The sequence below is a fragment of the Halorubrum sp. T3 genome (assembly GCF_000296615.1).
GTDB lineage: Archaea > Halobacteriota > Halobacteria > Halobacteriales > Haloferacaceae > Halorubrum > Halorubrum ruber.
Genome location: NZ_JH815329.1, coordinates 1,189,572 through 1,300,628 on the forward strand (window position 1 = coordinate 1,189,572; position 111,057 = coordinate 1,300,628).

The 111,057-nt window shown below is 70.1% G+C and carries 108 protein-coding genes and 1 tRNA gene (2 of these 109 running past the window's edge); 41 read left to right on the top strand and 68 right to left on the bottom strand.

Features of this window, described 5'->3' with window-relative positions:
- Window positions 1-285: the beginning of a M20 family metallopeptidase gene (locus tag B378_RS0108065; RefSeq protein ID WP_017343297.1), read on the bottom strand. It extends 834 nt beyond the left edge of the window; only the first 285 of its 1,119 coding nucleotides appear in the window; it begins with the start codon at window positions 283-285; its stop codon lies off the left edge, out of view.
- A 77-nt stretch (window positions 286-362) separates the two neighbouring features.
- A complete protein-coding gene (locus tag B378_RS0108070) occupies window positions 363-647 on the bottom strand; it encodes a DUF357 domain-containing protein (RefSeq protein ID WP_017343298.1) in 285 nt (94 codons plus the stop codon).
- A 114-nt stretch (window positions 648-761) separates the two neighbouring features.
- On the opposite strand from B378_RS0108070, the gene B378_RS0108075 reads away from it, so the two are divergent.
- The 5 genes from B378_RS0108075 to B378_RS0108095 are packed head-to-tail and all read left to right on the top strand — an operon-like array spanning window position 762 to window position 4,325.
- The gene (locus B378_RS0108075; protein ID WP_017343299.1) at window positions 762-1,520 is read left to right on the top strand and encodes an RNase P subunit p30 family protein; all 759 of its coding nucleotides are present in this window, start codon (window positions 762-764) and stop codon (window positions 1,518-1,520) included.
- Window positions 1,504-2,127 carry a class I SAM-dependent methyltransferase gene (locus B378_RS0108080; protein WP_017343300.1) on the top strand — a complete coding sequence of 208 codons (624 nt, stop codon included), beginning with the start codon at window positions 1,504-1,506 and terminating at the stop codon, window positions 2,125-2,127. The genes B378_RS0108075 and B378_RS0108080 overlap by 17 nt, the downstream gene beginning before the upstream one ends.
- A gap of 10 nt (window positions 2,128-2,137) precedes the next feature.
- Window positions 2,138-2,617 carry an Rpp14/Pop5 family protein gene (locus B378_RS0108085; RefSeq protein ID WP_017343301.1) on the top strand — a complete coding sequence of 160 codons (480 nt, stop codon included), beginning with the start codon at window positions 2,138-2,140 and terminating at the stop codon, window positions 2,615-2,617.
- 4 nt (window positions 2,618-2,621) lie between these two features.
- Entirely contained in the window at window positions 2,622-3,404 is a 783-nt protein-coding gene (gene psmA, locus B378_RS0108090) for an archaeal proteasome endopeptidase complex subunit alpha (RefSeq protein WP_017343302.1), read from the top strand.
- 54 nt (window positions 3,405-3,458) lie between these two features.
- Entirely contained in the window at window positions 3,459-4,325 is an 867-nt protein-coding gene (locus B378_RS0108095; RefSeq protein WP_044965541.1) for an SDR family oxidoreductase, read from the top strand.
- Between the two features lie 18 nt (window positions 4,326-4,343).
- Here B378_RS0108095 and B378_RS0108100 read toward each other — a convergent pair whose 3' ends face one another.
- Window positions 4,344-4,868, bottom strand: a complete 525-nt coding sequence (locus B378_RS0108100; protein ID WP_017343304.1) for a hypothetical protein — start codon at window positions 4,866-4,868, stop codon at window positions 4,344-4,346.
- A gap of 228 nt (window positions 4,869-5,096) precedes the next feature.
- Here B378_RS0108100 and B378_RS0108110 point away from each other — a divergent pair, with 228 nt between their 5' ends.
- Both B378_RS0108110 and B378_RS0108115 read left to right on the top strand, forming a co-directional pair.
- Window positions 5,097-7,022: a beta-CASP ribonuclease aCPSF1 gene (locus B378_RS0108110; RefSeq protein WP_017343306.1), complete on the top strand. Its 1,926-nt coding sequence runs from the start codon at window positions 5,097-5,099 to the stop codon at window positions 7,020-7,022.
- A 117-nt stretch (window positions 7,023-7,139) separates the two neighbouring features.
- On the top strand, window positions 7,140-7,691 hold the full coding sequence (locus B378_RS0108115; RefSeq protein WP_017343307.1) for a hypothetical protein: 552 nt from the start codon (window positions 7,140-7,142) through the stop codon (window positions 7,689-7,691).
- Here the strand turns inward: B378_RS0108115 and B378_RS0108120 are convergent, their stop codons facing one another.
- Window positions 7,692-8,198: a GbsR/MarR family transcriptional regulator gene (locus B378_RS0108120; RefSeq protein WP_017343308.1), complete on the bottom strand. Its 507-nt coding sequence runs from the start codon at window positions 8,196-8,198 to the stop codon at window positions 7,692-7,694.
- A gap of 143 nt (window positions 8,199-8,341) precedes the next feature.
- On the opposite strand from B378_RS0108120, the gene B378_RS0108125 reads away from it, so the two are divergent.
- Window positions 8,342-8,686, top strand: coding sequence for a winged helix-turn-helix domain-containing protein (locus tag B378_RS0108125; protein ID WP_017343309.1), 345 nt, complete (start codon window positions 8,342-8,344; stop codon window positions 8,684-8,686).
- 25 nt (window positions 8,687-8,711) lie between these two features.
- Here B378_RS0108125 and B378_RS0108130 read toward each other — a convergent pair whose 3' ends face one another.
- The gene (locus tag B378_RS0108130) at window positions 8,712-10,394 is read right to left on the bottom strand and encodes a hydantoinase B/oxoprolinase family protein (RefSeq protein ID WP_017343310.1); all 1,683 of its coding nucleotides are present in this window, start codon (window positions 10,392-10,394) and stop codon (window positions 8,712-8,714) included.
- Entirely contained in the window at window positions 10,391-12,439 is a 2,049-nt protein-coding gene (locus tag B378_RS0108135; RefSeq protein ID WP_026046223.1) for a hydantoinase/oxoprolinase family protein, read from the bottom strand. The genes B378_RS0108130 and B378_RS0108135 overlap by 4 nt, the downstream gene beginning before the upstream one ends.
- A gap of 245 nt (window positions 12,440-12,684) precedes the next feature.
- Here B378_RS0108135 and B378_RS0108140 point away from each other — a divergent pair, with 245 nt between their 5' ends.
- Together B378_RS0108140 and B378_RS0108145 are read left to right on the top strand one after the other, a co-directional pair.
- Window positions 12,685-13,065 carry a methylglyoxal synthase gene (locus B378_RS0108140; protein WP_017343312.1) on the top strand — a complete coding sequence of 127 codons (381 nt, stop codon included), beginning with the start codon at window positions 12,685-12,687 and terminating at the stop codon, window positions 13,063-13,065.
- Window positions 13,066-13,112: 47 nt separating this feature from the next.
- Window positions 13,113-13,667, top strand: coding sequence for a hypothetical protein (locus B378_RS0108145; RefSeq protein WP_017343313.1), 555 nt, complete (start codon window positions 13,113-13,115; stop codon window positions 13,665-13,667).
- 4 nt (window positions 13,668-13,671) lie between these two features.
- On the opposite strand, the gene B378_RS0108150 is transcribed toward B378_RS0108145, so the two are convergent.
- The 3 genes from B378_RS0108150 to B378_RS0108160 all read right to left on the bottom strand — a co-directional run bounded on the left by B378_RS0108150 (window position 13,672) and on the right by B378_RS0108160 (window position 15,562).
- On the bottom strand, window positions 13,672-14,214 hold the full coding sequence (locus B378_RS0108150) for a hypothetical protein (RefSeq protein ID WP_017343314.1): 543 nt from the start codon (window positions 14,212-14,214) through the stop codon (window positions 13,672-13,674).
- Window positions 14,215-14,331: 117 nt separating this feature from the next.
- Window positions 14,332-14,652 (bottom strand): transcription factor S, encoded by a 321-nt coding sequence (locus tag B378_RS0108155; protein ID WP_017343315.1) that lies wholly within the window; start codon window positions 14,650-14,652, stop codon window positions 14,332-14,334.
- An 82-nt stretch (window positions 14,653-14,734) separates the two neighbouring features.
- Window positions 14,735-15,562: an alanyl-tRNA editing protein gene (locus B378_RS0108160; protein ID WP_017343316.1), complete on the bottom strand. Its 828-nt coding sequence runs from the start codon at window positions 15,560-15,562 to the stop codon at window positions 14,735-14,737.
- 172 nt (window positions 15,563-15,734) lie between these two features.
- Between B378_RS0108160 and B378_RS0108165 the strand changes: the two genes are divergently transcribed.
- Window positions 15,735-17,570: a hypothetical protein gene (locus B378_RS0108165; RefSeq protein ID WP_017343317.1), complete on the top strand. Its 1,836-nt coding sequence runs from the start codon at window positions 15,735-15,737 to the stop codon at window positions 17,568-17,570.
- 35 nt (window positions 17,571-17,605) lie between these two features.
- Here B378_RS0108165 and B378_RS0108170 read toward each other — a convergent pair whose 3' ends face one another.
- From B378_RS0108170 to B378_RS0108200, 7 genes are read right to left on the bottom strand one after another with little or no spacing between them, the layout of a single operon-like run.
- On the bottom strand, window positions 17,606-18,406 hold the full coding sequence (locus tag B378_RS0108170) for a hypothetical protein (RefSeq protein WP_017343318.1): 801 nt from the start codon (window positions 18,404-18,406) through the stop codon (window positions 17,606-17,608).
- Complete coding sequence (locus B378_RS0108175) at window positions 18,403-18,894, bottom strand: hypothetical protein (RefSeq protein WP_017343319.1); 492 nt, start codon at window positions 18,892-18,894, stop codon at window positions 18,403-18,405. The genes B378_RS0108170 and B378_RS0108175 overlap by 4 nt, the downstream gene beginning before the upstream one ends.
- Window positions 18,887-19,867, bottom strand: a complete 981-nt coding sequence (locus B378_RS0108180) for a hypothetical protein (protein ID WP_017343320.1) — start codon at window positions 19,865-19,867, stop codon at window positions 18,887-18,889. The genes B378_RS0108175 and B378_RS0108180 overlap by 8 nt, the downstream gene beginning before the upstream one ends.
- Window positions 19,864-20,475 carry a hypothetical protein gene (locus B378_RS0108185; protein ID WP_017343321.1) on the bottom strand — a complete coding sequence of 204 codons (612 nt, stop codon included), beginning with the start codon at window positions 20,473-20,475 and terminating at the stop codon, window positions 19,864-19,866. The genes B378_RS0108180 and B378_RS0108185 overlap by 4 nt, the downstream gene beginning before the upstream one ends.
- Before the next feature lies 1 nt (window position 20,476).
- On the bottom strand, window positions 20,477-21,022 hold the full coding sequence (locus tag B378_RS0108190) for a hypothetical protein (RefSeq protein WP_017343322.1): 546 nt from the start codon (window positions 21,020-21,022) through the stop codon (window positions 20,477-20,479).
- Window positions 21,012-23,042 (bottom strand): type II secretion system F family protein, encoded by a 2,031-nt coding sequence (locus tag B378_RS0108195; RefSeq protein WP_017343323.1) that lies wholly within the window; start codon window positions 23,040-23,042, stop codon window positions 21,012-21,014. Before B378_RS0108195 ends, B378_RS0108190 begins: the two co-directional genes overlap by 11 nt.
- A 27-nt stretch (window positions 23,043-23,069) precedes the next feature.
- Complete coding sequence (locus B378_RS0108200; protein WP_017343324.1) at window positions 23,070-26,909, bottom strand: ATPase, T2SS/T4P/T4SS family; 3,840 nt, start codon at window positions 26,907-26,909, stop codon at window positions 23,070-23,072.
- Window positions 26,910-27,016: 107 nt separating this feature from the next.
- On the opposite strand from B378_RS0108200, the gene B378_RS0108205 reads away from it, so the two are divergent.
- The gene (locus B378_RS0108205) at window positions 27,017-27,715 is read left to right on the top strand and encodes a DUF1405 domain-containing protein (RefSeq protein WP_017343325.1); all 699 of its coding nucleotides are present in this window, start codon (window positions 27,017-27,019) and stop codon (window positions 27,713-27,715) included.
- 164 nt (window positions 27,716-27,879) lie between these two features.
- On the opposite strand, the gene B378_RS0108210 is transcribed toward B378_RS0108205, so the two are convergent.
- From B378_RS0108210 to B378_RS0108220, 3 genes are all read right to left on the bottom strand, one after another.
- Window positions 27,880-27,952 (bottom strand) — tRNA-Arg (locus tag B378_RS0108210).
- A gap of 53 nt (window positions 27,953-28,005) precedes the next feature.
- Window positions 28,006-28,281: a twin-arginine translocase TatA/TatE family subunit gene (locus B378_RS0108215; protein ID WP_004595696.1), complete on the bottom strand. Its 276-nt coding sequence runs from the start codon at window positions 28,279-28,281 to the stop codon at window positions 28,006-28,008.
- Window positions 28,282-28,354: 73 nt separating this feature from the next.
- Window positions 28,355-29,272 (bottom strand): hypothetical protein, encoded by a 918-nt coding sequence (locus tag B378_RS0108220; RefSeq protein WP_026046225.1) that lies wholly within the window; start codon window positions 29,270-29,272, stop codon window positions 28,355-28,357.
- Between the two features lie 151 nt (window positions 29,273-29,423).
- Between B378_RS0108220 and B378_RS0108225 the strand changes: the two genes are divergently transcribed.
- On the top strand, window positions 29,424-29,894 hold the full coding sequence (locus tag B378_RS0108225; protein ID WP_026046226.1) for a redoxin domain-containing protein: 471 nt from the start codon (window positions 29,424-29,426) through the stop codon (window positions 29,892-29,894).
- 34 nt (window positions 29,895-29,928) lie between these two features.
- Here the strand turns inward: B378_RS0108225 and B378_RS0108230 are convergent, their stop codons facing one another.
- From B378_RS0108230 to gyrB, 4 genes are all read right to left on the bottom strand, one after another.
- Window positions 29,929-31,959 (bottom strand): AMP-binding protein, encoded by a 2,031-nt coding sequence (locus B378_RS0108230; RefSeq protein WP_017343328.1) that lies wholly within the window; start codon window positions 31,957-31,959, stop codon window positions 29,929-29,931.
- 48 nt (window positions 31,960-32,007) lie between these two features.
- Entirely contained in the window at window positions 32,008-32,388 is a 381-nt protein-coding gene (locus tag B378_RS0108235; protein ID WP_017343329.1) for a hypothetical protein, read from the bottom strand.
- Window positions 32,389-32,479: 91 nt separating this feature from the next.
- Window positions 32,480-34,969, bottom strand: coding sequence for a DNA gyrase subunit A (gene gyrA / locus B378_RS0108240; RefSeq protein ID WP_017343330.1), 2,490 nt, complete (start codon window positions 34,967-34,969; stop codon window positions 32,480-32,482).
- Window positions 34,966-36,882 (bottom strand): DNA topoisomerase (ATP-hydrolyzing) subunit B, encoded by a 1,917-nt coding sequence (gyrB, locus tag B378_RS0108245; protein ID WP_017343331.1) that lies wholly within the window; start codon window positions 36,880-36,882, stop codon window positions 34,966-34,968. The genes gyrA and gyrB overlap by 4 nt, the downstream gene beginning before the upstream one ends.
- Before the next feature lie 166 nt (window positions 36,883-37,048).
- On the opposite strand from gyrB, the gene B378_RS0108250 reads away from it, so the two are divergent.
- Window positions 37,049-38,260, top strand: coding sequence for an iron-containing alcohol dehydrogenase family protein (locus tag B378_RS0108250; RefSeq protein ID WP_017343332.1), 1,212 nt, complete (start codon window positions 37,049-37,051; stop codon window positions 38,258-38,260).
- Between the two features lie 13 nt (window positions 38,261-38,273).
- Here B378_RS0108250 and B378_RS0108255 read toward each other — a convergent pair whose 3' ends face one another.
- The 4 genes from B378_RS0108255 to mch all read right to left on the bottom strand — a co-directional run bounded on the left by B378_RS0108255 (window position 38,274) and on the right by mch (window position 41,414).
- Window positions 38,274-38,666 (bottom strand): nuclear transport factor 2 family protein, encoded by a 393-nt coding sequence (locus B378_RS0108255; protein WP_017343333.1) that lies wholly within the window; start codon window positions 38,664-38,666, stop codon window positions 38,274-38,276.
- Window positions 38,650-39,843, bottom strand: coding sequence for a potassium channel family protein (locus B378_RS0108260; protein WP_017343334.1), 1,194 nt, complete (start codon window positions 39,841-39,843; stop codon window positions 38,650-38,652). Before B378_RS0108260 ends, B378_RS0108255 begins: the two co-directional genes overlap by 17 nt.
- A 77-nt stretch (window positions 39,844-39,920) precedes the next feature.
- Window positions 39,921-40,448 (bottom strand): hypothetical protein, encoded by a 528-nt coding sequence (locus B378_RS0108265; protein WP_017343335.1) that lies wholly within the window; start codon window positions 40,446-40,448, stop codon window positions 39,921-39,923.
- Between the two features lie 27 nt (window positions 40,449-40,475).
- Window positions 40,476-41,414 carry a methenyltetrahydromethanopterin cyclohydrolase gene (gene mch, locus B378_RS0108270; protein ID WP_017343336.1) on the bottom strand — a complete coding sequence of 313 codons (939 nt, stop codon included), beginning with the start codon at window positions 41,412-41,414 and terminating at the stop codon, window positions 40,476-40,478.
- A 315-nt stretch (window positions 41,415-41,729) separates the two neighbouring features.
- Between mch and B378_RS16390 the strand changes: the two genes are divergently transcribed.
- The gene (locus B378_RS16390) at window positions 41,730-41,960 is read left to right on the top strand and encodes a hypothetical protein (protein ID WP_082224253.1); all 231 of its coding nucleotides are present in this window, start codon (window positions 41,730-41,732) and stop codon (window positions 41,958-41,960) included.
- 200 nt (window positions 41,961-42,160) lie between these two features.
- Here the strand turns inward: B378_RS16390 and B378_RS0108275 are convergent, their stop codons facing one another.
- Both B378_RS0108275 and B378_RS0108280 read right to left on the bottom strand, forming a co-directional pair.
- A complete protein-coding gene (locus B378_RS0108275; protein WP_017343337.1) occupies window positions 42,161-42,373 on the bottom strand; it encodes a hypothetical protein in 213 nt (70 codons plus the stop codon).
- Window positions 42,374-42,453: 80 nt separating this feature from the next.
- Window positions 42,454-42,951 carry a hypothetical protein gene (locus tag B378_RS0108280; RefSeq protein ID WP_017343338.1) on the bottom strand — a complete coding sequence of 166 codons (498 nt, stop codon included), beginning with the start codon at window positions 42,949-42,951 and terminating at the stop codon, window positions 42,454-42,456.
- A 261-nt stretch (window positions 42,952-43,212) separates the two neighbouring features.
- Between B378_RS0108280 and B378_RS0108285 the strand changes: the two genes are divergently transcribed.
- From B378_RS0108285 to B378_RS0108300, 4 genes are all read left to right on the top strand, one after another.
- Window positions 43,213-43,935 (top strand): DUF726 domain-containing protein, encoded by a 723-nt coding sequence (locus B378_RS0108285; protein WP_017343339.1) that lies wholly within the window; start codon window positions 43,213-43,215, stop codon window positions 43,933-43,935.
- A gap of 96 nt (window positions 43,936-44,031) precedes the next feature.
- The gene (locus tag B378_RS0108290) at window positions 44,032-44,874 is read left to right on the top strand and encodes a translation initiation factor eIF-2B (RefSeq protein WP_017343340.1); all 843 of its coding nucleotides are present in this window, start codon (window positions 44,032-44,034) and stop codon (window positions 44,872-44,874) included.
- Between the two features lie 145 nt (window positions 44,875-45,019).
- Complete coding sequence (locus B378_RS0108295) at window positions 45,020-46,006, top strand: hypothetical protein (RefSeq protein ID WP_026046227.1); 987 nt, start codon at window positions 45,020-45,022, stop codon at window positions 46,004-46,006.
- A gap of 141 nt (window positions 46,007-46,147) precedes the next feature.
- On the top strand, window positions 46,148-48,280 hold the full coding sequence (locus tag B378_RS0108300) for a long-chain fatty acid--CoA ligase (protein ID WP_017343342.1): 2,133 nt from the start codon (window positions 46,148-46,150) through the stop codon (window positions 48,278-48,280).
- Window positions 48,281-48,333: 53 nt separating this feature from the next.
- Here B378_RS0108300 and B378_RS0108305 read toward each other — a convergent pair whose 3' ends face one another.
- The 7 genes from B378_RS0108305 to B378_RS0108335 all read right to left on the bottom strand — a co-directional run bounded on the left by B378_RS0108305 (window position 48,334) and on the right by B378_RS0108335 (window position 57,048).
- Window positions 48,334-49,644: a tRNA (N(6)-L-threonylcarbamoyladenosine(37)-C(2))-methylthiotransferase gene (locus tag B378_RS0108305; RefSeq protein ID WP_017343343.1), complete on the bottom strand. Its 1,311-nt coding sequence runs from the start codon at window positions 49,642-49,644 to the stop codon at window positions 48,334-48,336.
- 93 nt (window positions 49,645-49,737) lie between these two features.
- Window positions 49,738-50,058, bottom strand: coding sequence for a hypothetical protein (locus B378_RS0108310; protein WP_017343344.1), 321 nt, complete (start codon window positions 50,056-50,058; stop codon window positions 49,738-49,740).
- A 73-nt stretch (window positions 50,059-50,131) separates the two neighbouring features.
- On the bottom strand, window positions 50,132-52,708 hold the full coding sequence (locus tag B378_RS0108315; RefSeq protein ID WP_017343345.1) for a GAF domain-containing protein: 2,577 nt from the start codon (window positions 52,706-52,708) through the stop codon (window positions 50,132-50,134).
- A 98-nt stretch (window positions 52,709-52,806) separates the two neighbouring features.
- Window positions 52,807-53,676, bottom strand: a complete 870-nt coding sequence (gene sucD, locus B378_RS0108320) for a succinate--CoA ligase subunit alpha (RefSeq protein ID WP_007344742.1) — start codon at window positions 53,674-53,676, stop codon at window positions 52,807-52,809.
- Entirely contained in the window at window positions 53,673-54,818 is a 1,146-nt protein-coding gene (sucC, locus tag B378_RS0108325) for an ADP-forming succinate--CoA ligase subunit beta (protein WP_017343346.1), read from the bottom strand. Before sucC ends, sucD begins: the two co-directional genes overlap by 4 nt.
- A 205-nt stretch (window positions 54,819-55,023) precedes the next feature.
- Window positions 55,024-55,530: an OsmC family protein gene (locus B378_RS0108330; protein WP_017343347.1), complete on the bottom strand. Its 507-nt coding sequence runs from the start codon at window positions 55,528-55,530 to the stop codon at window positions 55,024-55,026.
- Window positions 55,531-55,638: 108 nt separating this feature from the next.
- Complete coding sequence (locus B378_RS0108335; protein ID WP_017343348.1) at window positions 55,639-57,048, bottom strand: class II fumarate hydratase; 1,410 nt, start codon at window positions 57,046-57,048, stop codon at window positions 55,639-55,641.
- A 194-nt stretch (window positions 57,049-57,242) separates the two neighbouring features.
- On the opposite strand from B378_RS0108335, the gene B378_RS0108340 reads away from it, so the two are divergent.
- The gene (locus B378_RS0108340; protein ID WP_017343349.1) at window positions 57,243-57,956 is read left to right on the top strand and encodes a hypothetical protein; all 714 of its coding nucleotides are present in this window, start codon (window positions 57,243-57,245) and stop codon (window positions 57,954-57,956) included.
- 24 nt (window positions 57,957-57,980) lie between these two features.
- Here the strand turns inward: B378_RS0108340 and B378_RS0108345 are convergent, their stop codons facing one another.
- The 3 genes from B378_RS0108345 to B378_RS0108355 all read right to left on the bottom strand — a co-directional run bounded on the left by B378_RS0108345 (window position 57,981) and on the right by B378_RS0108355 (window position 59,957).
- Window positions 57,981-58,508, bottom strand: a complete 528-nt coding sequence (locus tag B378_RS0108345; RefSeq protein ID WP_017343350.1) for a hypothetical protein — start codon at window positions 58,506-58,508, stop codon at window positions 57,981-57,983.
- Between the two features lie 57 nt (window positions 58,509-58,565).
- Window positions 58,566-58,889, bottom strand: a complete 324-nt coding sequence (locus tag B378_RS0108350) for a BolA family protein (protein ID WP_017343351.1) — start codon at window positions 58,887-58,889, stop codon at window positions 58,566-58,568.
- 129 nt (window positions 58,890-59,018) lie between these two features.
- Window positions 59,019-59,957, bottom strand: coding sequence for a DUF1028 domain-containing protein (locus B378_RS0108355; protein WP_017343352.1), 939 nt, complete (start codon window positions 59,955-59,957; stop codon window positions 59,019-59,021).
- A 179-nt stretch (window positions 59,958-60,136) separates the two neighbouring features.
- On the opposite strand from B378_RS0108355, the gene B378_RS0108360 reads away from it, so the two are divergent.
- Window positions 60,137-60,844, top strand: a complete 708-nt coding sequence (locus B378_RS0108360; RefSeq protein ID WP_017343353.1) for a nucleotide exchange factor GrpE — start codon at window positions 60,137-60,139, stop codon at window positions 60,842-60,844.
- 39 nt (window positions 60,845-60,883) lie between these two features.
- On the opposite strand, the gene surE is transcribed toward B378_RS0108360, so the two are convergent.
- Window positions 60,884-61,678, bottom strand: a complete 795-nt coding sequence (gene surE / locus B378_RS0108365) for a 5'/3'-nucleotidase SurE (protein WP_017343354.1) — start codon at window positions 61,676-61,678, stop codon at window positions 60,884-60,886.
- 148 nt (window positions 61,679-61,826) lie between these two features.
- Here surE and B378_RS0108370 point away from each other — a divergent pair, with 148 nt between their 5' ends.
- A complete protein-coding gene (locus B378_RS0108370) occupies window positions 61,827-62,186 on the top strand; it encodes a DUF5798 family protein (protein ID WP_017343355.1) in 360 nt (119 codons plus the stop codon).
- Here the strand turns inward: B378_RS0108370 and B378_RS0108375 are convergent.
- Complete coding sequence (locus tag B378_RS0108375; protein WP_017343356.1) at window positions 62,183-62,764, bottom strand: DapH/DapD/GlmU-related protein; 582 nt, start codon at window positions 62,762-62,764, stop codon at window positions 62,183-62,185. The two genes, B378_RS0108370 and B378_RS0108375, sit on opposite strands and share 4 nt — an antisense overlap.
- Window positions 62,765-62,871: 107 nt before the next feature.
- A complete protein-coding gene (purD, locus tag B378_RS0108380) occupies window positions 62,872-64,155 on the bottom strand; it encodes a phosphoribosylamine--glycine ligase (protein WP_017343357.1) in 1,284 nt (427 codons plus the stop codon).
- 142 nt (window positions 64,156-64,297) lie between these two features.
- On the opposite strand from purD, the gene B378_RS0108385 reads away from it, so the two are divergent.
- Complete coding sequence (locus tag B378_RS0108385) at window positions 64,298-66,547, top strand: thioredoxin domain-containing protein (protein ID WP_017343358.1); 2,250 nt, start codon at window positions 64,298-64,300, stop codon at window positions 66,545-66,547.
- 96 nt (window positions 66,548-66,643) lie between these two features.
- Entirely contained in the window at window positions 66,644-67,762 is a 1,119-nt protein-coding gene (locus tag B378_RS0108390; RefSeq protein ID WP_017343359.1) for a geranylgeranyl reductase family protein, read from the top strand.
- 25 nt (window positions 67,763-67,787) lie between these two features.
- Here B378_RS0108390 and B378_RS0108395 read toward each other — a convergent pair whose 3' ends face one another.
- Entirely contained in the window at window positions 67,788-68,273 is a 486-nt protein-coding gene (locus tag B378_RS0108395) for a TRAM domain-containing protein (RefSeq protein ID WP_017343360.1), read from the bottom strand.
- 96 nt (window positions 68,274-68,369) lie between these two features.
- Here B378_RS0108395 and B378_RS0108400 point away from each other — a divergent pair, with 96 nt between their 5' ends.
- Entirely contained in the window at window positions 68,370-69,608 is a 1,239-nt protein-coding gene (locus B378_RS0108400; protein WP_017343361.1) for a mandelate racemase/muconate lactonizing enzyme family protein, read from the top strand.
- A gap of 662 nt (window positions 69,609-70,270) precedes the next feature.
- Here B378_RS0108400 and B378_RS0108405 read toward each other — a convergent pair.
- Complete coding sequence (locus tag B378_RS0108405) at window positions 70,271-71,056, bottom strand: PHP domain-containing protein (protein ID WP_017343362.1); 786 nt, start codon at window positions 71,054-71,056, stop codon at window positions 70,271-70,273.
- Between the two features lie 222 nt (window positions 71,057-71,278).
- Between B378_RS0108405 and B378_RS0108410 the strand changes: the two genes are divergently transcribed.
- A complete protein-coding gene (locus B378_RS0108410; RefSeq protein ID WP_017343363.1) occupies window positions 71,279-73,339 on the top strand; it encodes a peroxidase family protein in 2,061 nt (686 codons plus the stop codon).
- Window positions 73,340-73,349: 10 nt separating this feature from the next.
- Here the strand turns inward: B378_RS0108410 and B378_RS0108415 are convergent, their stop codons facing one another.
- From B378_RS0108415 to B378_RS0108425, 3 genes are all read right to left on the bottom strand, one after another.
- Entirely contained in the window at window positions 73,350-74,567 is a 1,218-nt protein-coding gene (locus B378_RS0108415; RefSeq protein WP_026046228.1) for an MFS transporter, read from the bottom strand.
- A 151-nt stretch (window positions 74,568-74,718) separates the two neighbouring features.
- Complete coding sequence (locus B378_RS15840; protein ID WP_017343365.1) at window positions 74,719-75,291, bottom strand: MOSC domain-containing protein; 573 nt, start codon at window positions 75,289-75,291, stop codon at window positions 74,719-74,721.
- The gene (locus B378_RS0108425; protein WP_017343366.1) at window positions 75,288-76,205 is read right to left on the bottom strand and encodes a PLP-dependent cysteine synthase family protein; all 918 of its coding nucleotides are present in this window, start codon (window positions 76,203-76,205) and stop codon (window positions 75,288-75,290) included. Before B378_RS0108425 ends, B378_RS15840 begins: the two co-directional genes overlap by 4 nt.
- Window positions 76,206-76,750: 545 nt before the next feature.
- On the opposite strand from B378_RS0108425, the gene B378_RS0108430 reads away from it, so the two are divergent.
- The gene (locus B378_RS0108430) at window positions 76,751-77,137 is read left to right on the top strand and encodes a thioredoxin (RefSeq protein WP_017343367.1); all 387 of its coding nucleotides are present in this window, start codon (window positions 76,751-76,753) and stop codon (window positions 77,135-77,137) included.
- A gap of 15 nt (window positions 77,138-77,152) precedes the next feature.
- On the opposite strand, the gene B378_RS0108435 is transcribed toward B378_RS0108430, so the two are convergent.
- Window positions 77,153-77,368 (bottom strand): hypothetical protein, encoded by a 216-nt coding sequence (locus B378_RS0108435; RefSeq protein WP_017343368.1) that lies wholly within the window; start codon window positions 77,366-77,368, stop codon window positions 77,153-77,155.
- Window positions 77,369-77,467: 99 nt separating this feature from the next.
- Here B378_RS0108435 and B378_RS0108440 point away from each other — a divergent pair, with 99 nt between their 5' ends.
- Window positions 77,468-78,211, top strand: coding sequence for a ThuA domain-containing protein (locus B378_RS0108440; RefSeq protein WP_017343369.1), 744 nt, complete (start codon window positions 77,468-77,470; stop codon window positions 78,209-78,211).
- Window positions 78,212-78,894: 683 nt separating this feature from the next.
- Here the strand turns inward: B378_RS0108440 and B378_RS0108445 are convergent.
- From B378_RS0108445 to pyrB, 3 genes are all read right to left on the bottom strand, one after another.
- Window positions 78,895-79,755: a hypothetical protein gene (locus B378_RS0108445; protein ID WP_017343370.1), complete on the bottom strand. Its 861-nt coding sequence runs from the start codon at window positions 79,753-79,755 to the stop codon at window positions 78,895-78,897.
- Between the two features lie 324 nt (window positions 79,756-80,079).
- Window positions 80,080-80,538, bottom strand: coding sequence for an aspartate carbamoyltransferase regulatory subunit (pyrI, locus tag B378_RS0108455; RefSeq protein ID WP_017343372.1), 459 nt, complete (start codon window positions 80,536-80,538; stop codon window positions 80,080-80,082).
- Window positions 80,535-81,482, bottom strand: a complete 948-nt coding sequence (pyrB, locus tag B378_RS0108460) for an aspartate carbamoyltransferase (RefSeq protein WP_004595635.1) — start codon at window positions 81,480-81,482, stop codon at window positions 80,535-80,537. Before pyrB ends, pyrI begins: the two co-directional genes overlap by 4 nt.
- Before the next feature lie 186 nt (window positions 81,483-81,668).
- Here pyrB and B378_RS0108465 point away from each other — a divergent pair, with 186 nt between their 5' ends.
- Window positions 81,669-81,989, top strand: a complete 321-nt coding sequence (locus tag B378_RS0108465; RefSeq protein WP_017343373.1) for an ASCH domain-containing protein — start codon at window positions 81,669-81,671, stop codon at window positions 81,987-81,989.
- Window positions 81,990-82,053: 64 nt separating this feature from the next.
- Here B378_RS0108465 and B378_RS0108470 read toward each other — a convergent pair whose 3' ends face one another.
- The gene (locus B378_RS0108470) at window positions 82,054-82,395 is read right to left on the bottom strand and encodes a 2Fe-2S iron-sulfur cluster-binding protein (RefSeq protein ID WP_017343374.1); all 342 of its coding nucleotides are present in this window, start codon (window positions 82,393-82,395) and stop codon (window positions 82,054-82,056) included.
- Window positions 82,396-82,528: 133 nt separating this feature from the next.
- Here B378_RS0108470 and B378_RS0108475 point away from each other — a divergent pair, with 133 nt between their 5' ends.
- The 3 genes from B378_RS0108475 to mvaD all read left to right on the top strand — a co-directional run bounded on the left by B378_RS0108475 (window position 82,529) and on the right by mvaD (window position 84,232).
- Entirely contained in the window at window positions 82,529-82,771 is a 243-nt protein-coding gene (locus B378_RS0108475; protein ID WP_017343375.1) for an antitoxin VapB family protein, read from the top strand.
- The gene (locus B378_RS0108480) at window positions 82,768-83,160 is read left to right on the top strand and encodes a PIN domain-containing protein (protein ID WP_017343376.1); all 393 of its coding nucleotides are present in this window, start codon (window positions 82,768-82,770) and stop codon (window positions 83,158-83,160) included. Before B378_RS0108475 ends, B378_RS0108480 begins: the two co-directional genes overlap by 4 nt.
- A gap of 73 nt (window positions 83,161-83,233) precedes the next feature.
- A complete protein-coding gene (gene mvaD / locus B378_RS0108485; protein WP_017343377.1) occupies window positions 83,234-84,232 on the top strand; it encodes a phosphomevalonate decarboxylase MvaD in 999 nt (332 codons plus the stop codon).
- Window positions 84,233-84,722: 490 nt separating this feature from the next.
- On the opposite strand, the gene B378_RS0108490 is transcribed toward mvaD, so the two are convergent.
- The 7 genes from B378_RS0108490 to B378_RS0108520 all read right to left on the bottom strand — a co-directional run bounded on the left by B378_RS0108490 (window position 84,723) and on the right by B378_RS0108520 (window position 93,554).
- A complete protein-coding gene (locus tag B378_RS0108490) occupies window positions 84,723-86,279 on the bottom strand; it encodes a deoxyribodipyrimidine photo-lyase (RefSeq protein ID WP_017343378.1) in 1,557 nt (518 codons plus the stop codon).
- Window positions 86,280-86,348: 69 nt separating this feature from the next.
- Window positions 86,349-86,795, bottom strand: coding sequence for a phosphate-starvation-inducible PsiE family protein (locus tag B378_RS0108495; RefSeq protein WP_007344711.1), 447 nt, complete (start codon window positions 86,793-86,795; stop codon window positions 86,349-86,351).
- A gap of 48 nt (window positions 86,796-86,843) precedes the next feature.
- Complete coding sequence (locus tag B378_RS0108500) at window positions 86,844-89,303, bottom strand: DEAD/DEAH box helicase (protein ID WP_017343379.1); 2,460 nt, start codon at window positions 89,301-89,303, stop codon at window positions 86,844-86,846.
- A gap of 79 nt (window positions 89,304-89,382) precedes the next feature.
- Window positions 89,383-90,048: a GNAT family N-acetyltransferase gene (locus tag B378_RS0108505; protein WP_017343380.1), complete on the bottom strand. Its 666-nt coding sequence runs from the start codon at window positions 90,046-90,048 to the stop codon at window positions 89,383-89,385.
- 104 nt (window positions 90,049-90,152) lie between these two features.
- Window positions 90,153-90,941, bottom strand: a complete 789-nt coding sequence (locus B378_RS0108510) for a mechanosensitive ion channel family protein (RefSeq protein WP_017343381.1) — start codon at window positions 90,939-90,941, stop codon at window positions 90,153-90,155.
- A 3-nt stretch (window positions 90,942-90,944) separates the two neighbouring features.
- Window positions 90,945-91,760, bottom strand: a complete 816-nt coding sequence (dacZ, locus tag B378_RS0108515) for a diadenylate cyclase DacZ (protein ID WP_017343382.1) — start codon at window positions 91,758-91,760, stop codon at window positions 90,945-90,947.
- A gap of 168 nt (window positions 91,761-91,928) precedes the next feature.
- A complete protein-coding gene (locus B378_RS0108520; RefSeq protein WP_017343383.1) occupies window positions 91,929-93,554 on the bottom strand; it encodes a GMC family oxidoreductase in 1,626 nt (541 codons plus the stop codon).
- 694 nt (window positions 93,555-94,248) lie between these two features.
- Here B378_RS0108520 and B378_RS0108525 point away from each other — a divergent pair.
- The 4 genes from B378_RS0108525 to B378_RS0108540 all read left to right on the top strand — a co-directional run bounded on the left by B378_RS0108525 (window position 94,249) and on the right by B378_RS0108540 (window position 98,196).
- Entirely contained in the window at window positions 94,249-94,869 is a 621-nt protein-coding gene (locus B378_RS0108525) for a class I SAM-dependent methyltransferase (RefSeq protein ID WP_017343384.1), read from the top strand.
- 84 nt (window positions 94,870-94,953) lie between these two features.
- Complete coding sequence (locus tag B378_RS0108530; protein WP_017343385.1) at window positions 94,954-96,066, top strand: aldo/keto reductase; 1,113 nt, start codon at window positions 94,954-94,956, stop codon at window positions 96,064-96,066.
- A gap of 115 nt (window positions 96,067-96,181) precedes the next feature.
- Window positions 96,182-96,841, top strand: coding sequence for a hypothetical protein (locus B378_RS0108535; protein ID WP_017343386.1), 660 nt, complete (start codon window positions 96,182-96,184; stop codon window positions 96,839-96,841).
- Window positions 96,838-98,196, top strand: a complete 1,359-nt coding sequence (locus B378_RS0108540; protein WP_017343387.1) for a hypothetical protein — start codon at window positions 96,838-96,840, stop codon at window positions 98,194-98,196. The genes B378_RS0108535 and B378_RS0108540 overlap by 4 nt, the downstream gene beginning before the upstream one ends.
- Window positions 98,197-98,265: 69 nt before the next feature.
- Here B378_RS0108540 and B378_RS17065 read toward each other — a convergent pair whose 3' ends face one another.
- Window positions 98,266-98,436, bottom strand: coding sequence for an HVO_0758 family zinc finger protein (locus tag B378_RS17065; RefSeq protein WP_004595617.1), 171 nt, complete (start codon window positions 98,434-98,436; stop codon window positions 98,266-98,268).
- Between the two features lie 172 nt (window positions 98,437-98,608).
- Between B378_RS17065 and B378_RS0108550 the strand changes: the two genes are divergently transcribed.
- From B378_RS0108550 to B378_RS0108560, 3 genes are all read left to right on the top strand, one after another.
- Window positions 98,609-99,793, top strand: a complete 1,185-nt coding sequence (locus B378_RS0108550; RefSeq protein ID WP_017343388.1) for a CynX/NimT family MFS transporter — start codon at window positions 98,609-98,611, stop codon at window positions 99,791-99,793.
- Between the two features lie 120 nt (window positions 99,794-99,913).
- Window positions 99,914-101,098: a glycosyl transferase family 2 gene (locus tag B378_RS0108555; RefSeq protein WP_017343389.1), complete on the top strand. Its 1,185-nt coding sequence runs from the start codon at window positions 99,914-99,916 to the stop codon at window positions 101,096-101,098.
- Between the two features lies 1 nt (window position 101,099).
- A complete protein-coding gene (locus B378_RS0108560) occupies window positions 101,100-101,645 on the top strand; it encodes a hypothetical protein (RefSeq protein ID WP_017343390.1) in 546 nt (181 codons plus the stop codon).
- Window positions 101,646-101,667: 22 nt separating this feature from the next.
- On the opposite strand, the gene B378_RS0108565 is transcribed toward B378_RS0108560, so the two are convergent.
- Together B378_RS0108565 and B378_RS0108570 are read right to left on the bottom strand one after the other, a co-directional pair.
- Window positions 101,668-102,120 carry a DUF5804 family protein gene (locus B378_RS0108565; protein ID WP_017343391.1) on the bottom strand — a complete coding sequence of 151 codons (453 nt, stop codon included), beginning with the start codon at window positions 102,118-102,120 and terminating at the stop codon, window positions 101,668-101,670.
- A 73-nt stretch (window positions 102,121-102,193) separates the two neighbouring features.
- A complete protein-coding gene (locus B378_RS0108570) occupies window positions 102,194-103,396 on the bottom strand; it encodes a methionine adenosyltransferase (RefSeq protein ID WP_017343392.1) in 1,203 nt (400 codons plus the stop codon).
- Window positions 103,397-103,575: 179 nt separating this feature from the next.
- On the opposite strand from B378_RS0108570, the gene B378_RS0108575 reads away from it, so the two are divergent.
- Window positions 103,576-104,589, top strand: a complete 1,014-nt coding sequence (locus B378_RS0108575; RefSeq protein ID WP_017343393.1) for a hypothetical protein — start codon at window positions 103,576-103,578, stop codon at window positions 104,587-104,589.
- A gap of 24 nt (window positions 104,590-104,613) precedes the next feature.
- On the opposite strand, the gene B378_RS0108580 is transcribed toward B378_RS0108575, so the two are convergent.
- The 4 genes from B378_RS0108580 to B378_RS0108595 form a co-directional block, all read right to left on the bottom strand.
- Window positions 104,614-105,735 (bottom strand): pyridoxal phosphate-dependent aminotransferase, encoded by a 1,122-nt coding sequence (locus B378_RS0108580; RefSeq protein WP_017343394.1) that lies wholly within the window; start codon window positions 105,733-105,735, stop codon window positions 104,614-104,616.
- A 35-nt stretch (window positions 105,736-105,770) separates the two neighbouring features.
- Window positions 105,771-106,829 (bottom strand): DUF5821 family protein, encoded by a 1,059-nt coding sequence (locus B378_RS0108585; RefSeq protein ID WP_017343395.1) that lies wholly within the window; start codon window positions 106,827-106,829, stop codon window positions 105,771-105,773.
- A gap of 129 nt (window positions 106,830-106,958) precedes the next feature.
- On the bottom strand, window positions 106,959-107,699 hold the full coding sequence (locus B378_RS0108590; RefSeq protein ID WP_017343396.1) for a methyltransferase domain-containing protein: 741 nt from the start codon (window positions 107,697-107,699) through the stop codon (window positions 106,959-106,961).
- Window positions 107,696-108,118, bottom strand: a complete 423-nt coding sequence (locus B378_RS0108595; RefSeq protein WP_017343397.1) for a nascent polypeptide-associated complex protein — start codon at window positions 108,116-108,118, stop codon at window positions 107,696-107,698. Before B378_RS0108595 ends, B378_RS0108590 begins: the two co-directional genes overlap by 4 nt.
- Window positions 108,119-108,285: 167 nt before the next feature.
- Between B378_RS0108595 and B378_RS0108600 the strand changes: the two genes are divergently transcribed.
- Complete coding sequence (locus B378_RS0108600; RefSeq protein ID WP_017343398.1) at window positions 108,286-109,071, top strand: creatininase family protein; 786 nt, start codon at window positions 108,286-108,288, stop codon at window positions 109,069-109,071.
- Here B378_RS0108600 and B378_RS0108605 read toward each other — a convergent pair.
- Window positions 109,068-109,778: a 6-hydroxymethylpterin diphosphokinase MptE-like protein gene (locus tag B378_RS0108605; protein WP_017343399.1), complete on the bottom strand. Its 711-nt coding sequence runs from the start codon at window positions 109,776-109,778 to the stop codon at window positions 109,068-109,070. The genes B378_RS0108600 and B378_RS0108605 overlap by 4 nt on opposite strands.
- 162 nt (window positions 109,779-109,940) lie before the next feature.
- Window positions 109,941-111,057, bottom strand: partial view of a dihydropteroate synthase gene (locus B378_RS0108610; protein WP_017343400.1) — the 3' portion only. The gene runs 167 nt beyond the window's last position; the window shows 1,117 of its 1,284 coding nt (coding positions 168-1,284); its start codon lies off the right edge, out of view; the stop codon is at window positions 109,941-109,943.

Below are 111,057 nucleotides of genomic sequence, written 5' to 3' on the forward strand. Positions count from 1 at the left end.
CCGGCCGTCGCGCCGCTCTACGACGTACTCTCCGTCCGTCCCCTCGCCCGTCGTCTGCTCGGGCGCGGGCGGTACCACGTCGTGGTGGCCGACGAGGGCGAGCGAGTCGGCGTCCGGGTCGTCGGTCGCGCCCGCGAACGCGAGGACGTTGCCGGCCTCGTCGCGCTCGACGGTCGCGTCCGTCTCCGCGCGCAGCCACTCCTCGATCGCGTCGCCCGCGGCCGTCTCGTCCTCGTGAGAGGGGATCGAGACGAGCCGCTCGGTCAGGTCCGCGAGTTCGTCCATGCCCACGCTGGGCGTCGTCGCCGCATAAGCGCGTCCCTCGGGCGCGGTCGGGGCGGCCGGCCGGCGGCGCCCCGGCCTCACGTCGTGAACAGTTCGGTGTCGTCGGGCACGGCGAACAGCCCGAGCCGGACACCCGCGTCGAGCCAGCCGTAACCGTACGAGTACGAGGCGAGGGCGTTCACCGGGTCGCCGTCCGCGCGGAAGTGGCGGCCGTCGTCGAGGTACGACTCGGCCATCTCGGCCACGTCGGCGGCGGCTTCCCCCAGCGGCGTGTCGGCCGGCGGGCGCGGCTCCGCGACGGAGAGCGCGTCCGCGAGCATCCGCTCGTAGCGGTCCGTCTTCTCATCCAAGTCGGCGGGCATACGCCAACGTTCCGACGGGCGGACAAAAGCGACCGGGTCGGTGCGGAGACGCTCCGCCTCGGTCGCGGATCGGGAAGCGCAACGCCGATACGCTCGGCCGCAAAACGGGAGCCCATGTACGAGGCCGTTCACGCCTACCCCGACGGGGAGGCGACCGTCGCGCGCCACGCCGCGACAGCCGCTCGCCACGGCTACGACGGGATCGTGGTGCGGTCGCGCGACGCGCTGGACCCGGCCGGAGGACGCGGGCAAGGCGGTTCGGTCCCAGCCGACGCGGACAAAAGCCCCGTCCGCGACCTGGACGCGCTCCGCGAGGAGTACGGGATCGACGTCGTCGACGCGGTCGAGGTCGACGCCGACGACCCGACGAGCGCCTCCGGCGCCGTCGGGAACTACCGCTCCGACCGGACCGTCGTCTGCGTCGTCGGCGGGGACGACGCGCTGAATCGGTTCGCGGTCGAGCAGGCGCGCGTCGACGTGCTCGTCCGTCCGACGGCCGATGGCGGCGACTTCAACCACGTCCTCGCGAAGGCGGCGCGCGACAACGGCGTTCACGTCGAGTTCGACTTCGGCCCGGCGCTGCGCGCCACGGGCGGGAAGCGCGTCCGGGCGCTCGCGGACCTCCGGAAGCTCCGCGAGATCGTCTCCCACTACGACGCGCCGTACGTCGTGAGCGCGAACGCGCGCTCGCACCTCGAACTCCGCGCGCCCCGTGAACTGGTCGCGGTCGGAGAGGCGGTCGGGTTCGACGCCGAGGCCATCCGGGAGGGACTGCGAGCGTGGGGCGACCTCGTCGAGCGCAACCGGGAGCGCCGCTCCGAGGCCTTCATAGAGCCGGGGGTCCGACGTGGCAAGTATGAAGAAGACGGTTGAGGAGCACGCCGAGCGGTTCTCCGAGAAGGCGGCGGCGTACGACGACTCGAAGAGCGACGAGTATCACGCCTGCGCGAGCCTCGTGATCGATCACGCCGCGCCCGAGGCGGACGACGTCGTCCTCGACCTGGGCGCGGGCACGGGCGCCATCGCGCTGGAGGTCGCTGCGGACGCCGAACGCGTCCTCGCGCGCGACATCAGCGAGGGGATGATGGAGGAGGGCCGCCGGAAGGCGGAAGAGCGGGGGCTCGACAACGTCGAGTTCGCGTACGGCGAGTTCCGCGACCCCGGCCTCGACCCGGACCAGCGGGTCGACGTCGTCACCTCGAACTTCGCGCTCCACCACCTTGCCGACGACGAGAAGCGCGAGGCGATCAGTGTGATGGCCGAGACGGGCGCGCGCCGGATCGTCCTCGGCGACGTGGCGTTCTTCGAGGACCCGGACCCCGAAGCGCCGTTCTACAGCCCGGAGGTCGACGACCCGGCGACCGTCGGCACGCTGGTCGAGGCGTTCACCGCGGAGGGGTTCGCGGTGACCGCCGTCGAGCGCGTCCACGACCAGGTGGCGGTGATCGTCGCCGAGCGGATCCGCGAGCTGCCGGCGTGAGGGCCCTGTCGTGAAACACCTCCCCAAGCACCTCCGACCGCGCTGGCGGTACGTCGCGGTCGGAATCGAGACGTGGTCCGACGCGGGGATCGGTCGGCGGGCGTTCCAGCGCGCGCTGTGGTACAGCGCCGGCAACCTCCTCGGCGACGCGGGCAGCGCCGACGCCGACCTCACGCTGCTCTCGTTCGCGCACGCGGACGGGACCGGCGAGGCCGTCGTCCGCGTCAGGCACGGGCACGTCGACGACGCGCGCGCCGCGATCGCCTGCGTGAGCGAGGTCGACGGCGAGCCGGTCGGAATCCGCGTCAGAGGGATTTCGGGGACGGTGCGCGCCTGTGAGGAAAGATATATGGGTCGCGCGACCCCCAGTTCGACACAGCGAGACGTCGCGTTCGAGGGCGCCGAGCGGTCCGCGACCGTGCGCGGTGACGCGTGCGACGTGCGGGCCGAGTCGGGTCGCGTCGGCGCGACGACGTTCGACACCGAGTGATATCATGCAGGGCCAATCCCAACAGCAGGCGTACGACCGCGGCATCACAATCTTCTCTCCGGACGGCCGACTCTACCAGGTCGAGTACGCCCGGGAGGCGGTGAAACGAGGGACGGCGAGCGTCGGGATCCGCGCCGAGGACGGGGTCGTCCTCGCGGCCGACAAGCGCGCCCGGTCCCCCCTGATGGAGCCGGAGAGCATCGAGAAGCTCCACAAGGCCGACGACCACGTCGGCGTCGCGAGCGCGGGCCACGTCGCCGACGCCCGCCAGCTCATCGACTTCGCGCGCCGACAGGCGCAGATCAACCAGCTCCGCTACGGCGAGCCCGTCGGTATCGAGACGCTGACGAAGAACATCACCGACCACATCCAGCAGTACACGCAGGTCGGCGGCGCGCGCCCCTTCGGCGTCGCGCTCATCGTCGGCGGCGTCGAGAACGGCGAGCCGCGCCTGTTCGAGACGGACCCCTCCGGCACCCCCTACGAGTGGCAGGCGCTCTCGATCGGGTCGGACCGCAGCGACCTCCGCGACTACCTCGAAGAGGAGTACGAGGAAGGTATCTCCACGGACGAGGCGGTCGGGCTCGCGCTCGACACCCTCGCCCAGTCGAACGACGGCGAGCTGTCCCCCGACGGTGTCGGCGTCGCGACGATCACCGTCGACGACCCGCAGTACAGCGAGCGCCCCGCTGACGAGATCGAGGCGATCCTCGACGAGCGAGACCTCCTCCCGGCCGACGAAGACGAGGAGGCGGCGGACGACGACGCCACGGACGGCGAGGAGTAACGCGTCCGTTCGCTCTCGGTCGACGGCGACGTTTCGCCGCCGGTCGGGAGAGTTATGCCCTCGGAGACTGACCGGAGAGGCGTGCAGAAGACGGCACTCATCACCGGCTGTTCCTCGGGCATCGGCCGCGCCGCGGCGCACGCGTTCCTCGACGAGGGATGGACCGTGTACGCCACCGCGCGGAACCCCGCGGACGTCGAGGCGCTCGGCGAGGCGGGCTGTGAGCTCGCCACGCTCGACGTCACCGATCAGGACGACGTCGACCGCGTCGTCGAGCGGATCTTGGACGAGGAGGGCGCGATCGACGCGCTGATCAACAACGCCGGCTACGGCCAGTTCGGACCGATCGAGGACGTCACCACGGACCGCGTCCACGAGCAGTTCGACGTGAACGTGTACGGACCCCATCGACTCATTCGGGCGGTCCTCCCCGCGATGCGCCGCGAGCGCGACGGGACCATCGTCAACGTCTCGTCGGTCGCGGGCCGGGTGTCGATGCCCGGCGGCGGCGTGTACAGCGGGTCGAAGTTCGCGTTGGAGGCGATGTCCGACGCGCTCCGAAACGAGGTTTCGGACCTCGGAATCGACGTGGTCGTCGTCGAGCCCGGCCCCGTGAAGACGAACTTCTCGAAGCGCGCGGAGCGGGAGGCGGACCCCGAGGAGCGCGAGGGGATCGATCGGACCGACGCGTACGACGAGTTCTACGCGATGTTCGAGGACGCGAAGCTGATCGGCGGCGACGGCCCCGGCGCGGTCGAGCCGGAGCTCGTCGCGAACGCCATCTACGACGCCGCGAGCGCGACGCGGCCGCCCGCGCGGGTCCAGCCCGGCACCGTCGCGCGCGTCGGCGTCCTCGCGCGGTTCCTCCCCGACGCGCTGCTCGACAAGGCGTACGGGCTCGTCAGGAACTTCACGTCGTAAGGCGGCGCGGACGGACGCTCACGCATCGGGCTCGACCGCGAACGGACTCTCTCCCTCCCGCCAGTCCCACCCGGGGAGCCGCGTCTGGAACCCCGCCGCGAGCGCGGCGTCGAGATCGTCGGCGCCGGCCGTTCCGGCGCCGCGCTCGTTCCCGTCCGCCTCGGCCGCGGTCGCGTCTCGGTCCACGTAGAGGTCGGCGACGTGGAACGTCGCCTGCGCGAGCAGCGAGAGAGGGCGGCCGCCCGCGATCGTCGCCGCCAGTTCGCGGCCAAGGACCTCGTCGACGACGAACCCGGGGTAGTCGCCCTCGACGTCGAGGTCGCGGAGGAGCGCGACGCAGGCCGCGACGTTGACCGCGACCTCTCCGTCGGCGAAGACGGCGTCGACCTCGCGGCGGTACGCCTCCGGCGCCACCGGGTCGACCTCCGTCTCAAAGAGCCGGCCGAGGCGGTCGCGGGTGTCATTGAGTATCGGGACGACGACATCCGCGCGGTCGCGGACCCAGGCGTGTTCGTCGCTGACCGTCTGCGGCGTGACGCGCATGGGCCGGATTGTGGCGGCGGGGGCTTGCCCTTTGCGAAGGCTTTTATAACGGCGGGGCAGTAGTCCGATCCAAGCGGGTTTTCGCTGGCTGTTCCCGCGCACGGAACCAGTACGGACAGTACTTCCACTATGCCTACCCCGTCACGGTCGATCGATCGGCGGCGAGTCGCCGCGCGACGCGCGACGCGATTCGACGACGACGACGGCCTCGACGACCCGCAGTGAGATATGAGTCAAGTCGACAAGCAACTCGATACGTTGAAATCCGAGATCGAACAGGAGATTCCGAACGACATCACGGTCACCGACGTGAAATACGAGGGGCCGGAGCTGGTCGTGTACACGCGCGACCCCAAGCGCTTCGCGGGCGACGGCGACCTGATCCGACGGCTCGCGTCGAAGCTCCGCAAGCGGATCACGGTCCGACCGGACCCGAGCGCCCTCTCGCCGCCGGCGCGGGCCGAAGAGGAGGTCCGCGACGTGATCCCGGAGGAGGCCGGCGTCACGGACCTCGACTTCCACGAGGACACCGGCGAGGTCGTCATCGAGGCCGAAAAGCCCGGGATGGTGATCGGCCGCCGCGGCTCGACGCTCCGCGAGATCACTCAGGAGGTCGGCTGGACGCCCGAGGTCGTTCGGACGCCGCCGATCGAGTCCTCCACCGTCTCGAACGTCCGCGGCTTCTTGAAGAACGAGCGCGAGGAGCGCCGCGACATCCTCGAACGCGTGGGCCGACAGATCCACCGCGAGGAGATGTCCGACGACGAGTGGGTCCGGATCACGACGCTCGGCTGCTGCCGCGAGGTCGGCCGCGCGGCGTTCATCCTCTCGACGCCCGAGACCCGGATCCTCATCGACTGCGGTGACAAGCCCGGCGCCGAGGGAGAGGTGCCGTACCTCCAAGTGCCCGAGGCGCTCGGTGCGGGTGCGGCGACGCTCGACGCAGTCATCCTCACCCACGCCCACCTCGACCACTCGGCGCTGGTCCCGCTGCTGTACAAGTACGGCTACGACGGCCCCATCTACACGACGGAGCCGACCCGCGACCTGATGGGCCTGCTCACCCTCGACTACCTCGACGTCGCCGCGAAGGACGGGCGGACGCCCCCCTACGAGTCCGCGCAGGTCCGCGAGGCGATCAAACACACCATCCCGCTGGAGTACGGCGACGTCACCGACGTGGCGCCCGACGTGAAGCTCACGTTCCACAACGCGGGCCACATCCTCGGCAGCGCGGTCACACACTTCCACATCGGCGACGGGCTCTACAACGTCGCGTTCTCGGGTGACATCCACTACGAGGACACGCGCCTGTTCAACGGCGCGGTCAACGACTTCCCCCGCGTCGAGACGCTCGTCTTGGAGTCCACCTACGGCGGTCGCAACGACTACCAGACCGACCAAGAGGACTCCGAGGAGGCGCTCAAGGAGGTCATCAACGAGACGTACGAGCAGGGCGGGAAGGTCGTTATCCCGGCCTTCGCGGTCGGGCGCTCCCAAGAGATCATGCTCGTCTTGGAGGAGGCGATGCGCGAGGGGGAGATCCCCGAGATGCCCGTCCACCTCGACGGGATGATCTGGGAGGCGACCGCGATCCACACCACCTACCCCGAGTACCTCCGCGACGACCTCCGCGACCGGATCTTCCACGAGGACGAGAACCCGTTCCTCGCCGACCAGTTCAACCACATCGACGCCGGCGAGGACGAGCGGCAGGAGGTCGCCGACGGCGATGAGTGTATCATCATCTCCACCTCCGGGATGATCGAGGGCGGGCCGATCATGTCGTGGCTCCGCCACATCGGCCCCGACCCGGACTCGAACCTCGTCTTCGTCGGCTACCAGGCGCAGGGGACGCTTGGCCGCCGGATCCAGAACGGCTGGGACGAGATTCCGGTCGACGGTTGGGGCGGCGGGGGCCGCGGCGACACGCTCACCCTGGAGATGGGAACCGAGGTCGTCGACGGCTTCTCCGGCCACGCCGACCGACAGGGGTTAGAGAACTTCGTGAAGACGATGAACCCACGCCCGGAGAAGGTGCTGTGCGTCCACGGCGACGAGAGTTCCGTTCAGGACCTCTCGTCCGCGCTGTACCACGACTACAACATGCGGACGTTCGCGCCGAAGAACCTGGAGACGTTCCGGTTCAAGTAGGCGCGCGACACCTCGTGTGGCGCTCCGTCGTGCCGTCGTCCGCCGACCCGGGGGAATCGGCGGATCGACGACTATGACATCGAAGTTACTTTTACGATCCGAACGGTCGGTTCGGTAATGGCCGCCTATGAGGCGTTCGACCGAGGCGTCGAGGTGAACGGGCAGACCGTGCTGACGATCGTCGAAGAAGCGATGGGACGCTTCTCCGACGCGTATCGAGAGCGGGCGCTACGGGCGCTCGCCGCGGAAGGCATCACCGACCCGGACCCCGAGGAGTGGTACCCGCAGCAGACTTGGTTGAACGCCTTCGAGACTATCGCCGAGGAGCTACAGCCGCACGTCCTCGACCGGCTCGGGGAACAAGTCCCCGAGGTCGCCGCGTGGCCGAACGACTTCGAGACCGTCGCCGCGGGACTTCAGTCGATCGACGACGCCTATCAACAGAACCACCGCGGCGGCGAGATCGGGTACTACGAGTTCGAACGGACGGGGGATCGGAGCTGCGAACTCACGTGTCACAACCCCTACCCCTGTCCGTTCGATCGGGGCCTCGTCCGCGGCGTCGCCAAGCAGTACGCGTCCGTGGACGCGTTCGTCTTCATCGAAGAGACCGGAGAGACGTGTCGGCGTGACGGCGACGACGCCTGTACGTACGCGGTGTACTGGTGACTACCGGTCGTAGGATTCGAGCGCGTCCCTGAGTTCCGCGGCGGTGAAGTCCGACGCGAGCGTGACGATCTCCCGGAGATCCTCGTAGGTTTCTCGAAGCTCCTCGATCCGTTCCGCCTCGGTGCCGGCGTCGTCGGGGAGCTGCGCCTCCGCGCGCTGGATCGCACGCAACGTCGTCTGTATCTCTCGGTGGACGTACTGTTGAAAGACGTCTTGGAGGCTGAACCAGATCTCCCGTTCGGCCGTGTAATGAACGCGCCGTCCGCCGCCTTTCGAGGAGCGGCGGTAGATCAGTCCGATCCGCGTCAGCGTCCGCGTGACGTTGCTGATCGTCGATTTCGCGTAGCCCGTTTCCTCGACGAGTTCCGGTATCGAGAGGGGCCCTTCGGAGAAGTATAACACGCCGTAGATCCGACCCGCGCTTCGACTGAGACCGTAGACTTCCGCCGACTGTTCCATCGACTCGATGACGCGCTCGCGGGCGACGCTACGGTCGTCCTCACTCATAGCTGTCTGTTGTCCGCGCGACGTGATGGAACCCGTGTTGAGTCATGTTTCGGTCATAGATTGCGTAAGTATTAAATTGTTTGATTCGTTCGTTCGGAGTGAGCCGAACAAACAGAACAACTCGATCGCGACTCACCGAACCCATGCCCAGCGCCTTTCCCCACCAGCCGCCAGTCACCCACGCTCCCCGCGAACAGACGAACGTCGTCGTCGACCAAAACGAGACGACCGACGTGTTACAGGTCCTCTCCTCCGAGTCGGCACAGCAGATACTGAGCACGCTGAAAGCGAAACCGAAGACGGCCTCGGAGATCGCCAAGTCGGTCGATCAGTCGGTCCAGAACGTCTCGTACCACCTCGATCGTCTCTGTGACGCCGAACTGATCACGCCGACCGAGACGTGGTATTCCGAGAAGGGAACGGAGATGACGGTGTACGCGCTCGCCGCCGACCGACTCGTCGTCACGTTCGAAGACACCACCGACTGAAGGCCTGACCCCGGGGAACTTCTCTTCAGCCATTACCGAACTCCCCCGGTCGATCGCTATCCGTCCCGCCTTCCTGACCACTGTCCGTCCCGCGTTCCCGCTCGGTCACCTTCCCGTCGCGCCTGTCTCGCTCCCGTGCGTCCGGGTCGCGCTCCGCCGGGTCGCCGTGCCCGCCGCCGCCCGGGGTGCGGATCGAGACCGTCGTCCCGGCCGCGACGTCGACGGACGCCTTCGCCGGGACCGGCTCGCCGTCGATCAGGTTCTCGCCGAGGGCGCCGTCCTCACCGCCGTCGAGTCCCCGCGGCGCGGTCCGCCGGCGCTCGGTCAGCAGCGAGACGGTCGCGTCCGTCTCGACGGTGAGCGTCCGTTCGATTCCGAGACCGCCGCGGTAGCGGCCGTCGCCGCCGCTCGACGGGCGGAGCGCGTAGCGCTCGACGCGGAGCGGGTACGCCGTCTCCAGCGCCTCGACAGGCGTGTTGAGCGTGTTCGTCATCCCGACCTGAACGCCGTCCATCCCGTCTTTGGTCGGCCGGGCGCCGAAGCCGCCGGCGATGGTCTCGTAGTAGGTGAACTCGCCGCCGCGGTCGCCGACGATCAGGTTGTTCATGGTCCCCTGTCCGCCGGCGGGGACGGCTTCCGGGACCGCCGCCGCGAGCGCTTCCAGCGTCACGTCCGTGACGCGCTGGCTCGTCTCGACGTTGCCGCCGACGACCGCGGCCGGCGGTTGAGGGTCGAGCAGCGACCCCTCGGGCGCGGATATCGACACCGGCTCGTAGCAGCCGTGGTTCGGCGGGATCTCCGGGTCGGTGACCGCGCGGACGACGAAGTACACCGCGCTCTTCGCGACGGAGAACGGCGCGTTCAGGTTGCCGTCCACCTGGTCTGCGGTGCCGGCGAAGTCGACGTCGATCGCGGCGCCGTCGACGGTGACCGCCACCTCGACGGGGATGTCCGCGTCCGTGATGCCGTCCCCCTCCAGGACATCTCGCGCTCGATAGGTGCCGTCCGGGAGCTCCCGGATCTCGCCCTCGACGCGCTCGCGGGAGTAGTCGATGACGGCGTCGAAGGCGTCGAGGAGCGTGTCGCCGTGTTCGTCGAGCAGCTCGCCGACCCGCTCCTCGGCGCGCGCGTTCGCGGCGCGCTGCGCCCGGAGGTCCGCCTCGCGCTCGTCGGGCGTGCGGACGTTCGCGAGGATCAGGTCGCGGACGGCGTCGTTCGGCTCGCCGCCGTCGACGAGCCGGACCGCCGGCATGCGGAGTCCCTCTTCGTATATCTCCCGCGCCCCCGGCGGCATGCTCCCCGGTGCGCTCCCGCCGACATCGGCGTGGTGCGCGCGCGACACGGCGTAGCCGACGATCTCTCCCTCGGGCGCGATCGGCGAGACCAGCGTCACGTCCGGGAGGTGCGTCCCCCCGGCGAACGGGTCGTTGACGACGAACACGTCGCCCGGCTTCGGGTCCTTTTCGAGGACCACGTCAACCGCGTCCGGCATCGCGCCGAGGTGGACCGGGATGTGCTCCGCCTGCGCGACCATCCGGCCGTCGGCGTCGAAAAGCGCCGTCGAGCAGTCCTGTCGCTCCTTGATGTTCGGCGAGTAGGCGCCGCGGATCAGCACGTGACCCATCTCGCTCGCGACGCTCTCCAGCTGGTTGCGGAGGATCTCCAGCGTGACCGGGTCGATGTCCGTGTCGCGCTCAGGGTCGCTCACGCGTCGCTCACCTCCGCGACCAGGGCGCCGTCGTCACGCAGTCGGACGCCCCACGCCGGCGGGACGACGACCGTGCTCTCGGGCCCCTCGACCACGACCGGACCCGCGACGCGCTCGTCGGCCGGGAACCGCTCCCGGTCGTAGACGGGGGTCTCGCGGGTCCCATCGGGGAACACCGCCTCACGGGTGGTCCGCGGCTCAGCGTCGGGGGCGCCGACGGACTCGATCGCCGGCGCGCTCCGCGGGACCGTCGCCGTCGCGCGGCAGTTCACCAATTCGACGGGCTCGTCCGCTCGGTAGCCGTACGCCGACTCGTGGGCCGCCGCGAACCGCTCCTCGGCGTCCGCGGGGTCGAACGGGCGCTCGACGTCGACGGTGAGCTCGAAGCTCTGCCCGGCGTACCGCAGGTCCGCAGCGTACTTGACGCGCGCGGCGTCCGGGTCGCTGACCTCGTCAAGCAGGTCGTCGGCCAACTCCCCGTACAGCGCGTCGACCGATTCCGGGTCGACCTCGGTGAGGGGGCCCTGACGGGTCCGCACGGCGTCTCGGGTCTCGTCGGCCGCGAGCAGGCCGTACGCCGACAGCACCCCCGACGCGTGCGGAATGATAACGCGCTCGACGTCGAGGCCGTCGGCGATCTGGACCGCGTGCATCGGCCCCGCGCCGCCGAAGGCGACGAGGCCGAACGCCCGCGGGTCGTGGCCGCGCTCGACCGTGACGGAGCGGATCGCGCGGGTCATGTCGGCGTTCGCGACGCGGTGGACGCCGAGCGCGGCCGCGACCGGGCCCTCCATCCCGGCCTCGTCGGCGAGGTCGGCGAGCGCGTCGCGGGCGGCCGCCGCGTCGAGCGAAAGGTCGCCGCCGAGGTCCGTGTCCGCGCCGACGTAGCCCAGCACGAGGTTCGCGTCCGTGACCGTCGGCTCCGTGCCGCCCTTCCCGTAGCAGGCGGGGCCGGGGTCGGCGCCGGCCGAGCGGGGTCCGATCCGGAGCGCGCCGCCGGAGTCGACCCACGCGATCGACCCGCCGCCCGCGCCCACCGTCTCGACGTCGACCATCGGCGTCCCGATCGGTCGGTCCGCGACGGTCGCCTCCGTCGTCCGCTCGGCCTCACCGTCGCGGACGAGGCTCACGTCGCTGGAGGTGCCGCCCATGTCGAAGGTGATCAGCCCCTCGCGGTCGGCGTCGGTCGCCGCCGTCGCGCTCGCGCCCACGACGCCCGCCGCGGGCCCCGAGAGGACGGTCGTCACGGCGTTCCGCCTGACCGTGTCGGCGTCGGTGACGCCGCCGTTGGACTGCATGATCCGCGGCTGCGGCAGGCCGAGGTCTCGTGCCCGCTCGGTGAGGCGACCGACGTAGCCGTCGATCGCCGGGCGGACGTACGCGTCGACGACGGTCGTCGAGGTGCGCTCGTACTCGCGGAACTCCGGGAGCACCTCGTGGGAGGCCGAAACCGGCACGTCGAGCGCGTCGCGCAGCGCGTCCGCGAGGCGCTCCTCGTTCCCCGGGTGCGCGTAGGCGTGGAGCAGGCAGACCGCGACGGACTCGACGTCCGCGTCACGGAGGTCGGCGACGAGGGGCTCGATCGCCTCGTCGCCGATCGGCTGCTCGATCCCGTCGACGGTCGCCCGCTCCGGGACCTCGAACCGACGGCGTCTGGGGACGAGCGGCTCCGGTTTCTCGGCGTCGAGGTCGTACAGCGACGGCCGGGTCTGCCGGCCGATCTCCAACACGTCGCGGAACCCCTCGGTCGTCACGAGCGCGGTCCGCGCGCCGTCGCCCTCCAGCAGCGCGTTGACGGAGACGGTCATCGCGTGGGAGAACTCGGTCACCGTCTGGGGGTCGACCCCGGCCGCCTCGCAGGCCTTCTCGATACCGGCCGCGACGCCCTCGCTCTGGTCGTCGGTGCTCGGCACCTTCGCGGTGACGAGGTCGCCGTCGACCGAGAGCGCCACGTCGGTGAACGTCCCCCCGACGTCGACGCCGATCGCTCGGCCGCCGGTCCCTCGGCTGCCGCTCTCCCGATCCTCCATCGGCCCCCCGCCCATCTACGACACCCCCGCGGCGTCGCGGGAGCTCCGGACGCCGAGCGTCGAGGTGGCTCGGTCGCGTGGCATGGATCGCCCTCGTCACCGGACGGACTTAAGACCGCCCCGTTCGACGGCCCGACGCACTCGACCCGTTCGTCGACCACCGGTCGCGCGGCGGGCCCCCGCGAGGGCCCGGCGGCGACGAGGTCGACGAAAGCGACGGGGAAGCGAGTACTTAAGCGACGCCGGAGCGACCGCCCCGTATGCGCATCGCGCTCATCGCTCACGACGAACTGAAAGACGAGATGGTCGCGTTCGTCGAGTCGCACACGGCCGCCCTCGACGAGTGCGAACTGGTGACCACCGGGACGACGGGGAAACGGATCGCGGACGCCACCGGGCTCTCCGTGAACCGACAGGCGTCGGGGCCGTTCGGCGGCGACCTCCAGATCGGGGCGATGATCGCGAGCGACCGGATCGACGGCGTCGTCTTCCTCCGGGACCCGCTGACCGCGCAAGCACACGAGCCCGACATCTCGGCGCTGCTGCGCGTCTGCGACGTGAAGGACGTGCCGCTGGCGACGAACGTCGCGTCCGCGGAGCTGCTCGTCGAGGGGCTGCTCGGCGGCGATTCTCTCGACTGATACCGTCGACCGCGATGATTTAAACCGGGACGACGAACGGACGGCCGATGACGCGCCCGCAACGGACACGCGTTCGCGCCCTCGCGCTCGCGCTGCTGCTCCTTGCGGCGAGCCTCGGCGCCGGCGCGGTCGCAGGCCAGGCCGCGACGCCGGGGGAGACGGCGACGCAGTCGGCGGCTGAAGGTCCCGCCGTCGGTCCAGCGACTGCCGGGCCCGGCGTCGACGCGGACCGGACTGAGGTCGCCCCGATCACGCGGTGTTTCACCGGCAGCGGGTACCCGATCTCGATCGGCGACGGCGAGGGTGGGGCGACGATGGAGACGGTGGTCCACCTCTCCGTGTTGACCGACCCCGGCGCGGGCAACGAGTTCGGCGTCGAGACCGCCGGGCGACTCGACGGCGAACCGATCGTGGTCCTCGCCGCGGGCGTCAGGCTGACCGCCCGGCAGGCGATCGCCGACGGGATCGACCCGTTCGCGGCGTTCGACGTGCTGTACACCTACGAACTCCAGCTTCCGATGTTCGCCGGCTCGGTCGGCGACGCCGACTACGAAGACGACGGGTCGCCGATCGAGTCGAGCGCCGGCGCGATCGACTGCTGACCGGCTATTCCGAGTGCTCGACGGCACCGCCCTCGGCGTCCGGCGGCCGAACGCCGCGCACCAGCGACAACACGTCTTGTCTCGTCGCCTCGAAGCCGTTACCGATCGGATAGGCGCCGCCCGCGAGCAGGTACTCGCCGGCCTCCCACACCGCGAGCAGGGCTTCGACGGGAACCCGTTCGTCGTCGACCGCACAGCGGCCGTGAAACACGGTGAGCGTCGCGCGCGACGCGTCCGGGTCGTCGACGTCGAGGCGTCGCTCGTCGCGACGCGCGAGGTCGGTGATGTCCCGGTCCGCGAGACGGTCGCGGAACCCCCCTCGGGCCCGCGACTCGACGAGTCGGGTCAGGGCGGGGTTCGGTCCGGCGTCCGGAGAGATCCGGAGTCGGCTCACGAAGAAGAACGGTCGCGGCGGCGGCGTCTCGCGCTCGTAGCGCGCCGTGCCCGCCGTGACCGAGACCGGGCCGGCCTCGAACGGTCGTTCCGTCGCCGCCTCGACGAGCGTCCAGCCGTCGAGGCGGTCGTGGGGAACGACGGGCGGTTCCATGGTCCCGCCTTTCTCCGAACGGGAATAAAACGGACGGGCGGCGGGAGGAGAGTCAGAGAGATGACGTGAGAGAGGACAGACTGACGGCAGGAGGGAAGGAAGCGAGCGAAAACGTTGTCAGTGGTCGTCTTCGCGCCACTTGTGTTCGCACTCGGTACAGACGAAGAACCGAGTCTCGGACTCGTCGGCCGCGCGGATCTGCTGCATGTACCAGTACGCCTGGTCGTTGTCGCACTCGGGACACTGGGCCGTCGTCGTCGGGAGCCCCTTGTCCTCCGCGTCGCTCACGTCGACGATCTCGGACTCGACCTGCGACTGGGTCGTCCACTCGTCGTCGCCATCGTCGCGCCCGATCTCGTAGCCGCAGGCGTCGCACACCCAGTGGTCTTCGCCCTCGCCGGATTTCATCATGGATCCGCACTCGTCGCAGAACTTCATGCCCGAACCTACCGCGGATCGTATTTAAACGGCGGGATCGCGGGCGAGGGCCGGACGCGCGCTCGGGGCGCCGACGCGGCCGTCAGTCCGCGTCGACGTGCTCGGCGAGCGCGAACCGGACGCGCTCCTCGTCGGGACCCTTCGTCTCCCGGCCGGTGACGACGACCTCGCCGATGTCGGCGGTGTCCGCGACGTGGGTCCCGGCGCAGGCGGTACGGTCGTACGGCTCGTCCGCGTCGTCCGCGCCCGCGATTTCGACGATCCGGAGCTCCTCGATCGAGTCCGGGAGGAGGTCGATCCGCGTCCGGTCGGTGTCCAGCGTCGCCTCCGCGGTCTCGCGGTCCATCGTGTAGCTCGCCACCTCACGCCCGTCGGCGACGAGCTCGTTGAGCCGCGCCTCGATCCGGTCGAGGTCGGCGTCGGTGAACCGGTCGTACTCGGCGTCGAGGCGCGCGCGGTCGGCATACAGCTGGTTGCCCGTCGTCCGCGCGTCGAACTCGTCGAGCAGCAGCGCCGACAGCAGGTGCTGTGCGGTGTGATACCGCGAGTGCGCGGCGCGGCGGTCGGCGTCGATTTCGCAGGCGACCTCGGTGCCCGGCTCCGGGAGCGGGGGCGACTCGGCCGCGTCGCTCGCGTCGTCGGCCGCCCCGCCCTCGGGGCCGCCCGCCTCGCCGGCCGGTTCGATCTCGTGGTGAACCGTGTCGGCCATCTCGACGTCGACGACGCGCCAGCGAGCGGTTCCGCCGTCGTCGGCGACCCGGATCGTTCCCGTGTCGTGCGGTTGGCCGCCGCCGGTCGGGTAGAAGTGGGTCCGATCGAGGACGAGCCGGTCCGGATTCGAGAGGACGCGTTCGACGGTCGCCTCGAACGCCGTCACCGTGTCGTCCGCGAGGTAGAGTCGCTCGGTCACGGGTGCCCGGAGGGGCGCCGGCGAAATATATCCCCGGTCCGCGAGAGTGTCCCCGGTCCGCGAGAGTCGACGTCGGACCGCTCGGGTGGGAGAGAAGTCTCCCTCGATTAGGGCTATCGCGACTGATACGCGGGTGTCCACGTTTATCAGCGGGCCCGTCTAACGGGTCCCTATGAACGGAGCAGAGCGAGGAGCGACCGCCGAGCGCGCGCAGAGCGAGGTGCTCGGCACGGTGCTCCTGTTGGGGCTGACGGTCGCAGTCGTCGGCACCACCGTCGCGCTCGGCGCGACCGCGCTCGACGACTCCCAGCGGACCGCGGACATCCAGCGCGTCGAGGGGGCGATGACGCAGGTCGACTCCAAGGCGAGCCTCGTCGCGCACGGCGGGTCGCCCTCCCAGCGGGTCAGCATGGATGTCGGCCGAGGCGCCGACTTCCGCGTCGACGAGGACGCCGGCTGGCTGCGGATCGAGGTGAGCGGGGGCGACAACGGTACGTTCACGGACCAGACCGCGCTCGGCGCCATCGTCTACGAGCGCGGCGGCGAGACCGTCGCCTACCAGGGCGGCGGCGTCTGGCGGTCGAGCGGCGGCCGCTCGCAGATGGTGTCGCCCCCGGAGTTCCACTACCGCGGGACCGACGGTCCCGAGACGCTCACGCTCCCGCTGGTCACGATCGAGAACGGGTCGGGCCCGTTGGGCGACACCGTTCGGATCGGCGAGAGCGCGACCGACGCCGAGTCGGTGTTCCCGAACGACGACTACCGGAACCCGCTCGCCGACAGCAACGTCACGGTCGAGATCACGGTCCAGAGCGCGTATGCCGACGCCTGGGGCCGGTTCTTCGAGTCCCGAACGAGCGCGTCGGTGACCGAACTCGACGACGACCGCGTGCGGATCCGGCTCCGGACCGCGACCACGCACCCGACGCTCAGCGCGAGCGTCTCGGCGACCGGGCGCTCGGAGCTCCAGATGGGGGACGTCGACTGGCTGTACGCCGACAGCTACAACTCGACGAACGGAACCTACGACTCGCAGACCCCGGGCTACAACGCGAGCGTCCAGACCCGCGGCGATTTCGCGCTCACCAAAGGCGGCGGCGGGAACACCGAGAGAGTCCAGATTCTCGGGAACCTCACGGCGGAGTCGTACAACATCCCCCCGGGCCAATCCGACAAGCTGAACGTCAGCGGCGAGACCCGCACGGAGAGCGACTTCGACGAGCTGGCGCCGGTCGCGGGCGGGATCAGACAGCGCATCGACGGGGTGCGCGAGCAGGACCTCGCGGGCGAGGCGCCGAACCAGTCGACCGGGATCAATCTGTCGGACGATCAGACGGCAACGATAGACGAGAACACGTACGTCGACGGCGACGTCACCGTCTCCGAGCGCGCGACGCTTCGGGTCACCGACGGCGCGACGCTCCACATCGCCGGCTCTGTGACGGTGGAGGGCGACGAGACGGCGACGCTCGACCTCGATACCGGGAGCGGGAACGTTACCGTGCTGCTCGACGAGGGGCTCGACCTCAGCGGCGACGCTGCGGTACGGGCCTCCGGAGGCGGGCGCGCGGAGCTGTACGTCGACGACTCGATCACCGTCCGGGACGCGGCCTCGGTGACGACGGCCAAGGACACGCGCCTCGACGTCTACAACACCGGCGAGATCGATCTGACCGGACCGGTCGAGATCGCCGCCGACGGCGACGTGGCGAACAACCTCTGGCTGTACTCGAGCGGCGACGAGGTCGAGATTGAGGGCCCGGAGACGGACGGCGACCGGGTCCGATTCACCGGCGTCTTCTACGCGCCCCAAAGCGAGGTCGAACTGGAAGACCAGATGACGATCAGGGGATCGTTCACGTTCCGAAAGTTCTCGTTCGACGACGGCGACATCGAGATCCACTACGACGAGGCGCTGCGCACGCGCCAGCCGTTCGATGGCGAGACGGTCCCCGTGGTGAGCTACCTCCACGTCTCCACGCACGGCGTGGTCGTCGAGTCCGACTGAGTGCGGCGATCGCCCCGCTTCGGACGCGTCGATCCTCAATCGGAGAACTCGACGCGGGCGGCGGTCCGGTGAACGAGCAACCGGTCGTACTCCTCGGCCACGAACGTCACGGAGAGGTCCGCGGAGCCGTTCGTCGTCACGTTGACCTGTTCGTGTTCCGCCGCGAGGTCGCTGTAGTACCGCTCCCAGACGATCGCCTGCGTGGAGTTGATGTCGAGCGTGACGTTTTCAGCGGCCGTCTGGTCGTCGGCCGCGACTTCCCGGTCCGTGCGCTCGCCGACGACGAGGACCGTCCGCTCGCCGCTCACCGACTCCGCGGGACCGTTGAGTCCGTACAGCGAGTAGACGATCGTGTCGCCGATCAGGAGATCGGGTTCCCTGATCATTACGCCGTTGTCGCCGTCCATCCGGAACACCGCGCCGTTCTCGTAGACGATCCGGGTGTCGCCGGCGCCCCGGTACGTGAGGGATCCCCCCTCGATAACCTGTGACTCGAATCCCGTCCCGTTGAGCCGGAACTCGGACTCGTCGTCAAACGCCAGCTCGCCGCCGCCGAGCCGGAGCTCGGTCGACCGGCTCGGCACACCGTCCCGGCTGAGGTCGTTGAAGTTGTCGTGGAGGACGTCGAACGCGCGCTCGACGTTGTTGTCCCGCTCGGCCAACTGGGCATCCTCCAGCCCGCCGAGCCCGACTGTGAACGTCACGGCGATGGTGGAGGTGATCAGCGCGAACACCAGCACGAAGCCGACGGTCTCGCTGACGCCGCGGTCGGCGGACAGGAATCCACCGTCGGTCTCCCCCGATAGGGAACCGCCGTCGGGGTCAGCGCCCCTCATCGCTCGCTCACCACCAGTTCGCCGTCGCCCTCGGGCCCGGCGTCCGACTCCCACGAGATCCGGAGGCTCCCACCGTCAACGGTCGTGTTTCGGACCGCGACGTCCTCGCTCGTGCGGAAGGGGACTTCCACGGTCGCGTCGGTCTGCTCGCTTTCGAGCGCGATCGTCCCTTGGGTGCCGTTCGCGGCGATCCGTATCCGATAGCCGGTCCCGGACACCCTGTTCGGGAGGGTTAGCGGTCGGTCGACCGTGAGTTTCTCCCGAGACTCCGCGGTCGCGACGAGCCTGTCGACGGTGCCGATGTCGGCCGCGATCCGCTCGCCGACGACGGTGAGCTCTCCCTGCGCCGCGCGCTCGCGCTGTGTCTCGACGAACGAGCCACCCGCGACGAACAGCCCTGAGAGCAGCAGCGTCGAGATCGCGAGCGTCATCACGTAGCCGACGGTGACCGACACGGCGCGGTCCGACCCGCCCGAGCGGTCACGCATCGCGCTCACCCGGCGCGAGCCGGATCACGTCGCCGTAGGTCAGCTCCGGTGTCCGGTGATAAACCTCGACGTCGACGCTGTAGATCCCCTCGACGACGTAGGGGCGCGAGGAGCTGTCGAGGTGAGGGGTCTCGTTGTGGTCGTCGACCACGAAGCGGTACGTTCCGGTCGCGTTGTCGCCGTTCTCGTAGCTGATGTTGTACGGGCCGTACGGTTCGTCGTCGCTCTGGACGCCCCCGGCCCACACTGGTCCCGGGAACTGCTGGCCGTTAGCCGTGCCGGCGGTCAGGTCGATCGTGACGTTCTTGCCGCCCTCGTGAGAGATGGTGGTCGAATTGACGATCGTCGCGTTCCGCACCCGCACGTCGATCGCGTCGGCCGACCTGTTCGACAGCGTCACCGACCAATCCTCGCCCGTGCCGTCGGCCACGATCGTGAACGCGTCGTCCGCGTTGTCGGAGAGGGTCGTGGAGTCGACCGTCACTTGGTAGTTTCGCGTGCGGCTGACGCCGCCCACGAGCGTCCAGTCGGCCGATCCGCTGGGGCTCGTCATGTTCCGGAATCCGCTTTCGGTCTCGTTTTGCGCGATGAAGTGGCCCTCGTTAAGGGTCGAGCGATTAACGTGAACGTCCGCGATCACCCCGTCTCGCGCCCGGAGGTCGGCGACCGTCCGGGCGTAGGTCTCCGCGCTCGCATTGAATTCGGCGAAGACGTCGCCGTCGCTCGCGTTCCGGTGTTCGCGGTGTAAGATCCCAGCGAGGTCCTCGGTGACGCCGTCGCGGAACTCGATCGCTTCCGCCCCGCCCGCGTCGGCGCCGCGTGTCGCGAGGTTCTCCGTGTAGATGACGGTGTTGAGGAGGAGCACGACCGCGACGAAGAGGACCGCGAGCGTCAGCCCCGTGATCAGGATGATCTGCGCTCGGTCCTCGTCGCGGTCGGCGTCCCCGCTGCCGAGGGGACTGGGGAAACTCACATCTGCCATGCGGTGATTCGCACCTCCACGACCGTGTACAGGACCTCCCCGTCCCCGTCGACCGGGTCGGCGAAGTACCCCCTGCCGGGACCGTCCTCGGCGAGGACGTGCTGGTCGTCGTCGCCGAACCGGTCGTCGCCGTACAGCGTCACGCGCGTGCTCGCGGTCGCCGCGTTGTCGCTCGGCGACCCCATGTCGACCATCGCGACGTCGCCAGTCCCGTCGCTGCTGTCGTCCGGGTAGTAGACGTCGATGTCGAACGCGATCTGCCGATCGCCGAACGCCTCCGTCAGCGGCTCGTGGAGCGGGTGCGACGCCGGCGGGACCCCCGCGTAGCCGCCCGCGTCGGTCGCGCCGACGAAACTCCCGTTGTCGTAGTGTAGAAGCGCCGCAGAGAGGTTTCCGCTCGCTTCGGTCGTCGCCAACAGGTCCCCCGCGGCGATCTCGGCCTGGTTCTCGACGTGCTGGTTCGACGTGCTCGCCGACAGCGGCGTGACGGCCGTCGCCTGCGTCGCGAAGATGAGCCCGGTGACTAAGAGCAGCGCCGCCGTGAACGCCTCTAAGGTGTGCGCTTGTCCCCGGTCGTCCGGGAGGTGTTCGACGAACATCTCACCACACCCGCAGCGTGAGCCGGTAGGTCTCTGGCGGCCCCCGGTCTTCGGGGTCGTCAATGGTGACGATACGGCTCGCCGACGAGACGCTCGTTCCGCCGGGCGGCGCGGGGCCGGCGCGCATCGGGACGGCGGTCCCGTCGTCGGGGTCCAGCCTCTCTATCGCTCCGTGCTGCGTGACCGTGAGGTTGAGCCCGCGCAGGTCGTCGACGCCGAGTTCCGCGTGGAGGTCGTCGGCGTTCGCCGTCCACGCGCAGTCCGACTCCTCGCTCGCCGTCTCGGGGTCCGTCCCGTCGAAGAACGCGATGGTACACGCGTGCGACAGCGTCGCGGTCGAGCCCGCCCCAGCGAGCGAGGGCTCCGCGAGCGACGACTCCGCGAGCCGCGCCGCCCCGCGCTCGGCGACGATGACGGTCGCTCCCTCGCCGACGGCGTACGGCTCCAAGAGAGAGGGGACGAACGCGAAGGTGAATCCGACCGCGACGAGGAACACCGACATCCCGACGACGAAGTCGAGGACCGTCTGCGCGCGGTCACCCGACATAGATCCACACCCCCAGCGCCAGCGTCATCAGGATCACGGCGAACTTCACGCCGGAGATCAGCTCCGCGTCGCGGATGTAGCCGCTGATGAATCCCGAGAGGATCGCCTGGATCGTCACCGCGTGGAAGAACAGCATCGAGAGCACGTCGGGGTCGACGCCGCCCCCGCCGCCGCCGAACCCGGCCCCGCCGCCCCCGTCGCTCTGCGAGACCAGGTCGCCCATCACGTCGATGAACTGCGTCTGGAGGATGGCCATCACGCCGAGCAGCGTGACGTACGTCATCACAATGATCGCCACCTGCATCCGGGTCCGTGACTTCCGTTCGCGTTCGATGTCGTCCTGGTTCTCGGAGGCCTGCGCGGCCGTCGTCAGCACGTCCGTGATCTGCGAGGAGGCCTCCTGCGCCTCGGTGATCAGCTTCACGGTCCGCGCGAGCCGGGGCACCGCGTACGAGTTGTTGAACTCCACGAGGGCGTCACGCAGGCTCATCCCGTAGTTCACCTTCGCGTGGATCACCTCGAACTCCTCGGCGAGCTTCCCGGTCGACGTCTCCGAGACGGTCTGGACGGACTCCAACAGCGTCTGTCCGGTGTCGTTCGCGGAGGAGAGCTTCCTGAGCGTCTCGGAGAGCTTTCCGGTCACCGCCCGGCGCGAGCGCTGGTGCCACTCGTAGAAGAACCCGAGCGGGATCAACACGACGTACAGCGGCACGTAGAGCCAGACGAACGCCGACCACACCGGGCGGGCGACCCACCCGTCGAACGTCGTCGGCGCCGAGCCGGCCGCGGCCGCGACGACGACGAGCGCGAGCGCCGCGGGCACGGTCAACGCGAGGGTGTACAGCGGGTTCTCGCGGAGGAAGAGGTGCGGGGCGGCGAGGATCTCCATCGTCTTGTGGGTCCCCTCGCGGTCGCGGATGCGGTCGAAGACGCCGAACGTCCCGACGAACGCCTCCACGAGTCCGAAGTGGAAGAGCCCCTCTTGGCTCGTCTGTCGGAGCCGTTCGCTGCCGCCGTCCGGCTGGAGGTAGCCGTCGCCGGGCTCGTCCTGTTTCACCGTCGAGACTAACACGAGGAAGCCGACGCCGACCAGAGGGATGAGGACGTAGACGGTCGCGTACAGCAGCCGGTCGTCGGCCTCGCCCATCATTCCCATGATGACGAGGATGATGATGAGGAGGAGGGGGAACAGCGAGAGCGTCATGTACATCTCGCCGAACAGCTCTAAGGTCTCCAGCGTCATCTCGCGCTCCTGTTTCGACGTGCGGAGGTGTTTCTCCTTTTTGTCCTTCAGGAAGCTCTCCATGTCGCCGCCGGAGTTGACGATCGAGAGCATGTCCGCGAGGAACTGCGAGAGCTCGTCGGAGGGGGTCTCCAGCGACTGCTGGCGGATCGCGTTCCGGTAGTCGGTCCCGAAGTACTCCGTCTCGTTGACGATGCTCTGGAACTCGCGGGACACCTCGCCGTAGGTGTCCTCGGCGGTCGCCATTGCGCGCAGGATCTCCAGTTGGTTGAGCCCGCCGACGGAGAGGGCGTACATGAACGACACCGAGTCCGCGAGCAGGAGGTTGATCTCCCGCTTCCGCGCGGAGGCCCGCGAGTACGGGACCGCGACGAGGCCGCCGAACCCGATCGCGAACCCGATCGAGCCGAAGATCAGCCCGCTGAGAAGCACCGCCGTCGGCACGACGAGTGACCGGAGCAGTTCCTTAATCGCGGGCGTCGGCGCGGGGAGTCCGAGCGAGAGCGCCTCGGGGGCGATCAGCCCGAGCGAGAACACCCCGTAGCCGACCAGCGTGCCGAGCGCCCAGAGCGACCCGCCGACCAGCAGTCCGACCGCCAGCGCCAGCGAGACGTACATCTCGACCTGATCGGGCATCCGGGCCTCCGCCAGCTTGCGCTCGACGTCCCCGACGAAGTCGCCCTCGGGGTCGAACAGCAGCTCGAAGACGGGGTAACATAACTCCGCGAGGACGTTCGCGTCGACGCCGCCGTCGCCCGCGTCCACGTCGAGGCTCACGGCGCTGCCCTCGCTACGGGCATGGGATCACCCGTCCTCCGCGGGTTCGACGGCGTCGAACCCCCAGTCGTCGATGTCGTCGGCCGAGCCGTCGTCGCTCGCTTCTTCGTCCACGGTGTCGTCGCGCTCGTCCACTTCCCCCTCAGACTCTCCGCCGTCCCCGTCCGTCTCTCCGTCGTCGACTTCGCCGGCGGGGTCGCCCGCGACGTGGTCCGCGGTGCTGAACCCCTCGCTCACGTCGGGACTCGCATCCGCTTCGGGCTCTCGCTCCGGTTCGGCGTCCGCATCCCTCTCGGGCGGGCCCGCGGGCGACGAGAGCACGTCGACCCCCTCGTCGAACGGCTCCCCGAAATCGATCCGGTTCGGGTCGTCGGAGCCGTCGCCGGCCGCCTCCGAGACACCCTCGAAGTCGCCGTGCGCGGGGTCCGGAGATGGGGTTCCCGAGGAGTCCGATCCCTCCGCGTCCCGGCGCGGTTTGTCGGGTTCGTCCGAGTCCGTCCCACTCGTCGCCGGTTCCGGACCGGCCGGCTCGTCGTAGGCCGCTTTGGCCTCCCGAGCCGTCTCGGCGAGCGCCTCGCGGTCGCTCGGGGCGGCCTCGACGTCGCCCGCGTAGTCCATCTCTAAGAGGGCGTTGGCGACCGAGTCGGGCACCTCGCCGCGGTACGTCTCGAACAGGTCCTCGGCGGCGTCGAGTATCTCCGCGGCCTCCGCCTCGCCGTCCGCGTCCGGCTTTGGCCGCGGGACCAGCGCCTCCTTCTCGCGGTCGACGTTGATCAGCACCGACTCCATCTCGCGGAGGTCCTCCAGCGAGCGCTCCAGCTCCTCGTTGGCCATCAGCGCGAGGACCGTCTCGGGGTCGTTGATGAACGCCTGGAACGTCGCCGCCACCTGCGCGTAGCTGTTGAGCCCGCGGTCGATGAGGTAGGCTAACACGACCCGCCGCTTGCGCAGCTCCTCGTCGAGGGTCGCCCGGCTCCAGCCGCGGTCGAACATGATGTCCTCGAGGGTGTTCGAGTCGCCCATCTGGAGGAACTCGTCCGTCTCCGCCTGCCACTGGAACACGTCCTGAACGTTGATCTCGTCGTTCTCGGCGTCGTAGTGGTTGATCTCCGTGATCGACTTGTTCCGGCGCACCTTTTTCCCCTGAACCCGCGTCGACGTCTGGATCGAGACCAGATCGAGCGCCGTGAACATCGTCTTCGAGACGTTGATCGGGTCGGTGGTGAACCGCTTGAGTACCTCGCCGACGGAGTCGGCGTGGAACGTCGTGTAGGTGGTGTGGCCGGTGGACATCACCTGGAAGGCGGTGCGGCCCTCCTCGCCGCGGATCTCGCCCATCACGATGTAGTCGGGGCGCTGGCGGAGCGCGGCCTCCAGTAAGTCGAACTCGTCGATATCGCCCTTGTCGTCGTCGGAGAAGGAGGGGCGCGTGACGGAGGCGATCCAGTTGCGCTGGGGGAGTTCGACCTCGCGCGTGTCCTCGATGGAGACGATCTTCGCGTTCGAGGGGATGAAAAGCGAGACGGCGTTCAGGCTCGTCGTCTTCCCGGAGGCGGTGCCGCCCGCGAAGATCAGGCTCTTGTGGTTCTCGATCGAGAGCCAGAGGAACGCCATCTCGTCGAGCGAGAACGTCTTCCAGTTGATCAGGTCGATGGGGGTGAAGGGGACGTCGTTGAACTGGCGAATCGTGTAGTTGGTCCCGTGGTCGGACACCTCGCGGCCGAGCGTGAGCTGGGCCCGCGAGCCGTCCGGGAGGGTGGCGTCCACCTGCGGCCGGCGCTTCGAGATCCCCTTCCCGGAGCGCTGGGCGAGCTTCACGACGAAGTCGTCGAGCTCGTCGGTGCCGTGGTAGACGTTGGTGATGATCTGCTCGTACTCTGAGTGGTAGACGAAGACCGGAGAGTTGTACCCGTCACAGGAGATGTCCTCCACGTTGATGTCGTACTTGATCGGGTCGATCCGCTCGTAGCCGACGAAGTCCCGCTTGAGGTAGTACAGCAGCTTCTCGACCTGGTGGGCCGACAGGGTCCGGGAGTCCTCCGCGAGCACCGCGGGCTCCGGGCGGGCGCTAATCGACGGCGGGTCGGCCGGCTCCTCGGTCGGGGGCTCGTATCCCAGCGACTCAGCGATCCGGCCGGCGATCCCCTCCGTCGGGTCGATACCGAAGCGGTCGACCAGCGTGTCCGCGATCCCGCGCTCGTCGCCCTCGTCCTCGTAGAGCCCGTAGCGGTCGAGCAGCGTGCGCGTCTCCTCGACGATCACCTCCTCGCGGAACGCCTCGTCGCCGCCCGCGATCGACTCGTCGGCGTACTTGATCGACGTGCGGAGCTTCCCGGTGAGGAACTCCGTGAGGTCCGCCTCGATCTCCGTCCGGTACGGCTGGACGGCGTAGTACTTCGCCTCGTTCTCCTTCCGCGACCGAAAGACGATGACGAACGCGTACGGCTTGTTCACCCAGTAGCGCTCCTCTTCTTGGAAGTGCGTCTTCTTCGGCATCGGTACCGCCTTCTCCAAGTCGTACCGGTTCGTCAGCGTGGTGTGGCCCTCGTCGGTCGAGAAGAACGCGTCCTCGTCGACCTCGGGGTTGACGTCCACGGTCCGCTCGTCGACGAGGTCGGCGAGGTCGGCCGCGGCGGTCCCGCCCGCGCCGAGCAGCTCCTCGGTCCGGTCCGGGTCGAAGCCGAGCGCCTCGGTCTTGTCCTCGTGGGTGAACTCCAGCGGCACCGCCTCTCCCTCCTCGTTCGCCTCGGTCGGCGGGTTCCCCTCCTCGTCGAGGAAGAACTCCTCGCGGTAGTCGTCCCACGTGTAGTACCCCTTCAACACCGGGACGGAGTAGGGGTCGTACCGGGCCGCGCACAGGTCCCAGAGGACGTCTCCGACCGCGGCGGCCGCGCGGAACCGGTAGTCGGTCTCGCTCGGGTCGAACCCGAGGAGCGTCGCCGGGGCGAACTCGACCCGGTCCCACTCGTCCGGAGTCGGCGCGCGCGACGGGACCGACTCGATGTCGCCGCCGGGCGCGACGACGACCCCGGAGACGCCGCCGCGGCCGACCGGGGTGTCGAAGACCGTCTCGGGGCCGGTATCAACGCGTTCGGCCTCGTCCGAGTCCGTCTCGTCCGTATCTCCCACTTCGTCCGAGTCCGTCTCGTCGGCCCCGGATCCCGCCTCGTCCGGCGCAGCGTCTTCGGTAGCCTCGGCGTCGACGTCTTTTTCCGGGCCCTCCTCGTCAGCGATGTCTTCCTCGCGTTCGTCCTTGCCGGCCAGCTCAGACGTCACCGGCGCCGCCACCAGCTCACCGGTCGGCACGACGGCGCCCCCGTCGAGGACGACGGCGTCGGTGCCGACCACGAGCGTCCCCCGCTCGGGGGTTCCGTGGCCGGGGACGTCGGTCTCGCCGTCCGCCTCGAAGGGCTCGTCGACGCCCGGGGCGCGGACGACCCGGTCGACGCCGTTGGGAAGATGAAGCGCGACGGCGTCCGCCGGGACGACCGGCGCGTCCGGTACGTCGGCGTACACGCGCTCGGCGGCGTCCTCGCGTCCTCGTTCCGCCAGCAGCGATCGCCAGGTGTACCGGTCGGTGACGACCGGCGCGCCGTCGTTCGTTTCGTCCCGCTCGTCGGACCCCCGGGCGACGGACGCCCCGCCGTCCGAATCGGCCGTCTCGTGTCGTTCTTCCGGCTCAGCGCCCGTCGAGTCCGCCGATTCCTCTTCCGCCATGTCCGTGTCTACCGCGTCCGGTTCGGTCGTGTCCGCGTCCGGTTCGGTCGTGTCCGCGTCCTTCGGCTCGGACTCGGACGCGCCGGACGCCGAGCGATCGCCCTCGGGGTCGGATCGGGGGGCGGACCGCTCGGCGTCCTCGTTGGCCATGGTCGAGGGAACGGCGCGTCCGTTGAAAAAGGTGTCTCGCAAAACACCGCGATTGATAATCGTCGCGGACGGGCGGATTTTAGGTCCCCGCGCATCGATCGGTGACCGTGTCACGCGCCGAGCGACTCCGACGGCTTCGACGACTCCGCCGACCGGCGGTCAGGCGGCGGGTCCGGGCGGCGATCGCCGAGGAACTGCTCGGGACGCCGCGGAGCCTCGCCGCCGTCTTCGCGTTCACCGCGTTCATGCTCGCGGTGGGGATCGGGTACTACGCGCCGAGCGCGGGCGAGGTGCCGGTCGCGCTCTGGCCGCTGTACGCGGACTCGGCGGTCGCCGTCGCGCTCGGCGGCGCAGTCCTCGCGACCCTCGTCGCGACCGTGCGACGCGGCGGCAACGTCACCGCGGACGCTCCCACGTCGCGGCCGTTGGCGTACCTCCACACGCTCGCGTTCGTCTGGCTGGTCCAGTTCGGCGTCTGGCCGCTGGTCTCGCTTAACCTCGCGTTCGGCGAGTACGTCGCCGCGCCCGACGCCTGGATCTACTACTGGGGCGTGATCGGCACGCACCTGCTGTTCGTGGGGCTCGCGTTGCTGTTCCCCGCCTTCGGACGCACGACCCGCGGGGCGCTCGCGACGGCGCTCGCGCTCGGCGTCGTAAACGTCGTCATCGACTACGGGTTCGGTTTCCACCCGCCGCTACTGTACGAGCCGGGCCCCGGACTGGCGGCCGCGACGCTCGCCATCGCGGTCGGAGCAGTCGCGCTCGCGGCGCACTCGTTCCGATGGCTGGGGGAGGAGACGGACTGAGCCGCGCTCGGAAACGCCGAGCCCGGCTAGTGTCATTTAAATAACCGAATAGCTCCATCAAACGTCACTTAAATGTGTTAAAAGGGCGCGGCGGGATCCACGCGAGCGAGCGGAGCGAGCGAGCGTGGAGCCAGTCGCGCCCGTGACTGAGCGAAGCGAAGGAACGGGCGCGACGGGATTTGAACCCGCGATCGAGAGGTTAGGAACCTCTCGCCCTGTCCGCTAGGCCACGCGCCCAGAACGGATGGAGAAAACGGAACTGCGGGGATCGGTCGGCGGAGGGGGCCGGCTTACGTGCTGGTTTCCTTGTCGGTCTCGGTCTCGAGCTCGTCGAGGTCGTCGTCCTCGTCGTCGAGCGTCGAGTCCGCCTTTTCGCCGTCTTGCATGTCTTTCAGCTCCTCTTCGACCTGTTCGCGGCCCTTCTTGAACTCTCCCATCGCCTGCCCGGTCGACCGAGCGAGCTTCGGGATCTTGTTCGCCCCGAACAGCAGGACCAACACGAGCAGGATGATGAGGAGCTCCGGCCCCGCCGGAATGCCGCCGATTAGTGGTGTCGCACTTACCATCTCTGTCTCGCAGTAGCCCTGTGTCGATTATAGTCTTTTTGCCTCGTCCGATTCGACGCGCGGGCCGCCCGAGTCAGTCCGCCCGGGAAAAATGCGTGAAGTACCAGCTGCCGTCGTAGCGGACGAGCGGGACGACCTCCCCGTCAGCCGAGAGCGCGTCGAGGACCGTCGCGAACGCCTCCGAGTGTGGCGGGGACTCGGCGTACTCAGAATCGACGGCCTCGTCGAGGACCGCTCGCTGGTCCGCGGTCGGATCGTCGATCGACCGGCCGCGCTCCTCGCCGACGGCCCGACGGAACTCGCGCTGCGACGAGGCGACGCGGTCGGCGCGGACGGCGACCGTCGCGACATTGACCGACCGTTCCCCCTCGAACGCGAACCGGAGCAGTTCGCCGTCCCACTCGACCCGTTGGCCGTCGTTTTCGGGGACGAACCGCGAGCGCTCCCGCCGCTCGGCGGACGCGTACGCGAACGTGACTCCGAACGGCGGGTAGTGCGGCGCGTGGATCAGCGACGCGTCGCCGAGGGCGTCCCGAACGGCGTTCCGGTCGTGCGCTGGGAGGTCGGCGAACGGGACGCTCGACGGGGGACCGAGAAGGAACGAGTCGACGGAATCGACCTCGACCGTGTACGCGTAGCCCGGTGCCGCGACGGAATCGACCGTTTCGGTCTCGACGCAGTAGTACTCGGCGTCGTCGGTGACGACGTACGGCGCCGAGACGCCGGGGCCGTAGTACCCGTCGACGGTCCCTTCCCCGCCGTCGATCGCGGTCCGGACGGCCGCCCGTCCCGCGTGGCCGACGGCGTCGACCGGCGTGCTGAACTCGTTGGAGACGCCGACCGGCGAGGCTTCGTCGAGTTGAAGCACCGTCTCCGCGCGAGCGCCGTCCGCTTGGTCGTTCGTGGAACAGCCCGACAGCGCAGTTAGTGACGCGGTCGCCGTGAGCAGTACTGTCCGTCGACGGGAGAGGCGGCGTGGAGGGCGGGACATCATTGGCCCTTCGTCTTCGGGGCACTTGGTTCTCTCCCCGGACCGCCGACTGGGCCGGCTCCCCTCCCCCCGCGATACGGTTCGAGGAATGAGCGTCCTGCGGAGTTCCGCCGTCGAAACCGTGATACCCGCGGCCGACGAGATGTCTGATATGACAGACGTCGGCGATGACGCCCCCGACTTCACCGGATCGCTCGTGGACGGCGACATCGAACCCTTCCGCCTCTCGGACCACCTCGGCGACGAGCCGGTCGTCCTCGCCTTCTTCCCCGCCGCCTTCTCGAACACCTGTACCGACGAGATGGAGGCGCTCCGCGACGGGTTCGACCGCGACGACTGCACCCTGTTCGGCGTGAGCACCGACCTCCCGCACGCGCTCGGCGCGTACCGCGCGCAGTATGACCTCCCGTTCGCCTTGGTCGCCGACCCGGACCACCGCGCGATCGAGGCGTACGACGTGATCGAGGCGTTCGAGGGCTACGGCGTCGAGACGGTCGCGCAGCGCGCCGTCTTCGTGATCGACGCGGACGGGACCGTGACGTACCGCTGGCTCGCGGACAACGCCGGACAGGAGCCGGACTACGAAGCGCTCGACGAGGCGGTGGCGGACGCGACCGCCTGAAGGGTGAAGGTAGCGGACGCGACCCCGAAGTGGTTCAGGCGGGGTCGCGCAGCGCCTCCAGCGCCTCCGGGTTCTCCATCGAGGAGAGGTCGCCGGGGTCCTCATCGTTATACACCGACTCGATCGCGCGCCGGATGATCTTCCCCGACTGCGTCTTGGGGAACGCGTCGACGAACAGCAGCTCTCGCGGCCGGAACGGCTTGCCGTGCTCGTCGCCCACCAGCGCCCGTAGCTCGTCGCGGAGGTCGTCGCTCGGGTCGACGCCCGGTTCGAGGACGACGTACGCGACGACCGCAGTGCCGGTGGTTTCGTCGGGGACGCCGACCGCGGCCGCCTGATTGACGGCGTCGTGGTCGATGAGGACGCCCTCGATCTCGGCCGGGCCGACCTTCCGGCCCGCGACGTTGAGCGCGTCGTCGGCGCGGCCGTGGAGGAACCAGAAGCCGTCCGAATCCTTCTGCGCGAAGTCGCCGTGGTCCCACAGGTCGGGCCACGTCGACCAGTACTCGTCGAGGTAGCGCTCGTCGCCCGACCACAGCGACTTCGTCATCGACGGACACGAGTCGCGCGCGACGAGGTAGCCGCGCTGGCCCGACTCCCTGACGGACTCGCCGGTCTCGTCGACGATGTCGATGTCCATCCCGAGGCCCGGCCCGCCGAGCGTACAGGGCTTGAGCGGCTGGTTCGGCATCGGCATCAGGAAGCAGCCGCAGATCTCCGTGCCCCCGGAGATGTTGACGATGGGGCACTCCCCGCTGCCGACCGCGTCGTAGAACCACCGCCACGACTCGGGGTCCCACGGCTCGCCGGTGGAACCCAAGATTCGGAGCGAGGAGAGGTCGTGGCCCTCCACCCACTGATCCCCGTGCTTGCGGAGCGCCCGGATCGCGGTCGGCGAGATGCCGAACTGCGTGATCCCGTGTCGGTCGATCAGCTCCCAGAAGCGGTCCGGCTCGGGATGGTCGGGCGCGCCCTCGTACATCACCACGGTCCCGCCGAACGCGTGGTTGCCGATCAGCGTCCACGGCCCCATCATCCAGCCGATGTCAGAGACCCAGAAGAACCGGTCGGCGGGCTTCTGGTCGAAGCCGAAGTGGATCTCCTTGGCGCACTGCGTGAGGACGCCGGCGTGGGTGTGGACGATCCCCTTGGGCTCGCCGGTGGTCCCCGAGGAGTACAGCAGCATGGACTCCTGGTCGCTCGGGAGGTGCTTCGTCTCGTACGCGGACGGCTGCGAGCCGACCGCCTCCTCCCACGTCCGGTCGCGGTCGTCGTTCCACGGGACGGGGTCAGCGGTGGCTCCGGAGTCGGCGGCGTCACCCGCGGGCGTCGCCCCGAGCCGGTCGTACACGACGACCTCCTCGACCTGCCCCGCGTCCGCGATCGCCTCGTCCGCGGTCCCCTTCAGTCGGACCTCACTGCCCCGCCGGTAGAACCCGTCGCCGGTGAAAAGTACCGAGGGCTCCGCGTCTTCGATCCGCGTCGCGGTCGCCTCGCGGCCGAAGCCGGAGAATATCGGCACGGCGATCGCGCCGACCTTCAGGCAGCCGTAGAGGATGGAGACGACCTCGGGCACCATCGGCATGTAGAGGCCGACGGTGTCGCCGGTCTCGATCCCGGCCTCCGTCAGGTAGTTCGCGACCCTGTCGCTCTGCCGGCGGAGCTCGTGGAAGGTGATCTCGCGGACGTCGCCGGGCTCGCCCTCCCAGATCAGCGCGACGCGGTTCCGGTTCGGCGAGTCGACCGCGGCGTGGCGGTCGACGACGTTGTGCGCGACGTTGATCTCGCCGCCGGGGTACCAGTCGGAGAACTGCGGACCATCGGAGTCGTCGCGAACCGCGTCGTAGTCGGTGTAGAAGTCGATGTCGAGGTAGTCGACGATCTCGTCCCAGAACCAGTCGACGCCGGACGCGGGCTCGCCCTCGACCTCGGAGGTGGTCCGCTCGATGAGCGCCTCGTAGTCGTCGATCCCGTACTCGCGCATGAACGCGGCGACGTTCGTCGACTCGGCGAACGCCTCGCTCGGCTCGTGTACGACCTCGTCTATCCCCTCGTACTCGGTCATCTCGTCCGGTGATTTTCGCGGCGACAGTAAGTAACTTTCCTGAAGGATCTATCGTAGGTCGGCGCACTCGCCCGCGACCGCGACGGTCTCGGAGTCGACCGACACCTCCCCGTCGTACAGCGCACAGGTCCCGGCGTCCCACGCGAGCCGCCCCTCCCAGTCGGCGCCGGTCACCGTTACCTCGTGTCGGCCCGTCGCCCCTACGGCGACCTCGAACGCCCGAGCGACGCCGGCGTCGACGCGGTCGGACTCCTCGGCGTAGGTGGTCCCGTCGTCGCCCGCGACGGTCACCTCCACGTCGACCGGGCCGTCGCCGTCGTTGCGGACTGTCAGGTCGAGTCGACTCGGGTCGGGGTCGGAGCCGAGACAGCCGGCGGCCGCGACCGCGAGCGCGCCAGTCCCCGCGGCGAGGAGTCTGCGGCGTTCCATGGCGATCGCTCGTCGCGGCGGGACTTCAAGCCCGGACACGCGGCTCGCGGTCGGCGGGGAACGCGAAAACGGGTCGGCTCGCGGGAGGCGGCTACTCGTCGTCGTCCGTCTCTTCCTCGTCCGCCGCGGCGTGGACCGACTCGGGGACGATGTCGACGGAGGCGACCTCGTCGTCGGGGTCGAGATTCATCACGATGACGCCCTTCGTGTTGCGGCTCACCGTCGAGATCTCCTCGACGCGGGTCCGCATGATCTGCCCGGCCCCGCTCATCGCGACGAGGTGGTCGCCGTAGGTGACGGCCTCGATAGCGACGACCTCGCCGTTGCGGTCGCCGGTCTTGATGTCGACGAGCCCCTTCCCGTTGCGCGACTGCGGGCGGTACTCGTCGAGGTCGGAGCGCTTCCCGTATCCGTTCTCGGTGACGGTGAGCACCCAGTTGTGGTACTCCTCGTCGATCGCGGCGACGCCGGCGACGGCGTCGCCCTCGCGGAGGTCGATGCCGATCACGCCGCGGGCCGTGCGGCCCATCGCGCGGGCGTCCGACTCGTCGAAGCGGATCGCCATCCCGTTCCGGCTGCCGATGACGATGTCGCGCTCGCCGTCGGTCACCTCGACGTCGACGAGTTCGTCGCCGTCCTCCAGTCGGATCGCGCGGATCCCCGTCGACCGGATGTTGCCGAACTCGTCGACGGCGGTCCGCTTGATGTAGCCGTCGCGGGTGACCATCGTGAGGAACTCGTCGTCGTCGAGGTCCTCGGTGTTGACCACCGACTCGATCTCCTCGCCGTCGTCGAGGTCGAGGAGGTTGACCGCGGACTTCCCGCGGGCCGTGCGGGACATCTCCGGGATCTCGTAGGTCTTCAGCTCGTAGATCTGCCCGCGGTTCGTGAACACCAGCAGGTAGTCGTGGGAGCTGGCCGCGAACACGGAGGAGACGCGGTCGCCCTCCTTGAGTCCGGTGCCGATGATCCCCTTGCCGCCGCGGTTCTGCGCGCGGAACTCGTCGAGCGGCATCCGCTTGATGTAGTCGTCCTCGCTCATCACGACGACGCACTCCTCTTCGGGGATGAGGTCCTCGTGGGTCACGTCGCCCGCGTCCTCGATGAAGCTCGTGCGGCGCTCGTCGTCGTACTCGGCTTTGATCTCCCGGAGCTCGTCGACGATCACCTGGTCGAGCTCGTCGGGGTCCGAGAGGATCGTCTCCAGCCGCTCGATCCGCGCTTTCACTTCCTCGTACTCCTCCTCGATCTCGGCAGTCTCCATCGAGGTGAGCGAGCCGAGCTGCATCCGGACGATGTGGGCCGCCTGCGCCTCGGTGAAGTCGAACGCCGACTCCAGCGCGGCCTTCGCGGCGTCGCGGTCGTCGGAGTCTTGGATCGTCTCGACGACGCTGTCGACGTTGTCGAGCGCCTTCAGGCGGCCTTCGAGGATGTGCGCGCGGTCCTCGCGCTCCGCGAGCTCGTGCTCAGAGCGCCGGCGCACGACCTCGCGGCGGTGTTCGACGTAGTGCTCTAAGGTCTGCTTGAGGTCCAGCACCTGCGGCGAGCCGTCGACCAAGGCGAGGTTGATGACGCCGAAGGTGCGTTCGAGGTGGCTCTCCAACAGCTGGTTCTTGACGACCTCGGCCATCGCGTCGCGCTTGAGCTCGACGACGATCCGGATCCCGTCGCGGTCGGACTCGTCGCGGAGGTCGCGGATCCCCTCGATGGCGCCCTCGTTGACGTCCTCCGCGATGCGCTCGACGAGCCGCGACTTGTTCTGCTGGAAGGGGAGCTCGCTGATGACGATCCGTCCCTCCTCCTCGAGGACCTCGAACTCCGCGCGGACGCGGATCCGCCCGCGACCCGTCTTGTACGCCTTGTGGACCGCGTTCCGCCCGACGATGTTCGCGCCGGTCGGGAAGTCCGGCCCCTTGACGTGTTCCATCAGGTCCTCGACGCTCGCGTCGGGGGTCTGGATTAGCTCGACGGTGGCGTCGATCACCTCGCCGAGGTTGTGCGGGGGGATGTTCGTCGACATCCCGACGGCGATGCCCGACGAGCCGTTGACGAGCAGGTTCGGGAACGCCGCGGGCAGCACCTCGGGCTCCTCGAGGCGGTCGTCGTAGTTCGCCTGGAAGTCGACGGTGTCGCGCTCGATGTCCGCCATGAGCTCCTCGGCGATGGGCGACATCCGCGCCTCCGTGTACCGCATCGCGGCCGGCGGGTCGCCGTCGACCGAACCGAAGTTCCCCTGCCCGTCGACGAGCGGGTAGCGCATCGAGAAGTCCTGGGCCATCCGCGCGAGCGTGTCGTAGATGGCGCTGTCGCCGTGCGGGTGGTAGTCGCCCATCGTCTCGCCGACGACGGAGGAGGACTTGCGGTGCGCGGAGTTGCTCGTCACGCCCGCCTCGTTCATCGCGAAGAGGATGCGGCGGTGGACGGGCTTGAGCCCGTCGCGCACGTCGGGGAGCGCCCGCCCCGCGATGACGGACATCGCGTAGTCGATGTACGACTGCTCCATCTCGTCTTCGATGCGCGCGTTCGTCACCTGCGCCGCGCGTACGTCGCCGGGGTCGGCGTCAGGGGTCTCCGAGCTCATATGTCCACCCACTCCGCCTCGGTCGCGTGCTCCTTGATGAACTGCTTCCTCGGCTCGACCGCGTCACCCATCAGCACGTTGAACATCCGGTCCGCCGCGGCCGCGTCGTCGATGGTGATCCGCTTGAGCCGGCGGTTCTCCGGGTCCATCGTGGTGTCCCACAGCTGGTCCGGGTTCATCTCGCCGAGCCCCTTGAACCGCTGGACCTGTGTGGGGTTGCCGTCGCACTCCTCCTCGACGATGCGGTCGCGCTCCTCCTCGGTCATCGCGTCGTACGTGTTCCCGCGGTACCGGACGCGGTAGAGGGGCGGCTGGGCCGCGTACACGTAGCCCGCTTCGAGCAGCGGCTTCATGTGGCGGTAGAGGAGGGTCAAGAGGAGGGTTCTGATATGGGCTCCGTCGACATCTGCATCGGTCATGAGAATTATTTTATTATATCTGACATCTTCGATGTCGAATTCTTCTCCGATCCCCGCGCCGATCGCGGTGATCAGCGCGCGGATCTCGTCGTTCTCGAGGATGCGGTCGAGGCGGTGTTTCTCGACGTTGAGGATCTTCCCCTTCAGCGGGAGTATCGCCTGGTTCTCGCGGTTCCGGCCCTGCTTGGCCGAGCCGCCCGCGGAGTCGCCCTCGACGACGAACAGCTCCGCCTCGGTGGGGTCGCGCGTTTGACAGTCCGCCAGCTTACCGGGGAGTGCCGTCGACTCCAGCGCCGACTTCCGGCGGGTGAGCTCCTCCGCCTTCTTGGCGGCCTTCCGCGCCCTGGCGGCCTCGGCGGCCTTGTGGACGACCTTCTCTGCGGTGTCGGGGTTCTCCTCGAAGAAGGTGCCGAGCTTCTCGTGGGTCGCGGACTCGACGACGCCGCGGACCTCGCTGTTGCCGAGCTTCGTCTTCGTCTGGCCCTCGAACTGCGGGTCGGGGTGTTTCACCGAGACGACCGCCGTGAGCCCCTCGCGGACGTCCTCGCCCTTGAGGTTCGCGTCGAGGTCGTCGACGAGCCCGTGCTCGTTGGCGTAGTCGTTGACGGTGCGCGTGAGGGCGGTCTTGAAACCGGTGAGGTGGGTGCCGCCCTCGCGGGTGTTGATGTTGTTGGCGAACGCGTGGACGGAGCCCTGGAGCTCCTCGGTCGCCTGCATCGCGACCTCGACGTGGACGCCGTCGGTCTCGTCCTCGAAGTAGATGACCTCCTCGTGGATCGGCGAGCGCGTCTCGTTGAGGTACGCGACGAACTCGCGGATGCCGCCGTCGTACTTGAACGTCTCCTCGGTGTCGTCGCGGTCGTCGACGAGGCGGATCTCGACGCCGGAGTTGAGGAACGCGAGCTCGCGCAGCCGGTTGGCGAGCGTCGACGTCTGGAACTCCGTGGTCTCGAAGATCTCCTCGTCGGGCCAGAATCGGATCTCCGTGCCCGTCGACTCGCCCGATTCCATGTCGCGGACGCGCTCGAAGCCGTCCTCCGCGGGCTCACCGCGGGCGAATCGATGGCGGAAGACGCCGCCGTCGCGTTTTACCTCGACCTCCAAGCGCTCGGAGAGCGCGTTCACGACGCTGACGCCGACGCCGTGGAGCCCGCCGGAGACCTGGTACGACTTGGAGTCGAACTTCCCGCCGGCGTGGAGGACCGTCAGGATGACCTCCAGTGCGGGCCGGTCGTACTCCTCGTGGGTGTCGACCGGAATTCCCCGCCCGTCGTCGCTGACGGAGACGGAGCCGTCGTCGTGGATCCGCACCTCGATCTCCTCGCAGTATCCCGCGAGCGCCTCGTCAATGGAGTTGTCGACGACCTCGTAGACGAGATGGTGGAGCCCTCGACCGTCCGTGGACCCGATGTACATCGCCGGTCGCTTACGGACGGCCTGTAGGCCCTCGAGGACCTGAATCTGGCCGGCTCCGTATTCGCTCTGCTCTGACATAGGAACTTACCGTCGCTAATCGCCGTCGGGTTATAAAGCCGGCGCACGCGCGCGGGCGTGTGAGTCGAGGCGGGCGGACGGCCTCGGCCAGGCAGCGCGCAGTCCGGCCTCGCGTATGCGGATTTTTCCCACAGCTACAAGCCGCGCCCTCGCGTACCGATCGCCGATGCTACCGATCGCGGACTCCTTCGAACACGTTCACCGGGGCTGCGAGATCCGGTACGGACGGGGCCGAATCGACGACCTCGGCGACTGGCTCGGCGAGCGGGGCCTCGACGACGCGCTCGTCGTCTGCGGCTCGAACACCGGCGCGAACGACGCGCTGATGGACCCGGTCCGAGAGGGGCTCGGCGACCGGCTCGCCGGCGTCTTCGACGGGACGACTCCCGACAAGCGAGTAGAGACCGCCTACGACCTGCTCGACGCGCGGGCCGAGGTCGGCGCGGACGTCCTCGTCGCGGTCGGCGGCGGCGCCAGCCTCGATATCGCCAGACAGGCGACGCTGCTCGCCGCCGACGGCCGCGACCTCGGCGAGATCCGCGCCGACGCGGAGGCCGGGCCGGACGCACTCGGCGACCTCGCGCCGGCGAGCGATCCCACATTCCCGTCCGTCGTCGTGCCGACGACGTTCGCGGGCGCGGACGTCTCGACCGGCGGGTCCTTGGAGGTCTTCGCGGCCGACGAGTCGCCGACCGGCCAGCCGGTGAACGTCAGCGGGAGCGACGCGTGGCCGATCGCAGACGTCGCCGACCCGGCGCTGTTCGAGACGACCCCGCAGTCGGTGCTGGCCGGGTCCGCGATGAACGGCTTCGACAAGGGGATCGAGACGCCGTACGCCCGCGACGCCTCGCCCGTGAGCGACGCGGCCGCGGTCCACGGGCTCCGCCTCCTCTCGGACGCCCTCCCGCGCGTGGCCGGCGACCGGCCCGGCGGCGAGGAGGCGACCGACCGAGCGGTCGTCGGGGCGCTGCTCGTCCAGCTCGACCGGAAGATCAGCGTGATCCACGCGTTCGGCCACGGGTTCGCGCGCCGCTACGACGTCCAGCAGGGCGCGATCCACGCGGTCGTGGCGCCCCACGCGCTGGCGTACCTCTTCGACGAGGTCGACGCGAGCCGCCGGGCGCTCGCGGCCGGCCTCGGCGTCCGGACCGACGGCCGCGACGACGACGCGATCGCGGAGGACGTCGTCGAGGCGGTCGCCGAGGTCCGCGACGCGCTCGACGTTCCGAGCCGCCTCCGAGACCTCCCCGAGACCGACGAGGACGACCTGCCGGCGATCGCCGAGTTCGTCGCCGAGGACCCTCCGATGGAGCGCGCGCCGGCCGACCTCGACGCGACCGCGGAAGGAATCTTAGGCGTGCTGCGCGCCGCGTGGTAGGCGCGGCGGCGCTTCAGTCGGCAGACGACTCTGCCGCGTACGTCTCCAGCGCGGTCAACCGCCCGTCGTCGACGGAGAACACGTCGACGAACGCGAACAGCTCCTCCCCGTCGTTGTCCAGCAGTCGACCGCGGACGGCCACGCCGGGGCCGGCGGGGTACACGCGCTCGACCGCGTGGGTCGTGTCCGTGTTCGGCCGCTCGTCGCGCATGAACGCCACGAAGCGGTCGCGTCCCTCGAAGGTTCGATCGGGGCGCCGCTGGACGAAGTCGGGAGCGAGCAGCGACGCCAGCCGGTCGTACTCGCCGGCGTCGAGCGCGTCGTAGTAGGCCCGAGCGAGCGCGGCGGGGTCCGGGTCCGCGGCCGGCGCCGCTTCCCCCTCCCCGCCCTCACGCCGCGAGGGCATCGAACTCCTCGGCCGAGGTCCGGGTTCCCTTCGAGATGATCACGTCGCCGCCGCGCAGCGTGGTGTCGATGTCGGGCCCGACCAGCCACTCGTCGTCCGCGCGCCGGATCGCGAGGACGCTCGTCGAGATGTCGGTCGCGGGCACGCCGTCGACAACCGCGGTCCCGTCGAGGTCGCTCCCCGCGGCGACCTCGGTCCGGGTGATGATCTCGTCGGACTCCTGGACCGCCATCTCCACGACCGGGTGAACGTCGAGGTCGCGGCGGACGCCCTCGGTGATCGCGAGCGCGGCGTCGGAGATCTCCTCGGTCGCGACGCCGAGGTGGATGAGCCCGCGCAGCGACACCGGGTCGTCCGCCTCGGCCGCGGCCCGGAGCGTCCACGCCTCGAACCGCGACTGTAGGGCGTCGACCTCGATCTCTAAGTTGCTCACCTCCTCGGCCAGTTCCTCGTTGTCGAAGAGGACGGAGCCGTACGCGAGGTCGACGGCGAGCTCCGAGAGGTTCTTCATCAACACGATCGAGTCGACCGCGCGTTCGAGGTCGTCGATCGCGGGCTCCGCGGGCGGGTCGGGCTCGAACGGCTCGCCGCTCAGCTCGGGGTAGACGTCGGCGATGCCCCCCTCGGGGCCGCGCAGCAGCGTCACGTCGCCGGCCTCCAGCCGAGTTGTCGGCCCGGGGTTGAGGATCCAGTCCTCGTCGCGCCGGACGGCGATCACGCGGACGCCGGTCACCGATTCGAGGTCGATCGCCTTCAGCGTCCGTCCGGCGTACGCGGAGTCGGCGGCCACGGTCCCGCGAACGAGCGTCTCGACGCCCGCCGACAGCGCGCCGCGCATCGCGTCGGGGAGCCCGATCTCCTCGGTGACGATCTGGGCGATGTCGCCGGCCGCGTCCGCGATCTTCTCCGCGGCGCCGACGACGCCGAGGACGGGGGCGAGCGTCTCCGCCTCGTTCGGATTCCGCGCCGCGAGCATCAGGCTCATCCGGGCGCGAAGCTGGAGCACGTCCATCCGGTGTTCCAGTTCGACGACCTCGTGCGCGACCGTCGGGCTCCCGTGGAGGACCGCCGAGTACGACAGGTCGATAAGCAGCTCCGCGGTGTCTTTCATCTCGACGAGCAGGTCCTTGACGCTCGTCGGCTCGTAGCGGACCGTGCGCTCGTCGAAGCGTCCCATGCGACTCCCTCACCGGCACCGAGTAAAAGGCTTGTTGCGGGGGCGGTGAGACGGTCGCGGCGAGGGTGACGGCCGGGTCAGAGCGCGTCGCCGGCGACGTATCCCGGCCCCTCCTCGGGCGGTCTCGGATCGCCGTCGACCGGAGCCGCGAGGTCGACGAGCGCGAGCCAGCCGAGCAGCCGCGCCGCGCGGTCGCGCCACGCGGCCTCCCAGTCGGGGTTCCGGGCGCGGTCGTGACGCGGGACCCGGTCGCGGGTGGCCGCGAAGAGGTCGGCGGCAGTCAGCGGATCGTCGGGCGAGGCCTCCCGCAGCGCCGCGAGCGCCTCCGGGACGAGGAGGACGCCGTCGCGGAGCCCTTCCCGGACGCGCTCGGGGGTCGGTTCGGCGTCGGCGCGGACGAACCCGCGCGAGGTCTCTTCGGCGAGGCCGAGCGCGCGCAGGAACGCGAGCCAGTCGTTCGCGGTCTGCCGGTCGGGGAGGTCGCGGCGCCGCCGGAGTCGGGCGCAGCAGTCGTCCGTGTCGCCGGGGACGAGCGGGACGGCGCGCTGGTACTCGCTGAGCGCGTCGAGATCGGCCGGGGGTTCGGGGACGGGTTTGAGTCGCACGGGAGCGTGAGAAGGGTTACGCGGCGGTCAGCGGTAGCCGAACGACTCCGCGAGCAGCTCCTCGTCGGTCTCGCCGACGGTGTAGACGGGGCCGTCGACGACGTCGACGGTGACCTGCGCGGGGGCGAACACGCTCTCCGGCACGTCGTAGAAGTCCCAGTCGGCGTCCTCGAACACGTCGACAAAGGGGGTTCCGTACTCCTCGCTGGCGGTCGAGACGATCTGGTCGAAGCGGTCGTCGTCGCGCGCCACCTGGAGGTGGACCTGCCCGCCGTACGCCAAGGCGTCGTTGGTGCGACCCATCGCCTCGGTCTCGTCCCGGGTCGGGGGCGCGAGCGGCGCCGAGCCGGAGGCGTGGAGCACGTCCGTGGGCTCGTAGCCGACCTCCAGCAGGCGGAAGACGGCGAGCTCGGCGGCGCGCGCGGCGGTGGTGACGGAGCCGGCGGTCGAGCCGGTGGCGAACGTCGGGAGGAACACGCCGTCGGCGTCGACCTCTGCCATGTCGGCGACCTGCTCGGCGACCTCCTCGTCGGGGAGCGTCGTCGACTCGATCGCGAGCGTGGCGAACTCCGAGGAGTCGTAGTAGCCGACGCGCTCGAACTCGGTCTCGCGGCCGACGAGGGCGCGGGCCGGCCCGGAGCCGAGCCCCTCGAAGCCGCCCTCGGTCGTGAGCTCCCAGCCGGCCTTCTGCGAGCAGAGCAGCGCCACGGCGGGGTGGTCCGTCGACAGCTCGACGTACTGGCGCGGCGCGCCCGCGAGCTCGCCCATCCGGGTCTGGAGGTTCGCGAGCCCGGCGGTCTGGATCTCCGCGAGCAGCAGTCCCGCCTCGACGCCGCCGGCCGCGTCGATTCCGAAGTCGACGACGGTGGCGCCGTTGTCCAGCTCGTAGCCGACGACGTCCAGCTCGCCGGCGAAGTCGAGCGCCTCGTCGACCAGCTCGATCGCGGTCCGATTGATGCTTTCCATACGAAACGGTACTCGCTCCCCGTTTAAGGGGTTTGGCTGTTCGACTCGCGGGCCGTGACGACGTGCTAATTTAAAAACGAACGCACCTAGCGATCGGTCATTTATAAGCCAGCGGTGCTGTTGGCGCGTGCCCGTGAGCGGCCGCCCACGGCGGCCGCGAACGGCACCGCGCGAGGGAGTCAGTCGCCGGAGCGAAGCGGAGGCGACTGACGAGGCTGGGGAGGTGTGAGGTGCGGTCGCTGTGCGGGGCGGGGCTCAAAGGGGCAGTCGCGAGGACGAAGCACGGCGACGCAAGCACTGGAGGGAGCGAACGGAGTGAGCGACCGAAGCGCGCAGCGAGCCGCGCGAGTCCTCGCGGCTGGGGCTTTGGAGGAGTTCGTCGCCGATCCGTTGACGGAAATTTATAAGCGAGCGGCTGGGGCTTTGGAGGAGTTCGTCGCCGATCCGTTGACGGAAATTTATAAGCGAGCGGCTGGGGCTTTGCCGGTGTTCGCCGCCGATTCACTGCGATTATTTATAAACGGGCGAGTAGGGCCTTGGCGGTGATCTCTGTCGATCTGCGAGCGTCGGTTTATAAACAGGCGACTGAAACTTCGGCGGGATACCGGTGGTCCGCGGCCGCTCATTTATAAATAACCTCGCGATGCGAAGAGCGTCGCTCTCAGCTCAGCGGCAACTGTTTATAAATGCGAAGTCACCGAAGCCGACGCCGGACTGCCGAACCGCGCCGACAGTCCCGACGACCGTCACTCGCTGATGAAGTACCGGTAGCCGCCGAGCGCAACGGCGAGGACGGCAGCCGCCGCGCCGACGAGAAACAGCGCGGTGCTGCCGGAGTCGTAGCCGTATGGGACGGACAGATCGGTCCACCGGTCCAACGCGAGGAGGGCGACCGCGAGGAGGGCGACGGCCACGCCGACGGCCCTCCCGAGCGGGGAGTTCGATCGGCTGCCGGGCATACGCGGCGATTCCGGCCTTCAACTGAAGTATTTTCCGGCGTAACGGATGCTGCCGTCCGAACGGGGGTCGACCCGACCGCTCACCAGAAGCCGCCGTCGGAGTCGTCCGGCCCGCCTGCCTCGCCGGGGCCGGGCGGACCGCGGGGACCGCTCGGCCGCGGGTCAGGGTTGATCTCAACGGGTTCCGACTCCGCTCGCGGATCGATCTCGCGGCCCTCCTCGTAGCGGACGAACGAGAGGTAGAACGGCTCGCCGCAGCCGACGCCCTCGCTGTCGGGTTCCCGGTACGGTTCGTCGCCGCCGACGTCGGTCCCCCGAACCCCGTCGTGCGGGTCCCAGTCGACGCCGTCGCTCTCGCCGCAGACGAACCGGACGCCGTCTGCGTCGACCTCGTCGCCGTCCTCGCCGCTGTCCGCACCCCCACCGCCCTCTTCCGCGTCGAACGGCTCGGTCGGCGCGACGTAGGTCCACCCTTCCAGCGGATACGGCGTCACCGACTTGTCCGCGAGGTACCCCTCGCGTTCGAGCGCGACGAGCGTCCCGCAGTGCGGACAGTAGTACGTGACCGGGTAGCTCATACCGGACATACGAGAGCCATTTATAAACAGCCGTCGCCGTCGCGTCAGGTATTTGATCGCTCGGGCCGACAATCCGACATCTCATCCGATACCCCCGCTGACGGCTCGGACGCATCGGACGACACCTCCGGACTCGTCACCCGACGACGGCTCCTCTACGGCGTCGCGGCCGGGGTCGGCCTCCTCGGCGGCGGCGGCCTCTACGTCGCGAACGAACTCGACGGTGATGCCGGCGGGTACGAGGCACCCGAAACGCAGCCGATGGTGTCGACGCGCGACCGCCTCGACACCGACGATTCGACGGAGCGGTCGGGGTCGTGGGCGTTCGACGGGGCCGACTCCGTGGTCCTGTTCGTCCACGGTCTGGGCGCGGACGCCGAGTCGGCCCGCGACCTCGCGTACACCGCTCGGCTCGGCCTCGACGCGGCGATTGAAACCGGCGGAGAGGCCAGCGACCGCCCCGTGATCGGCTACTCGTGGGCGTCGAACGTCGACTGGGGGCCAGCGAAGGAGACCGCCGACGCCAACGCCGTCCCGCTCGCCGACTGGCTGACGGCGTGGGCGGACGAAGATGGGCGCCCGGTCCACCTGTTCGCCCACTCGCTGGGCGCCCGGGTGACGGGGGCGACGCTCCGCGAACTCGCGGCCCGAGAGCGGCCCGACGCCCTCGCCTCGGTCTCGCTGTTCGGCGGGGCGGTCCCGCACGACAGCGCGGCCGTCGACGGCCGATACGGGCCCGCGATCGCGGCGCTCGACGCGCCGGTCTACAACTTCCACAGCCGGAACGACCGCGTCCTCGGCTGGGTGTACCGCGCGTCGGACCGGACGCGCGCGGTCGGGCACGGCGGGCTCCCGGACTCCGCGATCGCCCCCGAGAACTACGCGGACGTCGACGTCACCGACCTGGTCGCGGACCACTACTCGTACGTCGAGCCGGAGGAGGGGTGCCTGCCGCGCGCGGTCGGCCGACTCGGATTCGAGTAGCCCGCCGGCGCGGCGAATCGCTCCGAGCGCCTCGGAGCGTCCCACCGCCGGCTCGCCCCCGGAACCCCTTTTACCGGCGCGGTCGACCGTTCGGGCATGATCGACGAGACCGTCGCCGAGATCCGGGCGATGCGGACCCACAGCACGTCGGCGGTGGCCGTAAAGGCGACGCGGTCGCTCGCGGACCTGCTTGACCGCGAGTACGTGACCGTCGACGAGTTCGAGCGCGACCTCGAACACAACGCGGGCGTGTTGCGCCGGTCGAACCCCTCCCACGCCGCGCTCCACAACGCGATGCGCGACGTGGAACGCTCCATCGTCGGCGAGGCGACGAGCGTCGAGGGCGCGAAGCAGCTGTTGGAGGACGTGATCGCCCGCGTCACCGAGGACATCGAGACGGCGAAGGGTGAGGCGGCCGCCAACGCCGCCGAGCGCATCGAGGACGGCGACACGCTGCTCGTCCACGACTACTCGACGACGGTGTTGGAGGCGATCGAGAACGCCGCGCGCGACGGCGCGCACCTCACCGTCTACGTCACCGAGGCGCGCCCGCGGACGCTGGGCCGCAAGACCGCGCGCGTCCTCGCTGGGATGTCCCGCGTCGAGACGCGGATGGTCGTCGACAGCGCGATGGGGTACGCGCTCCGCGACTGCGACCGCGTCCTGCTCGGGATCACCTGCATCACCGGCGGGACCTACTACAACCGGATCGGCACCTTCCCGCTGGTGGTCACCGCCCGCGAACTCGGTGTCCCCGTCACGGCGGTCGGCTCGGGCGCGAAGACAATCGAGGAGTTCCGCTTCGAGAACGAGTTCCGCGACGCCGTCGAGGTGATGCGCGAGCCGGTCGAGGACGTCGAGATCGAGAACCCCAGCTACGACGCCACGCCGATCGGGATGATCGACACCGTGATCACCGACGACGGCGTCTGGAACTGAGCGGCGCACGGGCAAGTCGCGCGTGCCGCACCGATTATCGTCGTACTTCTCGAGCGCCGTCGCACCCGCCCGAACGCCGCGTAGCCGGCCGAACGGCTCCGTGTAGCCCAAAACGCTTTGTGCGTGTACCGTGTTAACGGGTACAATGAGCGTTCATCCGGGTTCGACGGCGGTTTTTCAGATTCCAGATCAGGGGGTGACGGGTGCGAACTGCGCGAGCGGCTGGTGCGAGCTGTGGGCGGTCGCGACCGAGCCGGGAGTGATCACGGCGGTCGCGCTCGCCGGCGTACTCGCGCTGTTGGCGTTCGCGTACGTCCGCGACGCCGAGGCGGCCTGCCGCCGCGAGCGCCGCCGCGTCCTCGACGAGCGGGACGCGTTCGAGTCGTTCGCCGATCGGGTCGCGGGGATCGACACCGTCTCCGTCGCGACGGACGCGACGCCCTCGGGCGTGCCCGCCGGCGCGCTCCGCGGACTCGACGGCCCCGGCGGCGGCCGATCCCCCGGAAACGGGCCAGCGAGCGACAACGCGACGCTGAGGCGGGTGATGGCCGCGTACCACGACACCGTGTTGTCGCTGCCCCACTACCGGGCCGAGTACGACGAGTCGGCCGCGGAGAGCCTGGCCGCGGAGCTCGGCCCGGACACCGCGACCGCGCTGGCGTCCGACGGCGGGCTGTCGAGCGGCGCCCGGTCGGCGCTCGTCGACCGGAGTTGCCGCGCAGCCGAGGCGCGCGATCAACTCGCCGACGCGATAGACGAAGAGATCGGCGAGCTGGGCGACCGAGAGACGACGCTGTCGTCGATCGACCGCCGCCGCCGCCGGCTGATCGGTCACTTGGAGGGGATCCGTTCCGGCCGGGAGGCCGACGCGGCGATCGACGTCTGGAACCGGTTAGCGGAACTCGAAGAGGAGTGCGACGACCTCGCCGCCGATCGGCAGCGCTCGCTCGACGACCCGCCGCTGACCCCCGAAACGGCGCTCGACGGCGACCACGAGCGCCCGTTCTACGACTACCTCTACGGCTGCACCGACGGGCCGCGCTACCCGGTCCTCGCGCAGATCGCGGAGGTCGCCGACGGGATCCGCGCGGACAGAGACCGTGTCGGCACGCGGATCGCCGGCGGCCGCTGACCGCCTGGTAGTCGCGGTTCGTCCGCTGGGCGCCTACTGACCGTCCGCTGGGCGCCTACTGACTGCCCAACGGCCGCGCCGAGCGGAGAGAAACTCAAAACTACCGGATTGTTTATGAAGGTAGGGCGGGACTGAGCGTGTATGAGTTGGCAAGCGGCGGAACGAGCGTTCACGGACGACGCGGTCGCCCGGGAGGCGCTCCCCGAGATGTTCGAACGCACCGCGGAGCGACACGCGGACCGGATCGCGCAGCGGTACAAGGGGGGAATCCACGACCGGTCGCTCGTCGCCGCCGGGGTCGTTCCGGAGGCGCCCGCGGGCGAGTACGCCGACCTGACGTATACCGAGATGCGCGGGATCGTCCGGAACCTCGCCGCGGGCTTCCGCGAACTCGGCGTCGACGACGACACGCGAGTGGCGATGTACTCGCAGACGCGCATGGAGTGGGCCCAGACCGACTTCGCGGCGCTGGCCGCGGGCGCCGTCGTGACGACTGTCTACGCCTCGTCGTCGCCGAGGCAGTTGCGCTACCTGCTGGAGGACCCCGAGGCGACCGTCGTCGTCGCCGAGGGCCGCGAGATGCTCGAGGACGTGCTCGCGGTGCGCGGCGACCTCGAACACGATCTCGACGCGATCGTCACCGTCGACGACGTGGACGCCGACGAGATGTCGGCCGCGGACGTCGGTGTCGACGCCGACGCGCTCGACGACGGCGCCCTCGACGACGTGTACACCCTCGGCGAGGTCCACGAGCGCGGCGCCGCCGCGTTCGACGAGGCGACCTACGAGGGGTGGATCGACGCGGCCGACGTCGGCGACCTCGCCAGCCTCATCTACACCTCCGGCACCACCGGGAAGCCGAAGGGCGTCCGGCTCACACACGCCAACTTCCGGGACAACGTCTCGCAGTGTTACCGCCGGTTCGCGGACCGCCCCGACCGCGACCCGGACGTGCCGGGCATCTCCGCGGAGACGACCACCCTCTCCTTCCTCCCGCTCGCGCACGTCTTCGAGCGGATGGCGGGTCACTACATGATGTTCGCCGCGGGCGCGACCGTCGCGTACGCGGAGAGCCCCGATACGCTCCGGGAGGACTTCGGGCTCGTGCGCCCGACGACGACGACCAGCGTCCCGCGCGTCTACGAGAAGCTGTACGACGCGATCCGCGAGCAGGCGAGCGAGTCGCCGGTGAAGGAGCGCATCTTCGAGTGGGCGGTCGACGTCGGCCGCGCCCACCACGAGGCTGACGACCCCGGCGCCCTGCTCGACGCCAAGCGCGCGGTCGCCGACCGGCTCGTCTTCTCGTCGGTCCGGGACGCGATCGGCGGCGAGGTCGACTTCTTCATCTCGGGCGGCGGGTCGCTGTCGGCCGAGCTGTGCGCGCTGTACCACGCGATGGACCTCCCGATCTTAGAGGGATACGGCCTCACGGAGACCTCCCCCGTCATCAGCGTCAACCCGCCGGAGGCGCCGAAGGTCGGGACGATCGGCCCGCCGGTCGTGAACACCGAGATCGCGATCGACGGCTCCGTCGTCGGGCAGGAGGTCGCGGACCTGGACGGCGACGTGGGCGAGCTGCTCGTCCGCGGCCCGCAGGTGACAGACGGCTACTGGAACCGCCCGGACGCGACCGCGGAGGCGTTCGTCGACGCGGACGACCTCCCCGACGACGTCGTCACCGCCGGGACCCCGCCCGACGAGCGTGTCGGCGTCGGTGGGGACGGCCTCGACGACGGCGGCGACGGCGAGACTGCCCGAGAAGCCGACGCGGCGGCGGCCGCCGCGCAGCCGTGGTTCCGCACCGGCGACATCGTCCAGCTCCGGCCGGACGGGTACATCGCCTTCCGCGAGCGCGCCAAGCAGCTGCTCGTGCTCTCGACCGGGAAGAACGTCGCGCCCGGGCCGATCGAGGACCGCTTCGCCGCCAACGAGTTCGTCGAGCAGTGCGTCGTCCTCGGCGACGGGCGGAAGTTCGTCTCCGCGATCATCGTCCCGAACTTCGAGAAGGTCGCGGCGTGGGCCGACGCCGAGGGGATCGACCTGCCCGAAGAGCGCGCCGAGGTCTGCCGCGACGACCGCGTTCGCGAGCGGATTCAGGAGGAGGTCGACCGCGTGAACGAGGAGTTCGAGTCGTACGAGAAGATCAAGCAGTTCCGACTCGTCGAGGAGGAGTTCACCGAGGACAACGACCTGCTCACGCCGACGATGAAGAAGAAGCGGCGGAACATCTTGGACCGATTCGCCGACGAGGTCGAGATGATCTACGAGGAGTGACCTGACCGGTCGAAGTTCAACGTGACCGGTCGGCCGTCGCCTGACCCGACCGGTCAGTCGTCGCCCGGAACGCGACCGGCGTCGTCGACGCCGGCGGCGTCGGACGGCGTCTCGTCGGCCGGCTCGCCGAACGCGTACACCGTGTTGTGCCCGGTCACCTCGACCGTGAGGAAGTCGCCGACCTCGACGCCGCGGTCGGTCGCGTTCTGGACGATGATCTGTCGGTAGGCGCCGTCGCGGCACTTCACGGAGTCGCCGGTCCCCTCCTCGACGACGAGCACGTCGTGGGTCTCGCCGACCATCGACTCGTACGCCTCGCCGACGACCTCCATCTTCAGCTCGGACATCGCCTTCGAGCGCTCCTTCTTGACGGTCCCGCCGAGCCCCTTCATGTCGGCGGCGTCGGTGCCGGGGCGCTTCGAGAAGCGGGTGACGTTGATCTTCTCCGGGCGCACCTCGGCGAGCAGGTCCATCGACAGCTCGTGGTCGGCGTCGTCCTCGGTGGGGAAGCCGACGATGAAGTCGGTCGAGAGCGTCCAGTGGTCGAGCCGGTCGTCGAACGTCGCGACGACCTCGCGGAACTTCTCGACGCGGTGCTGGCGTCGCATGTCGGCGAGCACGTCGTCGGAGCCGGACTGGACCGGGGCGTGGATGAAGTCGTACAGCTCCTCGTTCGCCGCGAACACCTCGGCCAGCTCCTCGTGAATGCCGTGGATCCCGCCGGGGTTCGCCATCCCTAAGCGGACCCGGAACTCGCCGTCGATGTCGCAGATGCGGTCGAGCAGCTCGGGCAGCTTGCGCTCGCCGTTATCCCAGCCGTAGACGCCCGTGTCCTGGCCGGTGACGCGGATCTCCTTCGCGCCGGCGTGGACCAAGGCCCGGGCCTTCTCGACGTTCTCCTCGACGGACGGGGAGTCGACGCGGCCGGTGGCGAACTTGGTGATACAGTACGAGCAGTTGCTCATACAGCCGCGCGCGATGGGGAGGATCCCGACGACGCCGTCGAGGACCGGCTCGGCGTCCGACGTGACTGTGGGACACTCGCCGTTGAGGACGTAGGAGGGGACCTCGTCCCAGTGGAGGATCTCGGCGTCGACGTCGGCCTCGGCGAACATCTCGCCCTGCGCGAGTGCCATACAGCCGGTGACGACGAGCTCCGCCGTCATATCCGACAGCTCCTCGGCGCGGCGGAGCATGTTCCGCTCGGTCTTCTCGACGACGGTACAGGTGTTGAGGATGGCGACGTCCGCGTCTTCGGGGCCGTCGGCCGGGCGGTGCCCCCCGTCGCGGAGGGCGCGCTCGATCTCCCGGCTCTCTCCCCGGTTCGAGCTGCAGCCGTAGGTTTCGATGTGGTACGTCGCCATCGGAGTGAGTACGCTATCGGTCCCGGGGGCAAAAGCGCGACGGATCGGGGCGTCGGTTCGTCGGCGGGGCGTCAGTTCGGCGGGCTGCGGGGCTCAGTCCTCGGCGACCGCGGCGGCCGGCGCGTCGGCCTCGGAGGCGGACTCGGCGGCCGCCTCCGGCTCGTCGACCGCGTCGCGCTCCGCAGGCGGGACCGCCTGATAGACGGACCGGCGAGCGTCGCGGGGGCAGAGCCCCTCCTCGACGAGTCCGACCTCAGTGAGCTTCTCGACCGCGAACCGGACGGTGCGCGTCGAGAGGCGGGTCTCCTCGGCGAGGCCGGTCTGGTCGAACCGGCCCTCGGCGTCAAGCACGTAGTAGACCAGCTTGGCGCTCGGCGGGAGCGGTTCGAGCAGCTCGCGGGTGCCTTCGTCCATACGTAACGTACAGGGGCGAATCGCGCATAACCGTGGCCCGCCTGTGCGCCCGGTGCGCACGCCAACCGGGTTTTTATATAGTTGTTTGGTCTCGGAACTCGAACCGAGCGCCGTCGTCGCCGTCGATCGACAGCTCCCAGCCGTGCGCGGCCGCGATCTCGCGCACGATCGCGAGGCCGAACCCCGTCCCGTTCGGCGCGCTCGAACGGCCGTACTCCGTCGCCTCCTCCGGGTCGATGTCGAAGCCGACCCCGTCGTCGGCGACGTAGAACCCGTCCGGGAGCGACCCGACGGAGACGGTGAGGTCTGCGGCGTCGGTGTCGCGTTCGGCGTCGGTGTCCGAGCTGTGCTCGACGCTGCCGTCAGGGTCCGACCGACCGTTCGTGGAACCGTGTTCCACACTATTTGTGAACAGGTTCTCGAACAACGTGCGGAGCCGCTCTGGGTCCGCCTCGATCGCGGCCGTCGCCTCGGAGACGTCGAGCGTCGCGTCGTCGGTGTCGACGGTGCGCCACGCGCGCTCGGCGGCCTCGTCCAGCGGGACGGACTCGATCTCGTCGACGGTCCGCCCCTGCCGCGCCAGCGCGAGGAGGTCGTCGATCAGCTGCGTCATCCGGTCGTGCGCGTCCTCGACCCGGTCGAGCTCTTCGATGACGGCGGCGTCGTCCGTCAGCGACCGGGCCAGGTCGGTCCGCCCGGCGGCGACGTTGAGCGGGTTTCGGAGGTCGTGGGAGACGAACCCCGCGAACTTCTCCAGCCGGTCGATCTCCCGCTGGAGCGCGGCGTCGCGGTCGCGGAGCTGCTCGGTCCGCTTGGCGTGGTCAAGCGCGACCGTGACGTTGGCGGCGAGGACGCGGGCCAGCTGGAGGTCCGTGTCGTCGAAGAAGCCCGGCTCGCGCGACCCGAGCGGCATCACGCCGTGCTCGCCGAGGGGAACAACGAGGAGGCTCCGGTGGTCGCCGTACCCGACCGGGCTGTCGACAGCGTCGAGGTCGTCGACCACGATCGGCTCGCCGTCGTCGAACGCGTCCCAGATGCGCCCGTCGCCGGGGCCGAACGCCGGTCGTTCGCCGAGCGCCTCGGTCGCCTCCGCGCTTATCGCCGTCGGGCGGAGGACGTTCGCCTCGGGATCGTACAGCCTGACGCCGCTGCTTGGGAACTCGAGGATGTCGATCGCCGCCCGGGCGGCCACCGCCGCGACCCCCTCGCGGTCCTCGCCGCCGAACATCTCGCGGGTCGTCGCGTGGAGCCGCCGGAGCGTGCGCTCGACGCGCTTCTGTTCGCCGATGTCCGCGTAGACGCTGTAGATGACGGTCTCGTCAGGCTCCATGACCGGGATCACGTGGAGGATGAAGTCTCGCAACCCGTCCGTGGTCCGACGACGCACTTCGAGCCGGGAGGGCTCGTCGCGTTCGAGTACCGACTCCGGGTCGAGTCGGTTGGCGTCGTCCGGGATAATCGCCTCGCGGACCTCCTCGTACCCGCTGTCTGCGCCGTAGCCGAACGTCCGCTCGAACGCGTCGTTCGCGGCGTCGAGGCGGCGCTCGCTCTCCCCGAGCGCGACGGTACGCACCGCCGGGAGCGGGAGGTCGTGGAACAGCGCCGTCAGCCGGTCGCGCTCCCGCCGGAGCTCGGCCTCCGTCTCGATCCGCTCGATCGCGTTCGCGGCGTGCGAGGCGATCAGTTCAGCGAACTCCACGTCGCGCTCGTCGAACGCGGCGTAGCCGTTGGAGACGGCCTGCAACACGCCGTGCGAGCCGATCGGAACGCTGATCGCCGACCGGATGTCGTCGGCGACCGGGTCCGCCACCTCGGACCCCTCCCGCCGGTCGGCCCCGGCGGTCGGCCGACCCGGGGAGGAGGGGTCCTCTAACTCGTCCGGGTCCGCGGGGTCGACGCTGAGGTTGTCGACCACCATCGTCTCCTCCTCCGCGACCGTGGTCCCGACGACGCCCTCGCCGACCTCGAACGTCCGGACCTCGTCATCGGTGACGCTCTCGGAGAGTACGGCGGGGACGACCCGGTCGCCGTGCCGGCGGGCGGTGACGCAGCGGTCGAACTCAAGGATCTCCTCGGCCGCGTCGACCGTGCGCTCGAACACCGTCGAAACCTCGGTCACGGACGCCAGCGCCGTCGCAAACTCGTGGATCGCCGTGACCTTCGCGTTCACCTCGCGGAGGTCGCGCTCGGCCCGGCGGCGGCCGAGCGCGTTCGCGACGCTGTTGGCGAGCATCTCGTAGCGGTCCCGGCCCGCCCCCTTCTGGAGGTAGTCGGTGACGCCCGCGGAGATCGCGTCGCTCGCGATTTCCTCGCTCCCCTTCCCCGTGAACAGCACGAAGGGGAGCCCCGGGTCGATGTCGCGGATCGACTCCAGCAGTTCGAGCCCGTCCGCCCCCGGCATGTCGAAGTCGCTGACGACGCAGTCGACGCGCCCCTCGCGGACTACGTCCAGCGCCTCGTCCGGCGACAGCCGCGTCACCGTCTCGATCCCGTCCACGAGCCGCTCGACGTGAGTCGCGGCGAGGTCGGCCGCCCCGGGCTCGTCGTCGACGAACAGGACGCGGCTCGCGCCGCCGTCGCCGGGCGGTCCCGACGAGTCGTTCGCATCCGCACCGGGGTCGGGCGGCGGGTCGTCGGGGGCGGGACTCATGCTGTGTGTGTGTTTCCCTACCAGTAATTTTAGTTTTCGCTTCGGATACCGGGACTGAAAATCGGGCTCGCCGCCGGAGAACGGCGATGTGCGAGCGCCTACAAGAAGTCTTCGACGTGGTCGGCGACCTCCTCGGGGGTGTCGCCGACGGGGACGCCCGCGTCGTTGAGCGCGTCGATCTTCGACTGCGCCGTGCCCGTGCCGGAGCCGGAGACGATGGCGCCCGCGTGGCCCATGCGCTTTCCCGGCGGCGCCGTGCGGCCGGCGATGAAGCCGGCGACCGGCGTGTCCATGTGCTCGCCGATGAACTTCGCGGCCTGCTCTTCGTCCTCCCCGCCGATCTCGCCGCACATCACGACGGCGTCGGTGTCGGTGTCGGCCTCGAAGGCCTCTAAGGCGTCGACGAAGGAGGTACCGATGATCGGGTCGCCACCGATGCCGATGGCGGTCGACTGGCCGAGCCCGCGCTCGGTGAGGTTGTCGACGACCTGGTAGGTGAGCGTGCCGGAGCGGGAGACGAGCCCGACGTTCCCCTCGGAGAAGATGTTACCGGGGAGGATGCCGAGCTTCGCCTCGCCGGGGGTGATGATCCCGGGACAGTTCGGACCGATGAGGCGGGTGTCGGTCTCGCTCAGCCGCTTGTTCACCTTCGCCATGTCCTGCGTCGGGATCCCCTCGGTGATCGCGACCGCGAGGTCGAGGTCCGTGTCGAGCGACTCGAAGATCGCGTCGGCGGCGAACGCCGGCGGCACGAAGATGACGGAGGCGTCCGCGTCCTCCGCCTCGACGGCCTCGTCGACGGTGTCGTAGACGGGGACGCCGTGGACCTCTTGGCCGCCCTTGCCGGGCACCGCGCCGGCGACGACGTTGGTGCCGTACTCGATCATCTGGCCGGCGTGGAACTTCCCCTCCCCGCCGGTGATCCCCTGGACCACCACTCTGGTGTCGTCGTCGACGAAAATGCTCATTGGGTCACCTCATCCGCGTTCTTCACCGCGCGCTGGACCGCGTCCTCCAGCGTCTTCTCGACCTCCACGAGGTCGGTGTTCAGAATCTCCATCCCCTCCTCGGCGTTCGTGCCAGCGAGCCGGACGACGACCTTCTTGGGAATCTCGTCGAACCCCTCTAAGGCCTCGTTGATCCCCTTGGCGACCTCGTCGCCGCGGGTGATCCCGCCGAAGATGTTGAACACGACGGCGTCGACGTTGTCGTCGGAGAACACCATGTCGAGCGCCTGCGTGACGCGCTCGGCCTTCGCGCCGCCGCCGATGTCGAGGAAGTTGGCGGGCGCGCCGCCGTAGTAGTCGACCAAGTCCAGCGTCGTCATCACGAGGCCGGCGCCGTTGCCGATGATGCCGACGTTCCCGGAGAGGCGGACGTAGTCGAAGCCGTACTCGCCGGCCTTGCGTTCGAGGTCGTCCTCGTAGGACTCCTGGGCCATCTCGGCGAGGTCGGGCTGGCGGAACAGCGCGTCCTCGTCGATGTTCATCACGGCGTCCGCGGCGACCACGTCGCGGTCGCCCGTGATCATGACGGGGTTGACCTCGATCTCGGAGGCGTCGTTCTCCTCGTAGAGGTCGTACAGCGTCGAGAGGATCGAGGCCACGTCGAGCGCGACGTCGGCGTCGACACCGGCCTCGTAGACGACCTTGCGGGCCTGGTACGGGTGGAGCCCGAACGCGGGGTCGACGTGCTCGCGCGCGATCGCGTCGGGGTTCTCCTCGGCGACCTCCTCGATGTTCACGCCGCCCTCGGTCGACACCATCAGGACCGGCTTCCCCTCGCCGCGGTCCATCGTGACGCCGACGTACAGCTCGTCGACGAAGTCGACGCCCGCCTCGACGAGGACCTGGTCGACGGTGTACCCCTTCAGGTCCATCCCGAGGATCTCCTCGGCGTACCCCTCGGCCTCCTCGCGGTCGGTCGCGATCTTGATCCCGCCGGCCTTGCCGCGGCCGCCCACGTGGACCTGCGCCTTGATCGCGGCCGGGTAGCCGATCTCGTCGACGGCGTCGAGGGCCTCGTCGACGCTCGTCGCGAGCCGGGAGTCCGGAACCGGGATCCCGGCGTCCGCGAAGAGAGACTTCGCTTGATATTCGTGAAGTTTCATCCGTGTGGGATCGGTACCGACGTCGGCTTAAATGGTTCCGATTCGGCGCGAACGCCGCGGCCGCGGGATCATCGTGGCGACGATCGCTGCGGTCCGTCCGCGACGCGGAGCGCTGCGGCCTGTCCGTCCGACACCGAGCGCTGCGGCCTGTCCGCCCGACGCCAAGCGCGCTGACCCGCCCGCGACGCCGAACGCGTCGCCGCCGTCAGTCGAACGTCCAGATCGTCTCGACGTCCGGTGGGTCCGCCAGCGTCTGGTAGACGACGCAGTACTTCTCGGTGTACTTTTGAAGCGCCGCGCGGGTGTCCTCGTCGACGTCGCCGTCGACGCTGACGTCGAGCCGGAGGTCCTCGAACCCGACCGACGCCTCGTCGTCGACGCCCATCGTCCCGCGGAGATCGAGGTCGCCGCTGGCCTCGACCTCGATGTCGGCGTCGACGCCGAAGCTCTCGGCGACGGCCTGCGCGGTCAGCTGGGAGCAGGCGGCCAGCGCGCCGAGGAGGAGGTCGCCCGAGCAGGCGCCCCCGCCGGGGCCGCCGGCACCCTCGTGGAGCTCGGCCTCGTAGATCGCCCGGCCGATGTCGACGCTACACGACCGGGCGTCGCCCTGCTCCTCGCCGGTCGCGGACAGCGTGATCTGCGCCGCCTCGGGGTTCTCCTCGTACTCCTTTTTCAGCGGCTCCTGCTCGGCCTGTAAGTCACTCTCAGCCATGTCCGGCACTCACACGCTCTCGCAAAAAACGTTCTGCTGGCTTCGGTCGACGGTCGAGCGCGCGTCGGTCCCGAGGGCGTCAGTCCCGGGCGCCTCGCCCGCGTCGTCTCAGTCCTCGTCGCCCAGGATGACGCGGTGGGTCATCGCCTCGGGGTCGAGCACCTCGTCGGCCTCCTCCTCGGTGAGGTAGCCGGCCTCGACGGCGGCCTCGCGGACACTCTTGTCCTCCTTCAGGGCCGTCTTCGCGACCTTGCTCGCCTTGTCGTAGCCGATCGCGGGGTTCAGCGCGGTCGCGAGCGCCATCGACTGCTCGACGCGCGTCTCGCAGTGCTCCTCGTTGGCCTCTAACTTCCCGACGAAGCGCTCGCCGAACGTCGCGGCGACGTTCGAGAGCAGCTGGGCGGACTCAAGGAAGTTGTGCGCGATGACTGGCTTATAAAGGTTCAGGTCGATCTCGCCGCGGGCGGCGCCCGCCGAGACGGCGGCGTCGTTGCCGACGACCTGCTTGTGGACCTGGTTGACCGACTCGGCGACGACCGGGTTGATCTTTCCGGGCATGATCGAGGAGCCGGGCTGGTTCTCCGGCTGTTCGACCTCGCCGAGGCCGTTCCGGGGACCGGAGGCGAGCAGCCGCAGGTCGTTGGCTATCTTGTTGAGGCTGCCGGCGATCGTCTTGAGCGCGCCGTGGCCCTCCGCCATCGCGTCGTGGGCGGCCTGCGCCTCGAAGTGGTTCTCCGCCTCGCGGAACTCGGTGCCGGTCTCGTCGGAGATGTACTCCGCGGCGAGCTCCGGGAACTCGGGATGGGTGTTGAGCCCGGTCCCGACCGCGGTGCCGCCGAGGGCGAGCTCGCGGAGGTTCGACTGGACGCCCTCGGCGCGCTCGATCCCCTTCGCGACCTGCGTGCGGTACCCGCTGAACTCCTGGCCGAGTCGGATCGGGGTGGCGTCTTGGAGGTGCGTCCGGCCGGTCTTGACGACGCCGTCGAACTCGGTCTCCTTGGCCTCGAGCTCGGCGTGGAGTGTCTCTAAGGCCGGCACGAGATCCTTCTCGACCGCCTCCAGCGCGGCGACGTGCATCGCCGTCGGGATCACATCGTTCGACGACTGGCCGTAGTTGACGTGGTCGTTCGGGTGGACGACGCGGTCGCCGATCTCCGCGCCCGCGATCTCGGCGGCGCGGTTGGCGATCACCTCGTTGGCGTTCATGTTCGAGGAGGTGCCGGAGCCGGTCTGGAACACGTCGACCGGGAACTGGTCGTCGTGCTCGCCCGCGATCACCTCGTCGGCGGCGGCGACGATGGCGTCGGCGGTGTCCTCGTCGACGAGGTCCAGATCGCGGTTCGCCTGCGCGGCGGCCTTCTTCACGACGCCGAGCGCGCGGATGAACCGCCGGCTCATCGGGATCCCCGAGACGGGGAAGTTCTCGACGGCGCGCTGGGTCTGTGCGCCCCAGTAGGCGTCCGCCGGCACCTGCATCTCGCCGAGGCTGTCCTCCTCCGTGCGGTAGTCGTCACCCATGCGCCGACCTTCCCGCGAGACGCTGTAAAAGGTACTGGAAGGCGCCAGCGCGCGGGAATATGCGATCTGGTACCGCATCAATTGGTAGCATGCGACAGTGACGGGACGACGCGATAAATCGAGACAAAACGGCCGAAAATCGGCGCAAACGCTTCGCCCTTATATATCGCTCCGTCGGCAACGGCCGGGCGCACATGAGCTCGAACGACTCCGCGATCGGAACTGCGCTCGACCGCGACACGGTCCGGTCGACGAGCAAACTCCTGATCGGCGCGCTGGCGGTGGTGGGCGTCCTCGCGGTCGTCACGCTGCTACCGGGGATCGACCGGCTCGTCCCCTTCGCCCCGGTGACGTTCGCCGCGGTCGCGACGGCCGTCGTCGCGCTCGCGGTGGCGGGCATCCTCCTGTACGCCGCCCCGAAGTTCGCGCTGTTGACGCGGCTGGCGCTCGGCGGGGGCGACGCTGACGGGGACGCTCGCCCGGACCGGATCGTCGAGAACGCGGGCGGCGTGGTCCACTGGCTCGTCGTCTTCGGCGCCGTCCTCGTCGCGTACCGCGGGCTCGCCGGCCTCGCGGTACCCGTGTTGAACGGCGCCGCGTGGGCGTACGACGCCGCCTTCCTGTTCGTCGCGCTCGTCCCCGTCGTGTTCCTCGTCGCCCGCCTGACCGTCACGGTCGACCCGCTCGCCGAACTGGTCGCCGACCGCGTCGCGGGCGACGACGGCGCCGCAAATGGCGACGGCGCCGGCGACGACGGCGCCGCAGACAACGACGGTGCCGGCGACGACGACGCCGCAAATGACGACGGCGCCGGCGACGACGGCGCCGCAGACAACGACGGCGCCGGCGACGACGGCGGGGACGACTCCGACGAGACGATCGCGGCCGAGAGGGACGAGGACGGCTGATCGGAATTCCGATTCTGCGGCGCCTTATTTAAAAACGAACGGGAGCGTTACGAGCGCCCCGTTGAGCCCGAACGCGACCAGCATCAGCAGTCCGAGCGGGGGATCGTCGCCCGGGTAGGTGGCGAGGACGACGAGCGCGCCGAACCCCAGCGCGGCTAGCCCGACCGTCAGCGCGGCGTCCGACCACCGGTTCCACGCGTCGTCGAGCGCGGGTTCGAGCCGCGCGAGCGGCCAGTCGGGTTCGGAGTCACCGCGGGCGCGGTCGGAGCGGTCGGTCCACGGAGTCTCGTCGGCCGCCTCGCCGAGCCACGCGTCGCTTTCGGTGGTCGTCTCTTCGTCGTTCGCGAGGGGCGGCTCGTCACGCCCGAGCAACTGACGGGCTCCGGAGCGGCCCGCCGAAGCCAACAGCGTCGCGGTCCCGAGCGCGGCGAGCCCGCCGAGGACGGCCGGGGACGTGACACGCGCTTCGATGGCGAGAAAGAGCGCGACGAACGCCAGCAGCGAGACCGCGGCGAGGACCCCGCGCGCGGCGCGGACGAGTTCGGATCGCATCGGTGTGGAGGGTGGAGTGTTGGTGGGGGTCCGCGGAGGGTGCGACCGGTCGAGCGGTCAGGCCTCGTCGACCGGGAGCAGTCCCGCCTCGCGGAGGTCTGCGTCGAGGCTCCCGTCACCGTGTTCCGCGTACGCCTCGGGAGTGTACGTCTTGATCTCTAAGGCGTGGACCGAGCGCGTCATGTGGTCGCCGACCGCGTCGTACACTAACTGGTGCTGGTCGACGAGCGACTCGCCCTCGAAGGCGGGCGAGACGACGACGGCCGCGAAGTGAGCGTCCTCGTCCTCGTCGTCGTGGATCCGGGGCGCGGTCACGCGGGCGACCGCGTCGGGGAGGTTCTCCTCGATGAGGTCTGCGACCTCGTCGGGTGCGATTGTCATGGGCCCGCTCGGTCGCGGAGGGGCAAAAGTCGACCGGCCCGGGGCGGTCCGGATCGGCGCGGTTCGGACCGGGACCGCGGCGAGAGCGCGGGCGCGGCTCGGACCGGGACCGCGACGAGAGCGCGGGCGTTACGCCCGGTCGAGTCGAGAGAGCCCGTGCCAGATCGCGTCGACCAGCCGCGACTCGGGGTCGTCGTCGGAGGCGGTCTCGTCCCACCCTCGCGCGATGGCGTCTTCCAGCACCGCGAGCGAGTGGTTCTCGAAGTTGTTCATGCCGCGGAACGACTCGAGGGCGTCGCGGGCATCGTCGCCGAACTCGGCGGTCGGCTCGCCGTCGTAGAAGCCGAGGTCGACGAGCGCGGACTGGACGCCGACCGCGCTCTCGCCGGTCAGCTCTCGGGTCTCGTCGGGCGCCTCGCGTTCGAGGAGGGTCACGTCGTAGATCTTGAACACGCGCTCCAGCTCGTCGATCGGCCGCTCGTGGTCGTCGACGCGCACGTCGACCCAGCGGTCGTTCTTGCCGTCGTAGCCCCCCTCGGGCTTGGCGACGTACAGCGCCGCGGACTGCTCGCCGCGCTTGTCGCCGCCCGCCTCGTTGCCCGCGTGGAGCGCCGCGATCAGCCGCTCCGGGAGGCCGCCGTCCGTCTCCTCGAAGGCCTCCGCCATCGTGTCGAGGGTGTCGGCGTTCTCCAAGATGTTGCCCTGGACCGTGTAGTGATCCCCCTGCCTGTCGCCGGCGTGGTCGTGGCACTCGTCGCCGGTGAACGCCGCGGGCTCCTCGTCGGTGTCGACGTCAACGACGCCGACTTGACGCGAGGGCGCCTCCTCGTCGGCGGCCGTGAGCCGATCGATCGCCTCGGCGGGCGCATGGCCCTCGCGGAGCAGATCGAGGCCGTCGGGGCCGTAGGCGACGTTCGCGAAGCTCTGCGTGGCCACCGCGCCCGCGTCGGCGCTCACGAACGGGACCACGGCGCCGACGGCGACGAACTTCGACTGGACGGCGACGCCGACCGCGCCCGTCTCCGGGTCGCGCGCGGCGATCGAGAACGTCGAGGGTCGAGGTGGCATGCGGGACATGTCGTGGGCGCCGCGAGCTTAAATCCGCCCGTCTCGCGGCAACCGGACGAAGGGGAGTCAGTCGAGACCACGGCGCCGCCGGCGGGACGCCGGCCGATCGCCGCGTCGCAGTCGGGGTCGCCGCGGCGCGGTTCTGAACGCTTATCCCCGACGACCGACTTCGATCGGGTATGAGCGACGACGACGCCGTCGATGTCGAGTCCCCCGACGACGCCGAGGGCGACGCGGCGAGAGCGAACGGCACGGCGGAGGCGGCCGCCGAGGGAGCGGCGGGCGAGTCGGCCGGCAACGAATCGGCCGACGGGGAGCCGAGCAGAGACGCCTCCGACGCCCGCCGCGACGGCGAGGCGATCGCCGCGGCCGTCGCCGAACACGACGAGGCGCTCGCGCGGGAGGTCGCGGCGCTGGAGGCGGACCTCGCCGAGACCCGCGAGGCGCTCCGCGAGCGCGACGAGGAGGTCGAGGAGCTGACGAGCAAGCTCGCCCGCGTGAAGGCGGACTTCAGCAACTACAAGGAGCGCGCGAAGCGGAAGCAGGAGGACATCCGCGAGCGCGCCTCCGAGGCGCTCGTCGAGCGGCTCACCCCTGTCCGAAACGACCTCTTACGCGCGCTCGACCAGGACGAGGGGAGCGACCTTCGGCCCGGCGTCGAGTCGACGTTAGAGAAGTTCGACGACGTGCTCGCCGAGGAGGGCGTCGAAGCGATCGACCCCGAGCCGGGCGAGGAGGTCGACCCCGCGCGCCACCAGGTGATGCTCCGCGTCGACAGCGACCGCCCGGAGGGGACGATCCACGAGGTGTACGAGCCCGGCTACGAGATGGGCGACCGCGTGCTGAGCGAGGCGAAGGTGACCGTCAGCACCGGCGGCGGGGAGTAGCGCGACGGCTCTCCCGAGACCGATCGGCGCGGGTCCCGTTCACGACCGAATCGCCGCCTCGTAGGCGTCTACCAGCTCGTCGAGCCCCGCGTTCGGTTCGGCGGCGTGCGGCACAGACAGCGGCGAGACCGACACCTCGCCGTCGACGACGGCGCGGCGGTCGGTCCCCACGGGATCGGGCACGTTGCCCTCGTTCATGCGGCCCCAGATCGGGTCCGAAAAGCCCACGCGACCGTCGCCGTTCTGTTCCGCGCGCATCCCGTACCACGTCGAGGGCGTCGTGACCCGGAGCGGCGCGCGGTCCGCGTCCGCGATGGGCGCGTTGACGTTGAGGTAGTCCGCGCGGTCGAACACGCCGGCGTCGGCCGCCTCGTCGAGGAGGAACCGCGTCGCGCGGACCGCGTGCGCGAAGTCTTTGGGCTCGAACTCCCGTTTCCACCAGTCGTCGCCGCCGGGCACGTACATCGAGGTCGCCACCGCGGGCACGCCGAAGAACGCCGCCTCGACCGCCGCGGAGACGGTCCCCGACCGGCCGAGCGTGTAGGCGCCGAGGTTCGCCCCCTCGTTGCAGCCGGCGATGACCGCGTCGGCGTCCGTGACGAGTTCGTCGAGCCCCGCGACGACGCAGTCCACGGGAGTGCCGTCTACTACGTACCCCAGCTCGTGGTCGTCGACCGCGACGTCCTCGGAGAGGCGGCGGCCGACCGAGGACTGGTCGTCGGCCGGCGCGACGACGGTCACCGCGTACTCGTCGGCGAGCGCCTCGTACAGCGCGCGGAGCCCCGCGGCGTCGACGCCGTCGTCGTTGGTCAACAGGATCCGGTCGGCGCTCATACCCGTATCACGGGCGAGTCGGCCAAAAGTCCACCGTCGGTCGGCGGCCCGACGGCACCGAAGCGGCCGGAGACGCGCCCGCACCGAGGCGGCCGTCGACGCCGAACCGAACGGAAAAGCACACGTATCGCCGGGCCGACGCGTCGGTATGGGATTCGGGGACACCGCCAAGAAGATCCAGACGCTCGCCGACCGCGCGGAGCGCACCTACAAGAAGATCAGCGAGCTGCGCGACGAGGTCGACGAGACGCAGGAGACGGTGATAGACACCTCCGAGCGCGTGAAGACGCTCGAAAACGAGATGGCCGAACAGCGGGCCGTCCTCGACGCGGTCGCCGAAGAGGTCGGCGTCGACTTAGAGCGCGTGAGCACCGAGGCGCACATCACGGACGCCGAGGAATCGGCGGCCGCCGAGGGCGCCGAGGGCGATTCGGACGCCGCCGCCGACGCGGACGACGATTCGGCCGCGAGCGCGGACCCCGACGCGAGCGACGAGGACGCCGCTTAATCGTCGCTCGGGGCCGACTCGGCCTGTGAGACGACCTCGGCCGGCACGCCGGCGACGGTCGCGCCCGGCGGCACGTCCTCCGCGACGAGCGAGTTCGCGGCGACGCGTGCCCCCTCGCCGATCGTGACGCCGGGGAGGACGACCGCCCCCGCGCCGATCATCGCTCCCTCCTCGACGACCACGTCGCCGAGGCGGTACTCCTCGCGGAGGAACTCGTGGCAGAGCAACGTTGCGTCGTACCCGATTATCGCGTCGTCCTCGACGGTGATCCGCTCCGGCCAGAACACGTCCGGCGTCGACTCCAGTCCCCACGCGACGCCGGCTCCGACCGTGACGCCGATCCGACGCAGCAGCCAGTTCTTCAGCCGGAGGCTCGGACAGATCCGCGCGAGGACGATCACGACGTAGTTGCGGACGACCGCGAGCGGCGACTTCGCGTCGGGCCACGACCACAGCGAGTTGCGCACGCCCGGCGTCGGGAATCGATCGAGGCGGTCGCTGCGGGCGGGGTCCGCGTCGTCGCGCGTCGGGTCCGAATCGGCTTCGTCACGCGTTCCGGCCGCGTCGTCGTCTCTCACGTCACGCCGTTCGGACGGCGAGAATAAAAGGGTCGCTCCCGGCCGCGACGGTTCGGGACGCAACGGCGACGGCTCGGGGGCGGCCGCGGCCCGGGGGACCCGCGGCCTCAGCTCCGGAGTTCGTCCATGTGATCGATCCGGCGCTGAACGAGGTCCGCCTTCCCGATGTCGTGGCGGATGCGGACGCGGTCGCCCGCGGCCGCCAGCGCGTCCTCGGCCTGTTCCTCGGCCGCCGCGATGGAGTCGCCGCGGCCGACGACGGCGAACGCGCGCGACGTGGTCGTGTACAGGCGGCCGTCGCGCTCGTCGACGCTCGCGTAGTAGAGGAGCGCGTCGCCCGCGCTCTCCTCGTCGACCGCGATCTCGGCGCCCGCGTCCGGGTCGGTCGGGTAGCCGTCCGGCACCGTGTACTTACAGACGGTCGCCTCGCCCGAGAAGGAGAGCTCGGGGAGCGGCTCGCCGTCGCGGGCCGCGGCGAGCACGTCGACGAACGGCGTGTCGAGAACGGGCAGCGTGTTCATCGCCTCCGGGTCGCCGAATCGCGCGTTGAACTCGACGACCTTCGGCCCCTCGTCGGTGAGCATGAACTGGCCGTAGAGGACGCCCTTGTAGTCGGGGAGCGCGTCGACGACCGCCTCCAGCACGTCGACGGCGGCCTCGTAGTCGCCCTCGCGCATGAACGGCAGCGAGCGGCCCGTGTCGGAGTACGACCCCATCCCGCCGGTGTTCGGCCCCTCGTCGCCCTCGTAGGCGCGCTTGTGGTCCTGGACCGCGGGCGTCGTCCGCACGTCGCCGTTCGCGACGAACGCCTGGATCGTGAACTCCTCGCCGACGAGCCGCTCTTCGAGGACGACGCGGTCGTAGTCGGAGTCGCGGAGGTACGCCTTCGCCTCTTCCGCGGTCACCTGATCGCCGATCACCTTCACGCCCTTGCCGCCGGTGAGGCCGGCGGGCTTGACCGCGAGGTCGCCGTCGTACTCGTCGATGTACTCGCAGGCCGCCGCCATGTCGTCGAACACCGCGTAGTCGGGACAGCCCGGAATCGCGTGCTCCTCCATGAACTCGCGCTGGTACGCCTTGTCCGTCTCCAAGCGCGCCTCCTCGGCCCGCGGGCCGAACGCGTAGACGCCGGCGTCGTCGAGCGCGTCGGCGACTCCGGTCTCCAGCGCCGATTCGGGGCCGATGACCGCGAGGTCGGCGCCCACGTCGGTCGCGTACCCCGCGACTGCGCCAGCGTCGGTCTCGTCGATCTCCTCGAAGCCCTCGGCGAGTCGTCGGATCCCCGGGTTCCGGACGCTCGCGCAGGCGTACAGCGCGCAGTCGTCCGCCACGGCGCGGGCGATCGCGTGTTCGCGGCCGCCGCCCCCCACTAAGAGTACGGTCTCCGTCATGTCCGACGGATTCCCGCACGGTAGTGTAAACCTTACCCTCTGTTCGGTCCGAGATGTACATAATCGTGGCTATATTCGGGATCGAGCGCCGGCGCTCGTCCCGGTGCGGACGCCTTTTGCCCCGCCGGGCCGAATCGCGGGTATGTCACAGCCGACCGAGCGGAACCGCCTCGACGGGGAGGCGAGTCCCTACCTCCAACAGCACGCGGACAACCCCGTCAACTGGCAGCCGTGGGGCGACGAGGCGTTCGAGCGAGCGCGCGAACACGACGTGCCGGTGTTCGTCTCCATCGGCTACTCCTCGTGTCACTGGTGTCACGTCATGGCTGAGGAGAGCTTCGAGGACGAGTCGGTCGCGAGCGTCGTGAACGAGTCGTTCGTCCCGATCAAGGTCGACCGCGAGGAGCGCCCGGACGTCGACAGCACGTTCATGACCGTCTGCCAGCTGGTCACCGGCGGCGGCGGGTGGCCGCTCTCGGCGTGGTGTACGCCCGAGGGGAAGCCGTTCTACGTCGGGACCTACTTCCCGCCCGAGCCGCAGCAGAACCACCCCGGATTCCGCGGGCTCTGCGAGCGAATCGCCGACTCCTGGAGCGACCCCGAGCAGCGCGAGGAGATGAAGCGGCGCGCCGACCAGTGGGCCGAGAGCGCGCGCGACGAACTGGAGTCGGTGCCGACGCCGGACGCGGAGGACTTAGATGGAGAGGGGACCGACTCACCGTCCAGCGAGGACCTGCTCGACACGGCCGCCGCGGCCGCGCTCCGCGGCTACGACGAGGAGTACGGCGGCTTCGGGAGCGGCGGCGCGAAGTTCCCGATGCCCGGCCGGATCGACCTCCTCATGCGTGCGTACGCCGGTCGCGGCCGCGACGCGCTCCTGTCGGCCGCGACGGGGACGCTGGACGGAATGGCTAACGGCGGGATGTACGACCAGATCGGCGGCGGGTTCCACCGCTATGCGGTCGACCGCGAGTGGACGGTCCCCCACTTCGAGAAGATGCTGTACGACAACGCCGAGCTACCGATGGCCTACCTTGACGGCTACCGGCTCGCGGGCGACCCCGCCTACGCCCGGGTCGCAAGCGAGTCGCTCGCGTTCCTCGACCGCGAACTGCGCCACGACGACGGCGCGTTCTTCAGCACCCTCGACGCGCGGAGCCGGCCGCCCGAGAGCCGGCGAGGCGACGATAAGGGCGACGCCGACGACGACGAGGACGTCGAGGGCGCCTTCTACGTCTGGACCCCCGAGGAGGTCGACGCCGTCCTCGACGAGCCGGCGGCGTCGCTCGCGAAGGAGCGGTACGGGATCCGGTCCGGCGGCAACTTCGAGCGCGGCACGACCGTGCCGACGATAGCCGCGTCGGTCGAGGAACTGGCCGCGGACCGCGACCTGTCGCCCGAGGAAGTCCGAGAGATCCTGACCGAGGCCCGAACTGCGCTGTTCGACGCCCGGGAGACGCGGCCCCGGCCCGCCCGCGACGAGAAGGTGCTGGCCTCGTGGAACGGGCGAGCCATCTCCGCGTTCGCGCGGGCGGGAGACGCCCTCGGCGAAGAGTACGCCGACATCGCCCGCGAGGCGCTCGACTTCTGCCGCGAGCGGCTCTACGACGCCGACGCGGAGACCGGCGCACTTGCTCGTCGCTGGCTCGACGGCGACGTGCGCGGGCCGGGGTACCTCGACGACTACGCGTTCCTCGCGCGCGGCGCACTCGATGTCTACGCCGCGACAGGAGATCCGGAGCCGCTCGGGTTCGCTCTCGACCTGGCCGAGGACCTCGTCGACGAGTTCCACGACGTCGACGACGGGACGATCTACTTCACCCGCGACCTCGACAGCGAGGGGGCCGCGGAAGGCGGCGAGAGCGCCGGGGGCGCCGACACCGGCCCCCTCATCGCGCGACCGCAGGAGTTCACCGACCGGTCGACCCCGTCGAGCCTCGGGGTCGCGGCCGAGACGCTCGCGCTCCTCGACGGCTTCCGGACAGACGGGGAGTTGCGCGAGATCGCCCGGCGCGTCGTTCGCACGCACGCCGACCGGGTCCGCGGGAGCCCGCTGGAACACGCCTCGCTCGTGCGGGCCGCGGACGTCGTCGAGACCGGCGGCATCGAGGTGACGATCGCGGCCGACGAGGTACCGGACGAGTGGCGGGACACGCTCGGCGAGCGGTACCTGCCGGGCGCGCTGGTCGCCCCGCGCCCGGCCACGGAAGCCGGGCTCGACGAGTGGCTCGACGACCTCGGGATGACCGAGGCCCCGCCGATCTGGGCGGACCGCGGCGCGACCGACGGCGAGCCGACCGCGTACGTCTGCGAGGGGTTCACCTGCTCGCCGCCGCGGACCGACCTCGACGCGGCGCTGGAGTGGCTGGAGACGCGGGAGTCGTCGACGTAGCGACGGCGGCGCCTCGGATCGGAACATCCCGAGGTCCACCGGGGGCGACGGGTTAGCCACGCCGTAATTATATATCCCCGTCACCTCCCACCCTCCATGTACGATTTCGTCGTCGTGGGCGCGGGGCCGCCGGGCTCCCGGTTCGCGCGGCGCGCGGCCGAGGCCGGGCACGACGTCGTCGCCTTCGAGAAGGGGTCGGTCGGCGAGCCGCTCGCCTGCTCCGGGCACGTCTCCGACGACGTGTGGGAGTACGTCCCCGACGGCGCCCGCGACGAACTCCTCCAGAACCTCGTGTACGGCGCTCGCTTCCACGTCGGGGGTCCGGGCTCGCGGGCGTACCCGTTCTACAAGCGAGAGCCGGTGTCGAACGTGATCGACCGCGTCGGGCTCGACCGGACACTCGCGGACTGCGCGCGCGATGCCGGCGCCGACGTCCGAGAGGACCACACCGTCGTCGGCGTCGAGGAGCGATCCGACCGGGTCGTCGTCGACGTCAAGACGCCCGCGGGCGACGTGGAGCGGGTCGAGGCACGGATGGTCGCCGGCTGCGACGGGCCGACCTCGCGGGTGCGCCGCGCGCTCGACCTCCCGGAGCCGGACGAGCTGCTCCACGGGGTCCTCGGGTTCGACCCGGAGCCGGACGCGGGCGACTACGTCGACGTCCACCTCACCGCGCCGACGTTCTTCGCGTGGCGGATCCCCCGCGGCGACGCGGGCGTCGAGTACGGGTTAGCGGCGCCGCCGAGCGAGGACGTGTCGGGGATGTTCGACCGGCTCACGGACGCGTACGGCGCGACGACGGACCGGCGCTGCTCGGGCGCGATTCCGGTCGGCCCGCCGGCGCGGACGACGAGCGACCGCGGCTTCCTGATCGGCGACGCCGCCGCGCAGACCAAGCCGTTCACCGGCGGCGGCATCCTCTACGGGATGCGCGCGGCCGACGTTGCCGCGGCGGCGATCGACCCGCGCGACCCGGCGACGCTCGCCGACTACGAGTCCGGGTGGCGCGACGAGCTCGCCACGGAGATCCGGCTCGGGAAGGCGATCCGGCGGTGCTACTCGCTCCCGGAACCGGTCCAGCGGGTCGGACTGCGGGCGCTGTCGGGCGAGATCGGCGTCCACATGGACGAGCCGTCCTCGTTCTTCTCGCCGTCGAACCTGCGGGCGCTGTTCTCGCGGGGGGCCCCTCCGGAACAGAAAAGTCGCGGCGACTGAGGAACGCTGCGACCCCGGTCGGTCGCTACTCCTCGACGACGTTCGCGAACGAGACGTTCTCGCGGACGCTCGTGATCTCGACGGTCGGCTCCTCGCCGGGTTCGGCGTCCGGGACGATGACGACGTAGCCGCGCTCGATCTTCGCGATCCCGTCGCCCTTGTCGCCGAGCGTCTCGATCGTCACGTCGCGGACCTCCCCCTCCGAGACGGGCGGGTCGGGCTGGACGGCGCCGGCGGCACCCCGGGAGGTGGGTCGCTGGCCGTCGTCGGACGCGGTCTCGCCCGAGCTACCGCTCGCGTCCGGAACGGACGCGGCGTCGTCTCCGGCGCTCGACGCCGACTCCTCGTCACCCGATTCGGCACGGTCTAAGACGGCGATCCGATACGTCTCTCCGACGTCGACGCTTCCGTGTTCGATCTCCGAGGCGGGAACGGTGACGACGTAGTCGTCGCCGCGGGACTCCACCCGCCCCGTGTACAGACACGCGAGAGAATCAGTGATTTCGACCATGCCCGTTCCTTTCGCGCACGGGGATGAAAAGCCACCTGTTCGGGCGCCCGGCGTGCGAAGGTAAACATTTACCCTCTCCCGAAGGAATCACCGCGCATGAGCCGAAACTACGAGTCACTCCACGACCCGAATGCGGAGTACACGATGCGAGAGCTCTCCGCCGAGACGATGGGGACCACGGGGACGCGCGGCGGCGGCCGCGACGTCGAGATCACGGACGTGCAGACGACGATGGTCGACGGGAACTTCCCGTGGACGCTCGTCCGCGTGTACACCGACGCGGGCGTCGTCGGCACCGGCGAGGCGTACTGGGGCGCCGGCGTGCCCGAACTCATCGAGCGGATGAAGCCGTTCGTCGTCGGCGAGAACCCGCTCGACATCGACCGCCTCTACGAGCACCTGATCCAGAAGATGTCCGGCGAGGGCTCCGTCGAGGGCGTCACCGTCACGGCCATCTCCGGCATCGAGGTCGCGCTCCACGACCTCGCCGGGAAGATCCTCGACGTGCCCGCCTACCAGCTGCTCGGCGGGAAGTACCGGGACAAGATGCGCGTCTACTGCGACTGCCACACCGAGGACGAGGCGGACCCAGAGGCCTGCGCCGATGAGGCCGAGCGCGTCGTCGATGAGCTGGGCTACGACGCCCTGAAGTTCGACCTCGACGTGCCGAGCGGGTTCGAGAAGGACCGCGCGAACCGCCATCTCCGCCCCGGCGAGATCCGCCACAAGGCGGAGATCGTCGAGAAGGTCACCGAGCGCGTGAAGGACAAGGCCGACGTCTCCTTCGACTGCCACTGGACGTTCTCGGGCGGCTCCGCGAAGCGCCTCGCGGACGCCATCGAGGAGTACGACGTGTGGTGGCTCGAAGACCCCGTCCCGCCGGAGAACCTCGAAGTCCAGGAAGAGGTCACGAAGAACACGACCACGCCGATCACGGTCGGTGAGAACCGCTACCGCGTCACCGAGCTGCGCCGCCTCATCGAGAACCAGGCGGTCGACATCGTCGCGCCCGACCTGCCGAAGGTCGGCGGCATGCGCGAGACCCGCAAGATCGCGGACGTGGCGAACCAGTACTACGTCCCGGTCGCGATGCACAACGTCGCCTCGCCGATCGCGACGATGGCGGCGGCCCACGTCGGCACCTCGATCCCGAACTCGCTCGCGATCGAGTACCACTCCTACGAGCTCGGCTGGTGGGAGGACCTCGTCGAGGAGGACGTCATCGAGGACGGCTACATCGAGGTGCCGGAGGAGCCGGGCCTCGGCCTCACCCTCGACATGGACGCCGTCGAGGAGCACATGGTCGAGGGCGAGACGTTGTTCGACGAGGCGTAAGGCGAAGTCAAGCGCGGAAATCTCTGATTTATTAAAATAACCGTGAGTGACTTCGACGAGAGCTTATAAAATACAGGCGGTGGCGCGCCTGTGAGCGGCCGCCACCGGCGGCCGCGAGCCAGTCCGCGAGGGACGCGGTGAGCGCTCGCAGAGCGCGAACCGCGAGGCTGGGGAGGCCTGAGGTGCTGGGCGGCGCGGTGCGGGGCGGGACTCAAAGGGGCAGTCGCGAGGCGGGCGCAGGCGACGTAAGCACCGGAGGGAGTGAGCGAAGCGAACGACCGAGGAGCGCAGCGAGCGTGCGCCCGCCTCGCGACTGGGGCTTTGGCGGTCGTCATCCCCGCAGCCTCAACCGTTTATAAACAGCTGACGGAAACACCGAGATTCCACTTATAAACGGCCTCACGAGTGATCGATCAGCCAGGAGAGACACCCATCAATTCGCGCGGTTAGTCTGTCGCTCGATAGGTTTCGGTGAGTTCCAAGACGACCGCGCTAGCCAAGATCGCACCTCCGAAGGCAAGACCGGCTAACGTGACGGAGTTTCCGTATCCGAAAGCGCTCGCAGCCACAGCAACGACGAACATCCAGAAGCCAATTTGGACTGCGAGTGTTCGAGCCGAATGATCGATAATTTCTGAGGGCATGAGTACCAATCGTCCGCGTCAGGCTTTCTTCGCCACTTGATCGAGCCGAACCGCTCCTAGCCCCCGCCGGTCGAGCTCCGCTTCGATCTCCCGGGTTCTGGGCGCGATCTCGTCCGGTTCGTGGCTGTCGGTTCCGACGGTCACCTCGACGCCGGCGTCGACGAGGCGGTCGAGGAACGCGGGCGCCGGGTGGAACTCCCCGTAGTCGTCGAGCAGGCGTCCGGCGTTGATCTCCGGGACCGTCCGCGAACTTCGAAACGCGTCGGCGACCGCGGCGTAGTGGTCCTCGGTCGCGAACCCGCGGAGGTGCGGGTTGCGCTCGATCAGGTCCGGGTGCGCGGCGATCGCGAACTGCTCCGACTCGACCAGGGCGACCAGCTTCTCGAAGTAGCGGTCCACCAGCTCTCGCCGCTCTGTCTCGGGCTTGTCGGCGAAGTGCGAGCGCGTGTGGACGTTCGCGCCGTCGAGGTCGTGGACGCTGCCGACGGCGTAGTCGAAGCCGGCGTCGTCGAGGAACTCGGCGATCGCCGCCTCGTGAGCGGGGTCGTAGTCCATCTCGACGGCGTCGAACACGTCGACCGCGGCCTCCTCGCGGACCGCCTCGATGGCCTCGCGGCGCCGCTCGTACGTCATGTCGAGGTTGAACCCCAGCGCGCGCTTGTAGCGCCGCGCGCTCGGCTCCGGCGACACGTTACAGTGGTCGGCGAACCCGATTCCGTCGAGCCCGGCGTCCGCGGCCGCGTCGACCATCCAGCGCAGGAACGCCCCGTCCGAGTAGTTCGTGTGGGCGTGGTAGTCGTACACGGTGGCCGTTCGTCACGGTCCGACTCGAAGGTTCGGGTCGCACGGAACGCGTTCGCACGCGAGACCCAGTCCCGCCACGCCGCGATCGAACCCCCGGCACGCCGCGATCGAACCAGCAACATGATCCGCGAAACTCGTTGAAAGTTCATTTAGAAAATTTTTTCTCGCTGATGATTGGTTTATCATACCATGGGTACTACTGGCAAGATACGCTGTCGCGTCGTGGACGGCGACGACCGGCCGCTGGCGGGTCGGGTCGTGGTCGGCGAGCGGCGGGGCGGCGACGGGGACCGGATCGGCTACTGGACGACCGGCGACGACGGGGGGTTCGTCCTCGATGCGGACGGCGGCGTCGACGTGGACGACGTCTCGTTCACGGTTCGGAACCCCGCCGGCGGGGGCGACGAGGAGTCGGTCCGACGGCGAGACCGGCCGGACGGAGACGAGGCGGCGCTTCGCCTGACGGTGAACGCGCACAACGTCGCGATCCACGGCGGGACCGAACACCGGGGGATGAACGACGCGGCGTGTACCGCCGCCGGGCCGGTCAGGAGCCACCGGTTCCACACGCAGTTCCCGGGGCTCGATCCGTACGAGCGCGACGAGGACCTGCTCCGGACGCTCGGCGGCGCCGACGGCGAGGCGGACGCGCCGATGATGGAGTCCCCGGACGACCCGGTCGGCGACGCCGAGACGCCCGCCGGCTACGGCATCTTCGGCCAGTTCGTCGACCACGACGTCACGTTCGACCCGACCTCGGACATCGACCGACGGAACGACCCGGCCGCGTTGCGGAACTTCCGGACGCCGGCGCTCGACCTCGACTCCCTGTACCGGACGAACGCCGAGGCGGCGCCGTTCCTCTACGACCACGAGACGAACGAGCGCAAGCTGCTCACCGGCGAGGCGGCCGCGCCCGACGCCGAGGACGGCGGCGGCCTCTCGGGGCTCCCGGGGACCGACCTCCAGCGGAACGAGCAGGGGGTGGCGCTGATCGGTGACCCGCGCAACGACGAGAACGTCGTCGTCTCGCAGCTTCAGCTCGCGTTCGTCAACTTCCACAACCGCGTCGTCGACCACCTGCGCGGCCCGGGCTCCGACCTTGTCGAAGGGGGCGAGTCCGTCCTCGAAGCGGCCCAGCGGCTCGTCAGGTGGCACTACCAGTGGGTCGTGCGACACGACTTCCTGCCGCGGATCTGCGACCGATACGTCCTCGACGACATCGAGGAGCGCGGCCGACAGCACTTCGTCCCGCCGGGGCGAACGCCGGCGATTCCCGTCGAGTTCGGTGGCGCCGCCTACCGCTTCGGCCACAGCATGATCCGGCACGCGTTCGACGTCAACGACGAGGTCGGCGAGGTGCCGCTGTTTCCGACCGGGGCCGGGGACGGCCGGAACCTCCGCGGCGGCCGTCCCGTCCCGAGCGACCTCGTCGTCGACTGGTCACGCCTGCTGGACACCGGCGACGGCGACTACCAGCCGGCGCGGAAGACGGAGCCGCTCCTCGCGCCGACGCTGTTCGACCTGCCCATCTCCGGCGACTCCTCGCTCGCCGTCCGGAACCTCCGTCGCGCGAAGGCGCTCGGGATCCCCTCCGGCCAGGACGTCGCCGCGCGGATGGGGTACGACCCGATCCGCAACGAGGCGTTCGGCGAGGACTCGCCGATCATGAAGACGCTGCGAGCGCACGACCGCGGCGCCGACCCCGACTCGCCGCTGTGGTACTACGTGCTCGCGGAGGCCGAGCACCAGCAGGACGGCGAGCGCCTCGGCGCGGTCGGCAGCCGGATCGTCGCTGAGACGCTGATCGGCCTGATCGAGGCCGACGAGACGGCGTACCCGAACGCCGCGCCCGACGACTGGGAGCCGAGCCTCCCGCAGCCAACCCCGACCGAGAGGTACACGCTCGCCGATATCACCGAGTTCGCGGCGGAGGCGAACCCCGACGGCCTCGTGATCCACGCCGTCGACGCCGGGCCGGGGAGCGGCGTCGGCGACGGGTCGGGCGGCCCACTTGACGAGTCGGTGACGCTGCGCAACGCCGCGGACGACCCGATCGACCTGACCGGCTACGTCATCGATCTCGACGGCCAGCGCGACGAGCTCCCCGGCGCGACGCTCGGCCCGGACGAGACCCTCACCGTTCACGTCGGATCGGGCACGGACACCGCGACCGACCACTACCTCGGCCGCGGTGCGCCGGCTCTCGACGACGAGGGGGAGGTCGTCACCGTGTACGGCCCCGGCGGCGAGCGGACGACGCGGCGACGGTACGTCGGCTGACCGGAGGGACTCACCGCCCCTCGCCGACGAGCGCGTTCACCGAGATGACGAGGAACGCGAGCCCGGACATGCCGGCGATGACGGCGAAGGACGCGGCCCAGCCGAACAGGTCCGCGACGAGGCCGACGCCGACCGAGCCCGCGGAGCCGATGACCGTGTAGACGGTCCGGATCAGCCCGAAGCCTGCGCCGCGCTCCGCGTCGCCGAGCGCGTCCATGAAGCGCGGGTCGATCGCCGAAAAGAACGAGGAGCCGAGGCCGGCGAGGAACACGGCGACCCCGAGGCCGGCGAGCGTCGGGAGCGCCGGCAGCCCGACCGCGGCCGGGAGTTCGACGAGGTCGGGGAGCGCGACCAACCCTCCGAGGCCGAGCGCGCCGCCGAGAAGGGCGACGGCGATGCTCGCGTCGCGGCCCAGCCGGTCGGAGAGCCGGCCGAGCCCGACCTGCGCGCCGGCGCGGACGACGAAGAACGCGGAGAAGACGCCGCCGGCGAACGCGGGCGAGTACCCGCGGAGCTCGACGAGGAACGTCGGCAGGAAGGAGATGACGCCCTGCGCGACGTACGTCCCGAGCGTCGCGACCGCGAGCGGGACGAGGACTTCGCGCCGCCCGATCAGTTCGAGCAGCGGCGCGAGCCGGAGCCGCTCCGCCATCGACTGGTCCGGGCGCCGCGGCTCGGTCGGCCGGACTCGCCGCGCGAACAAGACGAAGATGGGGACGCCGACGAGCGCGGCCAGCGCGACGCCCGGGCGCCAGCCGTAGCGGACGCCGACCCAGGTCGCGGCGACCGGCGCGACGAGACCCGCCAGCGGACCGCCGAGCGAGTGGATCCCGACGGCGGTGCCGAGGTCGTCGAACGTCCGCGAGAGCAGCGTGGTCGCCACCGCGTAGTGGAGCCCCGCCGCGAGCCCGAGAAGCACCGCCGCCAGCACGAACGCGGGGAACACGGGCACGACGGCGAGCAGGAGGCTCATCGCAGTGGTCCCGCCGACCGCGACAAGGATGACGCGGCGCTCGCCGAACCGGTCCGCTAAGATTCCGCTCGGGAACTGCGAGAGCCCGTAGGCGAACCACATCCCGGAGAGCGCGACGCCGACCGCCGTGTTCGAGACCTCGAAGTCGTCGATGATCAGGGGGACCACCGGGCTGATCGCCAGCCGGGCGAAGTACGTCACGAAGAAGGCGAGCATACACAGCGTCAACACCGTGTGGCGGTAGCGCCAGTTCACGCCGACCGCCGCCCCCGCGCCGCCTGGTCCGGTCGATTCACTGCTGAGGGGCTCCGAGCGCTCGTGGCGTCGACTCCGCGGTTCACGTCTCGTCTCGGTCCTCTCGTGCGACCCGTATAAACCGTCCTCTCGCGGCGATCGGTCGGGGTGTTCACTTTCGGTCCGCGGTTCGCTCCGCCTCTGCGGTTTGCTCCCGCTCCGACAACCGCTCCGCGATCGCCGCGCCGGCGGTCCGCGGGTCGGCCTCGCGCACCGTCACCGGGTCGCCGACGGCGACGCGGCCCGGCTCAACCACGTCACAGCAGAGGCCGCCGCGGTTGCGGAGCGCCGACGCGAGCCCGTCCTCGCCGGCGAGTTCCTCGACGTGCGCGCAGGGGGGCCGACGCCGGGTCGGTCGCAGGAGGGCGTCGCCGACCGCGACGGTCGCGTCGAGGAGCGCGTCCATCTCGGCGCCGAACCCATCGACAACGACGTTCCGGCGGTGACGGCCGTCGCGCACGTCGATGCCGGTCTCCTCGCGGACGGCGGCGACCGCCTCCGCCGCGACGAGGGTGACCGCGCAGGCGTCGAGCTGGAAGTGGCCGTCGCCGCTGCGGTAGCGGTCGCCTTCGACGCCGTCGGGGCGGATCTCGACCGCGTCGCGGCGGACGGGCGGGGCGCCGCTCTCGGGCGCCGTGACGAGCGCGTCGACCGCGCCGCTTGGTCCGGTCGACTCCGCGGTCACTCGTCGAAGGTGCCCGCGGTCAGGTAGCGCTCGCCGCTGTCCCAGAAGACGGTGACAACGAGCGGTTCCTCGCCGGCGAACTCGCCGCTCTCGCGGAGTTCCGCCGCGACGTCCTTCGCGGCGAGGTTCGAGGCGCCGGACGACTGACCGACTAAGATCCCCTCCTCGCGGGCGAGGCGGCGGCACTCGGCCTCGGCGGCGTCGAGCTCGACGGTGTGGATCTCGTCGATCAGGTCGACGTCGAGGTTCGGCGCGACGAACCCCGGTCCCATCCCCTGGAAGTCGTCGACGCTGGGCTCGCCGCCCGAGAGGACGGCGTTGTCGGCGGGCTCGACCGCGTCGATCCGGACGTCCGGGAACGCCTCGCGCAGGCTGCGGCCGATCCCGGAGAGCGTGCCGCCGGTGCCGACGCCGGCCACGAGGGCGTCGACGGTGCGGTCACCGACCTGATCGAGGATCTCGGGCCCCGTCGTCTCGTAGTGGGCGCGCGGGTTCGCGGGGTTCTCGAACTGGCGAAGCTGGACGGTGTTCGGGTCTTCTTCGAGTTCGTCCGCTCGCTCCTTCGCGTCCGAGATGTCGCCGTCGACGAGCTCGACGGTCGCGCCGTACGCCTTCATCAGGCGGCGGCGCTCGATCGACTTCCCCTCCGGGATGACCAGCGTGACGTCGTAGCCGCGCGTCGCGCCGACCATCGCGAGGCCGATCCCGGTGTTGCCGGAGGTCGGCTCGACGATGCGGTCACCCGGCTCGATCTCGCCCGCCTCCTCCGCGGCCTCGACCATGTACAGCGCGGGGCGGTCCTTCGCCGAGCCGCCCGGGTTGCGCGACTCAACCTTCGCCGCCACCGTCGTCCCCGTGGGCGCGTCGACCCGCACCAGCGGCGAGCCGAGCGTCGACAGGATGTCGTCGTCCATTACCCGAACGGAGGCGGTCGCGACTCAAAGGCCCCGCGGACTCCGGCAATCGATGTCGACCGCTGTGGCGGAATCCGTTTATAAAATATCGCCTCGCGATCGAGTTCGCTTATAAATAATGGGTGAAATCCGAGGCAGACGCGGTGGCGCGCGCCTCCGAGTGGCCGCCCTCGGCGGCCACGAGGAGCGCGTGCGAGGGAGTCAGCCGGCCGGAGCGAAGCGGAGGCCGGCTGACGAGGCTGGGGAGGTGTGAGGCTGTGGTGCTGTGCGGTGCGGGGCGGGACTCGAAGGGGCAGCCGCGAGGCGAACGCAGGCGAAGGCAGGACCGCAGCGAGTGAGCGGAGCGAACGAGCGAGGACCGCCCCGAGCGTGTGTTCGCCTCGCGGCTGGGGCTTCGGTGGTGTTTGTCTCGATCGGCTATTTATAAGCGCCAGCACCGTACGGCCGAGCGTCTGGGCCTTCGGGGGCGTTCCTATCGCGACCGACCGGAACCTCGTCTTGCCACCGACGCGCCGTTTAGGTGCCTCGACGACCTACGCAGCCCCATGACGCTCGAAACCCTCGCGCCCGCCGCCGACGTCGACGCGGACGCGTTCGACGACTCGGTCCTCGCGGCGCTCGGAGCCGACGACTACGTATTTAAAGTGTGGGGCGGCGACTGGTGCGGCGACTGCCAGCGCCAGCTCCCCGAGTTCGGCGCCGCGCTCGCGGCCGCCGGCGTCCCGGACGACCGGATCGAGGCGTACCCGGTGACGAAGGGGCCGGAGGGGAAGGAGGGCGAATTAGTCGAGGCGTACGGGATCGAACTGATCCCGACTGTCGTCGTCGAGACTGCGGACGGCGAGGAGCTCGCGCGGTTCGTCGAGGAGGAAGCCGTCTCCATCGCGGAGTACCTGGCCGATCAGCTCGCGGACGTCGAAGCGACCGCCTGAATCGACTGCCGCCGCTCAGTCGTCGCTCGCGTTCACGTCGAACGCGTAGTAGAGTACGGTCATCGTAACGCCCATCGTGACCGCCTGAACCGTCGTGGTCGTGTCGAGAAGGACGCCGACCGCGAGGACCGACGCCGTCACTATCACGCCGGTGAGGAGGGCGTATCTGAGCCGAGAGAGCCCGCGCGCCCAGTCGTCGAGCCGGCGGTACAGCTGTCGGGGACCTGCCATGGGCGGCCGTCTCCCGCGCGAGGCAAGTGCCTTCGGGTCCGCGCGTCGCGGGCGGAGCCGTGACCGATCGCTCAAGTCGGTCCGGCGTCCACGCGACGTATGGCACGTGTCACGGTCTGGAACGAGTACCGACACGAGCGCGAGAGCGACGTCGTCGCCGACGTCTACCCCGACGGGATCCACGCCGTCGTCGCCGACGCGCTGGAGGAGGGCGGCCACGAGGTCCGCACCGCGACGCTCGACGAGGGGCCGGAGCACGGGCTCACTGAGGAAGTCCTCGACGACACCGACGTGCTCGTCTGGTGGGGCCACGCCGCCCACGACGAGGTCCGCGACGAAGTCGTCGACCGGGTCCACGAGCGCGTCCTCGACGGCACCGGCCTCATCGTCCTCCACTCCGCGCACTACTCGAAGATTTTTAAGCGATTGATGGGAACCAGCTGCTCGCTGAAGTGGCGCGAGGCCGCCGAGCGCGAGCGCCTGTGGACGATCGAGCCGAGCCACCCGATCGCGGACGGGATCGGCGAGCGGATCGAGCTGGACGAGACCGAGATGTACGGCGAGCGGTTCGACATCCCCGCGCCCGACACCCTCGTCTTCACCTCCTGGTTCGAGGGCGGCGAGACGTTCCGCTCCGGCTGCTGTTACCGCCGCGGGAACGGGAAGGTGTTCTACTTCCGCCCGGGCCACGAGACGTACCCGATCTACTACGACGAGGACGTGCGGCAGGTCCTCCGGAACGCGGTCGACTGGGCGGAGCCGGGCGACGGGCCCGAACCCGAATTCGGCAACGCCGACCCGATCGAGGAGATCGACGCGAGCGACGACCGGACGGTTCACTGATTGGAGTTAGCGGTGTGCGGGGTATCTGACCACGGAATTCCGGTGAAACCCTCCGACGCCCCTGACATCAGTTTATAAATGATTGACCGGAGATCGGCGGCGACCACCTCCAAAGCCCCAGCCGCTTACTTATAAATAGCTCACTACGGATCGGCGGCGACCACCTCCAAAGCCCCAGCCGTGAGGCCGCAGTACGCTCGTTGCGCTCCTCGCTCGCTCCGCTCGCTGCGGTGCTTACGTCGCCTACTGCGGCCTCACGGCTGCCCCTTTGAGTCCCGCCCCGCACCGCACGGCATCGCGCCTCACGCCTCCCCAGCCTCGTCAGTCGCCTCCGCTTCGCTCCGGCGACTGACTCCCTCGCGCGTGCTCCTCACGCCCTGCGGGCGTTCGGAGGCACGCGCCACCGCCCCATTTATAAGCAACTGTCTCCGCCACTTACTCCGTTTTAAATATCGTATCGCTGTCGCTGGACTGATTCCGACTGCTTGAAGAAACCGACGAGCCGGCGGCTCAGCAGTGTAGAGCGACCGCCGCTACGGCGCGGACGTTGAAAGGCGGCCGCCTCACGCGAACGCGAGACGACCGGTTGTGTCGCACGCCGGCGGCCGGTCACGTGTGTCTCGACCGCGGCCACTGATAAACCCTCGTTCACGAGACCGCGAGCGAACGGCCGACGCGTCCCGTCAGTCCGGCCGGTGGACCTCGCCGTCGCGCGAGTCGGCGTCCTTCCGGCGGAGCGCGGCGGCCGCGTTGTTCGCGTCGTAGCCGAAGAACACGTCCTTCGCGTACGTCTCGGCCACCTCGGTCGCGTGGATCAGGTCGTCGACGTCGACCTCGACCGCGTACAGCTCCAGCGAGAACGGCGTCTCCGGCGGCGCACCGTGGAGGTCGTAGTCGCCGCCGAGCCGCGAGCGGAACCCGCGAGCGATGGTCTCCAGCCAGTAGGTCGTGCTGTACTCCGTGTCGTACAGCGGGACGACGAACTCGTCGACGTGCTCGGCGAGCCGGTCGATGTCGAGCCCGGCGCGCTCGTAGAGGTGGTCCGGATACGGGTCGGGGTATAACGTGAGCAGGAGCCGTCCGGGGACAAGCTCGGCCGCCTCGGCCACGAACTCGGTGATGATGTCCGCGCGCCAGTCGGCGAAGTCGTCGCGGTCGCTCTCGGCGAACAGGCGCTCGCAGCGGTCGCAGTGACAGAACCCCTCACGGGGGAACCCGACGTCGTCGAGGCGGACGTCGTCGTTCTCGGCCGCGCAGTCCGCGATAATCTCCAGTAAGCCCTCGCGGTACTCCGGGTGCGTCGGGCAGATGTACGCCCAGTCGAAGTACTCGCGGTCGCGAGTCGCCGGCTCGCCGCGCTCGTCGACGGGAACGAGGTCGTCGTCCTCGCTCGCGGCCGCGTTGTCGCCGAAACACGACACCATGTTCACGGCGTTCGGCAGCGGCTCGGCGGACCGCCCCGTGACGTCTTTCACCTCGTAGAAGCCGAGGTCGAACGGCTCCATCGCGACCTCGTCGGCGTTGCGCGTGACGACCCCGTACATGGGGCCGGATACGGGACTGGTCGGTAAAAACGGACGGTATCGCAGCGATCGGCCGCAGGCGCGGTCGACGCGCGATGCGGGTCTCGTGCGATTCGGTTCGACGCGCGATTCCCTTCGCGGAGGGCGCGAACGCGGCTGCGCGGCGTTACTCGACTTCGACGGGCTGCTTGTCGCCGGCGAAGAGGAAGTACGCGAGCGCGACGAGCGACAGCACGAGGACGAGCTTGGCTTTCTTGCTCATACTAGACGCGTCGGGCGGCGGGCGCTAAAATCTACCGGAGGGAGACTCGCGAGGGTATCCCACACCGAACGCGAGCCGACGCTTCAAACGTCGATGTGGTCGGCGATGTCCGCCCGGAGGATCGTCGAGCAGTAGTCGCAGCGGACGCCGTCGGCCACGACGTCGAATCGGGTCTCGATTGGCTCGTCGGCGTTGGTGATACAGTTGCGGTTCGGACAGGAGAGCACGCCCGTTACGCCGTCGGGGCGGGTGACGCGGTTCTTCTCGACGACCTCGAAGTCGCGGACGATGTTGATCGTCGCCTCGGGCGCGATGAGCGAGAGCACGTCGACCTCCGACTGCGACAGCTCCCGGTCTTCGACCTTCACGATGTCCTTGCGGCCGAGCCGGTCGGAGGGGACGTTCATCCCGACTGAGACGCCGAACCCCTCGGAGCCGTCGATGCCGAGGATTGCGAGGACGTTCAGCGCCTGCCCGGCCTCGACGTGGTCGATGACGGTGCCGTCGCGGATCTTCGAGACGCGCAGCTCGTGGTCGCTCATCGGTCCACCTCCGTCCCCTCGTCGCCGTCCGGATTCGCGTTCTCCAAGAGGGTGTCGAGCAGCGCCATCCGCACCGGGATCCCGTTGTGCGCCTGCTCGAAGTAGCGCGCGTGCTCGGTCTCGTCGACGTCGGGCGCGATTTCGTCGACGCGCGGGAGCGGGTGCATCACGGTGAGGTCGTCGGCGGCGGCGTCGAGCGTCTCGGCGTCGATCCGGTACTCGCCGGCGACGCGGTGGTACTCGTTCTCGTCGGGGAACCGCTCCTTCTGGATCCGGGTGACGTACAGCACGTCGAGCTCGTCGAGGACCGGGTCGAGCTCCTCGTGTTCGCGGATCTGCGCGCCCGTCTCGTGGAGGTCGAAGCGCACGGAGCGGGGGAGCCGCAGCGACTCGGGGCTGATGAAGTGCTGGTTGGCGTCGAACTCCGTCAGCGCGGCCGCCAGCGAGTGGACCGTCCGCCCGTACTTCAGGTCTCCCATGATCCCGATGGTGAGGTCGTCGAGCCCATGGTCCTCGCGGATCGTGTGGAGGTCGAGCAGCGTCTGGGAGGGGTGTTGCCCGGCGCCGTCGCCCGCGTTGACGACCGGGACGTCGACGCGCTCGCCGGCGAGCGTCGCGGCGCCCTCGCTGGGGTGGCGCAGGACGAGGGCGTCGGCGTACCCCTCGATGACGCGGACGGTGTCGGACAGCGACTCCCCCTTCGAGACGGACGAGGAGTCGACGTCGCCCATGTCGATGGTGTTCATCCCGAGGCGCTTGGCCGCGCTGTCGAAGCTCATCCGGGTGCGCGTGCTGGGCTCGAAGAAGCACAGCGCGAGCACGCGCCCGGCGTGCCGGTCCGCGTAGGCGGCGGGGTCGTCGGCGACCGCTCGGGCCCGGTCGAGCACGGCCTCGATGTCATCCCGCGAGAGCTGGGTCGCGGTGATGAGGTGGTCCTGTCGCATCGTCTGAGATGGGATTCGGCAGTATCTTGAATCCCTCGGCTCGGGGCGCAGCGCGGGTGTTCACGTCCGTGTGGATCCCTATGACCGACAGTTTCGAGATTCGCAGAACGCGGTGATAGTTCGCACGCTCGGTGGCCGCCGACACCCGTCCGCGCTTATAAACCGATCCGGGCCAAAGGTCCGACTATGTCCGACAACGACCCGGCCGACCTGCTCCCGAACGACCGCGTGAAGCAAGCCGCCCTCGACGGCGAGGTGACGCAGCTCCACCGCGGGAACCGCTACGGCGAGGAGGGTGACACGTTCGAGGTCGACGGCGTCGCCTTCGAACTGACCGAGGTCACCGAGCGCACGCTCGGCGACATGACCGACGAGGACGCGAAGCGCGAGGGGTCGCCCTCCTTAGAGGCGTACAAGGAGCGAATGGTCCGCGCGCACGGCGGCAACTTCGACTGGGACGACGACGCCGACGTGGTCCGACACCGCTTCGAGCGGATCGACGAATAGCGAACTGAGCGACGAATAGCGGAGCGGGGAGAACGAGGCGCGCGAGCGGGGAACGCGAGCCGACTCAGTCGTCGTCCGCGGCCGCGCCGTCGCCCTCGCCCGCGGCGGTCGCCGCGTCGTCCTCGATGCTCGGCGGGTACTTCCCGCGGTCGAGCTTCAGGTCGGACTGCGGGCGCGCCATACAGGTGAGCGCGTACTCCTCGGCTTCCTCGTCGGTGAGACCGCGGGCCGCCGGCTGAGTCACCTCGCCCTCGACGATCTCCGCGGAGCAGGCGAGACACATCCCGACGCGGCAGGAGTACTCCTGGGCGATCCCCTCGTCGAAGCAGGAGCTGAGGATCGTCTCCGTGTCGGCCACCTCGATCGTCTCGCCGGTGCCGACGAACTCGACGGTGTACTCGGTCATGGCGCCGAGTACCCGCCGACCGGTCAAAAAGGGTTCCCCTCGATCGCGTCGTTGTCGCGGGGACGGAAGAGAACGAAACGAGCGGAAATCGTCGCTGAGATTTATAAATATACACACGTAACTGTGTACTGTGATGTCGACGAAAACGATCTCGCTCGACGAGGAGGCCTACGAGCGGCTCAAATCGCACAAGCGGGAGGGTGAGTCGTTTTCCGACGTGGTCAAACGGATCGCTGGTGAGCGATCGTGGACGGAAGTCGCAGGAATTCTCTCCGAAGAGGAGGGCGAGGAACTCGAATCCCTCGTCGAGGAGGGGCGGTCTCGCTCTCGCGACCGGCGCGAACAGATCGACGCAGATGTACAGGACGTCGAATGATCGAGGACACGACGTTCATTATCGATGTCCTACACGACGATCAGGACGCGATCCGATACCTCGATCTCATCGAGCGCGAGAATCGGCCCGAGAAGATCTCCTCGATGACGGTACTCGAACTGTACGAGGCGGTCCCACAGTTGAACGCTCCTGAAGACCGCCGACAGGCGATTCTCGACGTACTCGACACGCGCCACGCGGTCGTCGCCGATGAGACCGTGATGAGAAAGGCCGGGAAGATTTCCGGCTCGCTTCGCGCCCAAGGGCGAGAGATAGACAGAGAGGACTGTATCATCGGGGCGACGGCACTTTTGAACGACGAACCGGTCGTGACTCGAAACCGCGACCACTTCGAGCGTATCGACGGCCTCGACGTGGAGACGTACTGAGCGCCGGCCAGCTGGCCTCGTTTTCCTCCCACCTATCGCAACGACTAATCCCCCGCCGGACGCTTCCCGAGGTATGACCGGCAAGGCCACCGCGCGAGCCCACCCGATCCAGGGGCTCGTCAAGTACCACGGGATGCGCGACGAGGAACTGCGGCTCCCGTACCACGACAGCATCAGCCTCTGTACCGCCCCGACCGCGACGACGACCACCGTCGAGTGGCAGCCCGACGCGAGCGAGGACACCTACGTCATCGGCGGCGAGGCGGTCGACGGGCGTGCCGCCGAGCGCATCGACATGGTCGTCGACCACGTCCGCGAGCTGGCGGGCGTCGACGCCGCGGTGCGGTTAGAGAGCGAGAACTCCTTCCCGTCGAACATCGGCTTCGGCTCCTCCTCGTCCGGGTTCGCGGCCGCGGCGCTCGCCCTCGTCGAGGCCGCGGGGCTCGACATGTCGCTCCCGGAGGTCTCCACCGTCGCCCGCCGCGGCTCCTCCTCCGCGGCCCGCGCCGTCACGGGCGCGTACTCGCGGCTCGACGCCGGCCTCAACGACGAGGACTGCCGCTCCTACCGCCTCGACACCGGCGTGAGCGAGGACGGCTTCGACCCCGAGGAGGACCTCCGGATCGTCGCCGCCCACGTCCCCGCTTATAAAGAGACCGAGGAGGCGCACCGCGAGGCCGCCGCGAGCCACATGATGCAGGCGCGGACCGCGCACGTCCAGGACCAGCTGGTCGAGATGACCGACGCGCTCCGCGCGGGCGAGTTCGACCGGATCTTCGAGACGGCCGAGCACGACTCCCTCTCCCTGACGGCGACGACGATGACCGGCCCCGCGGGGTGGGTGTACTGGCAGCCCGAGACGATCGCGGTGTTCAACGCGGTCCGCGAGCTCCGGGAGGAGGGCGTCCCCGTCTACTTCTCGACGGACACAGGCGCCTCGGTGTACGTGAACACGCTCGCCGACCACGTCGACGAGGTGGAGAGCCGGATCGCCGAGATCGGCATCGACGCCGACGTCTGGGAGGTCGGCGGCCCGGCGCGCGTCCTTGACGAGAGCGAGGCGCTGTTTTAAATAACGCCTTTTTAAATAAGAACCGCCGTGCGGTGGCGCGCGCCTGCGAGCGGCCGATAGGCCGCGAGGAGCGCGTGCGAGGGAGTCGACCGCCCGGAGCAACGCGGAGGGCGGTCAACGAGGCTGGGGAGGCTTGAGGCTGCGGTGCGGTTCGGGGTGGGACTCAAAGGGGCAGCCGTGAGGCGGCCGCAGGCGACGTAAGCACTGGAGGGAGCGAGCGAAGCGAGCGACTGAAGCGCGTGGTTCGAGACGCCGGAGGCGTCTCGTCATCCCGAAAATCGGAGATTTTCGGGCGACAGCGAGCGTGCGGCCGCCTCACGGCTGGGGCTTTGATGGTGTTCTCCGTTGATTCGGGATCAACTGTTTATAAGCGAACGGCTGGGGCTTTGATGGTGTTCTCCGTCGATCCGGGACCAACTGTTTATAAGCGAACGGCTGGGGCTTTGGCGGTGGTCGCCGTCACAGCGACTCTGAATCCATCGTCACCCGCTTATTCCTCCGGATCTTCGCCGCGCGCTCGCTTGTACATCGCCAGCGCCGCCTCCCGCCGCTCCGAGTGGTCGACGATCGGCGCAGGGTACTCCGGCGCGGCGTTCGCGCGCTGTGTGGGCGACAGCTCGTGCCACTCGTGGATGAGGTCGGCGTCGAGTCCGCGCAGCTCCGGCACGTGTTCTTTTATATACTCCGCGTCGGGGTCGTACCGCTCGCCCTGTGTCATCGGGTTGAAGATGCGGAAGTACGGCTGCGCGTCGGTCCCGGTCGAGGCCGCCCACTGCCACCCGCCGTTGTCGTTGGCGGTGTCGTGGTCCGCCAACTTCTCTCGGAAGTGGTCGTAGCCGTGGCGCCAGTCGGCGAGGAGGTCCTTCGTGAGGAAGGAGGCGACGATCATCCGCACGCGGTTGTGCATGAACGCCTCCTGACGCAGCTGGCGCATCCCCGCGTCGACGATGGGGTACCCCGTCTCGCCGCGCTTCCACGCCGCGATCTCCTCGGGGTCGTCGCGCCACTCGATCCCCGCCTCGTACTCCTTGAAGTTCGACGTCACGACCTCGGGATTGTGGAAGAGCACCTGCGCGTAGAACTCCCGCCACGCCAGCTGCTGTTGGTACTCCTCGACCTGCTCGGGGGCGTCGTCGGGCCGCGCGTCCGACTCGGCCTCCGCCATCGCCTCCTCGGTCGCGGCGTACGCCTCCCGGACGCCGATCTCGCCGTACTTCAGGAACGCCGAGAGCCGGGAGGTCGCCCCCTTCGCCGGGTAGTCGCGCTCGGCCTCGTAGGCGAACACCGCCTCGTCGAGGAACTCGTCGAGGCGCTCGCGGGCGGCCGCGGTACCCGCAGACCCGATCTCCGCATCAGGCTCCGCGAAACCGAGGTCTGCGGGCGTCGGGAGGTCGCCGACTGCGAGGCCGTTCGGACCGGCGTCGGCGGTGACGCTTCCGGCGTCGGCGTCCCCGCCGTCGGCGACCGCGTCCGACGCGTCGCCCCAGTCGACCGCGTCGACCGCGTCCGCGAGCCCGTCGTCGTCGACGAGGTCCTCGCCGGCCGGCACCGGCGCCGGGTCGTCCTTCGCGCGGTCGGTCCACTTCTTCCAGTAGTAGCTGTAGACGGAGTACGGGTCGCCGGCGTTCGTCCGGATCGCGTCGGGGTCGTGGAGGACCGCGTCGTGGTGCGCCTCGCGCGCCACGTCGACCGCGTCGAGCGCGCGCCTGACGGCGGCGTCTCGCTCGCGGGCGAGTCCGGAGTAGTCGCGGTTCCAGACGACGCGCTCGGCGTCGAGCGCGTCCGCGAGCCGGGGGAGGACCGACTCGGGGTCGCCGCGCGCGACGAGCAGGTCGCTCCCGCGCTCGCGGTAGTCGTCGCGGAGCGCGGCCAGCCCGTCGAGCAGGCGGCGCACCCGCACGTCGCTCGCGTGGTCGAGGACGTCCGGATCGAAGACGAAGACGGGCGCGGCGGGGCCGCGGTCCGCGTCGTCTCCGGCCACCGTCGCGGCCGCGAGCCCGACGTTGTCGGCGACTCTGAGGTCCCGTCGGTGCCAGAACAGCTCCATGGGATCGACACGTGCGCGTCCACTGTGAAACCACCGGGATCGCAGGTCGAGCGCGGCTCGGTGTTCCGGTCAGAGCTCCAGCCGCCCCGGAACGTTCACGCGGTCCAGCATGAAGTACCCGAGCGTGAGCGTGAGGATCAACACGCCGAGCGCCGCGGCCGCGAGCAGCGCCTCGTTGCCCCCGCCGTAGTCCTCCAGCCGGAAGCTGATCACACGTCGGGAGACGGCGATGATCGCGGCGCTCACGACGATCCGGAGGACGGGCTTGCCGCGCGCGTACGCCACGAGCGTTCGGTGGACCTCGACGATGATCAGGAGGAGGAGGACGCTGTCGAGCAGCTCGACCACCTCGGCCGGATCGGTGAAGTTACCGGCGACGAGGAGGCGGTACAGCGAGACGAACAGGTCGAACACGCCGATGAGAAAGAGCAGGAGGAGGAAGTACGCCGCGCCGAGGACGAGCCACTCCATCGCCCGGGCCGCGGGATCCGCGGCGTCGTCGAGGTCGAACTCCATCGTCGGATCTCTCGGCGCCCGGCAGCAAGGGGCTTTGGGTGGACCCAGTCAGGGGCCCGCTTCGGCCCCGGTCAGCGATTCGAGCAGGCGGACGGCGGGCGCCTTCGCCAAGGGGTCGTTCCCGTTGCCGCAGTGCGGCGACTGGACGCAGGCGGGGCAGCCGCCCTCGCAGTCGCAGGTGTCGATGAGCCGCGCCGTCCGCGTCATCAGCTCCTCGATCCGCCGGTGGCCGCGGCGGGTGAGTCCGACGCCGCCGGGGTAGCCGTCGTAGACGAACACCGCCGGCCCCTCGGTGTGCGGGTGGTGCGGCGTCGAGATGCCGCCGACGTCGGCGCGGTCGCACAGCAGGTGGAACGGGAACAGCGAGATGATCCCGTGTTCGGCCGCGTGGATGCCGCCGTTGAACGCGTACTCGCCGCCCGGGATCGGTTCCCCGTCGTCGGCGGTGTCGTCAACGGCCGACTCGCCATTCGGCGGCTCGCCGCCGTCGGCGCTGACCTCGGGGTCACCCGAGCCGTCGCCGTCGACCACGTCGCCGAGGCGCCGCATCTCGCGTTCGATGTCCCCCGGGACGGGGAAGTACAGCGACTTCGTGCGCAGCGTCGTCTCGGGGAGGTCGAGCGTCGACTCGCCCAGCGACTCCCCGGTGGCGGCGTCCTTCCGCACGAACCCCGTGATCCGCTCGGTCACCGTAACGTCCGCGAAGCGGACGGGGACGTCTTCGCGCGCCGAGAGCGCGCGCTCGTCGAGGTCCTCGTTCACGACGATGTCCTTGTCGGAGCGCACCTGCGTGTAGTAGTCCGCCCACGACTGCTGGAGCTCGGCGACGTCGCGGTCGAGGTCCAGCTCGACCACCTCGTAGGTGCGGCCCTGCTGGTGGTAGATGGCGCCGGGGTGGGCGTCGCGGAGCGCGTCGGCGAAGCCGAGCGTCGCGACCGTCTCGCCGCTCGACCGCTCGATCAGCGAGATCTCGCGCTCCTCGGCGGTGCGCAGGTTCACGGACTGCTGCGGACTGGAGCCGCCCGCGTGAACCCACCGCGTGCCCGCGGCCGCCTCCCGCCGGTTCAGCACGCCCTCGTCGGTGAGGTCCGCCACGACGCCCGGGAAGGAGTCGCCGAAGAAGCGCTCGTCCTCGGGCGAGAGCCAGTTCTCGTCGGCCGCGCAGGCGACGTGGCCGGGCATGAGCTGGCCGTTCTCCGGGTCGCAGATGGCGTCCTCGGGCGGCGCGTCGAAGAAGTCGCTCGGGTTGCGCATCAGGTACTGGTCGAGCTGGTCCTCGCCGCCGACCATCACGACCAGGGCCGGGTCGTCGCCGCGGCCCGCACGGCCGGCGCGCTGGTGGGCCGACATCCGGGTTCCGGGGTAGCCGTCAAGCACCACCGCGTCGAGCCCGCCCACGTCGACGCCGAGTTCGAGGGCGCTCGTCGACCAGACGCCGCGCAGGTCGCCGGCGTGGAGGTCGGCCTCGATCTCGCGGCGCCGGTCGTCAGTGAGCGCGGCCTGGTAGGCCCCCACCTTTCCGGCGAGGTCGCGCTCACCCCGCTCGCGGAGGTCGCTCGCGCTGTCAGTCGCGTACTGCTCGGCGGTCTGGCGGGCGCGGGTGAACGCGAGCGTCTGCTGGCCCGCCGTGACGAGGTCGACGAAGAGCCGCTTGCTCTCCGTGTGGCTCGACTTGCGACGGCCGCTGCCGCGCTCCTGCCAGTCGTCGTCGTACTCCGGCGGGTTCCACAGCACCCAGTCGCGCGGCCCCCGACCCGACGTGTCCTCGTCGACGAGGGCGATCCCGTCGGGGTCGCGGCCGGTGACTGTCGCGACGTGGTCGACGGGGTTGTTGATCGTCGCCGAACAGCAGACGAACTGCGGGGCGGAGCCGAACCGCTCGCAGGTCCGCGCGAGCCGTCGAAGCGTCAGGGCGACCTGCGAGCCGAACACGCCGCGGTAGCTGTGGACCTCGTCGATCACGACGTACTCCAGCGAGGAGAAGAACCAGTCCCAGAGGCGCCCCGCGTACGGCAGCAGCGCGTAGTGGAGCATGTCCGGGTTCGAGAGGAGGACGGTCGGCCGGCGGTCGCGCACGTCCCGCTTCTCCGACTGCGACAGCCGCCCGGTGTAGGAGTCGACGGAGACCCGGCTGCCGAAGCCGAGGTCGCCGGCCAACCCCGACAGCGACTCCTCTTGGTCGGCGATCAGCGCGTTCTGCGGCCCGATGTACAGCGTCCGTCCGCCGTGATCCATCGCCGCCTCGAACGCGGGGACGGTGTACGCGAGCGACTTGCCGCTCGCCGTCTCGGTCGCGAGCACGGCGTCGTCGCCGTCGCGGACCGCCTCGATCGCGTCGGCCTGATGGCGGTAGAGCCGATCGATCCCGCGCTCCGCGAGAGCGTCGGCGAGCCGCGATTCGAGGTCGACGTCGGCGAACTCGGGCTCGCGCGCCGGGAGCCGCCGGTGGTCGGCGATCTGTCCCTCGTAGAAGGGGCGGTCCCGCAGCCACTCGATGGCGTCGTCCACGGTTACGGGACCCTGGGGTCGGCGGGGCCTAACGGTTGCGGTGGCGAGGAGTCGAATGCGGGCGACCGACCGACGGCGCTCAGTCGTCCGCGGGCGAGCGCGAGCCCCCGCCGTCGCCGGGCGAGAGGTCGACCGCCGGCTCCGCGGGGCCCTCGCGGGCGAGCGGCGGCCAGCGGACCTCGGTCGCGATCGGATCGTCGAGGTCGAGGCGCATCCGGAGGTCGCCGCGCCGCTCGACGACTTCGAAGCCGACCGTCCGGTAGACGCTCCGCGCGGGCCGGTTCCCGGTCTCGACGTGGAGTTCGATCCCCTCGCGGCCGGCCGCGGCGGCGTTGGCGATCACGTGACGGCACAGCTCCGTCCCGACGCCGCGGTCCTGCGCGTCCGGGTGGACGAAGACGGCGAGTTCGGGGGTGTCGGCGTCGGTCGGGGTGTACATCGCGTGGCCGAACAGTTCGCCGTTCCGCTCGGCGACGACGTTGTTCCCCTCCGACAGCATGGATCGGATCCAGTCGACGCGCCGGCGCCGGCTCACCGGCGGGAGCCCCTGCGCGCGGTCTGCGCGGTCGAACCGCTCGTACATCTCTGCGAGGAACGGCTCGTCCGCGTCGGTCGCGGGCCGGATCGTCCAGCGCGCGCCCTCCTTGTCGACGAAGCGCGGACACCGCGGCGGGCAGTGCGGCGTCCCCTCGCACTCGCTCCCGTCCCAGCCGTCGCAAGCGGCGCTCGCGGTATCGGGGGTCATGTCTCGACGTTGGCGTCGGGTCGTGTTATAGGGTGACAACGACTTTCACAGCGTGAGAATCGGTAACGGAGTCGGCGCCTGCCGCAACGTGGTCGGATCGGGGGCTAATCCCGGATCAGCACGATCCCTTCGCGGAACACCGCGTGGTTCGGGACGACGTGTTCCTCGCCGTCCGTCTCGATGTGGGTGACGAAGAGGTCGACCTCCTGAACGACGCCGCGCTCGCCGGCGACCCGCACCTCGTCGCCGATGCCGTACGGCTGCCGGAGAAGCAAGAAGACGCCGGCCGCGGCCGAGGCGACCAAGTCCTTCGTCGCGAGCGCGGCGAACAGCACGAGCGCGAACGCGTACGCCGCGAGCAGCACGATGAGCGCGAGCGTCTGGACGCCGACCTGGCCGAGCGCGATGAGCGTCGCGACGTACACGACGCTGTACTTCACGAGCGTCGGGAGCACGCCGAGTTCGGGGAGCTTGATCCCCCGGAGGCGCTCGGCGACGAGCAGTTCGGCCTTGTCGCCGACGACGATTCCGACGATGAACACGACCACGGCGACGAACAGCCGCGGGAGGAACGCGGCGACGCCCGACCAGAACTGTTCGAGGTAGTTCACGTCCGCGACGGTGAGCGCGACGATGACGGTGACGGCGAGGATGAAGTAGCTCGACAGCTTGGCCAAGATTCGCACCGTGGAGGTGTCGAACTCGCGGGCCGTCCGCTCGAAGGCGGTCCCCTCGATCACCTCGGGGACGCCGGCGCGCCGGAGCAGCCGACGGTTGATCACGCCGGTGAGGTACGCTAACACGAGTCCCAACAGGAGGACGCCGAGCGCCAGCCAGATCCGATACGGGACGTTCAGGAGGAACTCGGGAACGGAGATCTGAGCCGCGGACATGGGTCAGTACTCCTCCGGATCGATCTCCAAGACGAGTTCCCCGGCCTTGAACGCCCGGACGAGCCCGTCGGACTCGGAGAGGACGATGGCGGTCGAGTTCGTGTCGCGGGTGATCGCCGCGCCGGACATGTGACGCGCGCCGAGCCCCTTCGGGATGTCGACCCCCTCGGCGGCGGGTTCGAGGTAGCGGTACGCCGAGACGATCTTCCCGGAGTCGGAGACGACGAAGGCGCCGTCGAGCCGCGAGAACTCCTTGAGCATGACGTTCACGATCGGGTCGCCGACGTGGACGTGGCTCTTCTCGAAGGGGTTGTAGCTGAGCGGCCGCGACTTGTTCATCACCTTCCCCGCGTCGCCGACGACGAACAGCGCGCCCACCGGCTTCCCCTTCTGCCCCTTCTGTCCGAGCTCGATCGCGACCTCGAACACGTCGCGGATCACGCTCGGCTCCGCCCGCGAGTTGGCGAACAGGTCGTAGATACCGGTGTGGACCCCCTCGTCGACGGTCGCCCGGATCACCGCGTCCGAGCCGGCGTCGAACACCGAGGCGACGCACGCGACCTCGTCGCCCTCGGCGAGGAGCCCCTCGTCCATCGCGCCCTCGATACCGAACCGGATCCGGTCTTTGACGTTGTCGAACGGGAGGGGGAGCTCGACGAACGTCTCCGCGTCGACGTCGTTGTCGGGCGCGACGACGACGACCTCGACCTCGGCGTCGGCGTCCGCGAATCGCTCGTAGAAGGAACTCGTCGGGGAGAACAGCAGGGCGGCGTCGACGTCCTCAACGAGGTCCGCCAGGTGGTCGGTGAGCGAGGCCATTATCACACGTGACTCCCGGAGTCCGTATAGTCGTTGCGTCGTGCGGGCGTCTGACGCCCGGGCTGGATCGACGCGTGGCCCGCGTTAGAGGGTGCGTGACGAGGTCCGTCGGTTCCGAACGGAGAGCGGCTGGGTCGGCCTATCAGTACCGAAACGGAGCGAGCCGGCTCAGTCGCCGGCGGCCGAGACCGATCCCTCGGCGGCCGCCGTCCGATCCTCTCGAATCAGGTCCGCCGCCCGCTCGGCGATCGCTATCGTCGGCGCGTTCGTGTTCCCGCCGACGAGCGTGGGCATCACGCTCGCGTCGACGACGCGGAGCCCCTCGACCCCGCGGACGCGGAGCTCGTCGTCCACGACCGCCGCGTCGTCGTCGCCCATCTTACACGTCCCGACGGGGTGGTACACGGTGTGACACTCCTCGCGGACGTGTCGGGCGATCTCCTCGTCGGTCTCGACGTCCTCGCCGGGCCACAGCTCGCGGTCGAGATACTCCGAAAGCGCGTCCTGGTCGGCGATCTCGCGGGCACGCTTGACGCCCTCGACGAGGGTTTCGAGGTCCGCGCGCTCGTCGAGGTAGTTCGGGTCGATGGCGGGCGCCTCGAACGGGTCGTCCGAACTGAGCCTGACGCGGCCGCGGCTCTCCGGTCGGAGCTGCGTCGCGCCGATCGACAGCCCTCGCCCCTCCTCGGGGTTCTCGAGCCCGTGTTCCATGAAGTAGGAGGGCGCGAAGTGGAACTGGAGGTCCGGCCGGGGCTCGCCCTCGTCGGTGCGAACGAAGCCGCCGGCCTCGCCGACGTTGGAGGTGAGCTTCCCGCGCTTGAAGACGAACCAGTTGAACAGGTCCCGGAGGCTCCCGGCGTCGTCCAGCGTGCTCACGTCGTCGTCCGTCTCGTAGACGGTGAACGCGAACAGGTGGTCCTGGAGGTTCCGACCGACACCGGGCGAGGCCGCCTCCACGTCGATGCCGTGGTCCGCGAGGTGGTCGGGGTCGCCGATCCCCGAGAGCATGAGCAGCTGCGGGGAGTTGACCGCGCCGGCGCTGAGGACGACTTCCTCGGTCGCGTCGACGGACCGGATCTCGCCGTCCTGACTGTACTCCACCCCCGTCGCTCGACCGTCTTCGATGGTGACCTCGGTCACCTGCGCGCCGGTCTCGGCGGTGAGGTTCGGCCGATCGAGCGCGGGCTTGAGGTACGCGTCGGCCGCGCTGTGGCGTTTTCCGTCCTTCTGCGTGACGTGGTAGAGCCCGACGCCGGCCTGCTCGGCCCCGTTGAAGTCGTCGTTGCGGTCGTACCCGGCCTGCGCCGCGGCGCGGACGAACGCCTCGGAGGCGGGCCGCGGCGACGACTGGTCGGTGACGTTGAGCGGCCCCTCGTCCCCGTGGTAGGACGAGTCCCCCGGCTCGAACGTCTCCGCGCGCTTGAAGTACTCCAGCATCGAGTCGTACGCCCACCCGTCGTTGCCCAGCTCGGCCCAGCCGTCGTAGTCCGAGGGGTGGCCCCGAACGTAGATCATCGCGTTGGTCGAGGAACACCCCCCGAGCGTCTTGCCGCGCGGCCAGTAGAGCTCCCGGCCGGCGCAGCCGTCCTGCGGCTCGGTGTAGTACTCCCAGTCCGCGTCGGTCTTGAATAGCTCCGGGAACGCCGCCGGAATCGAGATGTTCCGGTCGTCGTCGGGCGTACCCGCCTCCAAGAGCAGGACGCTCGTCTCCAGGTCGGCGGTGAGTCGGTTCGCGAGGACGCAGCCCGCCGACCCGGCGCCGACCACGACGAAGTCGTATTCCGTGCTTGTCATGGACAGTCGTGGACGGTCGGACAATTAAGTGTACCCGTGCTACCGGCTTTGTTAAAATCCTCAGAAATTGATATTTTCGCACCCTAATCGCTCAGTACAGGGGTAGCGGCGAGCGATAGCGCGAGTGAGTATCGCAGATCGCCGGGCGCGATTCAGTATTTAAATGGCCGTGATCAACGGCGACGAACGCTTACAAATGGCAGCCGGTGACGTGGGCGACCGGAGGGAGCCCCGAGCGAACCGCGAGGCTGGGGAGGCGTGAGGTGCGGTTGCGGTGCTGTGCGGGGCGGGACTCAAAGGGGCAGTCGCGAGGCGGCCGCAGGCGACGTAAGCACCGCAACGAGGGAGCGATAGCGACTGAGTGAGGAGCGCAGCGAGCGTGCGGCCGCCTCGCGACTGGGGCTTTGAAGACGTTCACCGCAGCAGCGTCGACCACTTATAAATAGCCGACAGCAACACCGCGATCTGGCTTATAAATACCCACGCCATCACACTGAGCGACGTACGACACCAACTCCCGCGATAGATCAAGAAGCACGCTTCAGCGACCAGACGTTACAGACGAGAATATGTCTGAAGAAGAGGATTTCAGCAGAGCCGTGCTACCGAAACACGAGACGACACGCGAACCGCCGCGCACCGCCGGCGGAACGCCGTCCGACGACGTTTTCCCTCTCTGCCCGCGTTGACAGACGTGGAACCAGATTCCGTCCGAGAGTCGTGGACGAACCGGGCGGGCGAATACTCACCGGCGTACTACGCGCACTACGGGCCGAACGAGACGAGCGAGCTGATCCGCGAGGCGCTCGACGCACACCTCGACCGCGACGCCGCCGTCCTCGAACTGGGGTGCGGCTCGGGCCGACACCTCGAACACCTCGCCGACCACGGGTTCGAGGACCTCTCGGGGATCGACATCAACGCCGAGGCGTTCGAGACGATGCGAGACGCCTACCCCGAACTCGCCGCGCATGGCACGTTCTACTGCGGCGCGATCGAGGACCTCGTGGAGGAGTTCGACGACGGCGCGTTCGACGCGGTGTACTCGGTCGAGACGCTCCAACACCTCCATCCGGACGTCGAGTCGGCCTTCGCGGAGATCGCGCGGATCACCGACGACGTGCTCGTCACGGCCGAAATCGAGGACCCGACGCGCGGGTCGGCGTCGGCCGACCCGGACGTGAACTACGTCGACGACGAGACGCCGCTGTACTACCGCGACTGGGGGGAGATATTCACCTCGCTGGGCCTCGTCGAGGTCAACGTCGTCCACGGCGACAGGGACACGACGCGGACCTTCCGCGTGGCCGACTGACCGGCGCCCTCGACAGAGGCGGACGGACCGCGGCGACCCGATCTCCCGCGCGACTTTTACCCGCGAGCCGACTACCTCGACCACATGGCGACTCGCGAGGCTCTCTGGGGGTACCGGAACCGGTTCGGCGACGCCTTCGGGCGCACCTACTTCCGTCGCTTCGGACCGGGCGTCGTCTCCAGCGTCGGGATCGGGACGTACCTCGGCGAGCCGACCCCCGAAGTCGACGACGCCTCGCGCGAGTCGATCGGACTGGCGCTCCGGTCGGGCGTGAACCACGTCGACACCGCGGCCAACTACCGGTGCGGCCGCGCCGAGCGCGTCGTCGGCGAGGCGCTCCGTGACGCCCCCGTCGACCGCGAGTCGGTGGTCGTCGCGACGAAGGGCGGCTTCCTCCCGTTCGACGGGGAGCGCCCGGACGACCCGAGCGCGTACGTCCGCGAGCGGTTCGTCGAGCCCGAGATCGTCGACCCCGACGACCTCACGAACGGCGCGCACGCGATGACGCCGGAATTTCTGGAGTGGTCGCTGGACCGCTCGCTCGACCGGCTCGACCTCGACTCCGTCGACTGCTTCTACGTCCACAACCCCGAGACCCAACTCGCCGCCCGCTCGCGAGCGGACGTGTACGATGCGCTCGAAGCCGCCTTCGAGGCCCTCGAACGCCGGCGGGCCGCAGGCGACGTCGGCGCGTACGGCGTCGCGTCGTGGAGCGCGTTCCGTGTCCCCGAGGACGCCGACGACTACCTCTCGCTCGCCGAAGTGCTCGCCCGTGCCGAGGCCGCCGGCGAGGCGGTCGGTCCCGACGACGACCACGGATTCGAGGCGATTCAGCTCCCCTTCAACGTCGCGATGGCAGACGCGTTCACGCGGCGGAACCAGCCCGCGCCGCCCGGCACCGACGCCGACGGCCCAGTCTCGGCCCTCGAATTCGCCCACAAGGCCGGGCTCTCGGTCGTGACGAGCGCGAGCATCGGGCAGGGGGATCTGGCCGTCGAAGGCGCGATCCCGGCGGACGTCGACGCGACGCTCGCGGGGGAGACGCCGGCCCAGCGCGCGCTCAACTTCGCCCGGAGCGCCCCCGGCGTCACCTCCTCTCTCGTCGGGACGACCGACCCCGGCCACGTCCGCGAGAACGTTGCGGCCGGCACCTTCGACCCGCTCGGGGCGTCGGCGTTCGACGCCGTCTTCGAGTGAACACGGGCGACGGACGGGACGCCGCGGAGTCGGCCCCGTCGACCACGACGCCGCGGATCCGGCACCGGCGACGGACGCCACAAAGCGTTTGTCGGAACCGGTCCAAGCCCGTTCCATGGCCCCCACGCGACGAGCCCTCCTCGGGAGCGCCGCCCTCGGCGTCGTCGGCGCGCTCGCCGGCTGTTCCGGCGCGAGCGACCCGCAGGCGGAGTCCGCCCGACCGCAGACGAGAGGCACGGAGATGGACCCGACAGTCGTGAAGCCGCGGAACCCGTCCGGCGAGAGCGTCCTCCTCGACGGGAGCGAAGCGAACGACGAGAACAAGCCAGCCCGGATCGGTCGCGAGCTCGTCACGAGCGCGGACCGAGCGGACGAGCTGTTGGTCGCCGAGGGCGTCTCCGACGCGGACCGCGAGCGGGTCCGGTCGTTCCTCGACGAGACGGACTACGAGACGGAGACCGTGTACGTCTCGCCGGCCGGCGTCGAGTCGTGTGAGCGGCTCGACATCGAGTCGGTGTCCTGGCAGCCCGGGCGCGTCGAGTACGAGTACTGTAGCGAGCTTCGCCCGCCCGACGAGTCGTGCGAGGCCGACGAGCGGGTCGCGCTGGCACTCCTCTTCCGGCTCCCGGCCGTCCTCGACGCTCGGCTTACCCGTACCGGCGCCAGCGGGCACTCGCCGTGTCGCACGACGGACACCGAGTACGCGGTGATCGACGGGAACGCGACAGTTCCCGGGAACGAGACGGCGATCGACACGTGGGGTGACGACGGATGACGCGTCGGACGACCCGGCGCGGTGCGCTCGCCGCCGCCGGCGCGGTTGCGCTCGGTTCGCTCGTCGGGTGCTCCAGGAGGGGGAGAGAACCGCGGTTCTGGGACGACCCACCGTCGCTCGACGTCGAGGGCGTCCCGCGCGAGTTCGATCAGCCGGTCCCCAACCCGCCGCGGCTCGTCCCCGTCGACGTCGAGCCCGCGGTCGAGAGCGCGTTCGCCGACCGGGTGGACCGCCTACTCTCCCCGATCCCAGAGCCGCTGACCGAGGAGCGGCTCCCGAACGGCGAAATCCGAGAGCAGATCGAGACGGAGCGGGCGGCGGCGCGCGAGGCGCTTCCGGGGCCCGACGAGTCGCTCCCGCCGCTCCGAGCCGCCGAGCGGTACGCCGCGGCGCGCGGCCACGCCGCGACCGTCGTCGGCACGTGGGCGGCCGTGACCGTCGAGGGCGACCCGGAAGCGGTGGCCGCCGACATCGAGACGGTGCTACAGCGGGCGTCCGAGACGCTGGACGAGCTGCCGGGGACCGCGGCGGATCCCTCCGCCGGCGCCGCCGTCTACGGGCCGATCGAGCGCTGGTACGACGAGTCGCGGCGGCGGACGCTGGTCGGCGGGAACGCGGGCCCCGCCTCGCGAGCGAACCCGCTCCGGACCGGCGAGTCGGTGGGGGAGGTCGAGCGTGTCCAGTCGCTGGTCGAGGCGGGTCGGTACCTCCGCGATCGGTACCGGAGCTCGCTCGCCGATCCGGAAGCAGTCGCCGAGCCGCTCCGTCGAGAGGCGGAGCGGGTGGGCGCCAAGATCGGGGAACGGCTCCGTGAGCTCCACGGAGGGGAACCCGACCGACTCCGGTCGAGCCCCGGGACCGAGGCGTTCCTCGACGATCGACCGGTCGCGCGGGACGCGCCGAGCGTCTCGCAGCTCTCGACGGCCCGCTACCGGACGTTCGAGGACCTCCGGTTCGACCCGATACCGCTCGACGACTACCAGCCTGACCATCCGGCGACCGCGTTCACGCGGACACTCCTCGCGCGCGTGCGGTTCCGCGGGCTCGACGCCCTCGCCTCGCGGATCGAGGACGGTGAGGCGATGTTCCCCGACGACGCGGCCGCGGTCGGCGCGGCGCGGAGCGCAGCGATCGAATCGGCGGCGGCGCTCGCGGGGAGCGAGAACCCGCTGGACCGGTGGCTGGCGACGCAGTTCCTCCCGCTGTTCGCGGAGCCGGACGGGGCGCTCGCGGCGGACGACCGAAGCGCGCGGTCGACGGTCGAGGCGTACACCGCGTACCGGTGGATCGAGACGGTCACGGGAGAAGCGCGGACGGTAACTGAATCGGTCAGTGACTCGTTCGAGTCGAATTGAGCGCGGTCGGCCGCGGACGAATCGACCGCGGCGGGAGAGAGAAGAGAGGGCGACGGCAGCGGGGACCGCTCAGCGAAGCTCCTTGAACCGCGCGCCGCACTCCGGGCAGATGCGGACCGAGAACACCTCGTCGGGGTCGTTCTCCTTTTTCAACACCTGCTCGCAGTCGGCGCAGTTCAGCCGCTCGTAGGTGTCCTTCATCAGGTCGCCGTCGCGGAGCCCCTTGCGCGTGGATTTCATACCCCGCCGTTCGGGGTCGGGGCGGATAAAAACCCCGTACGACATCGGTCAGACGATCGGCCGAAATCGGCGTCAGGCGGACCGAAACCGGCGTCGTCCCGACGATCGCGGTTCGAGGTCCGAGCGCGGCCGCTTTCGCAACGCTTGTGTCCGGGCGCGCGGAATCGCCGCCGTGTCACGGACCAGGCTGTTCGGATCGCTTTGCGCGCTGGTCTTCCTCGTCAATTTCGCGCGGGTCGTGTTCGCCCCCCTCGTGGGCGAGTTCATCGACGCGTTCGGGATCCGCGAGGGGACCGCCGGGCTCATCGTCACGCTCGCGTGGCTCGGCTCGGCCGCCCCGCGGCTCCCGGCCGGCTGGGCGCTCACGCGCTTCACGCGGCGCCGCGTGATCGTCGTCTCCGGCGCGATGCTGACCGCCGGTGCGCTGGGCGTCGCGCTCGCCCCCGGCGTCCTCGCGCTGATGGTCGCCGCCTTCGCGGTCGGCCTGGCCTCCGGCGTCTACTTCGTCGCCGCGAACCCGTTCATCTCGGAGCTGTTCCCGCAGCGCGTCGGGCGCGTGATGGGCGTCCACGGCATGGCCAGCCAGCTCTCCGCCGTCATCGCCGCGCCCGCGGTCACCGTCGCGCTGTGGTACGACTGGCGGTACGCCTTCTACGCGCTCGCGCTCGCGGCGGCGGCCAGCACGGTCCTGTTCGTCGCGCTCGCGAAGCGGACCGACCTCCCCGACGCCGGCGCGAGCGACACGGACTTCCTCGCGGCCGCCCGCGGCGAGTGGAAGCTGATCGCGGCGGGCGTCGTGCTGATGGGACTCACGAGCTTCGTCTGGCAGGGCCTGTTCAACTTCTACGAGCTGTACATGATCGACAAGGGGCTGCCGCGGGCGACCGCGCGGAACCTCCTGACGGTGATCTTCGCCGCCGGCGTGCCCGCGTTCCTCGTCTCCGGCGACCTCGCGGACCGGCTCCCGCACGTGCCGTACCTGCTCGGCATCGTCTCCTCGTTCGTCGTGGGCGTCGTCCTCGTCGTCGTCGCGGAGGGGCTCGCCGCGGTGATCGCCGCGAGCGTCGTCGTCGGCTTCGCCATTCACATGCTGTTCCCGGCCGGCGACACGTACCTGCTGGCGTCGCTGCCGGACGAGTCGCGCGCGTCGGCGTACGCGATGTTCTCGGCCGGAATGATGACCACGCAGGCGGCCGGATCGTGGGTCGTCGGCGAGGCGGTCGAGGCGGGCGCGGGGTACGACGCCGTCTTCCTCGCGCTCGCGGGCGGCTTAGTGGTCCTCGTCGCCGCGTACGCGGCCCTGTACCGGCTCGGGCGCGTCCCCGGCGGCGCGGCGGGCGCGACGCGGGCGGCGTGACGCGGAAACGGCGACGGATCCGGGTAGCGTGGACCCGGGAAGCAAGGGCTCGCGAAGAGCGTCCCGGTCCGGTTGGTGGTACCGCACCTGTTTTGGGCGTCGCTCCCGTGTGATCGGTAAATGGAGTACGTTCAGGAACGCGTGACGACCCTTCACGCGTTGACCGACCACCGGCCCGACGCCCCCACGGACCGGGCCGCGGTCGTCGTGCCGATGACCGAGCGCGAGTACGGGACGCTTGCGGCCGAGCGCGTGCTCTCGACGCTGGAGACGGTCGACCCGGCCCGCGTGATCGTCCCGCTGCGGGCCGCCGCCGACCGCGCCGGCCCGTTCGCGGAGTGGCTCGGCGAGTTCGACCTCGACGTCGAGACACTGTGGTGCGACGGCCCCCGGCTCGCGTCGCTGCTGGAGGCGCGGGGGCTCGACGGCGAGCGCGGCAAGGGGCGAGACGTGTGGCTCGCCTTAGGTCGTGCGCTCAACGAGGAGTTCGTCGTCGTCCACGACGCCGACACGAAGACCTACTCGCCGGCGTTCGTCAACCGACTCTTGTTCCCGCTGGGTCAGGGGTACCGGTTCTCGAAGGGGTACTACGCCCGGGTCGAGGACGGCTCGCTGTACGGGCGGCTGTTCAGGCTGTTCTTCCGGCCGCTCGTCCGCGCGCTCGGTGACGCTGCGCCCGGCCGGACGCCCGACGTCTTAGAGTACCTCTCCGCGTTCCGCTACGCGCTCGCCGGCGAGTTCGCGGCGACGAGCGACCTCGTCTCGCGGCTCCGCGTCCAGCGCGGCTGGGGGTTAGAGGTCGGGACGCTCGGCGAGGCGTTCGGCCACGCCGGCTTCGCGGACAGCGCGCAGGTCGACCTGGGTCGGTACGAACACGACCACCGCTCCGTCGACGGACCGACCGGCCTCGCCGACATGAGCCGGGCGGTCGGCGAGGCGACGCTGCGCGCGGTCGAGGACGCCGGCGTCGACGTCGACTACGACGGCCTCGCCGAACGGTACCGCGACGCCGCGGAGACGCTGATCGACGGCTACGCGACCGACGCCGCGTTCAACGGCCTCTCGTACGACGCGGCCGACGAGCGCTCGCAGGTGGCGACGTACGCCGAGGCGCTCGGGGAGCCGGGGCCGGACACCCGGCTCCCGGCGTGGGAAGACGCGCCGGTCGACCCCGACGAGGTCCGCGAGGCGGCGCGCGACGACCTCGACGCGGTTCGCGGCGACGGGGCGACCGGCGGAATCGACGCCGTCGGCGCCCGGCCGACCGACGACGGACAGGCGGAGCCCGCCCCGGGGGAGGACTGAGATGGCGGACGGACCGAGCGTCGCCGCGCGCGACGACCTCGCCGGCGTCGTCGACCTCTTCGGCTGGCTCACGCGTGCGGAGCTGTCGAACGCGCTCTCGGAGCTGGCGTTCAAGCAGCGGACCGAGGTCGACGAGGACGCCATCGACGCCGCCATCGACCTCGCGGTCGCGGAGTACGCGCTCGTGCCGGCGCCGGCGGACGCGCTCTCGGGCGGCGGCGCGGACGACGTCGCGGACGCCGAAACCGACCCCGCCGACGAGTCGACCGCCCTCGCGGTCGGTCCGGCCGCGTTCCCGACGCTCCCGGAGGGGGCGGAGGACCTGCCGCACATCCTCGACGTGCCGGACCGCGAGGTCGACCGCGAGACGCTCGCGGACGCGGTGCTCGACCGGCTTCGCGAGGAGGCGGTCGAGGCGATAGGCGAGGGCGACGACGACCGCTTGGAGACGCTCGCGGACGTGACCTACGACGTGGAGGCGTGGGCGCCGGTCGACGTGGACCCGGTTCGGACGCGGATTCTCGCGGAAGTCGACGAGGAGGGCTGAGTCGGGGCGCGCTGCGGTCGCCTCAGCCGGAGAACTCCGACTCGCTCACGCGGACGATCACGGTCTCGTCGACGTCGCGGAGGTCGTACTCCGGCGTCTCGCCCTGTCGCCGCCGGACGAAGAGGGGTTCGACCGGCCGGCCGTCGACGAGCCCGAACACCTTCAGGCGCTGGTCGGTCTCCTCGGGGGGCACGTCGCCGTCGCGGACCTCGCGGGCGAGGTCCCGGGAGAGCCACTCGTCGGTCGCGACGGACGGCTCCAGCACGAGCGCCTCCGCGACGAAGCGGACGAGGTACCAGTCGAGGTCGTTGAGGAGGGAGACGGCGGCGCCGAGGCTCACGGTGTCGACGGCGACGCTGTTCTCGAAGGGCTCCTCGATCGTGTAGGTGGCGAGCGCGTCGCGAGCCGTCTCGCGGGAGAGCAGCTCGTAGGAGAGCTCCACGTCGGGGTCGCCGAGGAGACACACCCGCGTCATGAATGTGTCTCGGAGCGGCCGGCGCAAATCCGTTGCGGTCGCGGGGTGACGCGGTACGGCGTTCACCCTCGACTCAGAACGTCGAGACGTCGCCCTCGATGACGCTGCGGGTCACGTCCGTCACGTCGGCCAGCTCGCGGTCGACGATGTCGAGCACGTCCGCCTCGATGTCGTCCAGCGCGACGCCCTCCTCCGTGACGATCTGCGCGTCCGCGACGTGGGGCTCGTCGATCGGGCGGCCGATCTGCGAGAGCAGTCGGACCTGGAGGTCGCGGATGCCGTCGACCTCGCTCGTGACGGACTCGGCGACGCGGGTCGAGAGGAGGTTGTAGATCTTCCCGATGTGGTTGACGGGGTTCTTCCCGGAGGTCGCCTCCATCGACATCGGGCGGTTCGGGGTGATGAGGCCGTTCGCGCGGTTGCCGCGGCCGACCGAGCCGTCGTCGCCCTGCTCGGCGGAGGTGCCGGTGACGGTGAGGTAGACGGAGCCCTCGTCGTAGTCGTCGGCGGTGTTGACATCGACGCCCACCTCGCGGTCGGTGTACTCGCGGGCGAGGTCGTCGACGTACTCGCGGACGGACGCGACCGCGTCGTCGTACTCGTCGAGGCCGTCGACGTAGGCGTCGACCATCGCGGCGGCGACGGTGATGTCGATCCGGTCGCCCTCGCGTTTCCCCATGATCTTCACGTCGGGGCCGAGTTCGGGATGGTCGTCGTGGTACGTGGTGTTGAGCGCGCGCTCGGCCTCGTGGACGATGGTCTCCGTCTCCGTCAGGGGGGCGTGGCCGACGCCGAAGGAGGTGTCGTTGGCCATCGGGACCTCCTGGGTCTCCTCGCCGAACACGTCCTGGAGGTCGCCCGACCCCTCGCCGAGCCGCACGTCGACGACCACGTCGGTGCCGTACTCTAACTCCGGGATCGCCTCGGAGAGGTAGTCACGGGCGGCCGCCAGCGCTGTTGAGTCGACGGGGAGCTGCTCCCCGTCGTACTCCTTCGTGGCGCGGCCGACGATGAGGATGTAGATGGGCTCGACGACCTCGCCGCCGCCGAACGCGGGGGCCGCGCGGCCGGCGACTAACTGCGTCTCGTCGGTGTTGTAGTGGAGCACCTTGCCGACGCGGTCCAAGTAGAGCTGCGAGAGCGCCCGCGAGACGGACTCCGCGACCCCGTCGCAGATAGAGTCGGGGTGACCGATCCCCTTTCGCTCGACGATCTCGACCTCCTGATCCTCGACCGCCTGCCGGTCGAGGCGGCTGACCTGTATGTTCCGGTCCATTACCGCCGGATACGCCGCGGGCGACGGTATAACTTGCGGAAACTCTTCGCGGACATCGAATAACTAAGAGTAATTTATAACCGCGTCGACGGACCCACTCCGTCGGCGTCGATCCCGGTGACTCAAGCCAGCGTTTGCGTCTCGGCAATACCTTTCAGTCGCCTGTCTGTACGGTCCGTATGGACGAACTCGCATCCTCTCGTCGTCGCCTCCTCGTCGGCGCGCTCGCGGGCGGAATCGGCGCCGCCGCGGCCGGCTGTCTCGGAACCGAGAGCGACGGCGACGCGGCCGACGGACCGGAGCTCAGGCTCTCACTCTCGCGGGTCGACGGGTCGCTGCGCGACCGCTACGTTCACAGCCGCGACGACCCGCCCGAGGAGTGGGACGAGGCGGCCCTCAACGCGGTTCTGGCCGGCGAGTCGTACACGACCCAGCACCGGAAGCCGTTCTTCGCGAGCCCCGACGACCCGGCGTACGTCCTCCGTGACGGGACCTACCACCGGCTCGGCTCCGTCGTCGTCGACGAGGTCGCCGAGACCTACCCGGTCCTCCGACTCTTCGACGTCGACGACGAGGGGTCCGGGAGCGACGACGGCGGCGAGTCGGCGGTCGACGGCGGCGAGGAGGGGGACCTGCCGCAGGCCGACCAGCGTGCGGTCCACATCGCCCACTTTGCGGCCCGATCCCGCGGAGACGCGGGCGGCTACCCCGTCGGACTGGTCGAACGCGGCGGCTACGCGTACCGCAACGAGACCGCCCGCGCGGAGAGCGCGCTGCTCGCGGACGGCGGCCCCAAACGCGTCGCCTACCGAGACTCCACCTACCGGGTCGAGATCGAACGGGAGCGGTTCCACGAGGCTGTGTACCGGCCGATCGCGGAGGCGGTCGCCGAGAGCCCGGAGCGGATGGAGGCGATCCTCCGAGCGACGTTCGTCGGACCCAGAGTCGCGCCGGACGACCTGTCCGCGGAATCTCGGCGGATCGTCGAGCAGGCGGATATGGAGGAGTACGCCGAGACGCACCCGTACTCCGACGCGTACGTCGAGCTGCTCCGCGCGATCGACGCGCGGCCCTTCATCGACGGGAACGTTCGGAAAGACGCCGGCGTCGGTGAGGACAGAGAGGAGATGATCCGGTACGGCGACGACTACTACGAGCGCTACCTCCGAATTTTGGACGAAGAGGGTAACTGAGGGACCCGGCGTTTCGCGGCCGCCTCAGCGGACCGCCGCGTACGCCTCGGCCATCACGTCGAGCGCCTCGCGCAGTTCGTCCTCGTCGGTCGCGTACGAGATGCGCGCGTGGCCGGCGCCGCCCTCGCCGAACGCCTCGCCGGGGACGACGACCACGCCGCGGTCGAGACACTCGTCGACGAACCCGTCGGGCACGCGCGGCATCGCGTAGAACGCCCCCTGCGGCGTCGGGCAGTCGATCCCGATGTCGTCGAAGCCGTCGAGGAGGATGTCGCGGCGGCGCTCGAAGGAGGCGGTCATCTCGTCGACGACGTCGCGGTCGCCGCGCAGCGCGGCCTCCGCGGCGTACTGCGCCGGCGCCGAGGCGCACGCCTGCGCGTACTGGTGGACGCGGAGCATGCGCTCGACGCGCTCCTCGGGTCCGTACACCCACCCGAGCCGCCAGCCCGTCATCGAGAACAGTTTCGAGGCGGAGTTGACGACCACGACGTTGTCCGTCTCCGCGAATTCGATCGGCGAGTGATGCTCGCCGTCGAAGACGGTGTACTCGTACACCTCGTCGGAGATACAGAGCACGTCGTGCTCGTCGGCGATGCGCGCGAACTCGCGCACGTCTTCCTCGGAGGAGACCGCGCCCGTGGGGTTGCCGGGGGAGTTCACGACGAACGCCGCCGTGTCCTCGGTGATGGCCGCCTCGATCGCGGCCGGGTCGATCGTGAGGTCGTCGCGGAGCGGCACGGGGACCGGCTCGCCGCCGGTCAGCTTCGTCAGGGCGTCGTAGGAGACGAATCCCGGGTCCGGGATCAACACCTCGTCGCCGGCGTCGACGTGGGCTTCGAGGGCGACGTGAAGCGCCTCGCTGCCGCCCGCGGTCGCGATGACGTTCCCGGGGTCGAGGTCGATCCCCTGATCCGCGCGGTGCTTCTCGGCGATCGCCTCCCGCAGCGACCGGGTGCCTTTGTTCTCGGTGTACGCGTCCGCCTTCCCGGACTCGATGGCGTCGACCGCCGCTCGCCGGGCGTGGTCCGGCGTCGGGAAGTCGGGCTGACCTAACCCGAGGTTGATCGCGTCGTCGCCGGCCGCCTCGAACACCTCGCGGATCCCGCTTATCGAGATCCGCTCGACCCTGTCGGAGAACGTCGTCATACCAGTGAGGGAGCGCCGCCGCGGGTTAGTTCTTGTCACCACCGACGCCGCTCCCAGACCGGCCGCCGCCCCTCGCGGCTCGCGTCCTCTCGAATCCGCCCGTCCGCGTCGGTCGGCAGCGCGAACCGTCCCCGGAGGACGCTCGGCACCTCCTCGGCGCGGGCGCGCAACAGCGCGTCGTCGACCGCGCGGAGGCGGAGCATCGGCCGCCCCGGCCCCATCGGCACCTTGATCGACTCGATCAGCTCCCGATCGACGAGGGCCTGCCGGTCGCCGGTGAACTCCTGTGCCGGGGCGATCCCGACGCCATCGGTCCCGACCCACGTCCGCAGATCCCGGAAGAGGTGGTCGTGTCGCGCCGCGAGCGCGACGAGGAGCGTTCGGTCCGGCACCTCGGTCGTACGGCCGAACTCGCCGGGTTCGAGCGACGCCAGCAGGGCTTCCAGGTCGTCCGCGAACCGGTCGTCGAGGACCTCGCGCGCGTCGGCGAGCAGCCGAGTCCGCGAGGGCATCTCGACGGTCGCCGGCGACGCCGCGTCGTACCGCGCCTCGGCCGTCGTGCGGGCGCCGTCGACTGCCTTTGGGTCGGTGTCGGCCGCCGCCGAATCGGTGTCGACCGCAGTCGCCGCGAGCGTGCGGTCCCCGCGGGGGCCGACCACGGCGTCGACGCGGTCCGGGCTCGCGAAAAGCGTCCCGCCCGTCCCGTGCCCGAGCGGCTCGCCGGTCCGGACCCGTATCTCGTCGTTCTCGACCGCCTCGGCGACCGCGGTGCCGAGGACGAGCGCGCGTGAGAGCGCGTCGACGACGCCGGGGCGGCACGCGATCCGCCACGGCGGGCCCGACGACCGTTCGCGGGCCGCCAGCACCGCCGGGAGCAGTCGTATCGGGACGCCGACCGCGACGACGGCGGACCGCCCCGCCAGCGCGGCCTCGACCGCTTCGGCGAGCGTGTCGGCGGGACGCGGGAGGACGTCTGCGACCTCGGATGTCCCGCCGAGGTCGTCGCTCGCGGCCACGGACCCGTCGGTCGCCGCCGCGGCGTCGTCGCTGGCGGCGCCAGCGTCGGTCTCGGCTCCGGCGTCGTCCGCGGTCACACCGATCGGTGACGACCGCGATCCGAATGAGCATTGCGCCGATCACGGGGGCGCCGCTGGGGGAGGAGAGCGCTGGGAGTGAGGGCGACGGGGGAAATCGACGGGAGAGAGGTGTCGTGAACGCCGAACTCAGGGCGCCCGCCCGAACACGAGGTACCCCGTGTGGCCCACGCCGGCGGTGGAGGGGCGCGAGCCGCGGTCGGAGAAGTCCATCTCGCGCTGGATCGTCTCCAGCGTCTCGACCTCGGCGAAGCCGGCCTCCCGGGCCGCGAGGGCGGCCTCGCGGGTCCCCTCGACGAACGGGGAGTAGACGGCGAGGCGACCGCCGGGCGCGAGCAGGTCGTCCGCGCGCTCGACGACGGCGGGGGCGTCGCCGGTGTCGAGCGTGAGCACGTCGAACGGCTCCGCGTCGGCGAGGTCGTCTAACTCGTCGGTGAGGTCGCCGGTCCGGACCTCGACGCGGTCGGCGACGCCAGCGGTCCGCATGTTGTCGCGGGCAACCTCGGCGAACTCGGCGTCGACCTCGTAGGTCGTCACGTCGGCGCCGGCCCGGCCGAGGTACGCCGCGAGGATCCCCGTGCCAGTGCCGGCGTCGAGGACGCGGTCGCCGCCTGACGCGCCGGTGTGACCCATCACGAGCCCCACGTCGCGGGGCATCATCGGCGCGCCGGTGCGTTCGAGGTGGTTGAAGAGGTCGGGACCGCGGAGCGCGCGGACCTCGAAGGCGGTACCGAGGTGGGTCTCGACCTCGTCGCCGGCCGCGACGTCTTCGGGGACCTCGATCACGCCGAGGTCGGTGCCGAACTCCTCGCCGGGCTCCAGCAGGTACTCACGGTCCTCGTGGACGAGCAGGTACGCGGCGTCCGTCACTGCAGGTCGGCGATCGCTCGCGCGGGCTCGCCGTTGGCCGCCTCCAGCGCCTCGCGGGCGGCCTCCTTCGAGACGCCCGCCTGCTGGGCGACCAGTTTCACGTCCTCCTCCGGAATGCCGTCGTCGCCGTCGTCCGCGTCGTCAGCGTCGTCGAGCGCGGGGTCGTCCGCCTCGTCCCCCTCGACCGCGGTCGCGCCGCCGGCGCCCGCGTCGGCCACCGCGTCGGGCGAGCCGACGATCTGGTAGGTCTCCTGCCCTTGGGCGTCCATCTTGGTGACCTGGGCGCCGTCGAAGACGAGGTCGTCGCCGTCGGCCGTCTCGATGACGACCCGCTCGGCGTCGAGCTCCTCGACGTCGATCCCCATCTGTTTCATCATCTGTTTCATCTTCCGCGGGTTCATGCCGCCGCCTCCGAACATGGTCCTCGGTTCGGCCGGACGACACAAAAAGGGTGTCGACACGGGGCGCAGAGTCGGCGCGGCGGCGAGGACCGGCGCGCTCGATGCCGGAAGGATCCGCTCCGCCCGATCGCGGCGAACTCGACCGAGACGGCTGGGTTGATACGTGTCGCGCGCGAGGCGGAGGTATGTACCTCGCGGACCACACTTGGCCGGAACTGGGCGACGCGCTCGACCCCGGCTCCGTCGCGCTCGTCCCGCTCGGCTCGACCGAACAGCACGGCCCGCACCTGCCGCTGGCGACCGACCACCTGATCGCCGAGGGGCTCGCGACGGCGGCCGCCGAGCGATCGGACGCGTTCCGGACGCCCACGATCAACGTCGGCGTCAGCCCGCACCACCGGCAGTTCCCGGGGACGATGTGGGTCGACCCGCCGGAGTTCCGCGACTACGTCGAGTCGTTCTCGCGGAACCTCGCGTACCACGGGATCGACCGCGTGGTGTTCGTCAACGCCCACGGCGGCAACGTCCAGCACCTCCGGGAGGTCGGCCGCCGCCTCCACGAGGACGAGGTCGCCTACGCCGTCGAGTGGATGTGGGACGAGTCGATCCCGGAGCTGGTCGACGACCTCTTCGAGCGCAACGGCCCGCACGCCGGGCCGAAGGAGACCGCGATGATCACCCACCTCGCGCCCGAGCTCGTCCGCGAGGACCGGCTCGAAGACGCCCGCGACGGCGGCCTCGTCGACCTTGAGAGCGCAGAGACGATGGTCCACGGCGCCCGGACGTTCTACGACTCGGTCGACAACTCCGCGAACGGCGCGTTCGGCGACCCGACCGACGTGACGCCGGAGAAGAGCGAGCGCCTGTTCGAGGCGGCTGCGGACCAGCTCGTCCAGTTAGCGGAGTGGATCGGCGACCGCGACGAGGCGGAGCTGTTCCCCGAGCCCCGAGTCGAGCGGGAGTCGACTTAGTCGTCGAACCGGTCGCCGAGGGCCTCCCGGAGCGCGGCGTCGGCCGCCTCCCGCCGGCCGTCCAGAATATCGAACTCCTCGCCGCGACGGCGTTCGAGCCAGCGCAGCAGGCGGGCGGCCCAATCGAGCTTCCGGGCCTTCATCGGATCGACGTCCGGGTCGTCGAAGTTCCACCCGGGGAAGACCAGTTCGCCGGCGCCGACGTGGTCGGCGAGGAACGCGGCGCGGTCGCCGTCGGTGAACCCGCCGACGTTCCGGACCGGGCCGACCGGGGCCGCCTGCGTCGTCGCCAGCGTCCACTCGTCCGCGAACCGCGGGAGCCACTCGTGGACCGCGGGGAGGTTGTCACCGTGGGCGTGGGCTGCGACGGGCACGCCCTCGCGGGTCAGTTCGGCCGCCGTCTCCGGGTTCTTGTCGAGGTCGGTCACCATACAGTCGACGGCGACGCCGCGGTCGACGAGGACGTCGGCGGCGGTCGAGGCCGCGACGACGACGTCGGCGTCGCGGGCGAGCGCGACCTCGTCGGCGAGGCACGGCGCCGCGCCCGCGACGGCGACCGTTTCCCCTTCCCAGTCGCCGAGGCGGTCGAGCGGGAACGGCGTCGCGAGGTCGGCGGCGACGTCGCGGGCGCGTTCGTCGCCCGTCCGATCGAACCCGAAGTCGGCGAGGATCGCCTCGTAGACGGGCTCGAAGGTGTCGAAGTTCACGGGCGGACCACGCTCCGGGAAACCGTCGCGCCGGGCGCAGAACGGCGCCGCCGCTCGCCGGGCGAATTATGGTATGGACCGGAGTGGCACAGAGTACCCCTACCCGCGTGCCCCTCCGGCGTCCGGTCGATCGGTTGTCTACACGAGGGCATAAACTTTCTCTTAATTCACGTCGCGGGCGATCTCGTCGATCGCGGCGTCGAGCGGGTCGGAGACGCCTGATACGGCCTCTCTGACCGACTCGATCGCGGCGGGCGTCCCGATCAGGAGTCCGCGGCGGCCGCTCGCGGGGCCGTCGTCGGGGGAGCCGTCGCCCGCTGGACCGGCTGAGCCGCCGGTGCCGCCGTCGGTCGCCGACGGGGGCGACGGCGCCTCAGCGCGGTTCGGATCGCCCAGCGCGAACGCGGCGCCGCTCGCGTCGCCGCCCACGGTCGCGGCGCGCAGGGCGCCGACCGCCGCGTCGTCGAGGCCGGAGAGCTCGTAGGTGCGGACGACCGCGTTGCCGGCCGCGTCGCGGTCGCCCTGCCTCGCCCCCGCCGCGCCGATCCGGTCGAGGTGGCGCTCGGCCTCGCGGACCGTCGTCACGTCGAGCTCCTCGACGCTCACGGCGTCGGAGTCGCCGCCGGAGCTGTGGCGGTCGCGAGCGAACTCGGCGCCGACCAAGGCGGCGTCGCGCGTCTCTGCCACGTCGTGGGTGCGAATCACGTGGGCGCCGCGCTCGACCGCCATCGACGTGGCGGCGAGCGAGACCGGGAGCGCCTCCTCGGTGCTGCGGCCGGCGATGGTCTTCAGGAAGCTCTTGCGGTTGATCGAGACGAGCAGGGGGCGGCCGTAGCCGCGGAACTCGCGCAGCCGGTGGAACGTCTCGCGGTCGTCGTCGTGGGTCTTCGCCTCCGACCAGCCGCCGAACGCGGGGTCGAGGATGGTCTTGTCCGTGAAGCCGTTCATCGAGAGCGCCTCGTAGATGTCGTCGACGTCTTCGACGGCGCCCGGCCGCTCTAAGTCGGGGGGAGAGGCCATCTTCGAGACGGCGGCGTCGTGTTCGCGGCAGACGCGGGGCATCTCCGGGTCGGCGAAGCCGCAGATGTCGTTGACCATGTCGAAGCCGCGCGAGAGTGCCTCGTCGGCGACCTCGTGGTAGCGCGTCTCGATCGACCAGACGGCGTCGCCGGAAGTCGACTCCAACGTCTCCACCGCGGTGTCGAGCCGATCGAGCTCCTGTTCGGCCGAGAGCACGTCGAGGTCCTTGTTGGCCGATTCGAGGCCGACGTCGACGATG

Excerpts from the sequence above, each read along its gene's own strand:
- B378_RS0108490 (WP_017343378.1), bottom strand. The coding sequence starts at position 86,279 with ATGGAGCTGTTCTGGCACCGACGGGACCTCAGAGTCGCCGACAACGTC.
- B378_RS0108445 (WP_017343370.1), bottom strand. The coding sequence starts at position 79,755 with ATGTACGGGGTCGTCACGCGCAACGCCGACGAGGTCGCGATGGAGCCG.
- B378_RS0108335 (WP_017343348.1), bottom strand. The coding sequence starts at position 57,048 with ATGGGTGACGACTACCGCACGGAGGAGGACAGCCTCGGCGAGATGCAG.
- B378_RS0108250 (WP_017343332.1), top strand. The coding sequence starts at position 37,049 with ATGCTACCGATCGCGGACTCCTTCGAACACGTTCACCGGGGCTGCGAG.
- B378_RS0108345 (WP_017343350.1), bottom strand. The coding sequence starts at position 58,508 with ATGCGATCCGAACTCGTCCGCGCCGCGCGCGGGGTCCTCGCCGCGGTC.
- B378_RS0108395 (WP_017343360.1), bottom strand. The coding sequence starts at position 68,273 with ATGGTCGAAATCACTGATTCTCTCGCGTGTCTGTACACGGGGCGGGTG.
- B378_RS0108540 (WP_017343387.1), top strand. The coding sequence starts at position 96,838 with ATGACGCGTCGGACGACCCGGCGCGGTGCGCTCGCCGCCGCCGGCGCG.
- B378_RS0108235 (WP_017343329.1), bottom strand. The coding sequence starts at position 32,388 with ATGGAACGCCGCAGACTCCTCGCCGCGGGGACTGGCGCGCTCGCGGTC.
- B378_RS0108385 (WP_017343358.1), top strand. The coding sequence starts at position 64,298 with ATGTCACAGCCGACCGAGCGGAACCGCCTCGACGGGGAGGCGAGTCCC.
- B378_RS0108280 (WP_017343338.1), bottom strand. The coding sequence starts at position 42,951 with ATGAGCTACCCGGTCACGTACTACTGTCCGCACTGCGGGACGCTCGTC.
- B378_RS0108470 (WP_017343374.1), bottom strand. The coding sequence starts at position 82,395 with ATGACCGAGTACACCGTCGAGTTCGTCGGCACCGGCGAGACGATCGAG.
- B378_RS0108075 (WP_017343299.1), top strand. The coding sequence starts at position 762 with ATGTACGAGGCCGTTCACGCCTACCCCGACGGGGAGGCGACCGTCGCG.
- B378_RS0108350 (WP_017343351.1), bottom strand. The coding sequence starts at position 58,889 with ATGACAATCGCACCCGACGAGGTCGCAGACCTCATCGAGGAGAACCTC.
- pyrB (WP_004595635.1), bottom strand. The coding sequence starts at position 81,482 with ATGCGACAGGACCACCTCATCACCGCGACCCAGCTCTCGCGGGATGAC.
- B378_RS0108400 (WP_017343361.1), top strand. The coding sequence starts at position 68,370 with ATGAGCCGAAACTACGAGTCACTCCACGACCCGAATGCGGAGTACACG.
- B378_RS0108155 (WP_017343315.1), bottom strand. The coding sequence starts at position 14,652 with ATGAAGTTCTGCGACGAGTGCGGATCCATGATGAAATCCGGCGAGGGC.
- B378_RS0108535 (WP_017343386.1), top strand. The coding sequence starts at position 96,182 with ATGGCCCCCACGCGACGAGCCCTCCTCGGGAGCGCCGCCCTCGGCGTC.
- B378_RS0108230 (WP_017343328.1), bottom strand. The coding sequence starts at position 31,959 with ATGACCGAGTACGAGGGGATAGACGAGGTCGTACACGAGCCGAGCGAG.
- B378_RS0108140 (WP_017343312.1), top strand. The coding sequence starts at position 12,685 with ATGCGCATCGCGCTCATCGCTCACGACGAACTGAAAGACGAGATGGTC.
- sucC (WP_017343346.1), bottom strand. The coding sequence starts at position 54,818 with ATGAAACTTCACGAATATCAAGCGAAGTCTCTCTTCGCGGACGCCGGG.
- B378_RS0108200 (WP_017343324.1), bottom strand. The coding sequence starts at position 26,909 with ATGGCCAACGAGGACGCCGAGCGGTCCGCCCCCCGATCCGACCCCGAG.
- B378_RS0108530 (WP_017343385.1), top strand. The coding sequence starts at position 94,954 with ATGGCGACTCGCGAGGCTCTCTGGGGGTACCGGAACCGGTTCGGCGAC.
- pyrI (WP_017343372.1), bottom strand. The coding sequence starts at position 80,538 with ATGAGCGACCACGAGCTGCGCGTCTCGAAGATCCGCGACGGCACCGTC.
- B378_RS17065 (WP_004595617.1), bottom strand. The coding sequence starts at position 98,436 with ATGAAATCCACGCGCAAGGGGCTCCGCGACGGCGACCTGATGAAGGAC.
- B378_RS0108465 (WP_017343373.1), top strand. The coding sequence starts at position 81,669 with ATGTCCGACAACGACCCGGCCGACCTGCTCCCGAACGACCGCGTGAAG.
- B378_RS0108595 (WP_017343397.1), bottom strand. The coding sequence starts at position 108,118 with ATGTTCGGAGGCGGCGGCATGAACCCGCGGAAGATGAAACAGATGATG.
- surE (WP_017343354.1), bottom strand. The coding sequence starts at position 61,678 with ATGAGCGCCGACCGGATCCTGTTGACCAACGACGACGGCGTCGACGCC.
- B378_RS0108570 (WP_017343392.1), bottom strand. The coding sequence starts at position 103,396 with ATGGACCGGAACATACAGGTCAGCCGCCTCGACCGGCAGGCGGTCGAG.
- B378_RS0108555 (WP_017343389.1), top strand. The coding sequence starts at position 99,914 with ATGGAGTACGTTCAGGAACGCGTGACGACCCTTCACGCGTTGACCGAC.
- gyrA (WP_017343330.1), bottom strand. The coding sequence starts at position 34,969 with ATGAGCTCGGAGACCCCTGACGCCGACCCCGGCGACGTACGCGCGGCG.
- sucD (WP_007344742.1), bottom strand. The coding sequence starts at position 53,676 with ATGAGCATTTTCGTCGACGACGACACCAGAGTGGTGGTCCAGGGGATC.
- dacZ (WP_017343382.1), bottom strand. The coding sequence starts at position 91,760 with ATGGCCTCGCTCACCGACCACCTGGCGGACCTCGTTGAGGACGTCGAC.
- mvaD (WP_017343377.1), top strand. The coding sequence starts at position 83,234 with ATGACCGGCAAGGCCACCGCGCGAGCCCACCCGATCCAGGGGCTCGTC.
- B378_RS0108575 (WP_017343393.1), top strand. The coding sequence starts at position 103,576 with ATGGACGAACTCGCATCCTCTCGTCGTCGCCTCCTCGTCGGCGCGCTC.
- B378_RS0108580 (WP_017343394.1), bottom strand. The coding sequence starts at position 105,735 with ATGACGACGTTCTCCGACAGGGTCGAGCGGATCTCGATAAGCGGGATC.
- B378_RS0108340 (WP_017343349.1), top strand. The coding sequence starts at position 57,243 with ATGAGCTCGAACGACTCCGCGATCGGAACTGCGCTCGACCGCGACACG.
- B378_RS0108495 (WP_007344711.1), bottom strand. The coding sequence starts at position 86,795 with ATGGAGTTCGACCTCGACGACGCCGCGGATCCCGCGGCCCGGGCGATG.
- B378_RS0108255 (WP_017343333.1), bottom strand. The coding sequence starts at position 38,666 with ATGCCCTCGCGGCGTGAGGGCGGGGAGGGGGAAGCGGCGCCGGCCGCG.
- B378_RS0108070 (WP_017343298.1), bottom strand. The coding sequence starts at position 647 with ATGCCCGCCGACTTGGATGAGAAGACGGACCGCTACGAGCGGATGCTC.
- B378_RS0108115 (WP_017343307.1), top strand. The coding sequence starts at position 7,140 with ATGGCCGCCTATGAGGCGTTCGACCGAGGCGTCGAGGTGAACGGGCAG.
- B378_RS0108355 (WP_017343352.1), bottom strand. The coding sequence starts at position 59,957 with ATGCCACCTCGACCCTCGACGTTCTCGATCGCCGCGCGCGACCCGGAG.
- B378_RS0108125 (WP_017343309.1), top strand. The coding sequence starts at position 8,342 with ATGCCCAGCGCCTTTCCCCACCAGCCGCCAGTCACCCACGCTCCCCGC.
- B378_RS0108330 (WP_017343347.1), bottom strand. The coding sequence starts at position 55,530 with ATGGCTGAGAGTGACTTACAGGCCGAGCAGGAGCCGCTGAAAAAGGAG.
- B378_RS0108520 (WP_017343383.1), bottom strand. The coding sequence starts at position 93,554 with ATGACAAGCACGGAATACGACTTCGTCGTGGTCGGCGCCGGGTCGGCG.
- purD (WP_017343357.1), bottom strand. The coding sequence starts at position 64,155 with ATGACGGAGACCGTACTCTTAGTGGGGGGCGGCGGCCGCGAACACGCG.
- B378_RS0108215 (WP_004595696.1), bottom strand. The coding sequence starts at position 28,281 with ATGGTAAGTGCGACACCACTAATCGGCGGCATTCCGGCGGGGCCGGAG.
- B378_RS0108370 (WP_017343355.1), top strand. The coding sequence starts at position 61,827 with ATGGGATTCGGGGACACCGCCAAGAAGATCCAGACGCTCGCCGACCGC.
- B378_RS0108260 (WP_017343334.1), bottom strand. The coding sequence starts at position 39,843 with ATGGGACGCTTCGACGAGCGCACGGTCCGCTACGAGCCGACGAGCGTC.
- B378_RS0108435 (WP_017343368.1), bottom strand. The coding sequence starts at position 77,368 with ATGGCAGGTCCCCGACAGCTGTACCGCCGGCTCGACGACTGGGCGCGC.
- B378_RS0108120 (WP_017343308.1), bottom strand. The coding sequence starts at position 8,198 with ATGAGTGAGGACGACCGTAGCGTCGCCCGCGAGCGCGTCATCGAGTCG.
- B378_RS0108295 (WP_026046227.1), top strand. The coding sequence starts at position 45,020 with ATGAGCGTTCATCCGGGTTCGACGGCGGTTTTTCAGATTCCAGATCAG.
- B378_RS0108225 (WP_026046226.1), top strand. The coding sequence starts at position 29,424 with ATGACAGACGTCGGCGATGACGCCCCCGACTTCACCGGATCGCTCGTG.
- B378_RS0108300 (WP_017343342.1), top strand. The coding sequence starts at position 46,148 with ATGAGTTGGCAAGCGGCGGAACGAGCGTTCACGGACGACGCGGTCGCC.
- B378_RS0108505 (WP_017343380.1), bottom strand. The coding sequence starts at position 90,048 with ATGACCCCCGATACCGCGAGCGCCGCTTGCGACGGCTGGGACGGGAGC.
- B378_RS0108220 (WP_026046225.1), bottom strand. The coding sequence starts at position 29,272 with ATGTCCCGCCCTCCACGCCGCCTCTCCCGTCGACGGACAGTACTGCTC.
- B378_RS0108315 (WP_017343345.1), bottom strand. The coding sequence starts at position 52,708 with ATGAGTCCCGCCCCCGACGACCCGCCGCCCGACCCCGGTGCGGATGCG.
- B378_RS0108310 (WP_017343344.1), bottom strand. The coding sequence starts at position 50,058 with ATGGACGAAGGCACCCGCGAGCTGCTCGAACCGCTCCCGCCGAGCGCC.
- B378_RS0108565 (WP_017343391.1), bottom strand. The coding sequence starts at position 102,120 with ATGACGCGGGTGTGTCTCCTCGGCGACCCCGACGTGGAGCTCTCCTAC.
- B378_RS0108080 (WP_017343300.1), top strand. The coding sequence starts at position 1,504 with ATGAAGAAGACGGTTGAGGAGCACGCCGAGCGGTTCTCCGAGAAGGCG.
- B378_RS0108100 (WP_017343304.1), bottom strand. The coding sequence starts at position 4,868 with ATGCGCGTCACGCCGCAGACGGTCAGCGACGAACACGCCTGGGTCCGC.
- B378_RS0108275 (WP_017343337.1), bottom strand. The coding sequence starts at position 42,373 with ATGCCCGGCAGCCGATCGAACTCCCCGCTCGGGAGGGCCGTCGGCGTG.
- B378_RS0108430 (WP_017343367.1), top strand. The coding sequence starts at position 76,751 with ATGACGCTCGAAACCCTCGCGCCCGCCGCCGACGTCGACGCGGACGCG.
- gyrB (WP_017343331.1), bottom strand. The coding sequence starts at position 36,882 with ATGTCAGAGCAGAGCGAATACGGAGCCGGCCAGATTCAGGTCCTCGAG.
- B378_RS0108305 (WP_017343343.1), bottom strand. The coding sequence starts at position 49,644 with ATGGCGACGTACCACATCGAAACCTACGGCTGCAGCTCGAACCGGGGA.
- B378_RS0108360 (WP_017343353.1), top strand. The coding sequence starts at position 60,137 with ATGAGCGACGACGACGCCGTCGATGTCGAGTCCCCCGACGACGCCGAG.
- B378_RS0108285 (WP_017343339.1), top strand. The coding sequence starts at position 43,213 with ATGGTGTCGACGCGCGACCGCCTCGACACCGACGATTCGACGGAGCGG.
- B378_RS0108095 (WP_044965541.1), top strand. The coding sequence starts at position 3,459 with ATGCCCTCGGAGACTGACCGGAGAGGCGTGCAGAAGACGGCACTCATC.
- B378_RS0108510 (WP_017343381.1), bottom strand. The coding sequence starts at position 90,941 with ATGTCCGCGGCTCAGATCTCCGTTCCCGAGTTCCTCCTGAACGTCCCG.
- B378_RS0108475 (WP_017343375.1), top strand. The coding sequence starts at position 82,529 with ATGTCGACGAAAACGATCTCGCTCGACGAGGAGGCCTACGAGCGGCTC.
- B378_RS0108110 (WP_017343306.1), top strand. The coding sequence starts at position 5,097 with ATGAGTCAAGTCGACAAGCAACTCGATACGTTGAAATCCGAGATCGAA.
- B378_RS0108440 (WP_017343369.1), top strand. The coding sequence starts at position 77,468 with ATGGCACGTGTCACGGTCTGGAACGAGTACCGACACGAGCGCGAGAGC.
- B378_RS0108135 (WP_026046223.1), bottom strand. The coding sequence starts at position 12,439 with ATGGGCGGGGGGCCGATGGAGGATCGGGAGAGCGGCAGCCGAGGGACC.
- B378_RS0108560 (WP_017343390.1), top strand. The coding sequence starts at position 101,100 with ATGGCGGACGGACCGAGCGTCGCCGCGCGCGACGACCTCGCCGGCGTC.
- B378_RS0108600 (WP_017343398.1), top strand. The coding sequence starts at position 108,286 with ATGTACCTCGCGGACCACACTTGGCCGGAACTGGGCGACGCGCTCGAC.
- B378_RS0108170 (WP_017343318.1), bottom strand. The coding sequence starts at position 18,406 with ATGAGGGGCGCTGACCCCGACGGCGGTTCCCTATCGGGGGAGACCGAC.
- B378_RS0108480 (WP_017343376.1), top strand. The coding sequence starts at position 82,768 with ATGATCGAGGACACGACGTTCATTATCGATGTCCTACACGACGATCAG.
- psmA (WP_017343302.1), top strand. The coding sequence starts at position 2,622 with ATGCAGGGCCAATCCCAACAGCAGGCGTACGACCGCGGCATCACAATC.
- B378_RS0108390 (WP_017343359.1), top strand. The coding sequence starts at position 66,644 with ATGTACGATTTCGTCGTCGTGGGCGCGGGGCCGCCGGGCTCCCGGTTC.
- B378_RS0108175 (WP_017343319.1), bottom strand. The coding sequence starts at position 18,894 with ATGCGTGACCGCTCGGGCGGGTCGGACCGCGCCGTGTCGGTCACCGTC.
- B378_RS0108165 (WP_017343317.1), top strand. The coding sequence starts at position 15,735 with ATGAACGGAGCAGAGCGAGGAGCGACCGCCGAGCGCGCGCAGAGCGAG.
- B378_RS0108150 (WP_017343314.1), bottom strand. The coding sequence starts at position 14,214 with ATGGAACCGCCCGTCGTTCCCCACGACCGCCTCGACGGCTGGACGCTC.
- mch (WP_017343336.1), bottom strand. The coding sequence starts at position 41,414 with ATGGAAAGCATCAATCGGACCGCGATCGAGCTGGTCGACGAGGCGCTC.
- B378_RS0108290 (WP_017343340.1), top strand. The coding sequence starts at position 44,032 with ATGATCGACGAGACCGTCGCCGAGATCCGGGCGATGCGGACCCACAGC.
- B378_RS0108185 (WP_017343321.1), bottom strand. The coding sequence starts at position 20,475 with ATGTTCGTCGAACACCTCCCGGACGACCGGGGACAAGCGCACACCTTA.
- B378_RS0108190 (WP_017343322.1), bottom strand. The coding sequence starts at position 21,022 with ATGTCGGGTGACCGCGCGCAGACGGTCCTCGACTTCGTCGTCGGGATG.
- B378_RS0108145 (WP_017343313.1), top strand. The coding sequence starts at position 13,113 with ATGACGCGCCCGCAACGGACACGCGTTCGCGCCCTCGCGCTCGCGCTG.
- B378_RS0108425 (WP_017343366.1), bottom strand. The coding sequence starts at position 76,205 with ATGGACGACGACATCCTGTCGACGCTCGGCTCGCCGCTGGTGCGGGTC.